Source organism: Methylobacillus caricis (assembly GCF_020532705.1).
In the GTDB taxonomy this organism is placed as follows: Bacteria; Pseudomonadota; Gammaproteobacteria; order Burkholderiales; family Methylophilaceae; genus Methylobacillus; species Methylobacillus caricis.
This window is the reverse complement of sequence record NZ_JAJAVD010000004.1, coordinates 1-114,249: the sequence shown is the minus strand read 5'-3', so window position 1 is coordinate 114,249 and position 114,249 is coordinate 1. Positions and strand designations below refer to the sequence as shown.

General features: G+C 52.5%; 110 protein-coding genes and 1 tRNA gene (1 of these 111 only partly in view). 53 read left to right on the top strand and 58 right to left on the bottom strand.

Features of this window, described 5'->3' with window-relative positions; translation table 11 throughout:
* On the top strand, window positions 1–13 hold the end of the coding sequence (locus tag LG200_RS10985; RefSeq protein WP_226757674.1) for a TonB-dependent receptor. It extends 2,222 nt beyond the left edge of the window; 13 of the gene's 2,235 nt are visible here — the last part of the coding sequence; its start codon lies off the left edge, out of view; the stop codon is at window positions 11–13.
* 111 nt (window positions 14–124) lie between these two features.
* Here LG200_RS10985 and LG200_RS10980 read toward each other — a convergent pair whose 3' ends face one another.
* From LG200_RS10980 to LG200_RS10955, 6 genes are all read right to left on the bottom strand, one after another.
* Window positions 125–499 (bottom strand): DoxX family protein, encoded by a 375-nt coding sequence (locus LG200_RS10980; RefSeq protein ID WP_226757673.1) that lies wholly within the window; start codon window positions 497–499, stop codon window positions 125–127.
* A gap of 148 nt (window positions 500–647) precedes the next feature.
* Window positions 648–2,120: a catalase gene (locus LG200_RS10975; protein ID WP_226757672.1), complete on the bottom strand. Its 1,473-nt coding sequence runs from the start codon at window positions 2,118–2,120 to the stop codon at window positions 648–650.
* A gap of 230 nt (window positions 2,121–2,350) precedes the next feature.
* Complete coding sequence (ppsR, locus tag LG200_RS10970; protein WP_226757671.1) at window positions 2,351–3,163, bottom strand: posphoenolpyruvate synthetase regulatory kinase/phosphorylase PpsR; 813 nt, start codon at window positions 3,161–3,163, stop codon at window positions 2,351–2,353.
* A gap of 23 nt (window positions 3,164–3,186) precedes the next feature.
* Window positions 3,187–5,550 carry a phosphoenolpyruvate synthase gene (ppsA, locus tag LG200_RS10965; RefSeq protein ID WP_226757670.1) on the bottom strand — a complete coding sequence of 788 codons (2,364 nt, stop codon included), beginning with the start codon at window positions 5,548–5,550 and terminating at the stop codon, window positions 3,187–3,189.
* Between the two features lie 305 nt (window positions 5,551–5,855).
* Window positions 5,856–6,410, bottom strand: a complete 555-nt coding sequence (locus tag LG200_RS10960; protein WP_226757669.1) for a response regulator transcription factor — start codon at window positions 6,408–6,410, stop codon at window positions 5,856–5,858.
* Window positions 6,407–7,714 (bottom strand): ATP-binding protein, encoded by a 1,308-nt coding sequence (locus LG200_RS10955; protein ID WP_226757668.1) that lies wholly within the window; start codon window positions 7,712–7,714, stop codon window positions 6,407–6,409. Before LG200_RS10955 ends, LG200_RS10960 begins: the two co-directional genes overlap by 4 nt.
* 148 nt (window positions 7,715–7,862) lie before the next feature.
* Here LG200_RS10955 and LG200_RS10950 point away from each other — a divergent pair, with 148 nt between their 5' ends.
* Window positions 7,863–8,183: a c-type cytochrome gene (locus LG200_RS10950; protein ID WP_226757667.1), complete on the top strand. Its 321-nt coding sequence runs from the start codon at window positions 7,863–7,865 to the stop codon at window positions 8,181–8,183.
* Between the two features lie 148 nt (window positions 8,184–8,331).
* Here the strand turns inward: LG200_RS10950 and LG200_RS10945 are convergent, their stop codons facing one another.
* The 3 genes from LG200_RS10945 to LG200_RS10935 form a co-directional block, all read right to left on the bottom strand.
* Window positions 8,332–9,522, bottom strand: coding sequence for a PepSY-associated TM helix domain-containing protein (locus LG200_RS10945; RefSeq protein ID WP_226757666.1), 1,191 nt, complete (start codon window positions 9,520–9,522; stop codon window positions 8,332–8,334).
* Window positions 9,523–9,542: 20 nt separating this feature from the next.
* Complete coding sequence (locus LG200_RS10940; RefSeq protein WP_226757665.1) at window positions 9,543–11,588, bottom strand: TonB-dependent receptor; 2,046 nt, start codon at window positions 11,586–11,588, stop codon at window positions 9,543–9,545.
* A gap of 91 nt (window positions 11,589–11,679) precedes the next feature.
* Complete coding sequence (locus LG200_RS10935) at window positions 11,680–12,075, bottom strand: DUF2946 domain-containing protein (protein ID WP_226757664.1); 396 nt, start codon at window positions 12,073–12,075, stop codon at window positions 11,680–11,682.
* 64 nt (window positions 12,076–12,139) lie between these two features.
* On the opposite strand from LG200_RS10935, the gene LG200_RS10930 reads away from it, so the two are divergent.
* The 3 genes from LG200_RS10930 to LG200_RS10920 all read left to right on the top strand — a co-directional run bounded on the left by LG200_RS10930 (window position 12,140) and on the right by LG200_RS10920 (window position 16,090).
* On the top strand, window positions 12,140–12,706 hold the full coding sequence (locus LG200_RS10930; RefSeq protein ID WP_226757663.1) for a hypothetical protein: 567 nt from the start codon (window positions 12,140–12,142) through the stop codon (window positions 12,704–12,706).
* Between the two features lie 142 nt (window positions 12,707–12,848).
* Entirely contained in the window at window positions 12,849–15,434 is a 2,586-nt protein-coding gene (clpB, locus tag LG200_RS10925) for an ATP-dependent chaperone ClpB (RefSeq protein WP_226757662.1), read from the top strand.
* Between the two features lie 161 nt (window positions 15,435–15,595).
* Window positions 15,596–16,090, top strand: a complete 495-nt coding sequence (locus tag LG200_RS10920; protein ID WP_226757661.1) for a hypothetical protein — start codon at window positions 15,596–15,598, stop codon at window positions 16,088–16,090.
* 153 nt (window positions 16,091–16,243) lie between these two features.
* Here the strand turns inward: LG200_RS10920 and LG200_RS10915 are convergent, their stop codons facing one another.
* Both LG200_RS10915 and LG200_RS10910 read right to left on the bottom strand, forming a co-directional pair.
* Window positions 16,244–16,438, bottom strand: a complete 195-nt coding sequence (locus tag LG200_RS10915; protein WP_226757660.1) for a DUF2274 domain-containing protein — start codon at window positions 16,436–16,438, stop codon at window positions 16,244–16,246.
* A gap of 387 nt (window positions 16,439–16,825) precedes the next feature.
* Window positions 16,826–17,767 (bottom strand): quinone oxidoreductase family protein, encoded by a 942-nt coding sequence (locus tag LG200_RS10910; RefSeq protein WP_226757659.1) that lies wholly within the window; start codon window positions 17,765–17,767, stop codon window positions 16,826–16,828.
* Window positions 17,768–17,860: 93 nt separating this feature from the next.
* Here LG200_RS10910 and LG200_RS10905 point away from each other — a divergent pair, with 93 nt between their 5' ends.
* Window positions 17,861–18,310, top strand: coding sequence for a MarR family winged helix-turn-helix transcriptional regulator (locus tag LG200_RS10905; RefSeq protein WP_226757658.1), 450 nt, complete (start codon window positions 17,861–17,863; stop codon window positions 18,308–18,310).
* A gap of 173 nt (window positions 18,311–18,483) precedes the next feature.
* Here the strand turns inward: LG200_RS10905 and LG200_RS10900 are convergent, their stop codons facing one another.
* The gene (locus tag LG200_RS10900) at window positions 18,484–20,067 is read right to left on the bottom strand and encodes an AI-2E family transporter (protein ID WP_226757657.1); all 1,584 of its coding nucleotides are present in this window, start codon (window positions 20,065–20,067) and stop codon (window positions 18,484–18,486) included.
* Between the two features lie 117 nt (window positions 20,068–20,184).
* Here LG200_RS10900 and LG200_RS10895 point away from each other — a divergent pair, with 117 nt between their 5' ends.
* Entirely contained in the window at window positions 20,185–20,604 is a 420-nt protein-coding gene (locus LG200_RS10895; protein ID WP_226757656.1) for a secondary thiamine-phosphate synthase enzyme YjbQ, read from the top strand.
* A 75-nt stretch (window positions 20,605–20,679) separates the two neighbouring features.
* On the opposite strand, the gene LG200_RS10890 is transcribed toward LG200_RS10895, so the two are convergent.
* On the bottom strand, window positions 20,680–21,984 hold the full coding sequence (locus LG200_RS10890; protein ID WP_226757655.1) for a murein hydrolase activator EnvC family protein: 1,305 nt from the start codon (window positions 21,982–21,984) through the stop codon (window positions 20,680–20,682).
* Window position 21,985: 1 nt separating this feature from the next.
* A complete protein-coding gene (gene gpmI / locus LG200_RS10885; protein ID WP_226757654.1) occupies window positions 21,986–23,548 on the bottom strand; it encodes a 2,3-bisphosphoglycerate-independent phosphoglycerate mutase in 1,563 nt (520 codons plus the stop codon).
* Window positions 23,549–23,772: 224 nt separating this feature from the next.
* Here gpmI and LG200_RS10880 point away from each other — a divergent pair, with 224 nt between their 5' ends.
* The 5 genes from LG200_RS10880 (at window position 23,773) to LG200_RS10860 (ending at window position 26,518) form a co-directional block, all read left to right on the top strand.
* Entirely contained in the window at window positions 23,773–24,186 is a 414-nt protein-coding gene (locus LG200_RS10880) for a rhodanese-like domain-containing protein (RefSeq protein ID WP_226757653.1), read from the top strand.
* A 2-nt stretch (window positions 24,187–24,188) separates the two neighbouring features.
* Window positions 24,189–24,446 (top strand): glutaredoxin 3, encoded by a 258-nt coding sequence (gene grxC, locus LG200_RS10875; protein WP_226757652.1) that lies wholly within the window; start codon window positions 24,189–24,191, stop codon window positions 24,444–24,446.
* A 133-nt stretch (window positions 24,447–24,579) separates the two neighbouring features.
* Window positions 24,580–25,056 (top strand): protein-export chaperone SecB, encoded by a 477-nt coding sequence (gene secB / locus LG200_RS10870; RefSeq protein ID WP_226757651.1) that lies wholly within the window; start codon window positions 24,580–24,582, stop codon window positions 25,054–25,056.
* Window positions 25,037–25,504: an SH3 domain-containing protein gene (locus LG200_RS10865; RefSeq protein WP_226757650.1), complete on the top strand. Its 468-nt coding sequence runs from the start codon at window positions 25,037–25,039 to the stop codon at window positions 25,502–25,504. The genes secB and LG200_RS10865 overlap by 20 nt, the downstream gene beginning before the upstream one ends.
* A 24-nt stretch (window positions 25,505–25,528) precedes the next feature.
* Complete coding sequence (locus LG200_RS10860) at window positions 25,529–26,518, top strand: NAD(P)H-dependent glycerol-3-phosphate dehydrogenase (RefSeq protein ID WP_226757649.1); 990 nt, start codon at window positions 25,529–25,531, stop codon at window positions 26,516–26,518.
* 42 nt (window positions 26,519–26,560) lie between these two features.
* Here LG200_RS10860 and trmL read toward each other — a convergent pair whose 3' ends face one another.
* Together trmL and LG200_RS10850 are read right to left on the bottom strand one after the other, a co-directional pair.
* Window positions 26,561–27,025: a tRNA (uridine(34)/cytosine(34)/5-carboxymethylaminomethyluridine(34)-2'-O)-methyltransferase TrmL gene (trmL, locus tag LG200_RS10855; protein WP_226757648.1), complete on the bottom strand. Its 465-nt coding sequence runs from the start codon at window positions 27,023–27,025 to the stop codon at window positions 26,561–26,563.
* A gap of 3 nt (window positions 27,026–27,028) precedes the next feature.
* Window positions 27,029–27,718 (bottom strand): ComF family protein, encoded by a 690-nt coding sequence (locus LG200_RS10850; protein WP_226757647.1) that lies wholly within the window; start codon window positions 27,716–27,718, stop codon window positions 27,029–27,031.
* A 632-nt stretch (window positions 27,719–28,350) separates the two neighbouring features.
* Here LG200_RS10850 and LG200_RS10845 point away from each other — a divergent pair.
* Window positions 28,351–28,581 carry a hypothetical protein gene (locus LG200_RS10845; protein WP_226757646.1) on the top strand — a complete coding sequence of 77 codons (231 nt, stop codon included), beginning with the start codon at window positions 28,351–28,353 and terminating at the stop codon, window positions 28,579–28,581.
* A gap of 460 nt (window positions 28,582–29,041) precedes the next feature.
* Here LG200_RS10845 and metE read toward each other — a convergent pair whose 3' ends face one another.
* Complete coding sequence (gene metE / locus LG200_RS10840; protein WP_226757645.1) at window positions 29,042–31,327, bottom strand: 5-methyltetrahydropteroyltriglutamate--homocysteine S-methyltransferase; 2,286 nt, start codon at window positions 31,325–31,327, stop codon at window positions 29,042–29,044.
* 104 nt (window positions 31,328–31,431) lie between these two features.
* On the opposite strand from metE, the gene LG200_RS10835 reads away from it, so the two are divergent.
* Together LG200_RS10835 and LG200_RS10830 are read left to right on the top strand one after the other, a co-directional pair.
* Window positions 31,432–32,337 (top strand): LysR family transcriptional regulator, encoded by a 906-nt coding sequence (locus LG200_RS10835; protein ID WP_226757644.1) that lies wholly within the window; start codon window positions 31,432–31,434, stop codon window positions 32,335–32,337.
* 84 nt (window positions 32,338–32,421) lie between these two features.
* The gene (locus LG200_RS10830) at window positions 32,422–32,622 is read left to right on the top strand and encodes a hypothetical protein (protein ID WP_226757643.1); all 201 of its coding nucleotides are present in this window, start codon (window positions 32,422–32,424) and stop codon (window positions 32,620–32,622) included.
* A 36-nt stretch (window positions 32,623–32,658) separates the two neighbouring features.
* On the opposite strand, the gene pepN is transcribed toward LG200_RS10830, so the two are convergent.
* Entirely contained in the window at window positions 32,659–35,262 is a 2,604-nt protein-coding gene (gene pepN / locus LG200_RS10825; RefSeq protein WP_226757642.1) for an aminopeptidase N, read from the bottom strand.
* 195 nt (window positions 35,263–35,457) lie between these two features.
* On the opposite strand from pepN, the gene LG200_RS10820 reads away from it, so the two are divergent.
* The 6 genes from LG200_RS10820 (at window position 35,458) to bioD (ending at window position 40,450) form a co-directional block, all read left to right on the top strand.
* Complete coding sequence (locus LG200_RS10820; RefSeq protein WP_226757641.1) at window positions 35,458–35,847, top strand: hypothetical protein; 390 nt, start codon at window positions 35,458–35,460, stop codon at window positions 35,845–35,847.
* A 10-nt stretch (window positions 35,848–35,857) separates the two neighbouring features.
* The gene (gene bioB / locus LG200_RS10815) at window positions 35,858–36,865 is read left to right on the top strand and encodes a biotin synthase BioB (RefSeq protein ID WP_226757640.1); all 1,008 of its coding nucleotides are present in this window, start codon (window positions 35,858–35,860) and stop codon (window positions 36,863–36,865) included.
* A gap of 63 nt (window positions 36,866–36,928) precedes the next feature.
* On the top strand, window positions 36,929–38,083 hold the full coding sequence (bioF, locus tag LG200_RS10810; RefSeq protein WP_226758241.1) for an 8-amino-7-oxononanoate synthase: 1,155 nt from the start codon (window positions 36,929–36,931) through the stop codon (window positions 38,081–38,083).
* Window positions 38,080–38,901, top strand: a complete 822-nt coding sequence (gene bioH / locus LG200_RS10805; protein ID WP_226757639.1) for a pimeloyl-ACP methyl ester esterase BioH — start codon at window positions 38,080–38,082, stop codon at window positions 38,899–38,901. The genes bioF and bioH overlap by 4 nt, the downstream gene beginning before the upstream one ends.
* Window positions 38,898–39,776, top strand: coding sequence for a malonyl-ACP O-methyltransferase BioC (bioC, locus tag LG200_RS10800; protein WP_226757638.1), 879 nt, complete (start codon window positions 38,898–38,900; stop codon window positions 39,774–39,776). The genes bioH and bioC overlap by 4 nt, the downstream gene beginning before the upstream one ends.
* Window positions 39,773–40,450, top strand: a complete 678-nt coding sequence (gene bioD, locus LG200_RS10795; RefSeq protein WP_226757637.1) for a dethiobiotin synthase — start codon at window positions 39,773–39,775, stop codon at window positions 40,448–40,450. Before bioC ends, bioD begins: the two co-directional genes overlap by 4 nt.
* A gap of 232 nt (window positions 40,451–40,682) precedes the next feature.
* Here bioD and nadD read toward each other — a convergent pair whose 3' ends face one another.
* Genes nadD through leuS form a run of 5 tightly spaced genes read right to left on the bottom strand, consistent with a single transcriptional unit; the run spans window position 40,683 to window position 46,658 of the window.
* A complete protein-coding gene (gene nadD, locus LG200_RS10790; RefSeq protein ID WP_226757636.1) occupies window positions 40,683–41,354 on the bottom strand; it encodes a nicotinate-nucleotide adenylyltransferase in 672 nt (223 codons plus the stop codon).
* Between the two features lie 24 nt (window positions 41,355–41,378).
* Window positions 41,379–42,638 carry a glutamate-5-semialdehyde dehydrogenase gene (locus LG200_RS10785; protein WP_226757635.1) on the bottom strand — a complete coding sequence of 420 codons (1,260 nt, stop codon included), beginning with the start codon at window positions 42,636–42,638 and terminating at the stop codon, window positions 41,379–41,381.
* A gap of 10 nt (window positions 42,639–42,648) precedes the next feature.
* Complete coding sequence (gene holA, locus LG200_RS10780; protein ID WP_226757634.1) at window positions 42,649–43,662, bottom strand: DNA polymerase III subunit delta; 1,014 nt, start codon at window positions 43,660–43,662, stop codon at window positions 42,649–42,651.
* Window positions 43,659–44,201, bottom strand: a complete 543-nt coding sequence (locus LG200_RS10775) for an LPS-assembly lipoprotein LptE (RefSeq protein ID WP_226757633.1) — start codon at window positions 44,199–44,201, stop codon at window positions 43,659–43,661. The genes holA and LG200_RS10775 overlap by 4 nt, the downstream gene beginning before the upstream one ends.
* Before the next feature lie 3 nt (window positions 44,202–44,204).
* Complete coding sequence (leuS, locus tag LG200_RS10770) at window positions 44,205–46,658, bottom strand: leucine--tRNA ligase (protein ID WP_226757632.1); 2,454 nt, start codon at window positions 46,656–46,658, stop codon at window positions 44,205–44,207.
* Window positions 46,659–47,107: 449 nt separating this feature from the next.
* Between leuS and LG200_RS10765 the strand changes: the two genes are divergently transcribed.
* Complete coding sequence (locus LG200_RS10765) at window positions 47,108–48,835, top strand: methyl-accepting chemotaxis protein (protein WP_226757631.1); 1,728 nt, start codon at window positions 47,108–47,110, stop codon at window positions 48,833–48,835.
* A gap of 60 nt (window positions 48,836–48,895) precedes the next feature.
* Here the strand turns inward: LG200_RS10765 and adk are convergent, their stop codons facing one another.
* The 5 genes from adk to LG200_RS10740 are packed head-to-tail and all read right to left on the bottom strand — an operon-like array spanning window position 48,896 to window position 55,126.
* Complete coding sequence (adk, locus tag LG200_RS10760) at window positions 48,896–49,552, bottom strand: adenylate kinase (RefSeq protein WP_226757630.1); 657 nt, start codon at window positions 49,550–49,552, stop codon at window positions 48,896–48,898.
* 41 nt (window positions 49,553–49,593) lie between these two features.
* Entirely contained in the window at window positions 49,594–50,361 is a 768-nt protein-coding gene (gene rsmA / locus LG200_RS10755; protein ID WP_226757629.1) for a 16S rRNA (adenine(1518)-N(6)/adenine(1519)-N(6))-dimethyltransferase RsmA, read from the bottom strand.
* The gene (gene pdxA, locus LG200_RS10750) at window positions 50,358–51,356 is read right to left on the bottom strand and encodes a 4-hydroxythreonine-4-phosphate dehydrogenase PdxA (protein ID WP_226757628.1); all 999 of its coding nucleotides are present in this window, start codon (window positions 51,354–51,356) and stop codon (window positions 50,358–50,360) included. Before pdxA ends, rsmA begins: the two co-directional genes overlap by 4 nt.
* Window positions 51,357–51,363: 7 nt before the next feature.
* A complete protein-coding gene (locus tag LG200_RS10745; protein ID WP_226757627.1) occupies window positions 51,364–52,683 on the bottom strand; it encodes a peptidylprolyl isomerase in 1,320 nt (439 codons plus the stop codon).
* Window positions 52,684–52,690: 7 nt separating this feature from the next.
* Window positions 52,691–55,126 (bottom strand): LPS-assembly protein LptD, encoded by a 2,436-nt coding sequence (locus LG200_RS10740; protein WP_226757626.1) that lies wholly within the window; start codon window positions 55,124–55,126, stop codon window positions 52,691–52,693.
* A 238-nt stretch (window positions 55,127–55,364) separates the two neighbouring features.
* Between LG200_RS10740 and LG200_RS10735 the strand changes: the two genes are divergently transcribed.
* From LG200_RS10735 to LG200_RS10710, 6 genes are read left to right on the top strand one after another with little or no spacing between them, the layout of a single operon-like run.
* Entirely contained in the window at window positions 55,365–56,321 is a 957-nt protein-coding gene (locus tag LG200_RS10735; protein ID WP_226757625.1) for an aminoglycoside phosphotransferase family protein, read from the top strand.
* The gene (gene murU / locus LG200_RS10730; protein ID WP_226757624.1) at window positions 56,321–56,998 is read left to right on the top strand and encodes an N-acetylmuramate alpha-1-phosphate uridylyltransferase MurU; all 678 of its coding nucleotides are present in this window, start codon (window positions 56,321–56,323) and stop codon (window positions 56,996–56,998) included. The genes LG200_RS10735 and murU overlap by 1 nt, the downstream gene beginning before the upstream one ends.
* 34 nt (window positions 56,999–57,032) lie before the next feature.
* Window positions 57,033–58,349: a Xaa-Pro aminopeptidase gene (gene pepP / locus LG200_RS10725; RefSeq protein WP_226758240.1), complete on the top strand. Its 1,317-nt coding sequence runs from the start codon at window positions 57,033–57,035 to the stop codon at window positions 58,347–58,349.
* Window positions 58,346–59,524, top strand: a complete 1,179-nt coding sequence (locus tag LG200_RS10720) for an FAD-dependent oxidoreductase (protein WP_226757623.1) — start codon at window positions 58,346–58,348, stop codon at window positions 59,522–59,524. Before pepP ends, LG200_RS10720 begins: the two co-directional genes overlap by 4 nt.
* Window positions 59,525–59,527: 3 nt before the next feature.
* Entirely contained in the window at window positions 59,528–60,700 is a 1,173-nt protein-coding gene (locus tag LG200_RS10715; RefSeq protein WP_226757622.1) for an FAD-dependent monooxygenase, read from the top strand.
* A 25-nt stretch (window positions 60,701–60,725) separates the two neighbouring features.
* A complete protein-coding gene (locus tag LG200_RS10710) occupies window positions 60,726–61,451 on the top strand; it encodes a DsbC family protein (RefSeq protein ID WP_226757621.1) in 726 nt (241 codons plus the stop codon).
* A gap of 33 nt (window positions 61,452–61,484) precedes the next feature.
* Here LG200_RS10710 and LG200_RS10705 read toward each other — a convergent pair whose 3' ends face one another.
* A complete protein-coding gene (locus LG200_RS10705) occupies window positions 61,485–62,696 on the bottom strand; it encodes a type II secretion system F family protein (protein WP_226757620.1) in 1,212 nt (403 codons plus the stop codon).
* Between the two features lie 26 nt (window positions 62,697–62,722).
* On the bottom strand, window positions 62,723–64,444 hold the full coding sequence (gene pilB / locus LG200_RS10700; RefSeq protein ID WP_226757619.1) for a type IV-A pilus assembly ATPase PilB: 1,722 nt from the start codon (window positions 64,442–64,444) through the stop codon (window positions 62,723–62,725).
* Between the two features lie 316 nt (window positions 64,445–64,760).
* Between pilB and LG200_RS10695 the strand changes: the two genes are divergently transcribed.
* Window positions 64,761–64,964, top strand: a complete 204-nt coding sequence (locus tag LG200_RS10695; protein WP_011480361.1) for a cold-shock protein — start codon at window positions 64,761–64,763, stop codon at window positions 64,962–64,964.
* An 89-nt stretch (window positions 64,965–65,053) separates the two neighbouring features.
* On the opposite strand, the gene icd is transcribed toward LG200_RS10695, so the two are convergent.
* Entirely contained in the window at window positions 65,054–66,292 is a 1,239-nt protein-coding gene (icd, locus tag LG200_RS10690; RefSeq protein WP_226757618.1) for an NADP-dependent isocitrate dehydrogenase, read from the bottom strand.
* A gap of 61 nt (window positions 66,293–66,353) precedes the next feature.
* On the opposite strand from icd, the gene LG200_RS10685 reads away from it, so the two are divergent.
* The 4 genes from LG200_RS10685 (at window position 66,354) to LG200_RS10670 (ending at window position 69,969) form a co-directional block, all read left to right on the top strand.
* On the top strand, window positions 66,354–66,887 hold the full coding sequence (locus LG200_RS10685; RefSeq protein WP_226757617.1) for an rRNA large subunit pseudouridine synthase E: 534 nt from the start codon (window positions 66,354–66,356) through the stop codon (window positions 66,885–66,887).
* Window positions 66,888–67,005: 118 nt separating this feature from the next.
* Window positions 67,006–68,091, top strand: a complete 1,086-nt coding sequence (gene aroC / locus LG200_RS10680) for a chorismate synthase (protein WP_226757616.1) — start codon at window positions 67,006–67,008, stop codon at window positions 68,089–68,091.
* 74 nt (window positions 68,092–68,165) lie between these two features.
* Window positions 68,166–69,308 (top strand): MFS transporter, encoded by a 1,143-nt coding sequence (locus LG200_RS10675; protein WP_226757615.1) that lies wholly within the window; start codon window positions 68,166–68,168, stop codon window positions 69,306–69,308.
* 10 nt (window positions 69,309–69,318) lie between these two features.
* Entirely contained in the window at window positions 69,319–69,969 is a 651-nt protein-coding gene (locus LG200_RS10670; RefSeq protein ID WP_226757614.1) for a retropepsin-like aspartic protease family protein, read from the top strand.
* 67 nt (window positions 69,970–70,036) lie between these two features.
* Here LG200_RS10670 and folE2 read toward each other — a convergent pair whose 3' ends face one another.
* From folE2 to LG200_RS10645, 5 genes are all read right to left on the bottom strand, one after another.
* On the bottom strand, window positions 70,037–70,840 hold the full coding sequence (folE2, locus tag LG200_RS10665) for a GTP cyclohydrolase FolE2 (RefSeq protein ID WP_226757613.1): 804 nt from the start codon (window positions 70,838–70,840) through the stop codon (window positions 70,037–70,039).
* A gap of 47 nt (window positions 70,841–70,887) precedes the next feature.
* The gene (dxs, locus tag LG200_RS10660) at window positions 70,888–72,732 is read right to left on the bottom strand and encodes a 1-deoxy-D-xylulose-5-phosphate synthase (RefSeq protein ID WP_226757612.1); all 1,845 of its coding nucleotides are present in this window, start codon (window positions 72,730–72,732) and stop codon (window positions 70,888–70,890) included.
* 11 nt (window positions 72,733–72,743) lie between these two features.
* Complete coding sequence (locus LG200_RS10655; RefSeq protein ID WP_226757611.1) at window positions 72,744–73,634, bottom strand: polyprenyl synthetase family protein; 891 nt, start codon at window positions 73,632–73,634, stop codon at window positions 72,744–72,746.
* Window positions 73,631–73,885 carry an exodeoxyribonuclease VII small subunit gene (locus LG200_RS10650; protein ID WP_226757610.1) on the bottom strand — a complete coding sequence of 85 codons (255 nt, stop codon included), beginning with the start codon at window positions 73,883–73,885 and terminating at the stop codon, window positions 73,631–73,633. The genes LG200_RS10655 and LG200_RS10650 overlap by 4 nt, the downstream gene beginning before the upstream one ends.
* Before the next feature lie 127 nt (window positions 73,886–74,012).
* On the bottom strand, window positions 74,013–74,678 hold the full coding sequence (locus LG200_RS10645; protein WP_226757609.1) for an alpha/beta hydrolase: 666 nt from the start codon (window positions 74,676–74,678) through the stop codon (window positions 74,013–74,015).
* A gap of 359 nt (window positions 74,679–75,037) precedes the next feature.
* Here LG200_RS10645 and LG200_RS10640 point away from each other — a divergent pair, with 359 nt between their 5' ends.
* Both LG200_RS10640 and LG200_RS10635 read left to right on the top strand, forming a co-directional pair.
* The gene (locus LG200_RS10640; RefSeq protein WP_226757608.1) at window positions 75,038–75,802 is read left to right on the top strand and encodes an MBL fold metallo-hydrolase; all 765 of its coding nucleotides are present in this window, start codon (window positions 75,038–75,040) and stop codon (window positions 75,800–75,802) included.
* Between the two features lie 12 nt (window positions 75,803–75,814).
* Entirely contained in the window at window positions 75,815–76,894 is a 1,080-nt protein-coding gene (locus tag LG200_RS10635) for a cyclic nucleotide-binding domain-containing protein (protein WP_226757607.1), read from the top strand.
* A gap of 173 nt (window positions 76,895–77,067) precedes the next feature.
* Here the strand turns inward: LG200_RS10635 and LG200_RS10630 are convergent, their stop codons facing one another.
* The 3 genes from LG200_RS10630 to LG200_RS10615 all read right to left on the bottom strand — a co-directional run bounded on the left by LG200_RS10630 (window position 77,068) and on the right by LG200_RS10615 (window position 79,249).
* Window positions 77,068–77,490, bottom strand: coding sequence for a pilin (locus LG200_RS10630; protein WP_319004558.1), 423 nt, complete (start codon window positions 77,488–77,490; stop codon window positions 77,068–77,070).
* Window positions 77,491–77,705: 215 nt separating this feature from the next.
* Window positions 77,706–78,239 carry an SRPBCC family protein gene (locus LG200_RS10620; protein WP_226757606.1) on the bottom strand — a complete coding sequence of 178 codons (534 nt, stop codon included), beginning with the start codon at window positions 78,237–78,239 and terminating at the stop codon, window positions 77,706–77,708.
* 53 nt (window positions 78,240–78,292) lie between these two features.
* Window positions 78,293–79,249, bottom strand: coding sequence for a YVTN family beta-propeller repeat protein (locus LG200_RS10615; protein WP_226757605.1), 957 nt, complete (start codon window positions 79,247–79,249; stop codon window positions 78,293–78,295).
* 206 nt (window positions 79,250–79,455) lie between these two features.
* Between LG200_RS10615 and LG200_RS10610 the strand changes: the two genes are divergently transcribed.
* Complete coding sequence (locus LG200_RS10610; RefSeq protein WP_226757604.1) at window positions 79,456–79,983, top strand: RNA pyrophosphohydrolase; 528 nt, start codon at window positions 79,456–79,458, stop codon at window positions 79,981–79,983.
* Window positions 79,984–80,043: 60 nt separating this feature from the next.
* On the opposite strand, the gene asd is transcribed toward LG200_RS10610, so the two are convergent.
* From asd to nadC, 6 genes are all read right to left on the bottom strand, one after another.
* Window positions 80,044–80,907 (bottom strand): archaetidylserine decarboxylase, encoded by an 864-nt coding sequence (asd, locus tag LG200_RS10605; RefSeq protein ID WP_226757603.1) that lies wholly within the window; start codon window positions 80,905–80,907, stop codon window positions 80,044–80,046.
* Between the two features lie 97 nt (window positions 80,908–81,004).
* Window positions 81,005–82,021, bottom strand: coding sequence for a ketol-acid reductoisomerase (ilvC, locus tag LG200_RS10600; protein WP_226757602.1), 1,017 nt, complete (start codon window positions 82,019–82,021; stop codon window positions 81,005–81,007).
* A gap of 66 nt (window positions 82,022–82,087) precedes the next feature.
* On the bottom strand, window positions 82,088–82,579 hold the full coding sequence (gene ilvN / locus LG200_RS10595; RefSeq protein ID WP_226757601.1) for an acetolactate synthase small subunit: 492 nt from the start codon (window positions 82,577–82,579) through the stop codon (window positions 82,088–82,090).
* Between the two features lie 11 nt (window positions 82,580–82,590).
* Window positions 82,591–84,297, bottom strand: a complete 1,707-nt coding sequence (locus LG200_RS10590) for an acetolactate synthase 3 catalytic subunit (RefSeq protein ID WP_226757600.1) — start codon at window positions 84,295–84,297, stop codon at window positions 82,591–82,593.
* Between the two features lie 127 nt (window positions 84,298–84,424).
* The gene (locus LG200_RS10585; protein WP_226757599.1) at window positions 84,425–86,212 is read right to left on the bottom strand and encodes a GspE/PulE family protein; all 1,788 of its coding nucleotides are present in this window, start codon (window positions 86,210–86,212) and stop codon (window positions 84,425–84,427) included.
* 47 nt (window positions 86,213–86,259) lie between these two features.
* The gene (gene nadC, locus LG200_RS10580; RefSeq protein WP_226757598.1) at window positions 86,260–87,123 is read right to left on the bottom strand and encodes a carboxylating nicotinate-nucleotide diphosphorylase; all 864 of its coding nucleotides are present in this window, start codon (window positions 87,121–87,123) and stop codon (window positions 86,260–86,262) included.
* Between the two features lie 46 nt (window positions 87,124–87,169).
* Between nadC and LG200_RS10575 the strand changes: the two genes are divergently transcribed.
* Window positions 87,170–87,784 carry a glutathione S-transferase family protein gene (locus LG200_RS10575; protein WP_226758238.1) on the top strand — a complete coding sequence of 205 codons (615 nt, stop codon included), beginning with the start codon at window positions 87,170–87,172 and terminating at the stop codon, window positions 87,782–87,784.
* Window positions 87,785–87,825: 41 nt separating this feature from the next.
* On the opposite strand, the gene mnmA is transcribed toward LG200_RS10575, so the two are convergent.
* The 3 genes from mnmA to LG200_RS10560 all read right to left on the bottom strand — a co-directional run bounded on the left by mnmA (window position 87,826) and on the right by LG200_RS10560 (window position 90,139).
* Entirely contained in the window at window positions 87,826–88,908 is a 1,083-nt protein-coding gene (gene mnmA, locus LG200_RS10570; RefSeq protein ID WP_226757597.1) for a tRNA 2-thiouridine(34) synthase MnmA, read from the bottom strand.
* 10 nt (window positions 88,909–88,918) lie between these two features.
* Window positions 88,919–89,362 (bottom strand): NUDIX hydrolase, encoded by a 444-nt coding sequence (locus tag LG200_RS10565; protein ID WP_226757596.1) that lies wholly within the window; start codon window positions 89,360–89,362, stop codon window positions 88,919–88,921.
* Window positions 89,363–89,488: 126 nt separating this feature from the next.
* Entirely contained in the window at window positions 89,489–90,139 is a 651-nt protein-coding gene (locus LG200_RS10560; RefSeq protein WP_226757595.1) for a YchE family NAAT transporter, read from the bottom strand.
* A 159-nt stretch (window positions 90,140–90,298) separates the two neighbouring features.
* Between LG200_RS10560 and LG200_RS10555 the strand changes: the two genes are divergently transcribed.
* Together LG200_RS10555 and rng are read left to right on the top strand one after the other, a co-directional pair.
* Window positions 90,299–90,889 (top strand): Maf family protein, encoded by a 591-nt coding sequence (locus LG200_RS10555; RefSeq protein ID WP_226757594.1) that lies wholly within the window; start codon window positions 90,299–90,301, stop codon window positions 90,887–90,889.
* A gap of 14 nt (window positions 90,890–90,903) precedes the next feature.
* Window positions 90,904–92,355, top strand: a complete 1,452-nt coding sequence (rng, locus tag LG200_RS10550) for a ribonuclease G (protein ID WP_226757593.1) — start codon at window positions 90,904–90,906, stop codon at window positions 92,353–92,355.
* A gap of 92 nt (window positions 92,356–92,447) precedes the next feature.
* Here the strand turns inward: rng and LG200_RS10545 are convergent, their stop codons facing one another.
* The 3 genes from LG200_RS10545 to LG200_RS10535 are packed head-to-tail and all read right to left on the bottom strand — an operon-like array spanning window position 92,448 to window position 94,581.
* Window positions 92,448–93,023, bottom strand: coding sequence for a YggT family protein (locus LG200_RS10545; RefSeq protein ID WP_226757592.1), 576 nt, complete (start codon window positions 93,021–93,023; stop codon window positions 92,448–92,450).
* Window positions 93,024–93,058: 35 nt separating this feature from the next.
* Window positions 93,059–93,868, bottom strand: a complete 810-nt coding sequence (proC, locus tag LG200_RS10540) for a pyrroline-5-carboxylate reductase (RefSeq protein ID WP_226757591.1) — start codon at window positions 93,866–93,868, stop codon at window positions 93,059–93,061.
* A gap of 14 nt (window positions 93,869–93,882) precedes the next feature.
* The gene (locus LG200_RS10535; RefSeq protein ID WP_226757590.1) at window positions 93,883–94,581 is read right to left on the bottom strand and encodes a YggS family pyridoxal phosphate-dependent enzyme; all 699 of its coding nucleotides are present in this window, start codon (window positions 94,579–94,581) and stop codon (window positions 93,883–93,885) included.
* 108 nt (window positions 94,582–94,689) lie between these two features.
* On the opposite strand from LG200_RS10535, the gene LG200_RS10530 reads away from it, so the two are divergent.
* The 3 genes from LG200_RS10530 to LG200_RS10520 all read left to right on the top strand — a co-directional run bounded on the left by LG200_RS10530 (window position 94,690) and on the right by LG200_RS10520 (window position 97,733).
* Window positions 94,690–95,733, top strand: coding sequence for a type IV pilus twitching motility protein PilT (locus tag LG200_RS10530; protein WP_226757589.1), 1,044 nt, complete (start codon window positions 94,690–94,692; stop codon window positions 95,731–95,733).
* Window positions 95,734–95,764: 31 nt separating this feature from the next.
* Window positions 95,765–96,901: a PilT/PilU family type 4a pilus ATPase gene (locus LG200_RS10525; RefSeq protein ID WP_226757588.1), complete on the top strand. Its 1,137-nt coding sequence runs from the start codon at window positions 95,765–95,767 to the stop codon at window positions 96,899–96,901.
* A 70-nt stretch (window positions 96,902–96,971) separates the two neighbouring features.
* Entirely contained in the window at window positions 96,972–97,733 is a 762-nt protein-coding gene (locus LG200_RS10520) for a TerC family protein (RefSeq protein WP_226757587.1), read from the top strand.
* A gap of 85 nt (window positions 97,734–97,818) precedes the next feature.
* On the opposite strand, the gene LG200_RS10515 is transcribed toward LG200_RS10520, so the two are convergent.
* The 7 genes from LG200_RS10515 to LG200_RS10485 are packed head-to-tail and all read right to left on the bottom strand — an operon-like array spanning window position 97,819 to window position 103,369.
* On the bottom strand, window positions 97,819–99,093 hold the full coding sequence (locus LG200_RS10515) for a dihydroorotase (protein ID WP_226757586.1): 1,275 nt from the start codon (window positions 99,091–99,093) through the stop codon (window positions 97,819–97,821).
* A complete protein-coding gene (locus LG200_RS10510) occupies window positions 99,090–100,043 on the bottom strand; it encodes an aspartate carbamoyltransferase catalytic subunit (RefSeq protein ID WP_226757585.1) in 954 nt (317 codons plus the stop codon). The genes LG200_RS10515 and LG200_RS10510 overlap by 4 nt, the downstream gene beginning before the upstream one ends.
* A complete protein-coding gene (pyrR, locus tag LG200_RS10505) occupies window positions 100,043–100,570 on the bottom strand; it encodes a bifunctional pyr operon transcriptional regulator/uracil phosphoribosyltransferase PyrR (RefSeq protein ID WP_226757584.1) in 528 nt (175 codons plus the stop codon). The genes LG200_RS10510 and pyrR overlap by 1 nt, the downstream gene beginning before the upstream one ends.
* Window positions 100,567–101,022, bottom strand: a complete 456-nt coding sequence (gene ruvX, locus LG200_RS10500; RefSeq protein WP_226757583.1) for a Holliday junction resolvase RuvX — start codon at window positions 101,020–101,022, stop codon at window positions 100,567–100,569. Before ruvX ends, pyrR begins: the two co-directional genes overlap by 4 nt.
* Entirely contained in the window at window positions 101,015–101,587 is a 573-nt protein-coding gene (locus LG200_RS10495; RefSeq protein ID WP_226757582.1) for a YqgE/AlgH family protein, read from the bottom strand. Before LG200_RS10495 ends, ruvX begins: the two co-directional genes overlap by 8 nt.
* Window positions 101,588–101,640: 53 nt before the next feature.
* The gene (gene ribBA / locus LG200_RS10490; protein ID WP_226757581.1) at window positions 101,641–102,726 is read right to left on the bottom strand and encodes a bifunctional 3,4-dihydroxy-2-butanone-4-phosphate synthase/GTP cyclohydrolase II; all 1,086 of its coding nucleotides are present in this window, start codon (window positions 102,724–102,726) and stop codon (window positions 101,641–101,643) included.
* 37 nt (window positions 102,727–102,763) lie between these two features.
* Window positions 102,764–103,369, bottom strand: coding sequence for a riboflavin synthase (locus LG200_RS10485; protein WP_226757580.1), 606 nt, complete (start codon window positions 103,367–103,369; stop codon window positions 102,764–102,766).
* Window positions 103,370–103,756: 387 nt separating this feature from the next.
* On the opposite strand from LG200_RS10485, the gene LG200_RS10480 reads away from it, so the two are divergent.
* The 11 genes from LG200_RS10480 to LG200_RS10430 all read left to right on the top strand — a co-directional run bounded on the left by LG200_RS10480 (window position 103,757) and on the right by LG200_RS10430 (window position 114,089).
* On the top strand, window positions 103,757–104,533 hold the full coding sequence (locus tag LG200_RS10480; protein ID WP_226757579.1) for a PEP-CTERM sorting domain-containing protein: 777 nt from the start codon (window positions 103,757–103,759) through the stop codon (window positions 104,531–104,533).
* 126 nt (window positions 104,534–104,659) lie between these two features.
* The gene (locus LG200_RS10475; protein ID WP_226757578.1) at window positions 104,660–105,925 is read left to right on the top strand and encodes a lipoprotein-releasing ABC transporter permease subunit; all 1,266 of its coding nucleotides are present in this window, start codon (window positions 104,660–104,662) and stop codon (window positions 105,923–105,925) included.
* Window positions 105,918–106,595 (top strand): lipoprotein-releasing ABC transporter ATP-binding protein LolD, encoded by a 678-nt coding sequence (gene lolD, locus LG200_RS10470; protein WP_226757577.1) that lies wholly within the window; start codon window positions 105,918–105,920, stop codon window positions 106,593–106,595. Before LG200_RS10475 ends, lolD begins: the two co-directional genes overlap by 8 nt.
* 15 nt (window positions 106,596–106,610) lie before the next feature.
* On the top strand, window positions 106,611–109,025 hold the full coding sequence (locus LG200_RS10465) for a DNA internalization-related competence protein ComEC/Rec2 (protein WP_226757576.1): 2,415 nt from the start codon (window positions 106,611–106,613) through the stop codon (window positions 109,023–109,025).
* 36 nt (window positions 109,026–109,061) lie between these two features.
* Window positions 109,062–109,676 (top strand): MotA/TolQ/ExbB proton channel family protein, encoded by a 615-nt coding sequence (locus tag LG200_RS10460; RefSeq protein ID WP_226757575.1) that lies wholly within the window; start codon window positions 109,062–109,064, stop codon window positions 109,674–109,676.
* Window positions 109,673–110,095, top strand: coding sequence for an ExbD/TolR family protein (locus LG200_RS10455; RefSeq protein ID WP_226757574.1), 423 nt, complete (start codon window positions 109,673–109,675; stop codon window positions 110,093–110,095). The genes LG200_RS10460 and LG200_RS10455 overlap by 4 nt, the downstream gene beginning before the upstream one ends.
* Before the next feature lie 17 nt (window positions 110,096–110,112).
* The gene (gene msbA, locus LG200_RS10450; protein WP_226757573.1) at window positions 110,113–111,867 is read left to right on the top strand and encodes a lipid A export permease/ATP-binding protein MsbA; all 1,755 of its coding nucleotides are present in this window, start codon (window positions 110,113–110,115) and stop codon (window positions 111,865–111,867) included.
* A gap of 3 nt (window positions 111,868–111,870) precedes the next feature.
* A complete protein-coding gene (gene lpxK, locus LG200_RS10445) occupies window positions 111,871–112,881 on the top strand; it encodes a tetraacyldisaccharide 4'-kinase (RefSeq protein ID WP_226757572.1) in 1,011 nt (336 codons plus the stop codon).
* Entirely contained in the window at window positions 112,881–113,060 is a 180-nt protein-coding gene (locus LG200_RS10440) for a Trm112 family protein (RefSeq protein ID WP_226757571.1), read from the top strand. Before lpxK ends, LG200_RS10440 begins: the two co-directional genes overlap by 1 nt.
* A gap of 4 nt (window positions 113,061–113,064) precedes the next feature.
* Complete coding sequence (gene kdsB, locus LG200_RS10435) at window positions 113,065–113,838, top strand: 3-deoxy-manno-octulosonate cytidylyltransferase (protein ID WP_226757570.1); 774 nt, start codon at window positions 113,065–113,067, stop codon at window positions 113,836–113,838.
* A gap of 174 nt (window positions 113,839–114,012) precedes the next feature.
* Window positions 114,013–114,089: transfer RNA gene (locus tag LG200_RS10430), tRNA-Met, on the top strand.
* The last annotated feature ends 160 nt before the right edge of the window (window positions 114,090–114,249 follow it).

Genomic DNA, 114,249 nt, shown 5'->3' with positions numbered 1-114,249 from the left:
ATTCAATTATTGATCGTATGATCTGAATCGGCTTCACCCTTGAGCCAGTCAGCGGGTGAGGCGATGAAAGTAACAAAAAGCCCCGTAAATCCAGGATTTACGGGGCTTTTATTTTTTGGGTTAATTAGCGGCCGGGCTTATCCACGGACAGGCCTTGAGTGCCGGTGCTGGCCAACATCAGGAATCCGCCTGCAATGGCAAGATCCTTGAGGAACAGGATGGTTTGCATCGAGTCATTGAGGTCAAAGTGAAACAGGAGGGCTGCTGCGATGCAAAAGACCGCAAGTAACCAGGACACCAATCGGGTCTGGAATCCCACGATAATTGCAATCCCGCCAAGAAGCTCGAGGGCTATGGTCGGCCATAGCAGGATGCCGGGAACGCCGACAGACTCCATATAACCCACCGTCCCTGCAGGATCAGCAATTTTGCCTGCCCCTGCAATTATGAAGATTACCGCAATAAGGATACGACCAATTAAGTGTGCATACTGATTCATTATCTTCTCCTGTTTTATATTGGTATGTTTGGGTCATGGCTGCCCATACCCAGACTCAACCTTAAAGCAATTTTTGCCGGAGTGCTATGTAGTTGATGCAAATGAAAAAGGGGCTTTCGCCCCTTGGTTGGACCATCAATCAGATGGCTCAGGCAACTCCAATCCTGGAAATAGCCTGGCGTACACCTTCTGCATAAGCAGGATCTACCTTTGCCAGTTGTGCCAGCATGCGCTCCTGAATTGAAGCGTTGGCCTGAGATAGCCCGCCTGCAATGTTGTTGAATAATTGCTGTTGCTGGCCTGGATTCATCAACCGGAAAAGATCACCGGGCTGGCTGTAGTAGTCCTCATCTGACTGATCGTGGTAGCCAATCCATGCATTTTCCAGCATCGGCATGGGAGGAGGCGCATATTGTGGAGTCGGACTGGGCGATGTCTGACTGTCATTAGGGTAGAAATTAGGTACGCTGGCAAGATCGCTGCTGGCGGCACCGTGACCAGTGACCGGGCAGCCACCTGCCATGGCCCCATCGCGTTGATAGTGATGCACGGGACAGCGGGAGGCGTTCACCGGCAACTGGTTGGCATTGACCCCAACACGATAACGGTGTGCATCCTGATAGGCCAGCAGGCGTGCCTGCAACATTTTGTCTGGCGAAGCCGCTATACCTGGAACGAGGTTGCTGGGGGCGAATGCTGATTGCTCGGTTTCAGCAAAATAATTGTCCACGTTACGATTCAGTTCCAGCTGGCCGATTTCAATCAATGGGTAATCCTTGTGCGGCCATATCTTGGTCAGGTCAAATGGGTTGATTTTGTATTGGCGTGCCTCGGCTTCGGTCATGATCTGCACTTTGACACTCCATGAAGGAAATTCGCCACGCTCGATAGCGGCTACCAGATCTTGCTGGGCACCATGGGCTGGAAGCTTTGCGGCTTCATCGCCAGTAATGGTTTTGATACCCTGATTGCTCTTGAAGTGCCACTTGACCCATACGCGCTGTCCCTGTTCATTCCAGAAGCTTAATGTATGCGAGCTGAAGCCGTGCATATGGCGGTAAGAGGCCGGGATGCCGCGGTCAGACATCAGGATGGTCATCTGGTGCAGTGATTGGGGATGGTTGGCCCAGAACTCGAATGCATTTGCCGGGTTGGGCAGGTTGGTGCGGGGATCCTTTTTTTGTGAGTGGATAAAATCCGGAAATTTGATCGGGTCATTCAAGAAAAAGACCGGGGTATTATTGCCGACCAGGTCAAAATTGCCTTGTTTAGTGTAAAACTTGATGGCAAAACCACGTGGGTCGCGCGCGAAGTCGCTGGAGTCCTGGCCCCCACCAACGGTGGAAAATCGCACAAATACCTCGGTTTTGTCACCTACATTCTGCAGGAAACTGGCGATCGTATGATTGCTCAGGCTCTTGGTCAGGGTGAACGTGCCATATGAACCGGTACCGCGCGCATGGACGACACGCTCGGGAATGCGTTCACGGTTAAAATGTGCAAGTTTCTCAAACAGATAATGGTTGTCGAAGGTAAGTGGACCTCGAGGACCTACACTGATGCTGTTGTCGTCGTCTGCAACGGGCGCGCCGGCAGATGTGGTTAATACGCGATTGCTCATGACTTTCTCCTTGCTGATGAGTGGTTTTTATTAATCTCTTAATCAACGACAGGATATTGATAGATGATCGTGATCAAGGACGTGTTCATCATAAGGGGCTTGTTTTAATAATAAAAATTGATTGTAATTATTTTAACGATAACTAAAACAAATGATAGTGAGGCAGTGCCAAAAGCAGAAAAGGGGCATAAGCCCCTTTAACCTCGTTTTATGTAAACCTGAGCCCAGGTTTAGTGGTTGGAGTTCACGCGTATTTTTTGCAGGATAATGGTAGAGAGTTCTTCAATGGAACGGCTGGTAGAATCAATCCAGCTGATTTTCTCACGATGCATCAGGTCTTCTGCCAAGCGGATTTCATGGCGGCAATTATCCAGTGACGCATAATGGCTGTCTGGACGACGCTCACTGCGAACGCTGTGCAAGCGTTCCGCATTGATGCTCAAGCCATAGAGCTTGTCCGGATGTTTTTTCAAGGCTTCAGGCAGGGTTCCACGCTCCAGGTCTTCTGGGATCAGCGGATAATTGGCGGCCTTGATACCGAACTGCATGGCCAGGTAAAGGCTGGTAGGAGTTTTGCCACAGCGCGAAACGCCGACCAGAATCACCTGGGCTTCGCTCAAGCCAAAGTCAGTCATGCCATCGTCGTGGTTGAGCGTGAAGTTGATGGCGTCAATGCGTTCGTAATAGCTATTGCCAAGCACGCTGTGCGCAATGCCTGAGGTGCGAGATGGCTGCTCCTGCAGCTCTTCTGCCAATGGGTCCACAAAGGAGCCGAATACGTCCAGATGCAAGGCATTGCTTTGCTTCAGCTTGTCGCGCAGGTCGGTATTGACCAGCGTCATGACTATGATGGGACGTACGCCATCAGTAGTTTCTGCCTCGGCAATACGTACCAGCGCCTCCTCCACTTTCTGTTCGGAGTCGGTGAATGGGAGCCTGATATGACGAAAGCTGACCGTAGGAAAATGCGCCAACAAGTGGCCGACGGATTCGGCGGTAATACCTGTACCGTCGGAGATAAAAAATACACTGCGTTTCTGCATTTACTTTCCAGTCAGCTGTGTGCTTATTTGCTGATACGTTGCCAGGTACTGATCACGGTATCCGGATTAAGGGAGATGGACTTGATGCCCTTGGAGACCAGCCATTCAGCAAAATCAGGATGATCGGAAGGGCCTTGGCCGCAAATGCCGACATACTTGTTCAAGCGGTTGGCAGTGCTGATAGCCATTTCCAGCAATACTTTCACCGCTGGATCCCGCTCGTCAAAGCCATCAGCCACCAGGCCGGAGTCACGGTCCATGCCGAGTGACAGCTGTGTCAGGTCGTTAGAGCCAATGGAGAAGCCGTCGAAATATTCGAGGAACTGCTCTGCCAGCAATGCATTGGACGGAATTTCGCACATCATGATCAGGCGCAGGCCTTTTTCACCGCGCTTGAGGCCATGCTTGGCAAGGATTTCCACTACCTTGCGTGCTTCATCCAGGGTGCGGACGAAAGGAATCATCAACTCAACGTTGGTCAGGCCCAATTGCTCGCGCACCTTGCGCATGGCAATGCATTCAAGCTCGAAGCAATCCTGGAAGTCTGGGGAAATATAGCGTGCAGCGCCACGGAAGCCCAGCATTGGGTTTTCTTCCTCTGGTTCATATATTTCGCCGCCAATCAGCTTGCGGTATTCATTGGACTTGAAGTCCGACATGCGTGCAATGACGGGTTTTGGCCAGAATGCAGAGCCGATAGTGGCAACACCTTCAGCCAGCTTGTCGATATAGAACTGGCGAGGGCTTTCGTAGCCACGGGCGCGGCGCTTGATTTCTTCTTGCAGGTCTGCGGGCACGTCGCCGATATTGAGGATAGCCTTGGGATGGATGCCTATCATGTTGTTGATGACAAACTCAAGGCGAGCCAGGCCCACACCTTCATTAGGAATCTGGGCAAAGCTGAACGCCATGTCAGGGTTGCCCACGTTCATCATGATTTTGACCGGTGATGGTGGCAGCTTCTTTTCTTCTTCCTGGGTTACGGTAAAGGGGATGGCGCCTTCATAGACATAACCGGTTTCGCCTTCAGCACAGGAGACGGTCACGACCTGGCCATCTTTCAGCAGATCGGTAGCGTTGACGCTACCGACAATGGCAGGAATGCCCAGCTCACGCGCAATGATCGCTGCGTGGCAGGTACGGCCGCCACGATTGGTGACAAGGGCAGAGGCACGCTTCATGACAGGTTCCCAGTTCGGGTCAGTCATGTCTGCCACCAGTACGTCACCTGGTTGCACCGTATTCATTTCTGAAGCGTGCTTGACCACACGAACCGGGCCAGAGCCTACTTTCTGGGTCACTGCACGGCCAGTCACGACAGCGGTGTTGCCCTCAGTCTTGATCTGGAATTTTTCAATGATGTTTCCGCTTTGCGACTTAACGGTTTCAGGACGGGCCTGCAGGATGTAAAGCTTGCCATCCACGCCGTCCTTGCCCCATTCCACGTCCATCGGACACTTGTAGTGCTGTTCGATGATGACGGCAAAACGGGCTAGTTCCAGAATTTCTTCATCTTGCAGGGAGTAGCGGGTACTGTCTTCCTTGCTGTTTTCCACGGTATGGGTGCTTTTGCCTGCAACATTGCTGTCACTGAACACCATTTTGATCAGCTTGGAACCCAGGCTGCGGCGTACGATAGCTGGGAATCCTTGTGCCAGCAAAGGCTTGTGCACGTAAAACTCATCAGGGTTGACTGCGCCCTGCACCACGGTCTCACCGAGGCCGTAGGAGGAGGTAATGAATACTACGTCACGGAAACCGGACTCGGTATCCATGGTGAACATCACGCCGGAGCTTCCCAGGTTACTGCGTACCATGCGCTGTACACCAGCGGATAGGGCGACGTCTGCATGGACAAAACCCTTGTGTACGCGGTAGGAGATAGCACGGTCATTGTAGAGAGAGGCAAACACTTCCTTGATCGCATGCAGGATGTTGTCCAGGCCGCGAATGTTCAGGAAGCTTTCCTGCTGGCCGGCAAATGAGGCATCAGGCAAGTCTTCTGCAGTGGCAGAGGAGCGTACGGCAAACGTGATGTCATCGCCAGAGTCAGCTGTCAGTGTCTTGTAGTGCTCCGCAATTGAATCTTGCAGCTCTTGTGGGAATGGAGTGTCGATAATCCAGTGACGGATTTTCTGGCCAGTTGCAGCCAGTGCATCAACGTCATCCACATTGAGGCTGTCGAGCTCAGCATTGATACGCTGATCCAGCCCGTCCTTTGCCAGGAACTGGCGATAGGCATCGGCAGTAGTGGCAAAGCCACCAGGCACTCGTACGCCCTTGGCGGTCAGTTGGCTGATCATTTCGCCCAAAGAGGCGTTCTTGCCACCAACTGCAGGCACATCGCTGATGCGCAGCTTGTCAAAGGCGATTACGTAATCCAACATGTTTACTCTCCATCAGTTACATGGCGCTTGGCGCACGTAAGTTTTTGTTCCAGTACCAATTCAGAAAGCATGAGCTATCGGGGGATTAATACTAAAAGGCTAAAGATTTTAAGGGGATGCAGATAAGAAAGCCGATATTTTGCCTTAATCTGGCCTTTTCTGTCACGTTCAACTGTTATCCGTTCAGCAAAAAAACTATGGGCGATATATTCTTCAGGGTGAATTAGATCACAATCTGGCCTTGAGAAGGGGCTGTGCTAGTCCAAATGGGCTAATAAAACCGGCCTGCTTGGCCAGCGTCGGCGCTATTTTTTTGCCGGATATTTATTGAGTTTGCGTTGCAGGGTGCGGCGATGCATATTCAGGCTGCGTGCAGTGGCAGAAATATTGCCCTCGTTTTCCTGTAGTACACGCTGGATATGCTCCCATTCGAGCCGGTTGACGGAGAGTGCATTGCTTGGCACCGGGGTATTGATATCCCCTTCGGTACGCTCAAATGCGGCCAATATCTGGTCGGCATCTGCCGGTTTTGCCAGATAGTGCGTGGCGCCCAGCTTGACCGCCTCTACCGCTGTGGCAATGCTGGCATATCCAGTGAGTACGACAATACGGGTCTGGCTGTCGATCTGGTTGAGGTGTTTGACCAGTGTGAGTCCCGAATCCCCTGGCATCTTGAGGTCTATGACTGCGTATTCGGGAGCTTCTTCCGCAGTCATGGCAATTGCATCGCTCACATTGTGTGCGACAGTGACATTGAAGCCACGTTTTTGCATGGCTTTTGCCAGTACCTGGGTAAACAGTTCGTCGTCATCTACCAATAGCAGGTCTGGATAGTCTTCACTGGCAAGGGCTGTATTCACTTGGTGATCTTCACTGCAAGGTTGGCGATGGGGATGCTGATGCTAGTCAAGGTACCTCGGGGCTCCAACGGGCCGAAGCGTATTTCCCCATTGAATTTTTCCAATACGGACTTTGCGAGAAATACGCCCAGTCCTAGACCTCCAGAGGCTTGTTTGGAGGTGATGAAGGGCTGTCCCATAGAGGCAAAAGTGGATGCATCAGGAAATTGTCCCCGGTCGTGGATTTCCAGCCATAGTGATTGTTCCTTGATGCTGGCAATGAGCTCAATACCTTCAGGTGAAGCATCAGCTGCATTGTTGATCAGATTGGTAATGGCTTGGCTTAATGCCAGGTCTCCTGTGATGTCAGGGGCTGGCTCTGGTAGACGTAGCTCCAGCCTGATAGGGGTAACCGGCCGCATGTCGCGCCAGCGCCGGACGATTTGCCTGATAAATTCATCCAGTGCTATCCGCGTGCTGGATTCAGATCGCATCATGCCAGCCGAGGCCGTGATGGAGGACAGTATCTGCTTGCATTGGTCTATCTGGTTGCGCAGGATTTTCAGTGAGTCTGCCAGGTTAGCGTCGCTGCTGTACTCCTTGGCCAGGTCCTGTGTAATCACAGCCATGGTAGATAGGGGCGTGCCGAGTTCATGGGCTGCGCCGGTAGCCAATGTCCCGAGCGATAGCATGCGTTCGCTTGCGAGCACTTTTTCTCGGGACTGTGCAAGTAACCTGTCGTATTCGCGCAGGTTGCGTCCCATGCGCTCGACAAAAAAAGCGATAACCATAGCGCTCACTACAAAGCCGCTCCACATGCCCAGCAAATGCAGGTTGAAGCCTTCATCCTGCAGGTGATAGGCAGTTGCTGCACCATGGGCATGCAGGTGCGCGCCAACAGTGATGGTGAGGGGCTGGTACCAGAACATCAGCAGGCTGTAGCAGCCGATGACCAACGCGGCAACCAGCCAGGTATGCTGCCAGGGCAAGGCCACGGCAGCTACTGCGAGCGGCAGTAGGTACATCCATACGAACGGATTGCTATAGCCCCCGGTGTTATAAAACAGCCATGTGAGCAATGCGATATCCAGCAGCAGTTGCGCCAGCAGTTCGGGTTCCAGTATGCGCGCCTTGCGCCACAAGCGTAGCCAACTTAACAAGTTGATACAGAGCATGAGGCTGATGGCGGTAGATATCTGTGCAATCGGCAGGGCAAAATGGAAGCTTTGCACTGCGACTATGCTGGCCAGCGCCAGTGCAAACATCATCACTACACGCAGCCAGAGCAGGCGCCGCAGATTGGTGATGGATGCTAGTGATGACATGCCTGCATTTTAACCCAATCCCATGTTGGCGACGCATGCGACAAAATGTCACGGCGGCAAAATGCCACATTCTTGAAATGCATGGCGCTCCTTAAAATCATGGTAGCCCGGATTGACGGGATACATAAGAACCGATCAAGGAGAAAGTATGCATGCTTTATCAAAGGCGCTATGCGCCTGCAGTATTTGCCTTATAACCATCCAGGCTGCCAGCGCTGCTGCCCCGGCAGAGGCGCTGGCGCAGAAGAGTGGCTGTCTGGCCTGCCATGGTGTGGAAAAGAAAATGATAGGGCCATCCTATAAAGATATTGCTGCCAAATACAAGGGCGACAAAGAGGCTGAAGCCAGGCTGATCAATAAAGTGAAGACTGGTGGCAGCGGTAGCTGGGGTGCAATGCCCATGCCGCCCAATGTGCATGTCAAGGATGAGGATATCAAGACGCTGGTGCAGTGGGTGCTGTCGCTGTAAGCCCATGGATGCTCGCTGTACCGGGCTGCGACAACATGTCGCATTCCTGCTGCAAAGTGAATTGATTAAGATGACCACATCCTGCTTTCAAGGATACCTCATCACAGTCTTGGTTATGGACTGCCTAGGGCTGAGACCTTGCTGGTTCTCAGCCCTTTTTTATTGATACCTGTACCCTGAGTTTTTTGTCATTGATGGTTCTGGCGGCGCGTTTTTTATGACGCCAGCGCAGGAAGCCTGTAATAAACAGAATCAGTGGCAGGAACCCGCTGACAAAGACAATCCAGCGCCCGACCAGCCCTAGTGCCTCGCCGTTGTGGAGGGGGTGCAGCCAGCTCATGATCTTGTCGCCGGCATTATCGGCAAAATGGTCGCGTATATTGGTTAATTCCCCGTCGTAATTGATCCAGACTATCGTCTTGGGGAACCTGCGCCCGGGCTCGCCCTGCTGGTATAGCCTGAACTGGTATTGGTCTTGGTCGCTGTCAGGCGTGTATATCCAGCGTAGCTCGCTACCAGGGAATTGCCGCAGGGCTGTTTGTGCCATCTGATCCAGGTTGACGCTGGCCTTGCGGGCAGGTTTTGCCCCCGCTGGTGGTGCCGGCATGCTGCCCATATGCTGCATGCCGGATTTCACGCCCAACATGTCCTCAAACCAGTCGGGGCGTTCCAGCATAATGCCTGTGACTGTCAGCATCAGCAGCAATATCAATCCATAAATGCCACTCAGCTTGTGCCAGTCGTAAATACGGCGGAATACATGCGAGTTGCGCCGATAGCTGAACGCTGAACGGAAGTTGCCGCTCTGCGGCCACCAGAGGTAAATGCCGGATAACAGCGAGATGAGAATGCCTATGCTGGCGATTGCCACCATGGTTTTGCCGGTAGCGTCCAGCAGCAACGTGTAATGCAGGTCGTAAATCCAGGTGCTGGCGAATGTGCCCCATAAACGGCTTGATGTGACGCTTAAGGTGGCAGGGTCCAGAGTAACGACCAGCGGGGCGAAATGGGATTCACGCGTTTCCCAGGGTTTCATGTAGCGCGCCATGACGGGGTCATCCTGCTGCATTGGGAGCTCAATGCGCCATCCGGCTGTCCTCTCAGGATAGCTGGCTTTGAGTTTGTCTAGTATGGCCTGCGGGGAAAGTTGGCTTTGACTTTGCGCGATTTGTACATGGTTGTTGAGCAGTCCGTCTATCTTGGTGTAAAACACCAGGAAGCTGCCGGTCAGGCCCAGCAACACAAACATTAGCCCTAGCGACAAGCCAAGGTAGAGATGCACCGCCAGCCATAGGCGGCGCATTTTCAAGTCAGGGGCAGGGGCTGCGGATGCTTCCAATGTGTGTGCTTCCTTGTTGCTTACAGGTCGAGGCGTACTGAGCCGTAGATTCCGCGCCCTTCGCCTGGCGAGTGCAGGGTTTGCCCATTGATTGAGTCCCAGTATGCATACTCATAATAACGGTCGGCCAGATTGCGTACCTGTAACTCCAGGCTGATATTCTTTTGTGCCTGCCAGACCGCACCCAGGTTCATGAGGAAGTAGCCGCCGAACTTGCCTTGCGCATTGGTCCGTTCAAGATAATAGTCACCCTGTCCATTGGCCCAGGCAGAGAGCTTGAGCGTGGGCAGTACGCGATAATCTGCCCCTAGGCCATAGAGTTGCCGCGGTACATGGTCGATTTCGTTGCCCTTGTTGCTAAGCTCGGTGTTGCCGGGTTTGAGGATTTCTGAGCGCTGCACAGAAAGATTCGCCCAGATATCAAGTTTGTCTGTAGGTCGCAGATTAGCCTGTACGTCTATACCTCGCCGCAATGTCTTGCCTATGTTTTCCGAGTCGTTATTGGCGCTGCCGAGTATGCGGCGCACTTCGTTGGTCGCCTCTTGCTCCCAGACGGCAATCCGCCCATCCACCCAGCTAGCCGGGGTGAGCTTGACGCCAAACTCCCAGCCGTCGTTGATAGACGGCCGGATGTCGGGAGCCAAAGGGTTGGTCTTGTAAGTGGCCGCGCCTACGCCCACCTGGAAACTGCGCCCCCAGTTGCCATAAACACTGTAGTGTTCTGAAGGTGTATAGACCGCACTGAGCTTGGGTTGCCGGATCGCTCCGTAGTCTTCGACATCGGCTTTGGCTCCAGTGCTGAGATTGGTAAAGTCGCCATAAATTTTATCTATCCGGTAAGCAGGGACTATTTTGAGGGTTTCCGTTGGACGAATGATGGCCTGTAGGTAGGTACCGTAAGTATTAAGCTCAAAACGTTGATCTCGCGTGATAGCCTGCCGTTCGCGCGCGATGGTAGTGTAGCGACGGCTTTCATTGTCCTGCCATTCGGCACTGAAACCGCTTTCCAGGGCAAAGCCATGCAGAAAGCTGACTTCTGGCCTCCACGTCAGGCTGGAAAGTGCGCCTGAGTGGTTTTCCTTGGAGAGGCGTTCCTGCTGGGATGTATCCAGTACGGAAAACCTGACCCACCGCTGGTCGTTCATGGTGTTGAGATAGGCCTTGTTTGACCAGAACAACTTATCGTTGATATTCCAGTCGAAGTGGAGGCTGAGCTGGTTCAGTTCGCGTTCGCCGCCATCGGTATTGTTGTGCGGCATGGACTGGCGCGGTTGGGCGCGGGATTGGGCATAGGTCAGGTAGCCAGCTTCCTGCGCATCCTGTTCATAGTGGCGTGCGATCAGGCCGGTGCGGAAACGGCCATCTGCCGAATCATAAAACCACTTGCCTGCGACTGAGCTTTTGCGCGAGTCCGAGTGGTCCCTATAGCCTTGATACTCTTGTACTGCCGCAAAGTAATTCTGGCTGAAGCCGTCCTTTTCTATACCCACCGCAGTTTGCAACTCACGTGTATTGAAACTGCCGTAGCTCGCGCGTGCCGTGGCATAGTTGCCGCCAATCTTCGTGACCACATTCGCATTGCCGGCGATATTGTGCAGCCCATAACGCGGGTCGTTGGTGCCGCGCACAACCTCGATCGCTTCGATGTCCAGCGGCATGATCATATCCAGGTAGGGCATGTTGCCGTCGTTGCTGTTGCTGGGAATGCCGTCTATCAAGAGCTTGACGGCATTGAGCTCCCTCTCGCCATTGAAGCCACGGAACGATATTTGCCCGCCAGTAGTTCCCATGCCGAATGCAGTAAGTTGTACTCCAGGTGCGCGTGAGAACAGTTGCCAGCTGTTTTGTACCGCTTGGTGCTCGATCGCATCTTTGCCGATAACATCGACCGAGGAAAGAATGCTGCGTGCAGGCAATGAAGATGCGCGGTTGCCAGTGACCACGATGCCGCCTACAGTCACTGTGGAATCACCATCAGTGCTCTTGGTGGTGACGTGGTCTGCATGGGCATGGCTGTTGAATGCAGCCATGATATATAGCGGTAATAGCTTGTAGCGATACTTCATTGAGTACTCCTGGATTTCTTTATCTATAAGACATGGCTTTCGGCACATGCGGCTGTGCCGCTTGATGGCGGGGGCCAAGTTTCAGGCGAAATCAGGAATTGGCCGGCGGAGCCCTGGGGTTGGAGGACGCCCATGCAAATAGCGGCTGCGGGGCATGATAGTAGAGTTCGGGCAGTTCGTAGGATAAGTTGCCTGAGAGCAGCTTGGGCGCATTGCCGATAATGAAGGCAGGCGTGTGTGCATGCATGCTGCAGTAAAGGCAATGCGCCATATCCATGGATTTTTCAGGCGATTTCTTCGCAGGCGCTGCCGTTTCCAGCGGCAAAGGCATATACTTGCTGCCCGAAGCTGAGCAGACCACCATCCATGCCTGGTGGTCGCCATGGGCTGCCAGCGCGTGAGAAACCGCAGGCGCCAATGCGCTGAAGAAAACAGCGATGCACGACAGCAGGGCGATCAGTCGACGCTTTTGCTTAAAAAGAATCATGCACGGATAATAGCAATAAATATTATTTCAATCACGCATCATGCTCTCAATAGTCAGAGAAAACATGAAACACCAGATTATTGGAATTATCGGGATTCTAATTGGCATATCTGTAGCATATGCCGGGACAGAAGTTGCCGGCGATGGCCAGGATGATGTCAAGCTGCGCCAGATGGCAGACCGCATTCCCAGCAATTGTCGTGTAGCCGCTACGCGAGACACCAATGGCCAGCCGGTATTCCTCTGGCAATATACATTCAGCGATGGTACGCGCGATCTTGTGATGGCAACCTCGCTGGAAGGCCGCCTGCAGGGGATACGCCGCGTGACTTATGGCGGCAGCCAGGCAGCCGGTTGCCATTTCCCCCTTCTTGCGATTGCCCGCGGCGGAAACTGGGGCTGGCACCTGGCCTGGATGCGCATGCGCAAGGGCTTGTTCTATGCCCGTATGGATGGCGAGGCCTGGGTGTCGTCTCCCCCCAAACGCATGACTACTGCTGATGTAACGCAGGTAGAGCTGCTGACTAATGATAGCCGTGTCTCACTGAGCTGGCTTGAGCTTGCCAATAATGTTTCCATGCCAAACCTGATGGTTTCTGATGATGATGGCCGCTCTTGGAGTAAGCGCTAGCGGATGGGACAGTATTGGCCTGTCATTTTGGATGGCTGGCGATACGTTGATTAGCCGGCAGGCAACTCTGCTGGCGGCCTTGAATTAAGAGAGAGCGCCCGCATCTTATGGTTAGTTAAATAATTCAAAGGAAGGCAATCCCATGCGTTTCGACAAACTGACAACCAAATTCCAACAAGCCATTGCCGATGCGCAAAGCATTGCGGTCGGCCACGACAATCCCAGCATAGAGCCTCAGCATCTTTTGCTTGCCTTGCTAAGCCAGGAGGACGGCGGTACTGCTTCCCTATTATCTCGTGCTGGTACCAACTTGGTACCGCTCAAGGCAGCATTGCAGCTTGCGGTTAACAACTTGCCGCAGGTGCAGGGAAATAGTGGTGAAATATCCATCTCACGCGATCTCAACAACCTGCTTAACGTCACGGACAAAAATGCACAAAAGCGTGGCGACGCCTATATTGCGAGCGAGATGTTCCTGCTTGCCCTGGCTGACGACAAGGGCGACACGGGCCGCTTGCTTAAAACCCATGGTTTGACCAAACAGGCGCTTGAGCAGGCAGTCAGTGCCGTACGTGGCAGCGATCCAGTGAATAGCCAGGAAGCTGAAGGCAACCGCGAGGCCCTGAAGAAGTTCACAGTCGACCTGACCGAGCGCGCGCGTTCCGGCAAGCTGGATCCCGTGATAGGCCGCGACGATGAAATCCGCCGTACCATCCAGGTGCTGCAACGCCGCACCAAGAACAATCCGGTATTAATCGGCGAGCCCGGTGTAGGCAAGACCGCGATTGTGGAAGGCCTGGCCCAGCGCATCGTCAATGGCGAGGTGCCGGAAACCCTCAAGAACAAGCGCGTGCTGGTGCTGGATATGGCAAGCCTGCTGGCAGGCGCCAAATATCGCGGCGAGTTTGAGGAGCGCCTGCAGTCGGTATTGAAGGAACTGGCGCAGGATGAGGGACAGACTATCGTCTTCATCGATGAAATCCATACCATGGTCGGAGCCGGCAAGGCGGAAGGCGCCATGGATGCCGGCAACATGCTCAAGCCTGCCCTTGCCCGCGGTGAATTGCATTGTGTCGGCGCGACCACCTTGGACGAGTACCGCAAGTACATCGAGAAAGATGCTGCATTGGAGCGCCGCTTCCAGAAGGTGCTGGTGGACGAACCCAGCGTGGAGGCCACCATCGCCATCCTGCGCGGCCTGCAGGAAAAGTACGAGGTGCACCATGGCGTCGAGATTACCGATCCGGCGATAGTGGCTGCAGCCGAGCTTAGCCATCGCTACATCACCGACCGTTTCTTGCCGGACAAGGCGATTGACCTGATAGACGAAGCGGCATCCCGCATCAAGATGGAAATTGACTCCAAACCGGAAGAACTGGACAAGCTTGAGCGCCGGTTGATCCAACTCAAGATCGAGCGCGAGGCTGTGCGCCGCGAAAAAGATGAAGCCTCGCAGAAGCGGTTCGGCCTGATCGAGGAAGAGATCAGCCGCCTGGAGAAAGAATATGCCGACCTGGAGGAAATCTGGAAGGCGGAAAAAGCCCAGGTGCAGGGCAGCCAGCATCTCAAGGAGGAAATCGAGAAGGTCAAGCTCCAGATAGAGGAAGCTACCCGCAAGGGTGAGTGGCAAAAAGTTTCCGAGCTGCAGTATGGAAAGTTGCCACAGCTGGAAAACGAGCTGAAGCAGGCCGCCAGTGCGGAAGAAAAGGGTGCGCAGAAGCAGAACCGCTTGCTGCGCACCCAGGTTGGCGCAGAAGAGATTGCCGAGGTGGTCTCCCGTGCGACTGGCATCCCGGTTTCCAAGATGCTGCAGGGTGAGCGTGACAAGCTGCTGCATATGGAGGACAAGCTGCACGAACGCGTCGTGGGGCAGGATGAGGCCGTACGTTTGGTGAGCGATGCCATTCGCCGTTCCCGTTCTGGCTTGTCTGATCCCAACAGGCCTTATGGATCATTCCTGTTCCTGGGCCCTACCGGCGTAGGCAAGACCGAGTTGACCAAGGCACTGGCGGGCTTCTTGTTTGATTCAGAAGATCACCTGATCCGCATAGACATGAGCGAATTCATGGAGAAGCATTCCGTGGCTCGCCTGATCGGCGCTCCACCGGGCTATGTTGGCTACGAAGAAGGGGGGTACCTGACGGAAGCTGTGCGGCGCAAGCCATATTCAGTGATATTGCTGGACGAAGTGGAAAAAGCGCATCCCGATGTGTTCAACGTATTGCTGCAGGTACTGGATGATGGTCGCTTGACCGATGGCCAGGGCCGGACTGTGGACTTCAAGAATACTGTCATCATCATGACTTCAAACCTGGGGTCGCAGATGATACAGAATATGGCAGGGGATGATTACCAGGTAGTGAAGCTGGCGGTCATGGGCGAAGTGAAGGCCAACTTCAGGCCGGAGTTTGTGAACCGGATTGATGAAGTCGTGGTATTCCACTCCTTGGGCGAGTCACACGTAAAATCCATTGCGGGCATTCAGTTGCAAAGCCTGGCTAAGCGACTGGCGGCAATGGATATGCAGCTTGAGGTTTCGGATGCTGCCCTGGGTGAAATTGCCAATGCCGGGTTTGATCCGGTTTATGGCGCGCGCCCTCTAAAGCGTGCTATCCAGTCCGAGATCGAGAATCCCCTGGCGAAGGAAATCCTCAACGGTACTTTTGCAGCCAAGGATACGGTGCATGTGGATTTCAAGGGTAGCCGCATGGTGTTTTCCAAGGCTTGACCAGGCAACAAGGCCGGATACAGGCGTATGCCTGTATCCGGTATTTTTAAATATTTTCAGCGCTGCATGGAAAAACCGGGAATTTGCTGTTGAAGTTAGCGGTCATAGCCTTAAGCCCGTTTGGCTATAGTTTTGATCTGGCACATGGCCAGGAGGATAAGATGAAAGTAAGCACAGCAATAGCTCTCGGCAGCCTGATACTGTTATCGGGTTGTGCAACTACTCAACAGCAACGAGAGCCGCAGATTCAGCGCATATCGCCAGCGGAGCTTGAAAAGCTCATGCCACAACCTACTCCTTATATTACTTATGACGAGTTGGTACGCCTGTCCAAGGCTGGCAGCACCCCGGACGATATTATTGCCAAAATCAAGGAAAGCAATTCGCGCTACGACCTCTCGCCGTCCAAGGCCGTGGAACTCAGCAAGCAAGGAGTCAGCAGCAAGGTGCTGGATTATATCTATACCACACGTGAGCAGGCATTGCGGGATGGCTTTGCCGAAGAGCTGAACAAGCGTGAGAAGGAAAAGCTGATAGAACAGGAAAAATTGCGCCGTGATTATCAATGGCGCTACCGCAATTATGACCCCTTCTGGGGACCAGGATTCGGCCCATATTGGGGGCGAGGGTACTACGGGCCGCGTTGGGGCTGGTAGTCATAAAAAATTACGTTTATCAAGCGTTCTCGTAAGGTAGGCGGGTTACCTGAAGCCTATAATGAGACAAGTATTTGGGTAATTTCGCTAGCCCTTCGGACAGTACCACTCAAGGAGGCTAGGACCCACATAAGAGCGGCGCCACTGTGGTCTCTAGCGTATCCGAGCGGGCATTCGCCGCTCCCCGTTGAGACGCTGACGGCGTTTTCCCGGTCTGAATCCTTTATCTCGTGCGATAAACGTTTTCAGCATGTGCTGGATCAACCTTACCACCTCAGCCGCCTCGCCGTAGTTCTGTGCATGCAACGTGAAGTATCCTGCCGCCACCAGCGCCAACATTAGGTTCATGTGAGGCCACTTCTTCCGCGACAAGAGGTTCCGCGTCCACAGTGCGAAGAACGCGCGCGACCTGCCAGCCTGGCCTTCGCATAGCCGCGGATCGCTCCAGGCCACTTCGGCCAGGATACCGTCGCCCACTTCGGCGGACTGCGCAAACCTCATGTCGTAGAGGTCGTCGTGCAACCCCTTAGTCTGCTGCGACAATGGCACCTCTTACAGCAGGATATCAATCTCCGACTCGCCTTGCTGGCATTGCGCCGGCAAGGCGATGAAACGCAGTAATGTGATGTCATCCATGGGGCAAAGGCGTGCGCCAAATTTCGAGCAGATCAATAGCCGCGGCCAACAGCGGGATCAGCCCGCAGGACGCGATTATGGAGGACAGAGGACGGGTCGTCATGGCGTGAAAACGATGCGCTCGCTCGCGTGGGCTGCCTCGGCCCACGCCTGCTCCACATTGCGCAGTGGCATGGCCTTCACGTCGATGCGGAACGTGCCACGCACGATCTCTTTCGCCAGCGCTGGCAACTCCATGAGAATCTCGCGACCCGACACCGAGCCGTGCCCGCTGCCCACGATCTGGAGATTCGCGGAGCGCAAGAAGGCGCCGGGGATGGCCGCGACTTCACCTGCCATCGAGCCGACGTGTATCCAGGTGAGCGGCAGGCTGCGATCTGCCCGCTGCTTGAGCATGGCCTCCATGGTTTTCACTGCGGTCTCGCCCCAGACGAAATCGAGCACGACATCCACGTCGCGCGTGAGGGCACCCAACCGGGCATCCCCCAGCGTCACGATCTCAGAGGCGCCAAGCGCGGGCAGTTTCGTGAGCTTGCGCTCGTCGCGACCCGCGGCGATGACCTGCGATGCGCCCAGGTGCCGGGCGATCTGCACGGCCATGCTTCCTGAGCTTCCGGTGGCACCGAGGATGAGCACCTTCTGCCCGCTCTGAAACGGCACGCGGCAACGCAGCGCGAGCCAGGACGCCATCGCGGGATTCATCGCGCCCGCGACCGTCACCGGGTCGCTGTCGCTCGGCAGTTCGATGCTGTGGTCGAGTTCGATCACCGTCCTGTCGGCCATCGTGCCGATCTGCCCGGGACCCTGCACGAAGTAGCGCAACCTGCCGTCGGTACCGCGCCCGACGCCATCGATACCGGGGACGAGCGGCAGCCCCCCGCTGCTGGAGTAATGAACGCCTGAAGCCTGGCCGCGAGTGACGTGATGCAGGCCGGCCGCGAGCACTTCGACGAGCATTTCATCGGGCCCTTTTGACACAGGATCGGCGAAGTTGCCGTAGTGCGGCGGTTGGTCGAACGAGGTGATGACGGCAGCTTTCAAGGGGGTTCTCCTTCAAGGGATATATGATTAATAAGGTTCGCAATACGATCTATTATTGATGCGTATTACGAACTATGTCAAGATGGAGCCACTATGAAAAAGCAAATATCCATGAAGCAAGCCTCCGTGTCCGATGAAGGATTGGCCGATGCACTTGTGACGACTGCCTTTGTCACGATGGCCGTGATCAACAAGATTGGCGCCGAGAATGACTTGTCCCTCTCGCTGATCCGCGTCTTGGGAATCCTGTGGGATCGACGCCCTCGAATGGCCGAACTCGCTGGCTACCTCGGGTTAGAGAAGCAGACGATGTCGGGGCTTATCGCCCGAGCAGAAAAGAGAGGGCTGGTAGCGCGTGCGCCGAACGAAGAGGATGGAAGGGCGACAGACGTTTTTCTCACGAGCGATGGGGCCAAGCTCGTCAAGCGGCTGCGTGTCCAGGGGCAACAGGCACTGGCGCCGATCATCGAACAGCTCAGCGCGCCAGATCAGCAGCTTCTTCAGGAGTTGCTTCAGCGCATGCTCGAAATTCGGAAGGGTTGAAGATCAGATGTTGCTGCATTGCGTGCTGCCTGGAGGCGCATAGCATCAATCATTCCGATGCGGCTATGGATGCCAGCGCAGCCTGCCGGCAAGGCGGCAGGAGGGCCGCCGAAAGCGTCTTCTTGTTCATGTGACTGCTTTAGGTACATGAGTGGCATCACTGTTTGCATGACCTATCTTTCAAGATCACGTGTTGCGGCTCGCCAGCGCAACTTCTCGGAATAGCGGTGGCGCGCCTGCAAGCGGGTGTCTTTCAGTATGATTTCCATAGTCTCCCCCAGAATCCTGATGACTCCCAAGATAGGGATGACCAGCATTAGGCCGGCTACGCCAGCAATTGCCTCGCCGATCAGGAACATCATGATAGTGAGCAAGGGGTGTATGCGCAGGCTGCGTCCGACAATGGCTGGCAGGAAAAAAAAGTCATCCAGCATTCGGATCAGGATGAACAGCGCAGCCAAGCTATAGATCACGCCTATATTGCCGGGCATGTCGGTGGATGCCACCAGTGCCACAATGGCGAAGCCCAGCAACGGGCCAAGATAGGGGATCCAGCACAAGACTGCCACAATCAGTCCCAGTATCAACGGGGATGAAATGCCCAGGGCCCATAAGCCAAGCGTGGTGAGTATGGTATCAATCAGGGTTATTTTCATGAGCCCGACAAAATAGAGCCTGGCAGTCTGGTCTACCGCATGGATCAAATACAAGGTTTTTTCAAAAAAGGCATTAGGGACCGCAGCTCCCAGCATTTTTCTCAGATGGGCGCCGTCCTTGAGCATGAAGAAAGTGATGATTGGGGTGAGCAGCAGTGAAGGCAGCCATGTTGCAAGGGCGGTCAGGACCTTGCCCAGGTATTTATCAGAAAAATGCTCGGAAAAGTCAGTGAAACGCTGGTAGATATTGCTGCCAAAATGGGCTGATTGCAGAAAACTGAACTGCTCTTGCAGGCTGCCCAATACCTGTTCAGCCAGGGACGCCCCACCTGAGGAGTAGTGGATGAATCCTGCCTGCCAGGATGCCGCGTTCGACACTACAAGCGGATACACCAGCAAAAGCACGAGTATGGTGAATACCAGAAAAGCGCCACTCAGTATGATGGCAGCCAGATGACGACTGGTACCAGCCAATACCAGCTTTTTTTCCAGTGGTGCCAGGAGATAGTAAAGAATGAGGGCCAGCAGGAAAGGCACTACCAGCCATAATATCTTTTTGAAAATCAGCAATAGCAGGCAGGTTGAGGCGATGATCCCAGCCCATGCCACCGGGCCGGGTCCGCTGTTCACATTGGCCAGTAGTGGGGGAGCTGCGACCTTGTCTTCTGCTTCCGGATACTGGGTACGCCTCAGACTGCAGTGCTGGGTAATGGTGGACGCAATTTGAGGGTAGGTATGCAATAAATGCAGGAAGTCCTCCCTGAATAATACGGCAATGACACAATTTTCCAGTGCCCTTACTTGGGATGACCTGGGCACGTTTTCCAGCAGGGCACGCTCACCAAAGAACTGGCCTGCTTCAAGCGTGGAGAGAATTTGACCTTCCACAGATACACGTACCTTGCCGGATAGAATGAAGTAAATGGCCTGTCCTTCTTCATCCTGGTCAAAGATGATCTCGTCACGCACATATGTCCGCTGATGCAGGAGGTTGTTCAGGGTATCCAGTTCATGCCGGTTAAGGCCTGAGAACAACGGCACCTCACTGAGTACTGCCAAATACTGCGGTGTAATGGAATGGCGGAAACGGCTTAAAAGCATGATATGTTCTGGGTTGGTGATTGTCTCGACCAATTCTATCCGTAGCCTCGCTAATCGCAAGCTTTTCCTGAGCCGGTATACTGTAAGGGCAATGTTTTCTACAGTTCAGGAGCGACCATGCAGCAGCAACATCACCAGATCATCCAGAAAACCCATGGACGTCGTCTTTATGACATTACCCCGCCTATTACGCGTTGGGTGGCAGACTCTGAAATTAATAGCGGCTTGCTGACGCTTTATATCCAGCATACTTCTGCCAGCTTATTGATCAATGAAAATTATGACTCAGATGTGTTGGTGGATATGGAAAGTTTTTTTGCCAGATTGGTACCGGATGGTGATCCCTTGTTCATCCATACGGCAGAAGGCCCTGATGACATGCCTGCCCATGTACGGTCTGCCTTGACGCAAACCAGCCTTTCCATCCCGGTGACTGGAGGCAAGGTTGCGTTGGGGGCATGGCAGGGGATTTTTCTTTATGAGCATCGCAGCATGGCTCATACACGCAAGGTGCTGTTGCATCTGCTGGGGGAGTAGTTGACTGCCGCTGTTTGATTGCAACTTTATTCAGGGAAGTCTGAGTGCTTTTATGGGTGTTGCAGTAGCGGAGATTTATTTCACCACGCTCCAGCTCAGCGGGTCAAATGGCTTGCTCTGGTAACGTAATTCAAAATAGACGCCATGCTGCTCGTTGCCGCCACTGTTGCCTACAGCGGCGACAGTGTCCCCGCCCTTGACGTTCTCGCCTGCTTGTTTCAATAAGGCCTGGTTGTTTCCATACAGGCTCATGTAACCACTGCCATGGTCGATGATCATCAGGTTACCAAAGCCGCGTAGCCAATCGGCAAAAACGACCTGTCCGCTGGCCACGGCTTTGACGTCGCTGCCTTCATTAGCCTTGATAAACAGGCCTTTCCATGAAATTCCCGTATCTTCCCGGCTGCTGCCGAAGCGGTTGGTGATTTCTCCCCGCACTGGCAGGTTCAGCTTGCCTTTGAGCGAGGCAAAGCTGGTGCCGTCAAATGCGTTGCTGGGTAAAGTGTCGTTGCGCCCGACCGAGGTGGAGGGTTTGCGCGTATTTTTGGGAGGCATGCCAGTGGATTTGTCAGCTTGTTGCTCCTTGGCCTGACGTGCCGCTTCCCGTTCGGCTTTCTCACGGGCTGCTTTTTCGCGCGCGGCCTGTTCTCTGGCGGCTTTTGCCAGACGTTCCATCAATTGCGTCAGTCTTTGTTCATCGCGCTTGAGTTTGTCTATTTCATTGCGTTGGGCGCTGATCTTGCTGGATAGTTGCTTGACTAGTTTATCGCGCTCAGTCTTTTGATGTTGCAGTTCTTGCCGTTCCTTTTCCTGCTGATCCTTCAGCGAGTCCAGTCTTTCCAGTGTTTGGCTGGTTTCGGCATTCAGCAATTCCAGCTTGGATATATTGCTTTGCACCGAAGCAATCAGTTGATTGCGCGCGCGTGAAACATAGCGGTAGTAATGCAATTGTCGTGCGGCAGAGTTGGGGTCCTGTTGCTGGAGGAATACTTGTACCTGGCTGGGCTGGCCTTTGAGATACTGTTGATAAAACTGCTGGCTTAACAGTTTTTGCTGTTGTCCAAGCTCGGTTTCATGAGCAGATCTTTGCTGCTCCAGTGCCTGCAATTTTTCATTGCTTTCACGTTGTTGCTGATTGAGGTCATTTAGCTTGCGGTTGGCCTCACTGATAGCCTTTTCACTTTTTTTTAAGCCATCTGCGGCTTCGGCATGTGCCTCTTTGGAGCTATCCAGTTCTTTTTTCAAGGACTCCAGACGCTGGTGGATTTCATCCAGGGCTTCCTTGGGTTTTTCCACCGGTTTGTCGGTTTTGGCCGCCAAGGCGTTTTGCTGGGCTGCCAGGGAGGCAGCCAGCAAGAGGATTCGCCAGCTGTTGCGCATATTACTTTTCAGGCGTTTCCGTAAAGCTTACCAATGACTTGCCGGTCATTTCCTGAGGCTGCGGCAAGCCCATCATTGCCAGCAATGATGGTGCCAGGTCACACAGGGAGCCAGTACCCGGAACGGCGAGGGAAGCAGCTCTACCGACAAATACCAGTGGTACCAGATTGGTGGTGTGCTGAGTATGCGGCTGGTTGTTTTCGTAGTCCCGCATCATTTCCACATTGCCGTGGTCTGCGGTAATGATCATCTGGCCGCCTATGCTCTCCATGGCCTTGACGATGCGGTTTATGCAGGTATCTATGGTCTCCACCGCCTTGATTGAGGCATCGATGTCGCCAGAGTGCCCTACCATGTCGCAGTTGGCATAATTGCAGATGATGGCATCGTATTTCCCGCTGAGAATGGCGGCTTCCAGCTTGTCTGTCAGCTCAAATGCGCTCATTTCCGGCTGCAGGTCGTAGGTGGCGACCTTGGGGGAGGGCACCAGTATCCGGTCCTCGCCTGCAAATACCTGCTCCTCGCCGCCATTGAAGAAGAATGTGACGTGGGGGTATTTCTCGGTTTCGGCAATCCTTAACTGGGTCAGGCCCTGATTGGCAACATATTCGCCAAAGGTGTTGCGGATTTCAACAGGCGCAAAAATCGGCTTGGCACGGGTTTCGGCCTTGTCATAGAGTGTCAGCGTATAAAAACCTGCAAGTTGCGGCTGGCGCCGGCGGTTGAAGCCTTCAAAGTCAGGATCCAGCAAGGCATGTGTGAGTTGTCGTGCGCGGTCTGAGCGGAAATTGACGAAAATAATCACATCTCCATCTTCCATTTTAACCGGTGCGCTGCCAGGCGCAACGATAGCTGTCGCCTTGACGAATTCATCTTTTTCCTCACGGGCATAGGCAGCTTCAAGACCGGCAATTGCGCTACTGGCAGTGAATTCTCCCTCCCCATCGGTAATCAGGTTGTAGGCAGCTTCCACACGTGGCCAGCGCTTATCGCGGTCCATTGCATAAAAGCGGCCGCAGATGGATACCACCTTGCCGCCACCAATGCGAGCACACGCATCTTCCAGTTTGTGTAGGTAAGGCTTGGCGCTGATGGGAGGAGTGTCGCGACCATCAAGGAATGCATGCACGTAGACTTTTTCCACGCCGGATCTCACGGCCATCTCGATGGTGGCGTGGATATGATCCTGGTGGCTGTGTACGCCGCCGTCCGATACCAGTCCCAGGATATGCACCGCTTTGCCGTTTGCCTTTGCCTTGCCTACCGCTTCAAGCAGTACCGGGTTCTGGAAATACTCCCCGGAAGTAATCGAGCGATTAATGCGCTCGAAGTCCTGGAACACTACCCTGCCGGCACCGATGTTGAGATGGCCGACCTCAGAGTTTCCCATCTGGCCGTTAGGCAAGCCGACAAAGGTTTCTGAGGCATTGATCAGTGTGTGTGGATAGTCATGCCACAACCTGTCCCAGTTTGGAGTGTTTGCCAGGGCAATCGCGTTGTCTTGAGAGTCTTCGCGATAGCCGAAACCATCGAGTATCACGAGTAAGGCAGGTGTTACTTTCATTGCGGTCTAAATTCCAGGTTGGTTCAAGGGAATGCCTGATATTTTAGAGAATTTTGCCCAATAAATCTTGCCTATTTGCCGTATACCGGTCTCTGCCAAGAGATTTTATCCATGATGGGGGTTGAATTCTTGTCGGCCTGCCATCATCTCGGACAGAATGGTCGCAAATATTGATTAACGTTATTGGTTACAATATAGACTGAAATAGCATCTGAAAGGGAATTGTGGATTTTCTGACTAAAAATGCATTGCTGATAGGCTTGGCCGTCGGCTCTGGCCTCATGCTGTTGTGGCCTTTGATCAGGCGAGGTGCGGGTGGTATTGCCAGCATCAGTGCCAATGACGCTGTGCTGCTGATCAATCGTTCACACGCGGTGGTGCTGGATGTGCGGGATGATGCAGAGTTTGCTGCAGGGCATATTACCGATGCCAAGCATATTCCGGTGGCACAGTTGCAGGAAAGATTGAAGGAACTCGTGAAACTCAAGGACAAGCCAGTGCTGGTGTATTGCCAGTCTGGTCAGCGTTCGGCGAAGGCGACTGATATCCTCGTCAAGAATGAGTTCAAGCAGGTGCATCAACTGCAAGGCGGCATCAAGGCTTGGCAGGATGCCAAATTGCCGGTTGTGAAAGCATAATCATGGCGAATGTGTTGATGTACACCACGGGCTTTTGCCCTTACTGCATGAATGCAGAGCGTTTGCTGCAAAGCAAGGGCGTGAATGAAATCAATAAAGTCAGGGTCGACCTGGAGCCTGAATTGCGCATAAAAATGATGGAGCAGACTGGCAGGCGCACTGTACCGCAAATTTATATTGATGACCTGCATGTGGGTGGTTTTGACGATTTGCGCGCGCTGGATATGGCAGGCAAGCTGGATGCGTTGCTTGCGAAATAGTTTCACGGATTTATGGTTTAAAAGCCGCGCGTAAGCGGATAGAATGCAACACTAGTTTTTTGATAGTAGTTTTTATTTTTAATCATTAATGAATGAGGATATGCGCAAGCATTGACTCGATTAGGGAAGAGACATGGCAGAAGAACAGGCAGCACAAGCACAAGAGCAGCAACCGGCATTTGGTATCGAGAAAGTCTATGTAAAAGACCTCTCGCTCGAAATTCCGCACGCCCCCCAAATTTTTATCCAACGTGAAGCGCCACAAGTGGCAATTGAGCTAAGCAATGCCACAGCCAAGCTTGATGATGGTATTTATGAAGTTGTCGTCACTGTGACGGTGACTTCCAAGGTAGGCGAGAAAACCGTGTTCCTGGTGGAAGTAGCCCAGGCTGGTATCTTCCAGATCCGTAATGTGCCGGAAGAAAACATTGAAGTGATTCTTGGTGTGACTTGTCCAAATATCATTTTCCCATATGCCCGCGAAACCATTTCCGATATCGTGACACGCGCTGGTTTCCCACCAGTGCTGTTGAATCCTGTTAACTTCGAAGCGTTGTACGCGCAACAAAAAGAAGAGCAGGCAAAGGCTAATGGCGCAACTACGCACTAAGCTGACAAATGCCGCCTGGGTGGCGTTTGCCTGCATTCCAATGCTGCTGCCCGCTGTGGCGTCGGCATTGGAATTTCGTTCTATCTCCGTTCCCAAGGCCGTGCTTTATGATGCGCCTTCTGCCCAAGGCAAGAAAACATTTATTCTTGGTCAAGGCTATCCGGTTGAGGTAATCGTCAATCTCGGCGACTGGCTCAAGGTGCGTGATGCGCAGGGCGGACTGAATTGGGTAGAAGCCCAGCAATTGGCAACCAAGCGTACTGTGCTGGTCAAGGGCGTTCAGGCTGACCTGCGCCAGACGGCTGATGCCAGTTCTACCTTGCTGGGACGTTTGGACAAGGATGTTGTGCTGGACATGCTAGAACCACCTGTGAATGGATGGATCAAGGTCAAGCATCGTGATGGTTTGACCGGCTACGTGCTTTCATCCTCGTTATGGGGCTTCTGATGCAGGTTTTTAAGTAGCGCTCTTATGAAAATTTCAGTTTTAGGCGCTGGCGCATGGGGCACGGCATTAGCCCTGCAAATCAGCCGCCAGCACCAGGTTTCATTATGGACGCGTAATCAGGCGCATATCATGGATATGCAGATCACGCGTGCCAATATTCAATATCTTGGCGATTTTGCTTTTGGCGATCAGTTGACAGTTGAAGGCGACCTCGCCAAGGCACTGGATGGCGCCGAGCTGATTGTTTCCGTGGTGCCGACCAATGGCTTCCGCAATACCCTCAAGGAAATCAAGAGGCTGGGCAGCGATGCGCCAGTGATCTGGGCTTCCAAGGGGCTGGAAGCAGCAACTGCCAAGTTGCCACATGAAGTTGCCCAGGATGAGCTTGGCGATAGCCGTCACTGGGGCGTATTGTCCGGCCCAAGTTTTGCAGCCGAGCTGGTGCGCGGGTTGCCGACAGCGGTGACCTTGGCAGCGAATGATGCTGAATTCGCGGCACACGCTGGTGCCATGCTGCATGGTGGTAATTTCCGTGTATATACCAGCACCGATGTGGCCGGAGTTTCGGTCGGGGGCGCATTGAAAAACGTGCTGGCGATTGCAGCAGGCATCAGTGATGGAATGCAATGTGGCAATAATGCTCGTGCGGCACTGATTACACGTGGCATCGCTGAAATGACACGGTTTGGCGTTGCCCTGGGCGGTGCCAAAGAGACCTTTATGGGACTGACCGGGGCTGGCGACTTGATACTCACCTGTACTGGCCAGTACTCTCGTAATCGGGAAGTCGGCTTGCGCCTTGCAAATGGCCAGACCTTGCAGGAAATCCTCCAGACTCTGGGGCACGTTGCTGAAGGCGTGCACACGGCCCGGGAAGTGATCAAGCGTGCTACCCAGCTGGGAGTGGAAATGCCCATCACCCATGAAGTCGACCAGGTACTATCTCATGGGCGTTCACCGCGCCAAGCGGTGGAAAACCTGCTGAGCCGAGAGCAAAAATCCGAGTTTTTGTAACGCTGAAAAGCACTGGGCAGGTGCTTTTTTATTGACTGTATTTTATAGCCCGCCAGCAAAGTCATGCTGGCGCCAGGCTTCATAAAGCAGGATGGCAGCCGAGTTTGACAGGTTGAGGCTCCGACTTTCCGGCATCATGGGCAGGCGCACTCTGTGCTCCGGGCTGAATTCTGCACGTATTTCCTCAGGCAGTCCGCGTGTTTCCGGACCAAATACAAATACATCCCCAGGCTCAAACCGTATATCGTTATGACGGGTGCTGCCCTTTGTCGTCATGGCAAACATGCGATGTCCGGCTAATGCTTGCTTGCAGGCCTGCCAGTCTAAATGTACCTGTAGACTGGCATATTCGTGGTAATCCAGCCCTGCGCGTTTCAGCTGCTTGTCCTCGAGAGCGAAACCCAGTGGTTTGACCAGATGCAGCCGGGTGCCGCTGTTGGCGCATAAGCGGATGATATTGCCGGTATTGGGCGGGATTTCAGGTTGGTATAAAACGATATCAAACATGGGTCAGGGAGTGAAAGTACGGGCAATAATCCAGCATTCTACATGGCTCGCGCCTGCGGATTTCACTGTTTTTGCCAACGCGTTGAGACTTGCGCCGGTTGTCATGACATCATCCAGCAGCGCAATACGTAGTCCCTGCAGGTTTTGTTCACAGCTAAAGGCATCATGCATGTTCCTGATACGTTCCTTGTAAGGCAGGCTGGCTTGTGGCGGTGTGAACCTGGTACGCATGCATGAGCTGATATCCAGGGGAACATTCAGATGCCTGCTGAGTGTCCTGGCGATTTCCATGGATTGGTTGAATCCGCGTTCCTGCAGGCGTTTTTTGTGTAATGGCATAGGGATGATGCGGTCCGGCAATACTCGTTCTCCAATACGCATTGCCAGGATCTCCCCCCAGGTCTGCGCCAGGGTCAGCATCTGCCCATATTTATATTGCTGCAGCATCGCTGAAACAGGATATTGGTATTGAAACAGGCTGAGGGTGGCATCAAAGGCTGGTGGTTTCTGTAGGCAGCGTCCGCATAGATGATTACTCACACTCGGCAATGCACATTGGGGGCAGACATTATCAATGTGCCACGGCATGTCATCCAGGCAGCTATGGCAAATACCTATAGGACCTGCTTGCCTATTCGAACATAGCAGGCAGGATTGCGGAAATAACAAGTCTCTGATTTTGGCTGCGATCATTTGAAGTACTGGCAATCTAAAGCAGAGATCGGATTGTAACGCGGTGTGGGGATTGCAGGGATTGATTAGCCATTTGAAAATGGGAGTTAGACATGAGCTTGTGTGCGTTTTATCTGTTGTTAATGGCTCATCATTGCAAAGTAGATACGAATTATTTTCTCTACTGTATCCGCCGCTATAGTTCATCATTGTCCTGCTGAATATGAATGACAGGTACTTGTAGTGCTCTTGCTTCTGCGAGTGCAAGCTAGATTCCTAACCTTATTAATCTTTACCGGCATGTATTCTGGCAATCAATCTGAATCAATGCGGAGTCGAGCAATTGTGACAGTATTGGGCTCAAGCCAATCAATTCTCTTAATGTTGCGATTATCTATATTTTCTTCGGGTATTCAGTGCCGTAAATCATGTGCTGACTGGCTTGGCGATGTTTTATAAGTCTGTCATGTTCCAGCACCTAATCTAATTTTATCCTGGAAAATTTATCACTATTGCTCTTTAAATTGGCTCATTTCTGCTGTCAGATACTTCGCGATATTTTAATAAATTCACGTCACTTTTTTTCTATTTACACTATCCGTTGATTTGATTGATATAATATCGATTCCTAACAAATATCATTGAGAGGTGAAATGGCTACAGGTGATCGTCGTGCAAAACTTCAACAGAAGATTGCAGATTTGCAAGCTAAACTAGAGGCTTTGGAAACTCCTACTTCTTTGGATTCAAAAAGTGAGGGGATACCTGAGCTGATTGAGAAACTAAATGAAGTCATCAAGCTGCACAAGGTTACTGCCCCCGAAGTAATCGAAGTGTTATTGAAGGCCAAGAGAACTGGTCTAACACTCGTTAAAAAGGCTTAGTGATATATGCCACGAGAGAATGGCATTTAACTCACGGATATAGTTTGAAGACTTAGAGGGCTGCAGATATGCAGCCCTTTATTTTTTGACCTTGTCGCCAGATAGATAACGTTAATAGGCGCATTTGAAGGAAAATAGTTGTGCAAAATCTGACCAATTGACCTGTTTTGATACCCTATCTTAAACAATGGATCATCCACCTATCTCTGCAAATAGGCCTGGCTATACCCGCATGCAATCAAGCATAAATTTAAAGCCCAGACTGCTATCACTAATTTCCACTGCTTTGATATCCGTTAAATATAGAGACCTTCTTTATATCTTCACAGAATTGTATGAGAGTGTTTCATGGATACCGTCCTGGTTGGACTGTTTACTAGGCGTATTAAAACAAGTAGACCGCTCATGGCGATCCACTTGTTAGGTCAAGAGGCTACATACATTGCAATAGCCGATAAGTTCAGGCGCGCAGGGTTTTCGCAGCGGCAACCATATTGGTCAAAGCCGGAATAGCTTCTGTCCACTGACGCGTCTTCAAGCCGCAATCAGGATTCACCCACAGGCGTTCGGCCGGGATGCGCTCTGCTGCTTTCTTCATCAACTGCACAATGTGCTCTTGAGATGGGATATTGGGCGAGTGGATGTCATAGACGCCTGGCCCGATCTCATTGGGATAGTTGAAATTGTCGAAAGCATCCAGCAGCTCCATGTCCGAGCGCGAGGTTTCAATCGTGATCACGTCAGCATCCATATCCGCAATCGAGGCGATGATGTCATTGAACTCCGAGTAGCACATATGGGTGTGGATCTGTGTTTCGTCTTCAACGCCATTAGCCGTGATGCGGAACGATTCCACTGCCCAGTCCAGGTATTCCTTCCACTGGGATTTGCGCAATGGCAGGCCTTCACGCAATGCGGCCTCGTCGATCTGGATGACATGGACACCGGCTTTCTCCAGGTCAAGCACTTCTGCACGGATGGCCAGTGCGAGCTGATAGCAACTGACTGAGCGAGGCTGGTCGTCGCGCACAAAGGACCAGTTGAGAATGGTCACCGGGCCAGTCAGCATGCCTTTCATGGGCTTGCTGGTCAGTGATTGCGCATATTTGATCCATTCCACGGTCATAGGGCGAGGGCGGCTGATGTCACCGAACAGGATGGGCGGCTTCACGCAACGTGAACCGTAGGACTGTACCCAGCCATACTGGCTGAAGGCATAGCCTTCCAGTTGTTCGCCGAAATACTCCACCATGTCGTTACGTTCTGCTTCGCCATGCACTAAAACATCAAGGCCGAGTGCTTCCTGTTCTCGAACACTGCGGGCGATCTCGTCCTGCATCGCCGCCTTGTAGCCTGTCTCATCCAGCGTGCCAGCCTTGAACTGGCTGCGCGCCTGGCGGATATCCGGCGTTTGCGGGAATGAACCAATGGTCGTGGTTGGGTAAAGCGGCAGCTTCAGGGAGGCGGCCTGCTTGGGTGCGCGTTGGGCATAAGGGCTCTTGCGCTGGCCAAGTGCAGCATTCAGCTCGCCCAGGGCAGCCTTCACTGCCGGGTTGTTCACACGGTGCGAATTGCCGCGGGCCTCGATTGCCGCCTGGTTGGCATCCAGCGCTTGCTTGACTGATGCCCGGCCATTGCGCAGCGCCGCAGCCAGTATCTTTAATTCATCAAGCTTCTGCATGGCAAAGGCTAGCCAGGATTTTACTTCTCCATCCAGTCGTTGTTCGCTGTCGAGGTCTACCGGTACATGCAGCAAGGAGCAGGATGGCGCGATCCACAAGCGGTCGCCCAGTTGTTGCGCCAGCGGCTCAACCCAGTCCAGAACTGCATTGATATCTGTCTTCCAGATGTTGCGGCCATTAATGACGCCCAGAGACAATACTTTTTCTGCTGGCAACAGATTAAGCAGCGGCTGGATATCTTCGCGTCCGTTGATTGCGTCAATATGCAAGCCAGCTACAGGAAGGCTGGCCACAAGCTCACGGTTTTCCAGCAATTGGCCGAAATAGGTTGCCAGCAGCAGTTTGACTTTTACATTCTTGAAATAGTCATAGGCTGTCTTGAACGCTTCCTGCCATTTGTTATCCAGTTCAGTGACCAGGATCGGTTCATCAACCTGTACCCAGTCAATGTCCTGTGCAGCCAGTATTTCCAGCAGCTGCGCATACACAGGCAGTAGGCGTGGCAGTAAGGCGAGCTTGTCGGAATCATCCTTGGCCTTGCCAAGCGCCAGGTAAGTAACCGGGCCGATAATGACAGGCTTTGCTTTGACATCCTGAGCCCGGGCTTCAGCCAAGTGTTCCAGCAGGCGGGATGTATCAAGCTTGAATTCAGTATTGGCGTTGAATTCCGGGACGATATAGTGGTAGTTGGTATCAAACCACTTGGTCATCTCGCCAGCTGCAACACCGCCGCAGCACGCAGCATGTTCCTCTGCAGACTGTGCTGAGCGGCCGCGTGCCACGCGGAAATAGTTATCCAGCGCATCGCCGTGAAAATCACGCACGCGCTCCGGCAGGTTGCCCAGTGTAAAGCTCATGTCGAGCACTTGATCATAGAAGGAAAAATCGCCAACGGGCACAAGGTTCAGCCCAGACTGAGCCTCCCAGTGGTGCTTGCGCAAGGTTGTGCCGAGTGATTTCAGTTCATTGCGGGATGTCTCGCCTTTCCAATACGATTCTAATGCAAACTTCAATTCACGCTTGGCACCAATGCGTGGGAATCCAAGGTTATGGATAGTGGTCATGATGAATCTCCGGACTCTGAATTGGAATAACATCATGGTAGAGAGATACAATCATGAGGTAAAATGGTTTTATTTCACAAATTGATGAATATTATTCATACGTTATGTTAGACAGAATCCATTTAACTATTATCCAGGAAGTCGAGAAGCAAGGCTCGCTGACTGCTGCGGCAAATGTGTTGTGCCTGACACAATCAGCGCTGAGCCATAGTATGAAAAAACTGGAACAGCAGTTGGGTACTGATATCTGGCTACGCGAAGGGCGCAGCCTGCGCCTGACACAATCAGGGCAGTATCTGCTAGAAGTGGCTAACCGGGTGCTGCCCCAATTGACGCTTGCGGAAGAGCGCCTGCGCCAGTTTTCCCAAGGGGAGCGCGGCACGTTGCGCATCGGCATGGAATGCCACCCCTGCTATCAATGGCTGCTCAAGGTGGTTTCACCCTACTTGGCAGCTTGGCCGGATGTCGATGTGGATGTGAAACAGAAATTCCAGTTTGGCGGCATAGGCGCGCTCTTCGGCTACGAGATAGACATGCTGGTCACCCCGGACCCTCTTTACAAAACTGGCCTGCATTTCCAGCCTGTATTCGATTATGAGCAAGTGTTGGTGGTCGGGCCGCAGCACCGGTTGCGCAATGCAGGTTTCATCCAGCCCGAACAACTCGCGGAAGAAACCTTGATTACCTATCCGGTTGAGATTGACAGGCTCGATATCTATACGCAATTCATGATGCCAGCCGGCATCAGCCCCAAGCGCCATAAGCCGATCGAAACCACCGACATCATGCTGCAGATGGTGGCAAGTGGGCGCGGTGTTGCGGCATTGCCACGCTGGTTGGTGAGCGAATACACAACCAAGTTTGATGTCGCCCCAGTCAGGCTGGGTAAGCACGGCATCGCCAAACAGATTTTCCTCGGTATCCGTGAGTCCGATGCACACATTGATTACGTCAAGGCTTTTGTCGAATTGGCACAAGCAAGACATGACATGCAGGAACATAAGGCATGAGCGAACCCAGGGATTTCAAACTCAACCCGCTTCCCCGATCCAACAGACAGAATAAAATGCTTTTACCTTCATGCCCGTGAGGTCATGGAAGCCATGCTGGCATCCGGCATTGACTCACCATTTTTCTATAATCCCAATATCCACCCGCGCAAGGAATACGAACTGCAGAACAATTTGGTGTGCCTTTCGTTGGCGCTGATCATGGCCATGGCGGCTGGCTTGCACGGGCAGAACCCGTGCGAGGTATTCACCAATGTTAAAGACTCCCTACATTGCACTAAATAAAAAATGAAAGCATGAGTGAAGACTCAATAATACTGATCATTTCAAGCATTTGCTCACGACCTCGAACACATCGTTAGAAAGGTTGGGAGCATCCATGATGGTTTGAAGCGCGGCTTTCATTTGGGCCTGGAGCACCGGCGTGTAACGCCTCCATTCACGGAAAGGGGTTACCTGGCGGGAAGCGATTTGCGGGTTGATCGCGTTCAATTCAATAATCGCGTCCCTGATGATTGCGTAGCCCTGGCCGCTTGGATCATGAAACTTGGCAGGGTTATTCACTGCGAATGCCGAGTAAAGCGCCCGCACGCGATTGGGGTTCTTGATATTGAATTCCGGATGCCGGCGCAGTCTTGCGAAGTCCTCGAATATGGCTTCCCGGTTGGCAATAGCCTGCAGCGAAAACCATTTGTCCACGACGAGCTGGTAATCCTTGAACCGGTGATGGAAGTCGGAAAAGACTTCATCGCGTTGTGGTTGGGTGCTGTCGGACAGGCAGGATAATGCCGCAACGCGGTCTGTCATGTTGTCGGCATTGTCATAATGTGCCTTGGCCCTGGCGGCACATCCGGTGCCATTGGTCACGGTCAATAATTCCAGCACGGTGTTCTGCAGTGCCCTGCGGCCCATAGCATGCGGTGTGATGGAGAATTCACCTGTGCTGCGATTTTGCTCATATAGGCGGGCTAAAGTATCTTTGTGGGTCCCCTTGATGGCCTTGAGAATGACAGTGCGTGCGAGGTCAATAGCGGCAGGGTCAACAATGTCCTGGGCTTGTGCAATGACAGCAATGGAGGGCAGGGATAAAGCGCGTGCCAGCAAGGCATTGTCGACTTCATTCCGAATGCCCTGGTCGAGCAGGACGCCGAAATCACCGATGAATTGGGCAATATCAGCTTCAGGGTTTGCCATCACGCGCTGGATAGTGCGCAGCGCAATGGTTTGCCCTGCTTCCCACTTATTGAATCCGTCGGTATCCATGAGTTGCAGCAGGCGCAGGTCATCGTCACTCAAATCGGTGGTCAATTTCACCGGGGCAGAGAATCCGCGCAGGATGGAAGGCACCGGACGGGAATGGATATTCTCGAAAGCAAAGCTTTGTACCTGCTCGGTCATTTCAAGCACCTGGGTGGGATGCGTTTCATTGCCTTCCTCATCGAGCAGACCCACGGCAACAGGAATATGCAACGGCTTTTTACCGGTCTGGCCCGGCGTGTCCGGCTGGGATTGCGTTAATGTCAGCGTGTATTGATGCGCCTCATGGTCATAGCGTCCAGTCGCTTTCAAAACCGGCGTGCCAGCCTGCTTGTACCACAGGAAGAACTGGGACATGTCGCGGCCCGAGGCATCGGCCATGCATTGTACAAAATCGTTGATGGTGACTGCGTGCCCGTCATAGCGCTCAAAGTAGAGGTCGGTGGCCTTGCGGTATGACTCTGCACCCAGCAGGGTATGCTGCATGCGAATGAGCTCAGAGCCCTTTTCATACACCGTCATGGTGTAGAAATTGCTGATCTCGATGAAGTGGTCGGGTTGCACGGAATGGGCCAATGGACTGGCATCTTCAGGGAATTGCAGCCGGCGCAACTGGTCAACGTCGTCGATGCGCTGCACGGCACGCGAGTTCATGTCCGCACTGAATTCCTGGTCGCGGAACACGGTCAGGCCTTCTTTCAGCGATAGCTGGAACCAGTCGCGGCAAGTCACGCGGTTGCCAGTCCAGTTATGGAAGTACTCATGCGCAATCACGGCCTCGACGCTGATGAAGTCAGTGTCGGTGGCGGTTTCCTGATGGGCGAGCACCAGCTTGGTATTGAAGATGTTAAGCGATGTGTTTTCCATCGCCCCCATGTTGAAATCGCTGACCGCCACGATGTTGAACAGGTCGAGCTCGTATTCCCGTCCGTATTTGTCCTCATCCCATTTCATGGCCTTTTTGAGCGATTCCATGGCATGCGCACATTGGCCCTCGTCCCCGCTCCTGACATAGATATGCAAGTCCACATTGCGGCCAGACCCAGTTTGGAATGTATCAGCAATCCGGACCAGATCACCGGCAACCAATGCAAAGAGATAACATGGCTTCGGGAATGGATCATGCCATGCGGTGAAGTGACGGCCATGCTCCAGGTCACCTGAATCAACCAGGTTGCCATTGGAAAGCAGCACAGGATATTGGTTTTTATCCGCCTCGATGCGTACGGAGAAGATACTCAATACATCCGGGCGGTCCTGGAAGTAAGTAATCCGCCGGAATCCTTCGGCCTCGCACTGTGTGCAGAATGTGCCTTGCGATCTATATAAGCCTTCAAGCGCGGTATTGGATTCGGGATGTATCTCGGAGGTAATGGAGAGGCTGAATTTGTCACCCGCACCTTCGATGATCAATTGATCGCCTTCGAGTTTGTACCCATCAAATGGTGCGCCATTCAGTTCAACAGAGAGGACAGCCTGATCCTGTCCGTTCAATACAAGACGATTTGAAATGCCGGCAGGGTTTTTGATGTACAGCACTTCGGACCTGACAATGGTCCTATCCTCGAACAACTCAAAAGTGAGATTGATATGGGATGCCTGATAAGGGGCTGGCGTGTAATCTTTGAGGTAAATCGTTTGTGGTGTTAGTGCAGTATCTGGAAACATGAGCAGGAGTTTCTTTAGTTTAAGTATTCTCACAGTATAAAAGAGATTGCATAGACTGATGCCTCGAAAAGGTTTACTTGTTCAATACACTTAGATGACCCTGATGAATAATTGATTAATTTTTAGTCAATTGTAAATGATTGTTGCCTTACTGTTTGACAGGATATAATCCGCTTTTGATCCCACTTTCAGGTTATGGCTACCAAAATCATTTCAGCTAGGCAGCAGATGCGGGCGGCACAAAGCTTTCCCTTCTTTTCCAGTATTGCTGTGATTGTGCCGGTTTTGATTCCGATCTGGATTGCGGCATCCATATTTATCTATGCTTCCATGGCACAACATCCCTGTAGCCGGGTATGTGACTATCTTGTACCTGCTGGATACCGGTTCTATGGATTGTTGGGTACATGGGTGGTAGTGCTTAATTTTAGTTCCAACATGGCTGGATGGGTAGGCGGCGGCCTGAACTTGGCGATCATCATCTGGATTGTCAGTATTCTTATCATTGTGCCTTTAGGCGTACGTGACATCCTGCGGGCCAAGAGAGAGCCATGGCAGGAAGTGACCATAGAAACAACGGAATAAGGAAAACCCTATGCTTGAATCAATAATTGATATTCGTGGCCTGGACGGCGGCGAACGTGCCAAATTAGCAGCACATGCAGAGACTCCCAAGCGCTGGAGTGTTGATGATATTGTGGCCTTGTTCGAATTGCCATTCAGTGACTTGATGCACAGGGCGCAAACCATGCACCGCGAGAATTTTGATCCCAATGGGGTACAGGTCAGCACCTTGCTTTCCATCAAGACTGGCGGGTGTTCGGAGGATTGCGGTTATTGTCCCCAAGCTGCGCGCTACCATACAGATGTGGAAAAGCAGGATCTGATGCAGCTGGAGGAAGTGTTGGCCGCTGCCCGTGCCGCCAAGGAAAATGGCGCCAGCCGTTTCTGTATGGGCGCTGCCTGGCGCAGTCCCAAACAGCGCGATCTTGAGCCTGTGCTGAAAATGATCCAGGAAGTGAAGGCCATGGGTCTGGAAACCTGCGCTACCCTGGGCATGCTGAAGGATGGACAGGCAGAACAGCTCAAGGATGCAGGCCTGGATTACTATAACCATAACCTGGATACCGCGCCCGAGTACTATGGCGATGTGATTACTACCCGGACTTACCAGGACAGGCTGGATACGCTGGACCGTGTACGCAATGTGGATATCAACGTCTGTTGCGGCGGTATTATCGGCATGGGTGAATCCCGCAATCAACGTGCAGGCTTGTTGGCGCAATTGGCCAATATGGAGCGCCCTCCTGAAAGTGTGCCAATCAACCTGCTGACCCAGGTTGAGGGCACACCGCTGTACGGTATTGATGAGCTTGACCCATTCGAGTTCGTACGTACGATTGCTGCTGCCCGGATTACCATGCCGCAGAGTTTTGTGCGCCTGTCAGCTGGCCGTCAAAGCATGCACGAGGGAATACAGGCTTTGTGCTTTCTGGCTGGCGCCAATTCCATTTTCTATGGCGAGAAACTGCTGACTACGGGTAATCCAGAGGCCGAAGCTGACAAGCAGCTATTCGGCAAACTGGGCATACATCCACTCTGATTATTTTCCAGAATGACACACCTCGTGGGATCAATCACGAACCGGCCAAGCCCTTCCCCCAATATGCTGGATGAGCTACAGGCTGAGCTCAACCAGCGCGCGCTACAGGGGTTATTGCGCAAAAGACGCGTATTGCAGAGCGCCCAAGGTGCGCATGTCCAGGTAGATGGTGAGCACCTACTCTCGTTCAGCAGTAACGATTACTTGGGGTTGGCAAGTCATCCTGATCTGGTGGAGGCGATGAAGTTGGCCGCAGACCAAGCGGGGGCAGGCACTGGCGCGTCACATTTGGTGACTGGGCATCAGCTGATGCATGACAGGCTGGAGCAGCAGTTGGCCCGCTTCCTCAAAGTGCCAGCCGCATTGTTGTTTACCACCGGTTATATGGCAAACCTCGGAATTATTACTGGGCTGGTCGGGCGTGGCGATGCAGTGTTTGCGGACAAGCTCAACCATGCATCATTAAATGATGCTGCCGTATTGTCCCGTGCGGATTTGCATCGTTACCCGCATCATGATCTGGCTGCACTTGAAAAAATGCTGGCCAACAGCGCAGCCAAGCGCAAGCTGGTTATCGCTGATGCGGTGTTCAGCATGGACGGGGATATCGCCCCGGTGCCTGCATTGCTGGCATTGTGTGAGCGGTACGACGCCTATCTGATGCTGGATGATGCGCATGGTTTTGGCGTTCTGGGTGCTGGAGGCCGTGGCGTGCTGGAGCATTTCAACTTATATTCCGAGCGAATTATCTATATGGCAACCTTGGGCAAGGCGGCCGGCGCCGCCGGTGCTTTCGTTGCTGGCGAGCAAGTGTTGGTGGATTATCTGTTGCAAACAGCCAAGCCTTATATCTATACCACCGCCAGCCCGGCACCAGTAGCTGCCTCAGCGCTGGCTGGGGTGAGGTTGATCGAGCAGGACAGTCAGCGCCGCCAGCACCTGCATGGGTTGATCAAATTGTTGCATGATGAATGCCGATTACAGCGTTGGCGGTTGATGCCTTCAGAAACCGCCATCCAGCCAATTCTTGTCGGCAGTAACGAAGATGCCTTGAAAGCGAGTGAGTGCTTACGTGAGTCGGGAATTCTGGTGCCTGCCATCCGTCCGCCTACCGTGCCCAAGGGCACTGCCCGTTTACGTATCTCCCTTTCTGCCGCACATACTGTGGCAGATGTTCGCCATTTAATTGCTGTGTTAGAGAAGGCTGAATCCGCATGAGTCAACTGCATGTGCAAATCACTGGCAGCGGGCGCCCGCTGGTATTGATTCATGGCTGGGGCATGCATGGCGGTGTGTGGCAGCCTCTGGTCAAAAAGCTCGCTAAGCAGTTTGAGCTGTATGTTGTCGATCTTCCAGGCATGGGGTTCAGCCAGGATATTTCAGCCGAGAGTTTGCAAGAGATCGTAAAGGCGTTGCTGCCGCAATTGCCGGTAAATGCTGATATCTGTGGCTGGTCGTTGGGTGGATTGGTTGCCATGAGCCTCGCACTTAGCCATCCTCAGTACGTCAGGCGGCTGGTACTGGTGGGCAGTACGCCACGCTTCATCAATACCGATGCTGACGCTCCACAGCCTTGGCTAAATGGCATGGCGGCTGCCGTGTTTGAAAAATTTGCCCGGCAGGTAGGGGAGGATTACCATGCGACCTTGCTGAAATTCCTTACCCTGCAATGCATGGGTGCCAGTGATGCCCGTGCGACAATCAAGCAGTTGCGCCATGCAATTGCTGAACGGCCTGTACCTTCAGCGGCATCATTGCAAAGGGCGTTAAATGTCTTGCTTGAGAATGATCTCAGGGAGCAGGTAGCATCCCTGCGGCAGGAAACGCTGCTGATCCATGGCGACCGCGATACGCTGGCACCTGTGCAAGCGGCTCATTGGCTGGCGCAGCATCTGTCAGCCGGGCAACTGCGTGTAATTGCAGGGGCCGGGCATGCGCCTTTCCTCTCCCATCCGCAACAATTTATCGAATCCATTATTGCGTTCTTGCAAACTGAGCAGTCGTTGCAGTCGCCAAATCCCGAGCTGACAGCATGATGGATGAATACCAGATAGACAAAACCAGGGTGCGGGCTTCATTTCATCGTGCGGCAGATAACTATGATGCTTCTGCCATCCTGCAACAGGAAATTCGTGGCCGCATGTTTGAACGGCTTGACCTGATCAAGCTCCAGCCAGCCGCTATCCTGGATGCCGGGTGTGGCACTGGCCATGCCAGCGTGGCACTGGGCAAACGCTTTAGCGGGAGCCAGGTATTGTCATTGGACATTGCGCTCGGCATGTTGCAAAAAACCCTGGCGCAACAGCCGTTGTTCAAACGTATTCTGGGTTTCAGCCGGACATCAGCCATCTGTGGCGATATTGAGCAATTGCCGCTTGCCAGTGCCAGTGTAGACCTGGTGTGGTCAAACGTGGCCATCCAGTGGTGTAATGATCTTGACCGGGCATTTGGTGAAATGCATCGCGTATTACGCCCTGAAGGGCTGGTGATGTTCAGCACGTTCGGGCCTGATACTCTGAAAGAATTACGCGCAGCATCCAGCACCGAGCCGGCCCATGTACATGTCAGCCGCTTCATTGATATGCATGACATCGGCGATGCGCTGGTGCGTGCCGGTTTCAGCGCACCAGTGCTGGATGTGGAGCGCTTTGTGCTTACCTATGATGATGTCATGGCCGTCATGCGAGACCTCAAGGCCATCGGTGCTCACAATGCCGCAGCGGGCAGGCCGCGCGGCTTGCTGGGACGAGGCTTTCTTGCAAAACTGACAGCCGCTTACGAGCAATATCGCAGTGAAGGCAAGTTGCCTGCAACCTATGAAGTGGTCTATGGGCATGCCTGGAAACCGGTGCATAGCAAGGCTTCAGGCATTTCTACTGTAGAATTCCACCCCAAAAAGCGCAGTGTATGAAGCATGCTTTTTTTGTGACCGGCACGGATACCGGGGTAGGCAAGACCACGATCAGCAGCATGCTGGTGCGCCAGTTTGCCCAGCGTAGCTTGCGCAGTGCGGGGATGAAACCAGTGGCCTCAGGCTGCGAACGCCGGCATGGGCAACTGGTCTCTGAAGACGTGACACAATTGCTGGCTGCAAGCAACGTTGATCTGCCTTTGTCTGATATCAACCCCTACGCATTTGAGCCTGCGATTGCCCCACATATTGCCGCCCGGCAAGCAGGTGTGCAGATAGACCTGAACCATATCAAAGCTGCTTTCGAGCGTTTGCAAGCCAATGCGGATGTCGTGATTGTCGAGGGCGCTGGTGGTTTTTACGTACCGCTGGACGAGCTGCATGATGTTGCTGATCTGGCAGTCAAGTTAGGATTGCCACTGATTCTAGTGGTCGGCATGCGTTTAGGCTGTATCAATCATGCGTTGTTGACGGCGGAAGCTATCACTCGGCGCGGATTGAAGCTGGCAGGTTGGGTGGCGAATCAGGTTGATCCTGAGATGGCGATGCTGGAAGAGAACCTGCAGACATTGCGTCAGCGCATGCCAGGAAGTTACTTAGGGTTTGTAGCATGGCAAGAGGAGGCGAATATCGATGCTGACATCCATCTTGTTTCCGCATTGGTTACACGGTAAATGGTTTTTATAATTTGATATCGTAAGTAAGCTAATGAGTTTTATTGGCTAGTTTGTCATAGCGCTTCTTGCCCAATGCTTTGCTTTACCTATGTGGGCTAATGCTTCGATCATCTTCTTTCCAACTTCATTGTCCCGCGCAGATGGGCTCATGAATAAATCGTCAAAGAAATCCATCAATACTGGAGATCATGCTTCACGAATCAATGACGAATTGCGGATGGGATATGTTTTATTCAGCTAGCAGCTTGTGTTGCTGAATATATGATAGTACTTCGTTGGGCAAAAGATAACGTGGCATCAAGCCTTGTTCCAACTGGTAGCGAATTTTTGTCGCAGAAATATCCAGCGCTGTAATTTCTTGCATCCAGATGCCATATCGCGATTGTTCATGTAGCTGTTGTGCATTTGTGAGGATGTGGTCCTGCAGAAACTGGTGCAGGGTCGAGCAGTCTGCTAGAAATGCTGCATTTGGGCGGCTTGCTACAACAATATGAGCAAACTGCAACAGGTCTTGCCAGCGATGCCAGCTAGTGATTCCCGCAAAAGCATCCAGCCCCATCAGCAGGCAAAGTCTTGCTTTGCCTTGCAGCTCTTCATGCAGGGATTGCAGGGTATCTATGGTGTATGAGTAGCCTTCCCGATCCAGCTCTCGCCTATCCAGCTTGAACAGGGGATTGTCGGCAATCGCAAGAGCGACCATTTCGGCGCGTTGTGCGGCAGAGGTCATGGGCTGGTCGCGATGCGGCGGGTTGGCGGCGGGGATGAAGCGTACTTCTGCCAACTTCAGGGCATCTGCCAGTTCCTGCGCCATGCGCAGGTGGCCGAAATGGATGGGGTCAAAGGTGCCACCCATCACGCCAATGAGTGGCACTGGTTTGGCTATTGTTGGGTTAACTGACATTCCTGCAAGGCGAGTTTGAACCCATCAGGCTCTGACCTCACCATCACCCAGCACAATGTACTTGAGGCTGGTGAGGCCTTCCAGTCCGACCGGGCCGCGGGCATGCAGCTTGTCGGTGGAGATACCGATTTCGGCGCCCAGGCCATATTCAAAACCATCAGCAAAGCGGGTAGAGGCATTGACGATCACGCTGCTGGAGTCCACCTCGCGCAGGAACTGCCGGGCACGGGTATAGTCCTCGGTGACAATGGCGTCAGTGTGTTGTGACGAATATTTGTTGATGTGGGCAATGGCTTCGTCCACGTCTGCCACAACCTTAACCGAGATAATCGCTGCCAGGTATTCAGTGTAATAGTCTCGATCGGTGGCTGGCTTAGCTGCCGGCACCAGGGTCCGCGTTTCTTCACAGCCACGGATTTCAACGCCTTTTTCCAGCAGCATGTTGGCAAGCAGAGGCAAGGCCTCGCTTGCAATGCTGCGCGCGACCAGCAGGGACTCCGCGGTGTTGCAGGTGCCCAGGCGCTGGGTCTTGGAGTTTTCCAGTATGCGTACTGCCTTGTCGAGGTCTGCACCTGCATCGACATACACATGGCAATTACCGTCCAAGTGCTTGATGACAGGGATGCGGGCATCATTGGAGATACGCTCTATCAAGCCCTTGCCACCGCGAGGCACAATCACGTCCACATAATCCTTCATGGTAATGAGCTCACCTACGGCTGCGCGGTCTGTGGTGGTGACCACCTGTACTGCTGTTGCAGGCAGGCCAGCGGCGGCCAAGCCCTCGTGTACCAGCTCGGCCAGCACCTGGTTGCACTGGATGGCTTCAGAGCCACCGCGCAGGATGGCTGCATTGCCCGACTTGATGCAGAGGCCGGCGGCGTCAGCCGTGACGTTGGGCCTGGCTTCATAGATGATGCCGATCACGCCCAGCGGTACGCGCATCTTGCCGATCTGGATGCCCGAAGGGCGGTATTTGAAGTCTGACATTTCACCAATAGGATCAGGTAGCGCGGCAATTTGCTCCAGGCCTTCCGCCATGGTGTGTATGCCTTTTTCTGACAGTACCAATCTATCCAGCATGGCAGGTTCCAGGCCATTGCGGCGTGCGGCTTCCAGGTCTGCATGGTTGGCGGCAAGCAGCGCGGAGTGCTCGCGACGGACGGCCGCAGCAATGGCACGTAGTGCCTGGTTCTTGGTATTGGTACTGGCCCTGGCCATGGCACGTGAAGCCGCGCGGGCTTCAATGCCTAATTGCTGCATATAGTGTTTGATATCGTCCATTTCCTGCCTTTTATTTTCTGCCTATGCGGGCGAGGCCGAAGCATAGCCTCGAAATCTCCAGCCATGCGTCATTATGCATGAGGCCCTTGGCTGCCTTATCTATCTCAGCCAGTTTCTGCAACGCGGCTTCCAGCTGGCGCATGCTTAATCGAGACAGCGCACGTTTGACCTGGTTCTGCCTGTCGCCATAAATTCGTGCCTGCTGCATGGCGCTAGTGACATTGTTGCCCTGAGATTCAGCGTACTTGACCTTGATCAGTCCGCGCAATCCCCAGCCCAGCGCGCTCATGACGGCAACCGGCTGGGCACCTTCATCCCGCAATCCATGCAGTATGCGCACGGTACGCTCGTCATCACCGGCGAGCACCGCTTCACCAAGCTGGAATGCATCATAGCGAGACACATTGAGCACTGCCTCACGTACGCTTTCAGCATTCAGCATGCCTGTGGGGAACAACAATCCCAGCTTCTGGATTTCCTGGTGCGCCGCCAGCAGGTTGCCTTCTACCTGGTGCGCGAGGAATTCCAGAGTTTCGCGATCAGCCTGTTGTTGCTGCAAGGCGAGCCGGGTGGATATCCACTGTGGCAGTTGAGCGGGATCAATTTCCAGCAACGCCAGCGAAACGCCCGCATTTTCCAATGCGCTATACCATGCACTGTTTTTACCATCCTTGTCCAGCTTGGGCAGGATGATGATGGTGACGGTATCTTCTGCCGGATGTTCAGCCAGTGCCTGCAAGGCCTTGCTGCCATCGGTGCCTGGCTTGCCGGAAGGGATGGCGATTTCCAGGATGCGACGGCTGGCAAAGAGAGATATGGATTGCCCGAAGGCCGCAACCTGCTGCCAATTGAAATTGCGTTCCACCACCAGGCTGCTGCGTTCATCATGGCCAGCGGCACGTGCCGCCGCACGGATTGCATCCAGGCATTCGCGCTGCGCCAGAGGTTCGTCGCCCATGAGTATGTATAGCGGGCGCAAGCCCTGGCTCAAATGCTGGGCAAGCTGTTGTGGCTGTAGCCTCATTCCACCGTTTCGTCGTCTAGTGACTTGAGGTCGGCAGCGCGCGGCTTGCTTTTATCCGGTCGTTGTACCACCAGGCGGCGCAGCAGTTCGCGTACTGCATCATCTTTCATGTCATTGTACAAACGCTCCTGCTCCAGCTGTTTTGCTAGCAGTTGCGAGTCATCATAGGTGATTTCACGCCTGCCCTTGATGATTTGCACATCGCCCCAGGTTTCACTGGAGGGGTCGCGCAGGCGGAAGTTCACTGTGTAGAACAACTCGTACTCACGTACCAGACCGCGGCCGCTCAAGGAAAGAATGCGCTGTTCCTGCGCTTCGCTCATGATCTCCAGCAAGAGGTCTGCCTGGTCGGCAGAGCTGACGATCTTGACGCCATTGATGGCCACCTGGCGCTTGAACGGTTTGGAGATGGAGATGGTGGGGCCCTGGATGTAAAGCGTGTTGAACTTGAGATCTGCCACGCCGCGCATCTTGAATCCGCAGGCAGTCAGGGCCAGCAACAGGGCGATCAGTATCCAGCGGGCGGCGCGCATATGCATGTTCTATCCTACAACGATGTTAACGAGTTTGTTGGGTACGACGATGATCTTGCGTACGCTGCCTTCAGCCAGATATTTCTGGATGCCTTCCTGTTGCACAGCCAGCGCCTCGATGGCAGCCTTGTCCAGGGTCCGGGCCACCGTCATGCTGCCGCGCAGCTTGCCATTGACCTGCAGCATCAGCTCGATTTCGTCCTGCACCATGGCTGCCTTGTTGGCAACTGGCCACCGCGTATCCAGCAAATTGCTACCAGGGTGGAGTTCGTTCCATAGTGTGTGACTGATGTGCGGCACGATAGGGGATAACAGCAATACCACATTTTCCAGGGTTTCCTGTCGAATGGCACGCGTAGTCGTGTCGTTACCTTCCAGCTTGGCATACGCATTCATCAGCTCCATTACCGCGGCAATCGCAGTGTTGAATGAATGGCGGCGGCCATAATCGTCGCTTACTTTATCTATGGTCTGGTGCAATTGTCGGCGGAAGTGCTTGAGCTCTGCTGGCAACTCACCAGTGGTAAAGGCTGCCGCGACGCCCGATTCCACATGGTTGGCAACGGCAGTCCATACGCGTTTAAGGAAGCGGTGGGCACCCTCCACGCCCGCATCAGACCATTCCAGGCTTTGCTCGGGCGGTGCGGCAAACATCATGAACAGGCGGGCAGTGTCGGCACCGTAGTGGTCGATAAGTTCTTGTGGATCTACGGTATTGCCCTTGGACTTCGACATCTTGCTGCCGTCCTTGAGTACCATGCCCTGGGTCAAGAGTTTGCTGAACGGTTCGTCATGTTTGACCAGTCCAACATCGCGCATCAGCTTGTTGAAGAAGCGGGCATAGAGCAAGTGCAGAATGGCATGTTCAATGCCACCAATATACTGGTCTACCGGCAACCAGTAGTTGGCACGTTCATCGACCATGCTATTGTCTGCATCAAAGCTGGCATAACGGGCGAAATACCAGGAAGACTCGACAAAGGTATCCATGGTGTCGGTTTCACGCGTCGCTTTTTCACCGCAGCTTGGGCAGGTGGTTTCATAGAAGCCCGGATCCTTCTTGATCGGGGATCCTACACCGTCCATGACCACGTCTTCCGGTAGTACCACAGGCAATTGATCGGCAGGGACTGGCACCTCACCGCAGCTTGGGCAATGCACGATAGGGATTGGGCAGCCCCAGTAGCGCTGGCGCGAAATGCCCCAGTCGCGTAGGCGATATTGTGTGCGTTTCTGGCCCAGGTCCTTGCTGCTCAAAGCTTTGGCAATCGCATCAGTGGCCTTGTTGAAATCCAGGCCATTGAATTCACCCGAGTTGAACAGGATGCCGTGCTCGGTATAAGCCTGGGATAACGGCAACACTAGTTCTTCATGCACGGGTTTGACGACAGCTTTGACTGGCAGCTGGTATTTTCCGGCAAATTCAAAATCACGTTCATCATGTGCTGGCACGGCCATGACTGCACCTTCGCCATAGCTGATCAGCACGTAATTGGCCACCCATACCGGCAATTTTTCACCAGATAACGGGTGCAGGACAAACAGGCCGGTAGCCATGCCTTTTTTCTCGGCAGTGGCGATGTCGGCTTCTGCCACGCTGCCACGCTTGCATTCTTCAATGAATGCAAGCAGCTCCGGGTTGTTTTTTGCAGCCTGGGTGGCCAGTGCATGTTCGGCCGCGACGGCAACATAGGTTGCTCCCATCAAGGTATCCGGACGGGTGGTATATACCTTGAGCGTGCCATTGCCTTCGTCCAGCGGGAACTCCACCTCGCAGCCATAGCTCTTGCCTATCCAGTTGCGCTGCATGGTCTTGACCTGTTCCGGCCAGCCTTCCAGCTGGTCCATGTCATTCAGCAGTTCATCTGCATAGGCTGTGATCTTCATGAAGTACTGTGGAATATCGCGCTTTTCCACCAGCGCACCGGATCGCCAGCCGCGTCCGTCAATGACCTGTTCATTGGCAAGTACGGTCTGGTCCACTGGATCCCAGTTGACGGTGGCAGTTTTCTTGTAGATCAGGCCTTTTTTGTAAAGCTCGGTGAACAACCATTGCTCCCAGCGGTAATAGTCTGGCCTGCAAGTGGCGATTTCACGTTGCCAATCGACTGCCAGGCCAAGGCTCTTAAGCTGTTCCTTCATGTGCTCGATATTGCTGTAGGTCCAGCCAGCAGGCGCTACATTGTTCTTGATGGCAGCATTTTCCGCGGGCAAACCGAATGCATCCCAACCCATGGGCTGCATGACGTTGAAGCCACGCATGCGGTGATAACGGCTCAGCACATCGCCAATGGTGTAATTGCGCACATGCCCCATATGCAATTTGCCAGAGGGGTAAGGGAACATGGAGAGACAGTAATACTTGGGTTTGTCGGATTGCTCGCTGGCTGCAAAAGTCTGGTTGGATTCCCAGTATTCTTGAGCCTGTTGTTCGATTTCGCGGAATGGATACTGCTGCTGCATGGTGGGTCAGACGTCTTTTAATTTTTAAAAAGAAAATTATACCTGAAGCAGTATGAATTTCTTCGTATGCCTTGATTCAGAGAGGGAAAATAGACGGGAATGCTATAGGTGGCAGCCTCCGTTTTATCATACTTTTACAAAGACGGTTTTTTTTCTCAAGATTTGGCATTACAAGTCGTTTTTAAGAGGGAACGCAATAGAAAGTTTAAGCTGATGATGGATGCTGATTGCTTACATATGTGATTCATAGTCGTACAACGGAATCAGCATTGCGGTTGTTGATGAATGTGACGGGTGAAAATGTCGCTCAAGTATTGCTGGCAAGAGTGAGGTGCGGAAAGGCTGTCGAATATTGAGCGTTTAATGATATTCATTGTATTGGATTCGGTTAGTTGGGAATTGTTAATAAAAATTATAAAAAAACAATAAATTAAAAGGAGTATGGAAAGATGAAAATGACTGACCTGAAAATAGGCGCAAGATTGGGCGGGGGGTTTACCGTTATTTTACTGTTGATGGTGGTGATGGTGATTGTGGGGATTACTCGGTTAGGCGAGGTTGGAAATACTGCCCGAAGGATGTCCGAGGTGGAATTGCCTACAGAGCGGGTTACCACGGAGTGGGCGTCTAATGGCGTGCAGAATGGCTTGAGGACCCTGGCAGCACTCAAGAATCAAGACAAGAACGTGCAGGATTACTACAAGGTGCAGATTCAGGAAGTTGCTGCTATCAATAAAGAGTTGGCGAAAAAGCTCGAAGGCATATTGACGAAGCCTGAAGAGAAGGCGAAGTTGGATGACGTCTTTGAAAAGCAAAAGGAATATAACCAGGTTCGGAATATGTTGTTCTCATTGCAGGAGAGCGGTGTTGATGCAGCCTTGCTGGAACAGAAAATAGTGGCGGAATTTATCCCTGCTCGCCAGAAGTATTTCGATAGCATTAATGCCCTGGTGAAGTTTGAGCAAGATGTTATCAACCAGGCTTCGGAAGAAATTCAGCAAGTGAGGCAGTCCAGTATCTGGGTATTGATTACGCTGGGCATGATTGCGTTGATTATAGGGGCCGCCTTTGCTTGGCGTCTCTCCCTCAGTATCACACGTCCATTATCCAAAGCGGTCAATGTGGCAAGAGCCGTGGCAGATGGAGATTTGACCAATGTAGTCACCGTAGACTCCAAAGACGAGATCGGGCAACTGTTGGCAGCATTGAAGGCAATGAATGAAAACCTTGCCAATATTGTCGGCGAGGTGCGCCATGGTACCGAGACGATTGCGACCGCATCCAGCGAAATTGCTACAGGTAATCTCGATCTCTCTTCCCGTACTGAAGAACAAGCAAGCTCGTTGGAAGAAACGGCCTCGGCAATGGAAGAGCTGACTTCAACCGTGAAACAAAATGCGGATAATGCCCGCCAGGCCAATCAGCTGGCGGTATCCGCCTCTGGTGTCGCTGTCCAGGGTGGAGAAGTGGTCGAGCAGGTCATTGCCACAATGAGTGCAATTACCGAGTCGTCCAAGCGTATTGCCGATATTATCGGTGTGATCGATGGCATTGCATTCCAGACTAATATTCTTGCCTTGAATGCGGCGGTGGAGGCGGCGCGTGCGGGAGAGCAGGGGCGTGGCTTTGCCGTAGTGGCCACGGAAGTTCGTAGCCTGGCGCAACGCTCGGCCAATGCCGCCAAGGAAATCAAGACCTTGATCGGTGATTCAGTTGCTAGCGTGGATGCTGGCAGCAGACTGGTTGAACAGGCTGGTTCCACCATGACTGAGGTCGTTAACAGTGTGAAACGAGTGACGGATATTGTGAGCGAGATCAGCGCTGCCAGCCAAGAGCAAAGCACGGGTATTGAGCAGGTCAATCAAGCCATCGGACAAATGGATGAAGTTACCCAGCAGAATGCAGCATTGGTGGAGGAGGCTGCCGCTGCTTCACAGTCCTTACAGGACCAGGCAGCCAATTTGGCCCAGGCTGTCAGCGTATTCAAGATCAGCGGATGGCAAGCCAAGCCAGTTGGGGCTCCTGCAGTAAAAGCCAAACCCGGCAATATCATCAAGCCCAAGGCGGTTGTCAAGTCCGGGCCAGCGCGTACGAAGCCGGCCGCTGCCAATAGTACGCCAGCTTCTGCATCAATAGCGGCATCGCCAATGTCTGGAGATGATTGGACTGAATTTTAATTCACCCACTAAATAAAAAAGCCGGGCATGGGCCCGGCTTTTTTATTGGGATGTCGCTGTTTATTTGCGTAGCGATTCCAGAATGCCCTCGCGGATTTTATCCACTTCGCCCAGGCCGGAAACCCTCACGTATTTTGGCGCATGTTCGCCGCCATTGCTGGCCCAGCTGGAATAGTAATTGACCAAAGGCTTGGTCTGGCTATGGTATACCTCCAACCGCTTGGCGACGGTTTCTTCCTTGTCGTCGTCACGCTGAACCAGGTCTTCTCCAGTCACGTCATCCTTGCCTGCCACTTTTGGCGGATTGAATATGACGTGATAAGTACGCCCAGAAGCCAGGTGCGAGCGTCTGCCGCTCATGCGTTTGATGATTTCTTCGTCAGGCACGTCGATTTCAACAACATAATCGATATTCACGCCAGCTTCTTTCATGGCCTCTGCCTGGGGGATAGTGCGTGGGAAACCATCAAACAGGAAGCCTTGCTGACAGTCGGCATCCTTGATGCGCTCTTTCACCAGCCCGATGATGACTTCATCGGGTACCAGGCCACCGGAATCCATATAACGCTTGGCTTCCAGGCCAAGCTGGGTGCCAGCCTTGACCGCAGCCCGCAACATATCCCCTGTCGATATTTGAGGAATACCGAATTGTTCCTTGATGAAGGTCGCCTGGGTGCCTTTGCCTGCGCCCGGTGCGCCTAATAGTATGACTCTCATGTGGTCTCCTCTTTTCAATCCGTAATTATATCAGTTGCCACTTAATCGGCGAGGTAATTGGCAATGTTGACGAATTCAGCAACGGACAGGTTTTCTGCCCGCAATTGTGAATCCAGCCCCAGTGCAGTGAAGCCTGTATCGTCCAGCAAGCCTTTCAGCGTATTGCGTAAGGTTTTGCGGCGCTGGCCGAACGCGCTTGTGACTATCCTGGCCAACAAGGCCTCATCTTTTGCTGGATACGGCAGGGTGGCATAGGGGACAGCCCTTACAAAAGCGGACTCGACTTTGGGAGCGGGGTCAAATGCCTCAGGCGGTACGGTGATCAGGTACTCCATCTGAAGGCGGTATTGCAGCATCACGGACAAGCGGCCATAGCTGGATGTTGAAGGGGCTGCCACCATGCGCTCCACCACTTCCTTTTGCAACATGAAATGCATATCGATAATGTGAGAAACGTTGTCCAACAGATGAAACAGTATCGGTGTGGAGATGTTGTACGGCAGGTTGCCGACGACACGGATATGGTCGCTTATCCGTGTAAAGTCAAATTTCAGGGCATCGCTATTGTGTATGGTGACTTTGCCTGCAGGATAAAATTCCTGCATCCAGCTGATGATATCGCGATCTATTTCCACCACGTGCAAGTGATCAAGGTGCTGTAACAGTGGCTGCGTCATGGCGCCGAGGCCTGGGCCAATCTCAATCATGGAATCCTGGGCTTGTGGCGCGATGGCTTCAATCAGGCTGTTGATAATGGCGCGGTCAGTCAGGAAATTCTGGCCAAAACGTTTCTTTGCAATATGCTTCATATATTGTTTCTGCCATGGCGGGCTAGAGTGATGGCAAGGTCTATGGCTGCCAGCAGGCTGCCGATATCGATATTGCCGCGTCCAGCAAGATCCAATGCTGTGCCGTGGTCCACCGAGGTGCGGATGATGGGCAAGCCCAGTGTGACATTGACGCCTCCGCCAAAACTGGCATGTTTCAAAACTGGCAACCCCTGGTCGTGATACATCGCGAGCACGCAATCCCCTTGCTGCAGGTTGTGTTGGGTAAATAATGTATCTGCAGGCAAGGGGCCTTTGAGCTGCATGCCTACAGCACGCAAGCGATCAAGCACTGGAGTGATGACATTGATTTCCTCCATACCCAAATGCCCGCCTTCGCCTGCATGAGGGTTAAGGCCGGTGACCAGGATACGTGGATTGGGAATGCCGAATTTTTTGACAAGGTCGTGATGCAGGATGCGGATGGTAGTTTCCAGGCTTTCCCTTGTGATGGCCTGGCTGACTTCTGCCAAGGGCAGGTGAGTGGTTGCCAGGGCTACCCGCAGATTACCACCAACAAGCATCATGACAACCTGGTCAGTGGTGGTGCGTTCAGCGAGAAATTCGGTATGGCCTGTGAAGGCAATGCCGGCATCGTTGATGATCCCTTTGTGTACAGGAGCTGTGACCATCGCATCAAACTCGTGCTGGATACAGCCTTCGATGGCACGCTCCAGAGTATGCAGTACATATTGCCCATTGCGGCTGTCCAGCTGGCCTGGCACCACTTTTTCCGAGGCTGGAATATGTAATACGGTCAGCGTGTCGCCACCCTCATGGCGATGTCTTTTCCCAGACTGGTAGGGAGTGATGGCCAGCGGCAAGCCAAGCTGAAGGGCACGTTCGATGAGCACCTTCTGGTCGGCGATCACGACAATGCTGGCTTCCAGGGGGCGGCTGGCAAGCATGACGCACAAGTCAATGCCTATGCCTGCCGGCTCGCCTGCGGTGAGGGCGATGTGAGTCAGGACGTTCACCGCGTGACTAGTATTTGTCTTCCAGTCGGTACTCAACATAGGCGCGATCGCGTAATTCTCGTACCCAATCCTGGTAGCTTTCATCAGACTTGCGAGCACGTATTTCCTGACGGGCCTTGAGGCGTGCGGCTTCCTTGCTCATGTCCTGCTTGCGACGCTCAACTACCTGAATGATATGCCAGCCAAAAGGTGTGCGCACCGGCTCGCTGATTTCATTCGGTTGCAGGGCATTCATGACTTTTTCGAACTGGGGTACGGTATCTCCTGGGTTGGTCCAGCCAAGATCGCCGCCATTGTTGGCTGAGGCATCTTCTGAATACTGGCGTGCCAGTTCGGCAAAGTCTGCACCGTTATCCAGCCGTTCCTTGATCGAGCCGATTTTGTGCTCGGCATCTTGTTCTGAAACGACTTCGCTCAGTTTGATCAGGATATGCCTGACGTGGGTCTGGTCAACTACCAGAGGAGAGCTGCCACCACGCCGGTTTGTGAGTTTCAGGATATGGTAGCCATTGGGGCTACGCAAAACTGTGGTGAGTTGTCCAGCTTGCAACGGCTGTAATGCATCCACGAACAAGGATGGTAATTGGGACGCTGTTTTCCAGCCCAGATTGCCGCCCTCCAGTGCATTGGGAGCATCTGAAAAGGCTGCCGAGACCTGTGCAAAATCAGTGCCACCTTGCAATTCTTTCAAAGCGGTTTCCGCTTTTGATTTGAGCTTCTGCAACTCTTCCGGGCTGCCTTCTTCAGGCGCGCGCACCAGAATGTGCGATACTTCGAACTCATCCTGAATATCGTTTCGCGACGATTGCGTAGTCAGGAAATTGTCAATTTCCGATTCTGTGACATTCATGCGGTTATCGACCTCGCGCTCGCGCAGGCGTGCCAGGATGATTTCGTTGCGAATGTCCTCACGGAACTTGCGATAGGGAATGCCTTCGGTTTCCAGCGCTTTTCTGAATTCGCCAGTACTAAGCTGGTTTTGCTCCGCAATGCGCTCTATGGTCTTGTCCAGCTGTGCATCGTCCACGCGCAGGCCGGTCTGGGCAGCATATTCCAACTGGAGCCTGTCATTGATCAGCCGCTCGAGAATCTGCTTTTCCAATATTTCTTTTGGCGGCAGTTGCGTACCTTGTTTTTCCAGTTGGGCTGTGACGGTTTGAATACGGTCAGCCAGTTCTTTTTCCGTGATCACGGCCTGGTCAACGATAGCCACAATACGGTCGAGCTTGGCGACTTCTGCGGCAGCCAGGGCATGGCTGCTGCTAATGGAAAGGGTCATCAGGGCAAAGAAAACCTTTGCCAGTGCTATAAATGAAAGATTGCGCATAGGATAATTACTGGTAGGAGTCCGGAATCAGGCTGGAGCTAGTATAGCCGGGAATGGCACGGTTAAGAAGTTTTAGCGGATTCTGTCCGATGGACGCAAGGCCGCCCAGCTCTAGCTGGAAGTAGAGTGCATAGTTGGCATCGGCAGTTGCCGTCGACACACGCTGCATCACGGTTCTGGCCTGCCAGCAGCCAGCATCGTATTCGAGTCCGGCAATACCTTCAATCGGCTGATTCTCGCGGAGGGAGTAGTTCCAGCGTCCCAGGCCATACCAACCTTGACCCAGGGGCCATTGACCGGAAATATTGATCTGCTCCAGGCGGTCTTCCGTGTAACGGTAGCCGATATTGAGTGTCTTGCCGGGCTCGGGGTTGTAGCGGGCACTGATATTGTTGCGGACGTATACATTGCGGTCGGTATTGTACTGGCCGAAGATGTCTATGTTCCAGTTGTTGAGCAATTTGGCAGTGATTTCGCCGATGATGTCGGAAGTGTCGCCGGAGCGCGGTGTTACGCCTGGCAGATAGACTTTCTCGTCTGTAAAATAATAACGCTGACCCAGAGTTACTGCCAGGCGTTGTTCACCGGTTTTCTTGCTGATGAGCCGGCTGGTTACCGCCATGGTCAACTGGTTTGCATTGTTGATACGGTCACTGCCGGTAAACTGGTTTTCCAGGAACAGTGAGCCCATGTTCAAGTCGGCCAGACTGGAGTCATAGACGGGGATCGTAGATTGGTCGCGATAGGGGATATAAGTATAGTAAAGACGCGGTTCCAGTGTTTGCGTATAGCGGTTTTTGACTATGCGCACATCACGGTCGAAGTAAAGCCCGCTATCCACGCTGAATATCGGCAGGTTACGGCTTTGGGACTGATACTCGCCTTGTTCTAGCAGCGTGCCATTACTGTCGCTTACTCTAAAGTCACCGTTATCCACCTGATAGCTTGTGTGATGTAAACCCAGCTTGGGCGTAATGTAGCCGTAAGGGCGGGCCATTGGCAGGCTGATGCTCGGATAGGCCACTAGGCGTTTGCCAGTAACCAGGGTATCTAACGTGCCGCCAGAAAGCGTGGCCTGGGTGCTGATTGCATTGGAATCACGGTCAAAATTTGCCCATTGACTCTGCAGGTTGACCGTGAACGGCCCCCAGTCATCATTGGCGGCCAAAGTCAGTTGCGGCAGGCGTTGCAACGGGTAGTTGAGGTTATCCAGTGTCTGGTATTTTTGCACCAATGCGTTGAAAGTCCATATGTCATCTGCATAATTGACATAAGCTTGTTGCGGCAGGTTCACCCGGCTGGTGGTGACAATGCGGGTGGACATTTCAGAAAAGTATTTGTCGTCTGAGACTTTTTCCAGGTTGTAGGCTGCAGTCCAGCCATTATGGAAATCGTGCAAATGTGCAAACTTGGCGTAGTAACGATTTTCTCCGCTACTACTGTCGCTAGGCAGGTACTCTAAGTTAGCTGTGCCCTGGTAATTGTCATCCAGATACCGGAATTCGCCCTGATACTGCATGCCACGCTTGCTCAAATAGCGGGTTGCAAGGGTGGCATCCATATCGGGTGCGATATTCCAGTAAAACGGCGTCAATAGCTCGAAACCGCTTCGACTGGTGGTTCCCCAGGTAGGTGCCAGCAGGCCGGATTTCCTCTGGTTGAGGAAAGAGAAATTGATCCAGGGGGTATAGAGTATGGGGACACCCTTGAACTCAACGCGCGCATTGCGTGCGGTGCCGGTCTTGGTGTAGTCATCAAGCTGCAGTTCTTTGGCTTTGATATACCAATCATCTGAACCCACTTCACAAGTGGTATAACGCGCACTTTTGAGTTTCTTGTGGTCCGGGCCTTCAAATACCACGCCTTTTGCATCGCCACGTGATGCACCCTGTTTCCGGCTGAGACCGGGTGCATAACCGCTTTCTTCGATATTTTGGTGGGTCAGCGAGGTATTGGCGCCAGTGGCGCCGTATGTTGTCACTGCGTTGTCCTGGTCCCGGTTTTTATCATTGTTACTGACGCCGAACTGGGGCATGTTGGCAAACTGGCTATCCAGCTCGAATTTGGGGTTTTTCATTTCGCCCACGCTATCACCAGGTCTGAGGCGTAGTTCCGGGCCCATCATTTTCCCGCCCTTGGTTTCCAGGCGGGCATTCCCTAGGACATGCAGTTCTTCATTTTGCACATCATATTCTATAGTGTCGCCGTAGACCTTTTCATCGCCAGTCATCAGGGATGCATTGCCAATCGACTTCAGTTTTCTGTCCAGGTATACCTCGAGTTTGTCCCCTTCGATCACAATGCTGTCAGGACTGGTTCCTGCATCGGCTTCCGGTGTGGTACTGTCTGTTGGAGTAGGACTTGTAGGGAGGTCTTCTGCATGTGCTGAGCCGAAACTTAAGCAAACAACTGCAACGAGGAAAGTAATCGGGCGAATTTTCACAATGTATGTTTGTAAACGGAAGGAGTGGGCGCGTGTTTGTTTTATGGATGATAAAATCGCATAATTTGCTGTTTTAAGCAATCCATAAATAAAACACTGCCTAGCTTTGTTGCTGAATTTAAAGGAAGTTTAATTTTCGCTTGGTAAATTAAATATTTACTAGTTTTTATCATGATCAATAAGAAGGTTCCTACTGTTGGTATCCCGCCTTGAACAATTAAATGAATGGCTTGCCATTGTGCTTGAAGGGAAGGTTTTTTCCCTGGCGGCAGCTTCTGCTGATGCCAGTTTCAGGCGCTATTTCCGCGTTTCTCTTGCTGATGGGCACACCCTGATTGCAATGGACGCCCCGCCACCGCAGGAGGATTGCCGTCCTTTTGTTCATGCGGCCGAGGTGTTTTCCGCCGCCGGACTGCATGTGCCCCGGGTGCGTGCCAAAGATCTGGAGCGGGGATTCCTGCTGCTGGATGACCTTGGGGATACCACCTATCTGCAATCGCTTACTGCGGAGACTGCTGACAGTTTGTACCGGGATGCCTGCCAGGCTCTGATCAAACTGCAGTCCGCGAGTACGCCGCAAGAGTTCCCGCCTTATGACGAGGCCTTGCTGAATCGGGAAATGCAGCTCTTCCCTGATTGGTACATTGGCAAGCATCTTGGCTTGACCCTTACAGAAAAACAGCAGGCAGTGATTCAGCAGTCCTTTGCCCTGCTCAACCGCAACATCCTGGCGCAAGGACAGGTGTATGTGCATCGTGATTACCATTCCCGCAACCTAATGGTATGTGGTGAGAACCCCGGTGTTCTGGATTTCCAGGACGCTGTCTATGGCGCTATTACCTATGATCTGGTGTCGTTACTCAAGGACGCCTATATCTCCTGGGAAGAAGACCGGGTGCTGGACTGGCTGATTCGATACTGGCAGGATGCAAAGCAGGCGGGCTTGCCGGTGCCGCAGGATATTGCCGATTTCTATCGGGATTTTGAGTGGATGGGCGTACAGCGCCACTTGAAGGTGCTGGGGATTTTCGCGCGTCTCTATCATCGGGACGGTAAAGAAGCGTATCTCAAGGATATGCCATTGGTGATGGATTACCTGCGTCGTGCATGTGCACGTTACATTGAGTTGCGGCCCTTGTTGCGCTTGCTGGATGAGCTCCAGGGCGTGGCATCGCAACAAGGGCTCACCTTCTGATGAAAGCCATGATATTGGCGGCCGGCAGAGGCGAGCGCATGCGGCCATTGACTGATCACACCCCCAAACCCCTGCTGGAAGTTGGCGGCAAAGCGCTGATTATCTGGCATCTAGAACGCCTGGCAGACGCGGGTTTCAACGAAGTCGTCATCAATCACGCCCATTTGGGCAGCCAGATCGAGGCGGCCCTGGGGAACGGAGCCCGCTGGGGCCTGTCCATTACTTATTCGCCGGAGCAGGCGGCGCTAGAGACTGCAGGTGGGATTGCCAACGCATTGCCACTGCTGGGTGACCAGCCTTTTCTTGTAGTGAATGGTGATGTGTTTACCGATCTGGATTTTGCACACCTGGCCAATGTCCTGTCCGAGACGCAACTGGCTTACCTGGTGCTGGTGGATAACCCACCGCAGCATGCCAACGGGGATTTTGGCTTTGATGATGGCAAGCTCTTGCTGGAGGGGGAAAAGCGCCTGACGTTTTCAGGCGTGGCGGTATATAGGCCGCAGTTGTTCAATGGAATCATGCGTGGGCAGGTGGCCAAGCTGGCCCCATTGCTGAAGGAAGCCGTTATGCGAGAACAGGCTGGTGCAGAATATCACTCTGGCCTCTGGCATGATATCGGCACTCCCGAGCGTTTGCAGGCTCTCGGCCAGCAATTGCGTGCCGGACCAAATTAATATCGATTATATAGTGAGCGAGTTACCCAAGAGCATGAGCCAGACAGAAGATTTTAGCGCCCGCAGGCAGCAATTGGTGCAGCAGATGGGAAAGGGCGCTGCCTTGATTCCGACAGCACCAGAGGCTATAAGAAATCGTGACAGCCACTATGCATATCGATTTGACAGCTATTTTTATTACCTTACCGGGTTTGATGAGCCGGAGTCATTGTTGTTGTTGATAGCGGGCGATCAGCCCAAGAGTATATTGTTTTGCCGCGAGAAGGACATGGAGCGAGAAATCTGGGATGGTTTCCGCCATGGTCCGCAGGGTGCGCAGTCTGCATTTGGTTTTGATGCGGCTTATCCGATCAGCCATCTTGATGAGCTGGTGCCTAAGCTATTGGGCAACCAGCCCAACCTGTATTTCAGCCTGGGTGCAGATGCTGCATGGGATCAGCGCGTCACAGGCTGGTTGCAGCAATTGCGCGCGCAGAGCCGCAATGGTACCGCTGCGCCAGCCAATATTGTAGACGTCAGGCAATTGCTGGATGAGATGCGGCTGGTCAAGTCAGCAGCGGAGCTGGATGTCATGAGGCACGCAGCAAACATTACTGCGCATGCCCACAAGCGCGTCATGCTGGCAACCAGGCCAGGCATGATGGAATATGAAGTTGAAGCGGAACTGTTGCATGAGTTTTATCGCCATGGCAGTCGGGCACCAGCTTATACCTCCATTGTTGCCGGCGGGGCCAATGCCTGCGTGTTGCATTATGTCAGCAATTCTGCCCGCCTGAATGATCATGAATTGCTGCTGATTGATGCCGGCTGCGAATTGAATGGCTATGCAGCCGATATTACCCGGACTTTTCCGGTGAATGGCAAATTCACTGCAGCGCAAAAAGACCTTTACGAGCTGGTACTGGCAGCGCAACAAGCGGCGATTGGACAGGTTAACCCAAACCAGCATTGGAATGCTCCACATGAAGCAGCGCTGGAAGTGCTGGTTCGCGGCTTCATTGATTTTGGCTTGTGCCAGGGCAGTGTGGAATCCGTGCTTGAGTCTGGCGATTACCGCCGTTTTTATATGCACCGCACTGGCCATTGGCTGGGGTTGGATGTGCATGATGCCGGTGAGTACAAGGATAGCAATGGAGATTGGCGCAAGTTAAAGCCGGGCATGGTACTCACGGTGGAACCGGGGTGTTATGTGCGTCCGGCAGACAATGTCCCCGAACATTTCTGGAACATTGGCATCCGCATTGAGGATGATGTGGCAGTCACGACGAAGGGTTGTGAAGTGATCACGGCAGCGGCACCGAAAACAGTCGCTGACATTGAGCAGTTGATGGCGAAAGCAGGTATTTCATGAGCAAGGGGCTGGATACCAATATCATGATTGTAGGTGGAGGCCCGGTGGGAGCCACGCTGGCATTGGCATTGCAGGAGGCAGGTGTACCTGTCACCCTGCTTGAGGCACGTGAGCAAGGAGCCTCGCATCAGGATCAGCGTGCATTGGCGTTATCATATGGCAGCCGCTTGATACTGGAACGACTGGGTTTGTGGACGGAGCTGGAGCCCAAGGCGACGCCGATCAATACTATTCATGTATCTCAACGCGGCAGTTTTGGCCGCACTTTGCTCAAGGCTAATGAGCATGGTCAGCCCGCGCTTGGATACGTGTTGTCCTACGGTGCGTTGAGCGCGGCATTGGATAACGCCATGAAGAATTTCCCTGGAATCAGCATCGTCAATGGGGCTGAAGCGACAGCCATCAATCCTGCCTCCGATGCTGTTCATATCAGTTATCGGCATCAAGGCCGGGAGCATGCATATAGTGCTGCATTTGCCGTGCTTGCCGACGGCGGGCGCGGCCTGGGCGATATTCCAGGTCTGCAACGGGAAACCAAGCATTATGGACATGATGCGCTGGTAGCCAAGGTGCAGTGCGAGCTGCCGCACGACAATATCGCATATGAGCGTTTTACCGCTGCAGGTCCGGTGGCGTTGTTGCCTAATGGGGATCGTGATTTTTCACTGGTCTGGACCGGCAAGGCGGAAGAGGTTGCCAAATTGCTGAAGCTGGAGGACGAGGCTTTTCTAAGTGCCTTGCATGAGCATTTTGGCGATCGGGTGGGCAGGTTCCTTACCGTTGGCAAACGCCTGAGTTTTCCTTTACGCCTGTCCTATCTGAAGTCCGTGACGGCTCCCCATCTTGCGATCATCGGTAATGCAGCGCAAACCATGCACCCTGTTGCCGGCCAGGGGTTCAATGTGGGAATGCGTGATGCCTGGGAGCTGGCTCAGATGCTGGCACAAACGGTGCCGAGCGAATGGGGAAGTGAAAACATGCTGAGTGCCTATCAGTCCAGTCGAAAGACAGATACCCGCAGCGGCCTCATATTCACCGATTTCCTGGTCAATGTGTTTTCCAATGATATTGTTGGGCTGCGCAAGCTACGTGCATTAGGCCTGGGCTTGCTCGATGTTGTGCCACTGGCGAAAAACCGCCTGGTGGGCAAAATGAGCTTTGGGCCGAAAGGATGATGCGTGACGACTGATCACCAAGGTTTTGACATTATTGTCGTGGGCGGTGGCCTGGTTGGCACCGCTTGCGCTGTAGCTTTAACGCTGCAAGGCTATCGTTTGGCCATGATTGATCGTGGTCATGCTGACAAGGATGTAAGTCCGGATTGGGATAGCCGGATTTATGCCATCAGCCCTGGCAATGTGGCATGGCTGCAAAGCTTGGGGGTTTGGGCCAAACTCGATGCAGCACGCTGCTGCCCGATCAGGAACATGGATATCTGGGCTGGCACAAAGGCTTCCCTGGAATTTGATGCCTATGAATCCAGCCTGCCCGATCTGGGCGTGATAGTTGAAGGCGGGCGTTTGCAGCATGCCTTGCATCAGCGGCTGCATGAGCTGGATGTCCCGCGTTTTTCCGGTATTGAGTGTGAGGCAGTGGAGTTTCATCCAGGCAGCACAGTACTTGCGGATACGGCTGGCAAGCAGTGGTATGCCAGTCTATTTGTGGCTGCTGACGGCGGCGGATCATGGCTGCGTCATCAGGCAGATATCACAAGCCAGCGACACGACTATGCGCAGCAAGGGGTGGTTGCTAATTTTGAATGCCAGCAATCTCATCAGTTTCGCGCGCGGCAATGGTTTCTGGACGAGGAGATACTGGCCTGGCTTCCGCTTCCGGGTAAGCGAATTTCCATGGTGTGGTCTGCTCCCAATGCCAAGGCTGAGCAGTTGATGCAAATGGATGCCGTGGCTTTTGCACAGGAGGTCGCCGCTGCCGGCCAGCACCAACTGGGAGATTTTCGCCTGATTACTGCTCCTGCCGCTTTTCCGCTCCTGCTGCAAACCCCTGCGGCACTGGTCAAGCCAGGTTTGGTCTTGGTGGGGGATGCTGCGCACCAGATACATCCGCTGGCCGGACAGGGGGTCAATTTGGGATTTCGGGATATTGTGGCCCTTGCCAGTGCCCTAGGGGCGCCAAATCCGGTGCGTATGCCCGGAGATATCGCTGCCTTGCGCCGGTATGAGCGAGCGCGCAAAGGAGATATGATGGCGATGCGTGTCGTGACCCACGGCTTGCATGGCCTGTTTGCGCATGAGCAGCCATGGATCAAGAAGCTGCGGAGCTGGGGATTACAGCAGGTGAATATGCATGCTGGACTGAAGAAGCACCTGATACAACAAGCTATTATTTGAATTGAGAAAGATATTTATGCCGAGTATGTCGAAGAAGTGGATTGCTGTGCTGGTAGCTACCCTGTTGGGAAGCAGTGCATGTGCAGATGAGGCGAGCCTGAAAAAAACAATTGAAGCCACTTATCCAAAAGTGAAGGTGGATAGCATAGTCAAGACACCCTATGCCGGGCTTTATGAGGTGTTTCTCGATGGACAGATTGTCTATACGGACGACAAATTCAGCTTCCTGATTGCCGAAGGCCGGCTGGTGGAACCTAAAACCAAACGGGACATTACTGGCGAGCGGCTGGATGAGCTGACCCGTGTTGATTTCTCCGCATTGCCACTGGATCAGGCAATCAAGGTGGTCAAGGGTAATGGCAGCAAGAAGCTGGTCGTATTTTCAGATCCCGACTGTCCCTACTGCAAGCGGCTGGAGCAGAAAGAGCTGACCAGTATCACGGATGTGACCATCTATACATTCCTCTTTCCACTGGAACAACTGCATCCTGATGCGGGTAACAAATCCAGGGCTATCTGGTGTGCCCCTGACCGTTCCAAGGCTTGGCAGGATTGGGTATTGAATGGACAGCTCCCCAAGGCGCAAGGTACCTGCGATACACCCATAGAGAAAATTGCCGAACTTGGCAAGAAAATGAATGTAACCAGCACCCCCACCTTGATATTTGCTGATGGCAAACGCATGCTGGGCGCCTATCCGGCCAAGGATATTGAAAAAGCCATGGCCGGTGCGGCAAGTGCCAAGAAATAATTACTGCAAGCTCAATATCGTGTGAGCTTGCAACTAGACTACCTGTCCCATCTTGAATATCGGCAGGTACATCGCAATCACCAAGCCACCGATCAATGTACCCAATACCACCATGATGATAGGCTCCATCAGGCTGGATAATCCTTCTACTGCGTCATCCACTTCACCTTCATAGAAATCGGCAACCTTAGACAGCATAGAGTCCAATGCACCGGACTCCTCGCCGATGGCTACCATCTGCAACACCATGTTGGGAAACACTTCTGCATTTTGCATCGCTACCGTTAAACTGGTACCCGTACTGATTTCACTCTGGATTTTCTTGGTGGCATCAAAATAAACGCGGTTACCGGAAGCTCCTGCTACTGAGTCCAGGGCTTCAACCAGGGGCACGCCCGCAGCGAACATGGTGGAAAGCGTGCGCGCAAAACGGGCAACGGTGGCTTTGCGGATCAGCTCACCAAATAAGGGAAGCTTCAGGAGCAGCCTGTCCATCGTGGATTGCATTTTCTCGGAACGTTTCCATGTGTAGAAAAAGAACCACAGGCCACCACCTATCGAACCGAAAATGGCCCACCAGTATTCAACAAAGAAATCGGAAATGGACATCACAATCAGTGTTGGTGCAGGTAGGTCGGCCCCGAAGCTGCTGAAGAGCTCCTTGAATGCAGGGATCACGAAAATCATGATGACCGCAGTAATGACAAATGCCACGACGATAATCGAAACCGGGTAGAAGAGGGCAGACTTGATCTTGCTCTTGATCGCGAGAATCTTTTCCTTATACGAGGCCAAACGGTCAAGTAGGGAGTCTAGGATACCTGCCTGCTCGCCTGCACCGACCAAGTTGCAGAACAGGTTATCGAAATACAGTGGATATTTCCGGAATGCCTGGCTCAGGCTGCTGCCGGTTTCCACGTCAGCCTTGATGTCGCCCAGCAACTTGCTCACAGCCGGATTGCTGTGGCCCTTGCCCACGATATCAAAGGCTTGAAGCAATGGCACGCCAGCTTTCATCATGGTGGCAAGCTGGCGGGTAAATAGCGTGACATCCTTGTCGGTAACCTTGCCCCCGCTTTTGAAGCCGCGCTGTTTTGATACCTTGAGAACATTGATGCCCTGGCGACGCAGAGTGGCCTTGACGAAAGCCTCACCCGACGCTTTCATCTCCCCTTTGACGCGCTTGCCTTTTTTATCCGTACCCTCCCACGAGTACGTGACCTCTTTGGTTTCCTTGGCAGCCATGTGCTTCCTATCGTATTGCTTTCGCGTTATTCGTTAGTGACCGCTTCGATTTCTGCTATCGAGGTAAGCCCTTGTTTTACCTTCAACAGGCCAGACTGCCTGAGATCCCTGACTCCTTCTTTCTGTGCCTGGTCTGCAATGTCATGCGATGTGCCATTTTTCATGATGATACGGCTCATTTCATCGGATACCGGCATTACCTGGTAAATGCCTACCCGGCCCTTGTAGCCATCATTGCACAGATCACATCCGCCCTCCTTGGGTTCATAGGGTTGCCAGCTGCCATCCAGTTCTTCTTCGTGAAAGCCAAGATTCAGCAAGACTTCTCGCGGAATATCAGCGGGCTGCTTGCAATGCGGGCATAGCTTGCGAGCCAGCCGTTGCGCAGTAATGAGAGAAACAGCCGACGCAATGTTGAAGGGTGCCACTCCCATATTCACCAGGCGTGTCAGTGTTGATGGCGCATCGTTGGTGTGCAGGGTGGAAAGCACCATATGTCCGGTAGAGGCAGCTTTGATCGCCATATCGGCGGTTTCCAGATCTCGAATTTCACCAATCATGATGATGTCTGGATCCTGGCGCAGGAATGATTTGAGCGCTGCGGCAAATGTCAGGCCCTGCTTGTCATTGACGTTAACCTGGTTGACACCTGGCAAGGGAATCTCTGCTGGATCTTCTGCGGTGGAAATATTGACCTCAGGGTCATTGAGAATGTTGAGGCAGGTGTACAAGGAGACTGTTTTCCCCGAACCGGTCGGCCCCGTTACCAGCACCAGACCATAAGGACGACTGACCGCATGCAGCAATGCTTCTTTTTGCTCGGGTTCATATCCCAGGGCATCAATACCGAGCTTGGCGCTGCTTGGATCAAGAATCCGCATGACGATTTTCTCGCCATTGATCATGGGCAATGTGCTGACACGGAAGTCAATGGTGCGTGTTTTGGATAGCACCAGTTTCATGCGTCCATCCTGTGGCACCCGTTTCTCAGAAATGTCCAGGTTGGAAATGACCTTGATGCGCGAGGCCAGCTTTTCCCTGATGGCCAATGGCGGTTGGGCGATTTCGCGCAATATGCCGTCTACCCGGTAACGGATACGGAAGAATTTTTCATAAGGCTCGAAATGCAGGTCTGATGCGCCCATGTTAATGGCATCCATCAGTATCTTATGAATATATTTGACGATAGGGGCATCGTCAATTTCAGCGGCTGCTGGATCAGGCTCATTGCTCTTTTCTTCCGACGCCAGCTCCAGTCCAAAATCATCATCATCGGAGAGGGACTGCAGGGTGGTGTCGCTGGCCTCGACAATTTTGTCTATCCACTTGCCCAGTTTGTCATCTTCAACAATGATCGGTACCAGTGTCATCCCGGTCTGGAATTGGACATCATCCAGCGCATGCAAATTGGTGGGGTCTGAAAGGGCAACAAACATGTTATTGCCGCGGTTATGCAATGCCATGGAACGGCTGCTGCGCATCAGTTGGGGATTGATGCCCTTGGCAGGAAGGTAGTCCTGGCTTAATGCATTCAGATCAAATAGCGGGAAGCCGAAAGCGTGGGAAGCGGCTTCGGCGATTTGCAGAGGGGAAAGCCGCTTGCTCTGCAGGAGTTGGGCAATAAAGGAGTTCTGGTGCTTGACGGCTGCAGATTGTAGTGCAATGGCCTCATCTTCGCTAAGCAGCTTTTGGTGAATGAGCATGCGCGCAAGTCCGCCTAACTTGCTTGGTAAAGTCACAGCAGCCATCAGTATTCAGCCGACCCCTTCATGATCACGCAAAATCCAATCAATAATTAGGCATTGATGATGCATGCTGGCATTTTTTTTGTAAAGCACCCATCCATCGCAGCTGGCATTTATTCTCTATGTTTTTTTATGAAAATCCGGTAAAAATGCAAATTAACCTATAAAAGCGCTTGACTTATTCGAATAACCCACGTAAAAACGCGTTCAGGCGTTTGGAATTCGAGTGCATTGTAGCCGGCAACTACCGACTTAAATTCTTGAAGTACAAACTTTTGGGGTCGCCTCCCCTTGAATGTTTTAAGCAAGGAAGTATGAAATGGCAACAGGTACCGTAAAGTGGTTTAATGATTCCAAAGGTTTTGGTTTCATTACCCCGGACGATGGTGGCGACGATTTGTTCGCACACTTCTCCGCAATTGTAGAAGCTGGCTACAAGAGTCTGAAGGAAGGTCAACGCGTATCATTTGATGTTACCGAAGGCCCAAAGGGCAAGCAGGCTTCTAATATCCAGAAGGCCTAAGCTTGGCTCACTGATGACTATATAGTCTTCAAAATAAAAAAGGCCGGAGAAATCCGGCCTTTTTTATTTTTGGTCCTCGGTTGAGGGGGTTACATGTGTTTGACAATTTCCGCGCCGAACTCGGCACTGCCCACTTGGGTAGCCCCTTCCATTTGCGATGAGAAGTCATGGGTCACACGTTTTGCCTGGATTGCGCTGGCAACACCCTTGAGCACCAAGTCAGCTGCTTCAGTCCATCCCAAGTGACGCAACATCATTTCGGCTGAAAGAATCAGCGAGCTGGGATTGGCAATATCCTTGCCGGCAATCTTGGGCGCCGTGCCATGGGTAGCTTCAAACATGGCAACGGTATCCGAGATATTGGCACCAGGAGCAATGCCGATACCGCCGACCTGGGCCGCCAGCGCATCGGAAATATAATCGCCATTGAGGTTAAGTGTAGCTACCACATCGTAATCCGCTGGATGCAGCAAGATTTCCTGCAGGAATGCATCGGCGATACAATCCTTGATGATGATGCCATTAGGCAGCTTGCACCATGGTCCGCCATCAATTTCTACAGCACCAAACTCTTCCTTGGCAACTTCATATCCCCAGGTCTTGAAGCCGCCTTCGGTGAACTTCATGATATTGCCCTTGTGGGCTATCGTCACGGACTTGCGGTTGTTATCTATGGCGTACTGGATAGCCTTGCGTACAAGACGCTTGCTGCCGTCCACAGATACCGGCTTGATGCCGATGGCAGACGTTTCAGGGAAACGGATTTTCTTGCGTACACCCATGTCGCTCAGAAAGCCGATGACCTTTTTCACTTCGTCAGTGCCGGCCGCCCATTCGATACCGGCATAAATGTCTTCAGTATTTTCGCGGAAAATGACCATATCGGTTTTTTCCGGATGCTTGACTGGGCTTGGCACGCCTTGGAAGTACTGGATAGGGCGCAGGCAGACGTAGAGGTCCAGTTCCTGGCGTAATGTAACGTTCAGTGAGCGTATGCCGCCCCCGACAGGGGTGGTCAGTGGGCCCTTGATGGAAATGACATAATCCTTGACAGCCTTTAGGGTTTCATCTGGCAGCCAAGTGTTATCACCATATGCTTTGACTGATTTTTCGCCAGCATATACTTCCATCCATGCAATGGCACGCTGGCCGCCATACGCCTTGGCAACAGCGCTATCCACTACATGTTGCATTGGTGGAGTAATATCCACGCCGATGCCGTCACCCTCGATAAATGGGATAATCGGGTTGTTGGGTACATTGAGCGTATTGTCGGCGTTGACGGTGATTTTCTCGCCATGCGCTGGCACATTAATTTTCGTAGACATTCAAAACAATCCTATTCAAACGCTATAGAGTTAACAGGCGTAATTATTGCAAGAGATCAAGATGCTGATTTTATTCAACAAACCCTATGGTGTAATCTGTCAGTTCAGCCCACATGAAAAACACGAGACGTTAAAGGATTATATTGCCGTCCCCGAAGTCTATGCTGCAGGGAGGCTGGATACTGACAGTGAAGGTCTGCTCATTTTAACCGATGATGGCGTGCTACAACACCGTATATCGCATCCCAGGCACAAAGAATTCAAAACCTATTGGGTACAGGTTGAGGGAGATCCTACTGATGCTGACTTGCAGCCATTGAGGCAAGGAGTGGATCTGGGCGACTTTGTCACCCGTCCGGCCAAGGTAAGGCGAATGGATGAGCCTGCCGGATTATGGCCACGCCACCCTCCGATCCGTGAACGCAAGGCAATTCCTGTTACATGGCTGGAAATGCAGATCAGTGAAGGCAAGAACCGCCAGGTACGCAGGATGACAGCCAATATTGGCTTTCCTACCCTCCGCTTGATTCGCTACGCTGTGGGAGCGCATACCCTGGATGGGATAGAGCCAGGAGCCTGGAAAAGCATAGCGTGATTATACTGTAAGAGTCGTCTATGGCTGTTCTGCAAGGCCATTGCTGGCAAAATTCGCAAAACAGATATGTTAAACTCGCGCATTACTTCCGAACAATATTGATTAAAAGAGACGGCCCATGTCCGGCAATACCATAGGTACCCTGTTTACGTTGACTTCATTTGGCGAATCCCACGGCCCGGCCATAGGCGGGGTGATCGACGGATGTCCGCCGGGACTGGAGCTATCCGTTGAGGATATTCAGCAGGAGCTGGACAGGCGCAAGCCGGGTACTTCACGTCATGTGACCCAGCGCAAGGAGCCGGATACGGTAGAAATCCTCTCAGGCGTGTTTGAGGGCAGAACCACTGGCACGCCAATAGGCCTGCTGATCCGCAATCAGGATCAGCGCAGCCAGGATTACGGCAAGATAGCCGAGACTTTCCGTCCCGGGCATGCGGATTACACCTACTGGCAGAAATACGGCATACGCGACTATCGTGGCGGGGGGCGTTCCAGCGCACGGGAAACCGCAGTGCGCGTGGCCGCTGGTGCCATTGCCAAAAAATGGCTCAAGGAGCGCTATGGCGTAAATATTCGTGGCTATATGAGCCAATTGGGCGAGATTGCGATTCCATTCCGCTCATGGGATGCCGTACGCGAGAATGTATTTTTCGCTGCGGATAACGATATCGTGCCTAAGCTTGAGGCTTACCTCGACAAAATCCGCAATGAGCGTGATTCCGTCGGGGCGCGCATTACTGTCGTAGCCCAGGGCGTGCCTGTTGGTTGGGGTGAGCCGGTTTATGACAGGCTGGATGCCGATATTGCCTATGCCATGATGGGTATCAATGCGGCTAAAGGGGTGGAGATCGGCGATGGGTTTGCCAGTGTGGCCCAACGGGGATCGTTGCATAGCGATGAGCTGGCGCCAGATGGTTTTGCCAGCAATCATGCGGGTGGCGTGCTGGGGGGTATTTCCAGCGGGCAGGACTTGGTTGCACATGTTGCATTCAAGCCGACTTCCAGTATTCCACAGCTGCGTCATTCTATAGACAAGCAAGGTGCCGCGCTTGAGATGCAGACTACCGGCCGCCATGATCCTTGTGTAGGGGTACGTGCGACGCCTATCGTAGAGGCCATGATGGCATTGGTACTGATAGACCATGCACTGCGTCACCGGGGACAGAATGCAGATGTGGCGGTTGATACCGTCAAGATATAGATGCAGGCGGGCTCCAGAGTCTCCCGATTGAAGGAAGCGCTGATGCGCTTCCTTTTTTCTTGCTGAAAGATATTGTGCAAACTCCCCTCCCTTACTGGCGGTTATCCGGATTCTATTTTGCTTATTTTGGTTTTGTGGGTGCGTTTACGCCTTTCTGGACCCTATATCTCAAGTCGCTGTCCTTTAATGCCTTCCAGATTGCCATCCTCATGTCGTTGTTTCAGGTGGCGCGGAGCTTTTCACCAAGTCTTTGGGGGTGGGTAGCGGATCGGCGCGGCCATCGAGTACCCATTATCCAGTGGCTGGCTGGTTGCAGCCTGCTGGCTTATCTTGGCGTCTTTTTCGGGGAAAGTTTCTATTGGCTTTTTGCCGTGATGCTAACCCTGAGTTTTTTCTGGAGCGCCTCTCTGCCGTTGATTGAGGCAGTGACTCTCGGTCACTTGGGTGACCGTCTTGATCGATATGGCCATATCCGCCTTTGGGGGTCTATCGGTTTTGTTTGTGCGGTGGTTGGCCTGGGCTATGCATTGCAGTATGCCGGCATGGCTGCATTGCTGTGGGTAATTTTTATTCTATTGGGAGCGGTATGGGCGCTTTCCTGGAGATTGTCAGATCCTCTGGTGACATTGCAGCGGGAGAGTGAGGGTTCGCTCTGGGCCATCATCAGGCGCAAGGAAGTGATGGCCCTGATGGCGGCATGTTTCACTATGTCTGCCGCACATGGGGTTTACTACACCTTTTACTCGATTTATCTTGTGGATCACGGCTACAGCAAGGGGGTGGTTGGCTGGCTATGGGCATTAGGCGTGATATGCGAGATTCTTGTGTTTCTCAACATGCCAAGATTGACAGCGATGTTTGGATTGCGTCGCATCATGCTGGGCAGCCTTTTTCTGGCGTTTGTGCGATTTTTTGTCATAGGCTGGGCAGTGGATGTCTGGTGGTTGATTGTATTGGCTCAAATATTACACGCAGCAACATTCGGCTCTTATCATGCGGCGGCCGTGGCCTTGACCCATCGATATTTCAAGGGGAAGCACCAATCCAAGGGGCAGGGGCTCTATACCAGCATTTCCTATGGGGTAGGAGGGACCATGGGGGCTGTGATTAGCGGTTTTGCCTGGGATAGCATAGGCCCAAGCTGGACATTTACTGCATCTGCACTCTGCGCTATGCTCGGGTTTATCTTTTTCATGTTCATGATGCGGAAAGACTAGGAGAGGCGCGATGAGGTGGGGATGGGTAGGATTGCTGTCATGTCTGTTGCCACAGTTTGCGCTGGCGGAAACCCAGATCAATGTGGTTGGACTTTTTCATGGCAAGGCCATACTCGTGATCAACGGTGGCAAGCCCAAGACCTTGTCCGAGAATGATGTGACGACTGAAGGCATCAGGCTGATATCGGCAGATAGCAATAAGGCTGTGCTCGAAGTGGAAGGCCGCCGACGTGAGCTGGAAATGGGGCAGGCCGTGTCTGTTGCTTCGATAGCTGGGACAGTCAATAGTGGTGGCAGTGTCACCATGTATGCTGACTCAGCCGGGCACCATTTTTCCGAGGGTCAGATCAACGGCGTAACCCTCAGGTTTCTGGTGGATACCGGGGCCTCTGCCATTGTGATGAATAGTGGCGATGCGCGCTATGCCAAGATCGACTACAAGAAAGGCGTGCCGGTTTCCGTGCAGACTGCCAATGGAGTTGCCCAGGCTTATCGGGTGGTGATCAATAGTGTGAAGCTGAATGGCCTGGTGCTGCATCAGGTGGATGGAATCGTGATGGAGGGTGGTTCTCCGGCGGTTGTTCTGCTTGGCATGAGTGCATTGAACCGGGTCGAGATGAAGCGCGATGGCATTGCTCTGACACTGACCAAGAAATATTGATCCGCGACATGGGCAATAAAAAACGGCAGACTGGGCTGCCGTTTTTTATTGCGGTGTTTTATATCTGTTAATTCTTGCGCTTGTCTTTCTCGATCAGTGCATAAGCAGAATGATTGTGGATGGATTCGAAGTTTTCTGATTCCACAGTGTAGGCATCGATCTTCTTCTCTGCATTCAGCTGTGCTGCTACATCCCGTACGATATCTTCAACAAACTTGGGGTTGTCATAGGCGCGCTCGGTCACATATTTCTCGTCAGGACGCTTGAGCAGGCCATAGACCTCACAAGATGCCTGGTCTTCCACCAGGCGGATGATGTCTTCCACCCAGATGAAGTCATTGATCAGGGCAGTCACGGTGACATGTGAGCGCTGATTGTGCGCACCATAATCAGAGATTTTCTTGGAACACGGGCACAAGCTGGTTACCGGTACCACAACTTTGACGGTAATGTCGTACTTGCCCTTGTTGATCTCGCCAACAAAAGTCACTTCATAGTCAGACAGGCTTTCAACACCGGAAACAGGGGCTGCCTTGTTGACGAAGTATGGAAAGCTCATTTCCACATGGCCGGACTCCGCGTCCAGGCGCTCAACCATGGCGCGCAAGATACTTTCAAAGGAGTCCACCGAGATCTCGCGCTCGTTCATGTTGAGAATCTCAACAAAACGCGACATGTGGGTACCCTTGAAATTATGCGGCAAGAAGACATACATGTTGAATGTAGCAACAGTATGCTGTACACCACCGGTCTTGTCTTTTACCTTCACCGGGTGGCGTATTGATTTGATCCCTACCTTGTCAATGGCAAGCTGCCGGGTGTCCGGGGTATTCTGCACATCTTCAATGGGAGGAATGGAGGGCTGGTTCATGTGGATCCTGGAAATCTAAAAGTTGTATTCGGTAATAGTTGAGTATACTACTTGGTTAATCTTTTCTCAATTGCAGCTGCAATGCCGTCTGCGTTAAGACCGCATTCTGCAAGCATGGTTTCATGCACACCATGTTCAATAAACTCGTCCGGCAGGCCAAGGCAAAGGATGGGCGTTTCCAACCCCAGCTCCTGCAAGGCTTCCATCACGGCAGCCCCAGCACCGCCCATGATGGCATTTTCTTCAACAGTGACAATCAACTCATGAGTGGTGGCCAATTCATTCACCAATGCTTTGTCTAATGGTTTGACGAATCGCATGTTGGCAACAGTGGCATCCAGCTGTTCGGCTGCCTGTAAGGATGGAAGCAACATGCTGCCAAAGGCAAGGATGGCAACTTTGCTGCCTGGCCTGCGAAGCTCACCCTGCCCAATGACAATGGCCTGCATGGTTTCTTGAATGACTGCCCCAGGACCACTGCCGCGTGGATAGCGCACAGCAGATGGCCCATCATGACGGTAGGCGGTGTATAGCATCTGCCTGCATTCATTTTCATCACTGGGTGTCATGATGATGATATTGGGGATGCAGCGCAGATAACTCAGGTCAAAGCTGCCCGCATGTGTGGGGCCATCTGCCCCCACCAGGCCAGCACGGTCTATTGCAAACATCACAGGCAGGTTTTGCAGGGCAATATCATGAATGAACTGATCATAGGCACGCTGCAGGAAAGTGGAGTAGATTGCGACCACCGGTTTCAATCCATCGCAGGCCATGCCTGCAGCAAATGTCAGCGCATGCTGCTCTGCGATGCCAACATCATAGAAGCGCTCAGGAAATTGCTCGGCAAAGGCATTGAGGCCGGAACCATCGCACATGGCTGGCGTGATGCCGATCAGGCGTCGGTCTTCAGCGGCCATGTCGACCAGCCAGTCGCTGAATATCTGTGTGTAGGTTTTTTTGCCTGTATTGGCGATGGAGCAGCCGTTGCTGGGATCAAATTTGCCAACACCATGGTATTTTCCAGGGTTGTCTTCCGCAGGCCGGTAGCCATGCCCCTTTTGCGTGGCGACATGCAGGAACTGCGGACCTTTGAGTTCGCGAATATTTTTCAGGGTGGCAATCAACACATCGATATCGTGGCCGTCGATAGGGCCGATATAGTTGAATCCAAACTCCTCGAACAGGGTGCCTGGCGTCATCATCCCTTTGACATGTTCTTCTGCACGCTTGGCAAATTCCCGCACTGGCGGAACCACGCCCAGCATTTTTTCCCCGGAGCGCCGCATGGTGGTGTAAAGCCTGCCGGAAAGCAGCTTGGCAAGATAATTCGTGAGTGCGCCCACATTGGGAGAAATGGACATGTCATTGTCATTCAGGATCACCAGAATGTTGGTATCCATGGCGCCTGCATTGTTCAAGGCTTCAAAAGCCATGCCAGCTGTCATCGCGCCATCGCCAATGATGGCGATGGACCGGCGATCAGATCCCGTTTTCTGTGCGGCTACCGCCATGCCTAATGCTGCGGAAATGGAGGTGCTGGAATGGCCGGTGCCAAAAGTGTCGTATTCACTTTCTGTGCGGCGAGGAAAGCCAGCAATGCCTTGCGGCTTGCGCAACCCTTCCATCAGCTCCCGGCGGCCAGTGAGTATCTTGTGCGGATAGGTTTGATGGCCCACATCCCATACCACGCGGTCTTCAGGCGTGTTGAAGACGTAATGCAGGGCGATCGTGAGTTCTACCACGCCCAAGTTGGATGACAGGTGCCCACCCGTCTGGGCGACACTGTTAATCAGGAATTCACGTAGCTGGTGGGCAAGTTCAGGCAGTTTTTTGCGATCAAGCTGGCGCAAATCATCGGGTGAGTTAATGCTTTCTAGCAGTGCATACATATTGAGTCCGCTCAAAAGCTACGTTGTGTAATGAATTGGGCTAGCTGACGCAGGCGGATGGCACTGTCACCATAACTTGCAAGGGGGGCCAGCGCATTTTCCAGTAGCTCTTGTGCCAGTTGTCTGGCGCGGTCTATGCCAAGAATCGTGACATAGGTCGGTTTGTTGCTGTCCGCATCCTTGCCGGCTGTCTTGCCCAGGGTCTCGCTGTCAGCTTCTGCATCCAGGATATCATCCACTACCTGGAAAGCCAGGCCTATCGATTGTGCATAGTGGTCGATCGCACTGAGGCGCTCGGCATCCACATCATCAGCACAATGTGCGCCCAGCAGTGCGGCAGCACGAATCAATGCCCCGGTTTTATGGATATGCATATATTCCAGCTCTGACTGATCCAGCTCTTTGCCTACACTCGCCAAGTCTATAGCCTGCCCCCCAGCCATTCCTCGTGAGCCGCTGGCAATGGCAAGCAGGTTTAGCATCTCCAGTTGACGTTCTGGAAAGGTGCAAAGCTGGGGAGTTGCCAAGGATTGAAATGCCAAGGTTTGTAAGGCATCGCCAACCAGCAATGCGGTGGCGTCGTCGTATTGCTTATGACAGGAAGGTTTGCCGCGACGCAGGTCGTCGTCGTCCATGCAAGGCATGTCATCGTGCACCAGGGAATAAGCATGGATCAGCTCGACAGCTGAAGCGGCGATATCCACTTTTTCCATGGGAGCGCCGCAGAGTTCGCCTGCCGCGTGGGCAAGCAATGCGCGCACACGCTTTCCGCCGCCCAGCACTGCATAGCGCATTGCTTCATGCAGTGTTTGTGGCGCAATATCAGAGGCGGGTAACAAGGTATCCAGTACTTGCTCCATGCGCTGTTGCGTATGGCGAGCCCAGCTTTGAAAATCAGTCATTTGGTATCGGTATAGGGTTGTAGCTGGTTGGATTCGCTGAGTATTCGCACTTGCTGCTCAACTTCTGCCAGTGATTTCTGGCAGTGTTGCAGTAATTCCGAGCCGCGTTTATAAGCTGCCAGAGATTGCTCAAGTGGCAACTGGCCCGACTCAATTTGTCCGACAATGCTCTCAAGTTCTGCCATTGCGTCTTCAAAACTCAAGGCCTCAAACATGCTGGCTTGTTGTTCCGTTTGTGCTTTTTTACTCATGAAACCAACCGCTGAAGGGACGGAACCGTAGCAAAATCATGATGTTTGGTCAAATGTCGGTGCCCCGGAATTGATGGAAAATTGGCGCTATTTTACGCCTAACGGTCCTGAGAGACCATGATTAAGTTCATGGATGTTGTAATAGCCTGGATTGCAGGAAGGTGCGGATATCATTGATTTCTTCCATGCAAACCGAGTGCGGCATGGAATATTCATGTAAATCCAGCGGATACCCTTGTGCTTGCAGAAATTCGGCTGATGCTTGATATCTATCCAGCGTGATCACGTTATCCAATGTTCCGTGAGCCATGAAAATAGGCAACGTCTTGTTGGCGGGGTTGCATTCTGCAGCAAGTTGCTCGCTCAGCGGCAGGTAGGTAGACAAGGCCAGTACACCGGCAAGAGGTTCTGGATATCTCAAGGCCGTATGCAGCGCGATGGCACCTCCTTGTGAAAATCCTGCCAGCACGATGCGGTTGACTGGAATGCCGCGCTTCGCTTCATTGGCAATCAATGCTTCGATTTGCTTTTGGCTTGCAGCAATGCCTTCGGCATCCTGCTTGAAGTTAGGGCCAAAACCATAAATGTCGTACCACGCCGGCATGGCGTAACCGTTATTCACCGTGACTGGCCGCACTGGTGCATGCGGCAAGATGAAGCGTGTATTTGGCAAGGCCAGTTCTCTTGCAACAGGAGCAAAGTCGTGGCCATCGGCCCCCAGGCCATGCATCCAGATAATGCTGTGGCGGATGGGTTCTTGTGAGGAAATCTCAATAAAATCTAGTAATTGCATAAGGGTGTTTTGAATCGTGAATGTGGTATTTTGCCATGATGTTGTAACTTGGACATGCATATCAGGGGTTTTGCATGGGAATATTTCCTTGAATTTCCCAGGTTGATGATGCCAATTGGCCTGGCTCTAGGTTCTCTGATTCATTGATATTGAATAGCCCCATGGTTTTTGTGATAGGCGGAATATTGAAGGCGGATAGCGAGCCAGGCGCAATGGCAAATGAGTTTATTGGGTGCAAATTGGCCTCCTGTTCTTGTCTTTGAGTCCGGCACCATAGCCGTTATGATGTGAAAGTTGGATGGGTTGCAGCAGCATTATTGATAGGGGGTATCAATTTTGAAGGCAAGCAAGGAGGATAAATGAAGGTTACAGTGCTCGGTTGTAGTGGCGGCATAGGCCAGGGATTGCAAACAACCTCTTTGTTGCTTGACGACGATATCCTGATTGATGCTGGCACCGGCGTTGGTGATCTTTCGCTGGAAGCACTTGCCGCGATTAACCATGTTTTCCTGACACATTCGCACCTGGACCATATTGCCTGCCTGCCTTTTCTGCTGGACAGTGTCATGAGCAGGCGATCAGCGCCTGTGACCGTGCATGCCCTGCCTGAAACAATAGAAGTATTGAAAACGCATGTTTTCAATTGGCACATATGGCCGGACTTCAACCAAATCCCGCATCAAGAACACCCGTTCCTGCAATATCAGCCTTTATCGCCTGGCAAGGCCCTGGGGTTGAATGGTCGGGTGATTACGGCTTTGCCGGCCAATCACTCAGTGCCTGCCGTTGGATATTTGCTTGATAACGGAGTCCAGAGTATCGCGTTCAGCGGGGATACAACCAGTTGCGATGCATTCTGGCAGCAAGTGAATCAAGTGGGGAACCTTGCCTGTTTGATTATAGAAACCTCTTTCAGCAATGCGGAAATTGAACTGGCCTGGGTTTCCAGACATTTGTGCCCATCCCTGTTGCTTGAAGGGCTGGACCAATTACATGGCAGGCCTCAGGTTTATATTACTCACCTCAAACCTGGCGAGGGCGACATCATCATGCAGGAAATTGCCGCTTGCCATCACCCTTTGAATCCGGCCCGCTTGCAGCAGGGGCAGGTCATTCATTTATAAGCCTGGTCAAACATGAACAATCTGGAATCATTCTTTCTACAACTCGAGCCTATCCTTGCCCTTTCCAAAGGCCGCTTGAAAGAATTGGCTGGCTTGTGCTTCATTGAGCATGTGAATCAGGATATAGACCCTTTGCGCATGAATGTGGTGAAAAGCCCGCAAGTGCTTTACCTGCTAAAGGGTGATCTGGGTTTGCGCTATGTGGATGGAAGCAAAAAGATACTGCGTGGCGGTAGTGAAGCAGCCAAGTATCCAGTGGGCTGTGGCTCCTTGCCCGTGAAAGATACCATTGCCTTGACCGAAATCCAGATAGTGCGGATAGACACCGACCTGCTGGATATCATGATGACCTGGGACCAGATCGCCGGTTATGGAAATAGTGCTCCACCTGCGTTGGCTGCAGTCAGCCATGGCAGTGGCAGATGGATGCAGGACACTGAGGTGTTCAGTGCCAGAAAATTGCAAAATGGACTGTTCAGCCGCCTGCCGCCTGCCAATATTGAGGAAATGTTCCGCAGGATGGAACCTATGCCGGTGAAAGCCGGGCAAGTTGTCATCAGGCAGGGGGAAGAGGGGGATTATTACTATCTCATCGATAGCGGCACAGCCCTGGTTAGCCGGCGGTCCGTGCCCAGCCAGCCGGATGCGCTGATTGCACAGTTGGAAGCAGGCTCTGCCTTTGGGGAAGAGGCGCTGGTTTCCAACAACAGGCGTAATGCCACCGTGTCCATGAAAGCTGATGGCATGCTGTTGCGATTAAGCAAGGAAGACTTCATTGAGTTATTGCAAGAGCCATTGTTGGCGAAGGTTTCGGTACCGGAAGCCGAGCAAATGATCAATGATGGGGCCATCTGGCTGGATGTGAGGTTGCCGGCCGAATATGCCTACCAGCACTTGCCAGGGGCCGTGAATGCACCATTGCATGAATTACGCAGCCTTGTTGGGCAATTGAACAAGGCACAGTCTTATATTGCCTATTGCCACACAGGCCGCAGGAGTTCCGCTGCCGCAATTATTCTGCTGGGGTATGGGTTCAATATACGGGTGCTGCAAAAGGGAATGCGAAATGGCGATGGATACCTTCGCCATTAGAGTAGGTGATGTATTGCCATATGGTGATAAAAGAAACAGGAGACAGGCCAGATAATCATGGCCTGTCTTCTGCGTGTATTGTATGGCGCAATGTCCGTTGGTTATTGCGCCCTATGCGTTGGCATCAATAAAAAGCCCCGGATACCCGGGGCTTAAGGATTGCGAAGGTTAGATTACTTACAAATTGGAGGGGAGTTGGTCTTACATGTTCCACCTGTTGTCCAAGAAATTCCTTTGTCAGCGTCAAAGACTGGTGTAAGAGTATATGTCTCACCATTTAGGCCATTTGCTGTTTTGGCTGTAGCAGTAATTACGCCATTAGCTGTTGCGAGTGATGCAACATATGGACTAACATCACTAGCAATATCTGCTGGAATGCCATTAGATCCACCGCTACATCCAGTTATTGTTCCTATGTCTTGTGCACAAACTTCCACTGCTGTTTTTAGTGCTTGGGTGGCTTGTGTTACTTCAGTGAATTTTGCTTTCTTTGTATAGTTTTGATAATTAGGTATAGCCACCGCTGCCAAAATACCAATAATAGCTACCACAATCATCAGTTCGATCAGCGTAAAACCTTGTTGTACTTTCTTCATTATTAATCCCCTTTGGAGTGAGTTTAAGTGGTTACGGCCTCAGTGGAAACCGCATGCTAAACATATGGCAATGAGCGTGCCAGTTTCTGTAGGATTTTTTTACTGTTTGAATTTAAAGTGATTTTTTGTGAACAATAAAAAAGCGGCGCTTGAAGCACCGCTTTTTTATTGCTTGGAACTGACAAATTTTGTCAGTTTGTGACAAGACGGGTCATTTATTTGCCTTCAGCAACTTTCTTCAGGTTGGCCAAGCCAGCGTCATAGACGCCATTGATTGCATCCAGGGCAGACTTGTCATCCTGGCCTGGAGGAATTGGCGGGTTGAGCTTGTACACGCGGTAGAAGCGGCCCATCCACTTGACTTCAGCCTTTCCGCCTTCAACAGCCTTGACCGAGATGGTGGAGTAATAGTCAGCCACTGGCAGTACGCCTTCAACAATACCGTACTTGAGTTGTTTGCCTTCTTCATCGAGGCTCTTCAGGTTTTCCAGCAAGGTGCCGCCGCCCTTGAGAGTGAGGAGGCGCAAAGTTTCCTCTTCACCTGCTTCGTTCTTTTTGGTTTCAAGTTTGGTGCTTTCAACTGCCGGATGCCATTTTTGCCAATTGCCGAAATCCTTGACCAATGCCCAGACCTTGTCGGGGCTGGCATCAATGATGACGGTTTTTTCTACCTTTTGTGGCGATGGGCCGTGGGCGGCGGCAGTCAGCGGCAGCATGCCGATAGCCAGCAGGGCGAGTAATTTCTTCATCTATAGTTCTCCATGTATTTAGCTAAAAAGTGGAACTGCTATGCAGGTCCTGATCAATGTGACGTCTTGAGTATAAACTGACCGAAAGCCCGGCTTTGCTTGCCTGTCGGGATGTTTTCGATAAGCTTATTGCTGCTGGCGTCTATCACTGAAACCGAGTTGTCGAACCAGTTGGCGACATAAATCCTGTTGGTGGAAGTATCGTAGTTGATCCCTTCCGGAAAACCGCCGACGTGAACCTTGGCAATTTCCTTGTCTTGCTGGAGGCTGATGACTGAAACCGTATCAGCCTGGGTGTTGGTGACATAGGCATATTGGCTGTCAGGGCTGACAGTCACACAATAAGGATGCTCACCAACTTTGATAACGCGGCTTTGATTGTTGTTTGTGTCAATGATGGACAGGCTATTTTCATACACATTGACTACATAAAGGTGTTGGCCATCCGGCCCAACGGTTACCCCGAACGGATGCGCCCCAGTGGCGATGCGGCCCAATATCTTGAGGGATGCGGTATCGATGATGGCGAGGTCGTTGCTATCCCGGTTTGCAACATAGAGTTTACTGCCGTCAGGACTGGTGGCGAGGCCTGCCGGCGCCTTGCCTATGCTGACTTCACGGCGCTGCTGGGTGTCTGCAGTGTTGATAATGAGTATGCGATTGTCATTCCAGTCGGCGACGTAAAGCGTGCTGCTGTCAGGAGAAAGGGCGATGCCTACGGGGGAACCGGGGATGTCAATGGAGTCAACCACTTGGTAGTTTTTAGTGTCAATCACGGAAACCGAGTGGCTATCCACATTGGTAATGAACACTTTGCTGAGCGCGGCAGAGATTGCTACACCTACAGGAGACTTGCCTACGGGGATGGTGGCAACCACTTGATGATTGGTCAGGTTGATGACAGATACAGTGTTGTCACCTTGGTTGGTGATGTAGGCCTCGTCAGCGCTGGCAGCGGAAAGGCTGAATGCAAAAATCGCAGTAATGACGAGAATGATGAATTGTTTCACTGGAGGTTGAGTTTTTCTGTCAATGATCTTTAAACGTGCTTGGACTGCTTCAGGTTGACTTGGCAGTATACGGGCGCGGTGCAAATAGCGTCAAGGCTTGATCCTGGGCCGGTTTTGACCTGATTGCCCGCTGTAATCAGGCGGTTATCCTTTCAATCTGGGGCGAAATATGGAAGAATTACGACAAATTAAAGAGGTATGTTGTCATGATAGATCGCGATGGATATCGCCCGAATGTAGGCATTATTTTATGTAATGCCCGCAATCAGGTGTTTTGGGGTAAGCGCATCCGCGAACACTCTTGGCAGTTTCCACAGGGTGGTATCAAGCATGGCGAAAGTCCTGAGCAAGCCATGTACCGTGAACTGATGGAGGAGGTTGGTCTGCGTCCCGAGCATGTGAAAATCCTCGGGAGGACCCGCGATTGGTTGCGTTATGAAGTGCCTACCAACTGGATCAAGCGTGAATGGCGCGGTAGCTACAAAGGGCAGAAGCAGATCTGGTTCTTGTTGCGTCTGGTTGGGCGCGATAGTGATGTGTCATTGCGTGCGACAGAACATCCGGAGTTTGATGCCTGGCGCTGGAGCGATTACTGGGTGGCGATGGACAGCGTAATTGAATTCAAGCGCGACGTGTATCGCTTGGCGCTCAAGGAGCTGTCGTCCCATCTTGGAGAGCGTCGCCGCCAGCAGCGCAATCATTTGCTGGATAAGCTGGGTGCGCCTATTCGTTAACCTTCTTATTTTTGCCGTATCGGAACCGCCCCTGGTCAGCAATGATCTGGGGCGGTTTTTTTATAGTTGATTCTCATGTGGAGAGGTTGCCATGGCCTCGCCCAGCCTGACAGTACGCGCAGGCGCCCAGGATGGGTTGAATGCCACTGCATCAGTTTGCGGAAACAGGAGTACGACAGTGGAGCCCAGCAGAAATCGTCCCATTTCCTCCCCTTGTTTCAAAAAGATATTGTGCCCACGGTAGTCCCAGGACTTGATCTTGCCCGGCCGTGGCGGGTTCACAATGCCATGCCAGACTGTTGCCATGCTTCCCACTATGGTGGCGCCGACCAATACCAGGACGAAATTTCCTTGCGTACTTGCAAACTCGCATACCACACGTTCGTTGCGTGCAAAAAGGCCGGGAACATCTTCTGCCGTTGCCGGGTTGACCGAGAACAGGTCACCGGGCACATAGGTCATGCTGAGTAGCTTGCCGTCACATGGCATATGGATGCGGTGATAGTCCCTAGGGCTGAGGTAAATGGTGGCAAAGCTGCCATCCTGGTATTGGGCGGCGATGTCCTTGTTGCCGCCAACGAGGGCGGTTGTGGAGTAACTGTGTCCTTTTGCCTGGAATATCTGGTCTGCTGTGATAAATCCAAACTGGCTGATGGCGCCATCTACAGGGCAGGTAAGTTTTGTGTTTGCCTGTGGGCGTGCTCCTGGACGCAACGCGCGCGTGAAGAAATCATTGAAGCTTGCATAGCTGCTGATATCCGGGTTGGCAGCTTCAGCCATGTTGACCTGATACCGTTGAACAAACCAGCGGATCACCGCCGTGGTGAGCCAGCCTGCCTGAGCATGCGCTAATTTGCCAGCAAAGGCAGTCAACGCCTGTTTGGGCGCGATATATTGAACCAGCACGGAAAAACGTTTGGACACTTTGGCCTCGTTAATAATTGCAGGACAGGGTAGTAGAAAAGCAAAAGAGGCAGGGCAGGCCCGGCCTCTTTCATAGTTTAACCGTTAACGGTCAAGCTTAGTTCTTGGACTGGTCAACCAGTTTGTTCTTGGCAATCCAAGGCATCATGGCACGCAGTTGGCCCCCCACCTGCTCGATTGGGTGAGCAGCATTGAGGCGGCGACGCGCAGTCATTGATGGATAGTTGGTGCGGCCTTCGAGGATGAACTGCTTGGCATAGTCACCGTTCTGGATGTTGGTCAGGCATTCCTTCATGGCAGCGCGGGCTTGGTCAGCAATGACGCGCGGGCCGGTCACGTATTCACCATATTCTGCATTGTTGGAGATTGAATAGTTCATGTTGGCGATACCGCCTTCGTACATGAGGTCCACAATCAGCTTCAGTTCATGCAGGCACTCGAAGTAGGCCATTTCTGGCGCGTAACCAGCTTCAACCAGGGTTTCAAAGCCAGCCTTGACCAGTTCAACTGCGCCACCACAGAGCACTGCCTGTTCGCCGAACAGGTCGGTTTCTGTTTCTTCGCGGAAGTTGGTTTCAATCACGCCGCCCTTGGTGCCGCCGTTTGCAGCTGCGTAAGACAGCGCGATATCCTTGGCCTTGCCGGAAGCATCCTGGTAAACAGCGATCAATGATGGCACGCCGCCGCCCTTGAGGTATTCGGAACGCACAGTATGGCCTGGGCCCTTCGGCGCGATCATGATTACGTCCATGTCCTTGCTGGGAACGATCTGGTTGTAATGGATATTGAAGCCATGGGCAAAGGCAAGGGCTGCGCCCTTTTTGAGGTTAGGCTCAATGTCTGCCTTGTAGATTTCAGCCATGGTTTCGTCTGGCAGCAATACCATGACAACATCGGCACCAGTCACGGCATCCTTGATTTCCTTCACATCATGGCCTGCGTTAACAGCCTTGGCAAAGGAGCTGCCATCCTTGCGGGCACCGATAGTCACAGTGGCGCCGGAGTCCTTCAGGTTTTGTGCGTGGGCATGGCCTTGTGAGCCGTAACCAACGATAGTGACCTTGAGTTTCTTGATTAAGGACAGGTCTGCGTCTTTGTCGTAATAGACTTTCATTTTTTACCTTTCAATACAAATGGTTTACTGCGGATCATGCTGCACGCATGGCCCACAAATTCGGTTTCAAAGCTTGAGGATACGGTCGCCGCGACCTATGCCGGATGCGCCGGTGCGGACGGTTTCGAGAATGGCAGCGTTGTCCAGAGCTTCCAGGAAAGCATCCAGCTTGGAGCCGGAGCCTGTCAGTTCTATGGTGTAACTGCCGTCTGCAACATCAATGATGCGGCCACGGAAAATGTCACACATACGCTTCATTTCATCGCGGAACGGGCCGGTGGCCTTGACTTTGACCAACATCAGTTCACGCTCGATAAAGCGGCCGTCGTTGAGGTCCAGAACCTTGACCACATCAATTAACTTGTTGAGTTGCTTGATGATTTGCTCAATCACGTCGTCCGATCCGGAGGTGACGATGGTCATTCGTGACAATGTGGCATCTTCGGTGGGTGCCACGGTCAGGGATTCGATATTGTATGCACGTGCGGAAAACAAGCCAGCCACGCGGGAGAGTGCGCCAGCTTCATTTTCCATCAATATTGAGATGATGTGTTTCATGCTTGATCTTCTTACAGTTCTTCAGCCAGAATAATTTCAGACAGGCCCTTGCCGTTTGGCACCATGGGGAACACGTTCTCGTTCTGGTCCGTGAGGAAGTTCATGAAGACAAACCTGTCCTTGAGGTTGAATGCCTCAGTCAGTGCGCCTTCCACATCTCCCGGCTTCTCGATGTTCATACCGACATGGCCATAGGATTCTGCCAGCTTGACGAAATCGGGCAAGCTGTCCATATAGGATTCAGAGTAGCGATTCTCGTAGAAGAACTGCTGCCACTGACGCACCATGCCCAGATAGCGGTTATTGAGCAGGATGACCTTGATCGGCAGGTGGAACTGCTTACAGGTGGACAGCTCCTGGATGTTCATCTGGATGCTGCCTTCGCCGGTGACACAGGCAACCTGCGCGGTGGGGTCAGCAAACTGTACGCCCATGGCGTAAGGCAGGCCCACACCCATGGTGCCAAGGCCGCCGGAGTTGATCCAACGACGCGGCTTGTCGAATTTGTAGTATTGCGCCGCCCACATCTGGTGCTGGCCAACATCTGAAGTCACGTAGGCATCGCCCTTGGTCACTTCCCACAGTTTTTCTATCACATACTGTGGCTTGATAATCTCGCTATTGCGATTGTAGGAAAGACAGTTGCGGCCACGCCATTCCTCAATCTGGGTCCACCAGGCCTTGAGGGCTGCTGCATCAGGAGCACGGGTTTCTGCATCCAGCAACTCGTTCATCTCGGTCAGCACTGACTGTACATGGCCCACGATAGGCACATCCACTTTCACGCGCTTGGAAATGGACGATGGATCCACATCAATGTGAATGATGGTACGGTTTTTGTTGAAAAAGTGCTCTGGATTGCCAATCACGCGATCATCAAAGCGAGCGCCAATCGCGACCAATACATCACAGTCCTGCATGGACATATTGGCTTCAAGCGTGCCGTGCATGCCCAGCATGCCGACAAACTGCTTATCAGTGGAAGGGTATCCGCCCAGACCCATCAGTGTGTTGGTGACAGGGAAGCCCAGTCTCCGTGCAAGCTTGATCAACTGCTCAGAGGCATCTCCCAGCACGACACCGCCGCCAGAATAGATCATGGGGCGCTTGGCATCCAGCATGAGCTTGATCGCCTTCTTGATCTGGCCTGAGTGGCCCTTCAGGATAGGCGTATAGGAGCGCAGTTCCACTGACTTTGGATACTCGAAATCGGCAAGCTGGGCAGTGATATCCTTGGGGATATCCACGACTACTGGGCCAGGCCTGCCTGTCGCAGCTATGAAGAAAGCCTTCTTCATAGTGGTTGCAATATCCTTGATATCCTTGACCAGGAAGTTATGTTTTACACATGGGCGGGTGATCCCGATCATGTCGACTTCCTGGAAGGCATCCAGGCCGATGGCTGGCGTAGGCACCTGACCACTGATCACGACCAGTGGGATAGAGTCCATATACGCAGTCGCAATGCCAGTAATAGCATTGGTAGCACCAGGGCCTGAGGTAACGAGGGCAACACCGACTTCACCAGTGGCGCGTGCATACGCATCAGCTGCATGGACCGCTGCTTGCTCATGACGGACCAGGATGTGCTTGAACTTGTCCTGAGTGAAAATTGCGTCGTAAATATTGAGCACCGCACCGCCGGGATAGCCGAAAACGAATTTTACGTTTTCTTCATGCAGGCAACGGATGACGATTTCTGCGCCAGATAATTCCATAGATATTGCTTGTTATGCCAAGAGTTCGGGAAACGTAGAACACTAACGGTTTGCGCCGATTTGGTCAAGGATGATTAACGGCTAAATGCCTTTAAATCAGTGATATTCAAGAAAGATTTGTTGCTGCTCAATCCATGGGAGGTGGCGCCACTTTGAGTAGCTCTTCTATTGTAGTGATGCCCGCCGCTATTTTTTCTGCACCATTGATCATGAGGGGTTGCATCCCCTGCTTGTGAGCCTGCGCCTTGATGTTTGTCAGGTCTGCATCATGTGTAATGAGTTTTTTGAGCGTCGAGTCTATGGAAAGCATTTCATAAATACCGCTACGCCCACGATAGCCGGTCATGCGGCATTCCAGGCAACCATTGGCCACATGGATCTGTTTTGGCTTGGGCAGTTTCCATGCACCTACCAGTTCATCCCAGCGCGATTGGGAGATGGTGGAGGGCGTTTTGCAATGCGGGCAAAGCGTACGCACCAGGCGTTGGGCCATGATGCCGATGACCGCCGAGTGTATCAAGTACGGAGGCACGCCCAGGTCAAGCAGCCGCGTCACTGCTGAAGGAGCATCGTTGGTATGCAAGGTGGATAGCACCAGGTGGCCGGTCAGTGCAGCTTGTATCGCCATTTCCGCAGTTTCGACATCGCGGATTTCGCCCACCATGATGATGTCGGGATCCTGGCGCAGCAGTGTACGAACCCCATCGGCAAAACTCAGGCCTATATTTTGTTGTACCTGCATCTGGTTGAATGCGGGCTCGACCATTTCTATCGGGTCTTCAATCGTGCAGACATTGACCTCCGGGGTTGCCAGCAGCTTGAGTGTTGAATAAAGCGTGGTGGTTTTGCCTGAGCCTGTTGGCCCTGTCACCAATACGATCCCGTTGGGTGTTTGCGTCCACTGTTTCCATTGTTGTGCCTGGCTGCTGGAGAATCCTAGTTCTATAAAGTCCTTGACCAGGATTTCCGGTGTGAAGATACGCATCACCAGTTTTTCACCAAACGCAGTCGGCATGGTGGAAAGCCGTAACTCGATTTCCTCGCCTTCATCAGTCAAGGTCTTGATGCGACCATCCTGCGGACGGCGTTTTTCCACCATGTCCATACGGCCGAGCAGCTTGATGCGGCTGGTGATGGCATTCATGATGGCAGTGGGCAATTGGTAAACCTGGTGCAGCACCCCATCGATACGGAAACGCAATATGCCCATGTTGCGCCGGGGCTCCAGGTGGATATCGCTGGCACGTTGCTCAAAAGCGTACTTGAACAGCCAATCTACGATGTTGACCACATGCTGTTCGTTGGCATCCAGGTTTTTGTTCTTGCCCAGCTCAACCAACTGTTCAAGGTTCTGCACGCCTATTACTTGGCCAGCCTTCGCCGTGTTGGCAAGGTTGATCGAGTTGGCGAGGTTGTAGACCTCGGGCAGGTAGCGGTTGATTTCGCGTGGGTTGGCCACTACCAGGCGAATCTTCAGGCGCAGGATGCGCTCCAGATCAGGTATCCATTCTGTAAAAAACGGTTCAGCCGTGGCGATGACGGCCTCGTTGTTGCTGACCTTGATGGGCATGATCTTGAGGCGTTCGGCGTAGGCCTTGGAGATCACCTGGGCGATCGAGCCGAAATCCAGCTTGAGCGGATCTATATGGTAGTAATCAAGCTCAGCCCGCTTGGCCAGCCAGGCAGTCAGGGCTTCAATGGATAACACCTTGTTGGGAGTGGTGAGGTTTTTCCATTTTTGCTCGCCGATGATGATGAGCGGGTGCAGGTTGGAGCTATCCAGCCTGCGATCCTTGTAAAGCTGCTCCGCCTGCAGCTTGTGCAGCAGGCCATCATTCACCAACATGCGCAAGGCATCACCCAGCGAAAGGCGGCCTGGTGCCGGTTGGAATATCGGGATGGGTTGTTGGCTCATGGTGGATTTATACTAAAGACTCTCCGGTGAAAAGTCGATCTGCCTTTTTACTCTTTGAAACGCATCGAAAGGTCTATGGCATGTACATGTTTGGTCAGGCTGCCAATCGAAATGCGGTCTACCCCCGTCAAGGCAATCTCGCGTACGTTGCCAAGTTCTATGCCGCCGGATGCTTCAAGCACTGCCTGGCCCTGTGTGATGCGCACGGCTTCCCGTAACTGTTCCAGGCTGAAATTATCCAGCAGGATAAGGGTGGCACCAGCGTTGAGGGCACTCTGCAGCTGATCCAGTGTTTCCACTTCTATCTGTATGGGCACATCGGCATTCAGGTCCCGCGCATTTTGCAGGACAGCTTCTATGCTGCCAGCGGCGGCAATATGGTTTTCCTTGATCAGGATACCGTCATAAAGCCCTATGCGCTGGTTGAGTCCGCCTCCTGTCCGGACCGCGTATTTTTGCGCAAGCCGCAAGCCGGGCAGGGTTTTGCGGGTGTCCATGATACGCGCCCTGGTGCCAGCGATGGCATCGACGTAGCGCCGTGTCATGGTTGCCGTGGCCGAGAGCGTCTGCAGGAAATTGAGTGCACAGCGTTCAGCTGTGAGCAAGGCACGGGCGGGACCTTGTATTTCACAAACCACTTGTCCGGCATTGATCGGGCTGCCTTCCTCGACTTGCCAATCCAATATGATGCTGCGGGAAATGTGCTGAAAGCAGGCCGTGGCCCATGGTATGCCGCACACGATAGCGTCTTCCCGGCTGATAATGGTGGCTTGGGCCAGCTCCCCGACCGGTACAAGTTGTGCTGTCACATCGCCTGTGCCGACGTCTTCAATGATTGCCCGCTCTATATCGGCTTCAATGGCTGACTGGAGGGCGTGAGATAGTTGTGTGCTGTTGAATGTCGGATCCATGATTTACATTATAATGCAGGCATTACAATCTCTGCGCTTGATCAAGATGAAGCTTCTGTATTCCAACACCAGTCCTTATGCCCGCAAAGTACGCATCGTGGCCAGTGAAAAGCGCATTGATGTCACCATGGTACCTGTGGTGCTTGCCGACCCTGAATGCCCGGTGAATGACCATAATCCCTTGGGCAAAATTCCGGTGCTGATTCTGGCCGATGGCGATAGCCTTTATGACTCGCGAGTCATTGTGGAGTATCTGGATAACCGCACCCCGCTTGCCCACCTGATTCCGCAGGATCATTCCGGCAAGATCTGGGTCAGGCGCTGGGAGGCGTTGGCCGATGGTGTGTGCGATGCCGCCATTGCTGCAGTGATGGAAGGACGCCGCCCTGAAGCCATGCAAGATGCTGCCATTATTGCGAAGCAGCTTGGCAAGGTCGAGCGTGGTCTGAGAGTGCTCAATGACGATCTTGGCAAGAACAAGTGGTGTGTCAATGATGCCTTCAGTCTTGCGGACATTGCGCTAGGCTGCGTGCTGGGCTATCTGGACTTGCGTTACCAGCATCTCGACTGGCAACAGGCCTATCCCAATCTGGCACGGCATTACGCTGCACTTATGAAGCGGGCTTCATTCCGGGATACTGCGCCGCCTGTTACTATGTAGGTTTTCCTGGCACATTCTTTGTTGCACAAACCTTCTGCACTTTACAGTGCAGAGGTGATGATGCCGCCGCCAAGGCAGACGTTGCTCTCATAGACAACTACCGATTGTCCGGGAGTGATGGCCCACTGGGCATGGCCGAAGCGGATTTCGGTGATATCGCCTTCCAGCCTTTCAATTTCACAGGGAGCATCAGGCTGGCGATATCGCGTCTTGGCCGCATATACCCAGTGAGTTTTGGGATTCTCTCCTGCAATCCAGTGCAGGTTGCTGGCTGTCAGGCCATCATTCAGAAGCAATGGATGGTCATGCCCCTGTACCACAATCAATACATTGCGTTGCATATCCTTGCCTGCCACAAACCAGGGTTCGCCACTGCTTTCACGCGAACCGCCTATGCCCAGGCCCTGGCGCTGGCCCATGGTGTAATACATCAGTCCATTGTGCTGGCCTACTACCTGACCGTCCGGAGTCTGCATCTCGCCCGGTGTGCGCGGCAGGTAACGACTCAAGAATTCCTGGAACGGGCGCTCGCCAATAAAGCAGATGCCGGTGGAGTCCTTTTTCTCGCTGGTGGGCAGTTCTGCGCGCCGTGCGATCTCGCGCACTTCCCGCTTGGGCAGATGGCCCAGCGGGAACAAGGTTTTGGACAGTTGCGCCTGATTGAGCCGGTGCAGAAAATAACTTTGGTCCTTGGTGCCGTCATCAGCTTTCATGAGCTGATACAGGCCATTACGCTCCCGTACCTGCGCATAGTGGCCGGTCGCCATCAAGTCTCCACCCAGCGCCATGGCGTGGTCAAGAAACGCCTTGAACTTGATCTCTGAGTTGCAGAGGATATCTGGGTTCGGCGTGCGGCCTGCACTGTATTCTTCCAGGAAGTTTGCGAATACCCGTTCCTTGTATTCCTTGCTGAAATTGACCGCTTCTATCTCTATGCCTAGTTTGTCGGCAACCGCGACCGCATCAATCAGGTCCTGCTTGGCAGGACAATATTCGTCTGTGTCGTCATCCTCCCAGTTTTTCATGAACAGGCCGACCACTTCATAGCCTTGTTCCTTCAGCAATAATGCGGTGACTGATGAGTCGACCCCGCCGGACATGCCGACGATAACCTTTTTCTTCATGATGCGCGTTCTATAGGTGTGTAATCACGTTGAGGGGGAAATGTTGTCCCGCCAGATAATGTTCTATGCAAGTCAGCACTTGCGGGCTTCTGTGTTGCTCGCGACAGGCGCGTATTTCTTCCGGGGTCAGCCATAGTGCCCGTAATATCCCATCATCGAGTTTCTGCTCCGGGCGATGGTCATCCACATTGCCGATAAAGGCAAAGCGCAGGTAAGTGATATCCTTGAGCGGATGACGCCAATGGTAGATGCCGAGCAGGTTTTTGGGGACGAAGCGGTAAGCGCTTTCCTCACGGGTTTCCCTTACCACGGCCTCAATTAATGTCTCGCCATTCTCAACATGGCCTGCAGGCTGGTTGAGGCGTATGCCTTCTGCGGTTTCTTCCTCGACCAGGAGAAAGCGTCCGTTTTGTTCAACAATGGCGGCAACAGTGGTATTGGGCTTCCAGATCATGGGTATTTATCGTGTGAGGCTCTTCAACAAAATATGATGGCAAGGCACAGCGATGCCGATATTACATTGGTACGGCAATGAGCCGGAGCATAGTCAGCTGGTTTGTTCCTGCGTAAACCCATAATTTTACAGCGGGATTGCTGATGAAGCCAGCGATGGAAACAGTCCGCTGATGCCGTGTGCAATAAATTCGACCGCCATTGCGGCCAGTATCAGCCCCATCAGGCGGGTCACCACATTGATGCCGATGATGCCCAGACGATGTGCAATATGCATGGACAGGCGCAATGCCAGCCAGATTGCCAGGCAGACTGCAGCAATTGGCAGTGCAAGCGAAATATGACCCCAAAAGCTGCCGCTCTGCTGGGCGGTGATAATCATGCTGCTGATAGCGCCAGGGCCTGCAAGCAAGGGGATGCTTAATGGCACTACAGCGATCACATTACGTTCAGCAGTCTCTTGGGCTTCTTCCGGTGTTTGTCGTGTGGTACTTTGCTTGCCATGCATCATGGAGATTGCGATCAGCATCACGAGAATGCCACCCCCTACCTGGAAAGAGGGGATGCTGATACTGAAGAATTCCAGGATACTTTCACCCAACAGGGCCGACACAGTCAGCACGATAAATACGGTAATGGCCACGGTATTGGCCGTGTGAGTCCTGTCTTTGGCCGGCCATCCGTCAGTGGCGCTGATGAAAATCGGGATGACGCCTATCGGATTGACGATGGCAAATAACGCAATAGCTATTTTGAAAAGAAGTGCCCATTCTGCCATTGTCGACTCCTTGGTCAGCTTGTTGTCAGTCAATGTAATCAGTTAGTATCTTCGCCCTTGGGCTTAGCTGACACGGTGTTTATGGCTGGTTTTTGCCAGGTCATGAAAGTTGCCTGTGGCTGGATAGGATAGCAGGCCTTAATAGAGGAGTGTTTAAGTATGAGCCGGATTTATCTCGCTTCCAGATCGCCAAGACGTGCTGAGCTGCTTCAGCAGATAGGCATTGAAGCTAGAATATTACCTTCTGAAATAGACGAGTCTGTATATAATGCAGAGGGTGCCTCCGAGTATGTGCAGCGCTTGGCAGCGGAGAAAGCTGCCGCTGGTGCAGCCTTGCTGCTGGAAGTTGACCTGCCAGTCTTGGCAGCCGATACCACGGTGTGTGTTGATGGCCGGATATTGGGAAAACCGGAAAGCGATGAAGATGCCTATGGCATGCTGAAGCTCATGTCCGGGCGCTGGCATGAGGTGTATACAGCGATTGCGGTATTATCACCATTGGGCCTTGAACTGGCGCTTTCAGCGACCAGCGTGAAAATGGCCGAGTTGCCGGATACCTTGATTGCCGAATATGTTGCTACTGGAGAGCCGCGCGACAAAGCGGGCGCTTATGGCATACAGGGATTGGGAGGGACGCTGATTGAGAGAATTGAGGGTAGCTACTCCGGCGTGATGGGCCTGCCCCTGTTTGAGACGGCGAGATTACTGAGAAATGCTGGCATTGCCATACCGGCCGTGCGGAATAAATAAGTATTGATGGTGAGATGAGCGAAGAAATTCTAATCAATGTAACACCGCAGGAAACACGCGTTGCCATCATAGAACAGGGAGTGCTGCAGGAGCTGCATGTCGAGCGTGCTACCTCTCTCGGGCTGGTGGGTAATATCTACCGGGGCAAGGTGTGCCGTGTGTTGCCAGGCATGCAATCGGCTTTTGTAGAAATTGGTTTGCAGCGTGCAGCTTTCCTGCATGTAGCGGATATTCTCGAGTGCTGTAGTCCGGAGAAGGAAAAGCCGATACAGGAAGTGCTGCATGAAGGGCAGCCGCTGATGGTACAGGTGATCAAGGAACCTATTGGTACCAAGGGCGCACGCCTGACCACACAGATCAGTATTGCCGGTCGTTTCCTGGTTTATCTCCCGCAACAGCAGCATATAGGGGTTTCGCAGCGGATAGAGGACGAAGCTGAGCGCGAGTTGCTGCGTGAACGCTTGATCCGCCTCCTGCCGGAAGACCGTAAGGGTGGCTACATCATACGTACCATGTCTGAAGCGGCAACCGATGAAGAGTTGCTCGCTGATATCGATTATCTGCAAAAGGTCTGGAGCAATATCCAGGCTGCGAGCCATGGTGCGGCCGACCGGTCATTGGTGTTCCAGGACCTGGACCTGCCCATGCGCGTATTGCGGGATGTGGTCAATGAGGAAACCGAGCGTATTCTGGTGGATTCGCGCGAGACTTATCAAAAGCTCCTCGATTTTGCCGAGCATTATGCCGTTGGCGCAGTCAAGCGGCTTGAGCATTATCAAGGTGAGCGCCCACTGTTCGATATGTATCACGTCGAACATGAGATCAATAAGGCGATGTCACGCAAAGTGGAACTTAAGTCTGGAGGCTACCTGATTTTTGACCAGACGGAAGCCTTGACCACGGTGGATGTGAATACCGGTGGTTTTGTCAGTGGACGTAGTTTGTCCGACACGATCTTCAAGACCAACCTGGAGGCTTCCCAATGTATTGCACGTCAGCTGCGCGTGCGAAACCTGGGTGGCATCATCATCATAGACTTCATCGATATGGATGAAGAGGAACAGCGAACAGCCGTGCTGGCTGAACTGAAGAAGGCCGTGTTCAAGGACAGGGCACGTACCGGTGTGAATGGCTTCTCGACCCTGGGACTGGTGGAAATGACCCGCAAGCGCACACGGGAAAGCCTGGCGCATATCCTGTGCGAGCCTTGCCCATCATGCAAGGGGCGCGGGGAAGTCAGAACGGCACAGACCATGTGCTATGAAATCTTCCGTGAGCTGCTGCGCAATGCCAGGCAGTTTACGGCCCGTGAATTCCGGATACTGGCTTCTACCAAAGTGATAGACATGTTGCTGGATGAAGAGTCCCAGAGCTTGGCCAATCTCTCTGATTTTATCGGCAAGCCTATTTCATTGCAGGCTGAAACGCAGTACGCACAGGAAACTTACGATATTGTGCTGATGTAGGATTGAGTAATGCCATTCAAATAAAAAGCCGATCCCACAGTCGGCTTTTTATTTGGCGGTTTGTTTTGTGTTGGATTTAAAACAAGTGGTTTTTAAAACAGGCGCAGAAGTTGTTGTTCTGTTGGCGTGATCATGACGATCAGCAGCAGTTCGGCTACGATAAACACCACTAAAGGTGTGAGGTCAAATCCGCCGGCTGTTGGGATGCGATTGCGCAAGGGCTTGAGCAATGGGCGGGTCAGTGCTTCCAATACCGGTGTGATAATGGTGTAAGGGTTGATCCAGCTCAGAATTGCCTGTAGCAGCACGGCATAGAGAAAAATATAGATACTGAGCTTGAGCAGCCCGACCAGGGCCAATCCCAGAAGTGCAATCCAGATGGTGTTGCCTGCGACCAGCAATGGAAAGTCCCGTATCCAGAGTGAGCCTACTTGCAGCAGAAATTGGGCGATGTAGGCCAGCAGCAGAGTGGAGGTGTCCAGTCCGCCTATGCCAGGGACAAACCGGCGTATCGGTTTGACGGCAAAATTGGTGACGGCAACCACTGCCTGGGAAACCGGGTTATGGAAAGGGGCTCGGGTCACTTGCAGATAGAAGCGCAGCAATAGCGCCAGCGTGAACAGTCCTAGCAGTGTATGCAGCAGGAATTGCAGGGCATTATCTATCATACTGTCTCCATAAGCGGGGGGCTTGGGGCATTTGCTTAATCCTTTCCTAGTAATTCGCCCAGTTCATGAGCACGTTCTGCCGCGGCATGTGCGGCACCGATGATGGCTTGTTTCACGCCGGCGTTTTCCATGTTGAGTAACGCACGCTCTGTGGTGCCACCCTTGGAGGTGACCTGCGCGCGCAGGGTGGCAGGGGCAACATTGCTTTGGGTTGCAAGCTGGCTGGCGCCTGCGAACGTCTGCAGGCTGAGCGACCTGGCCTGGTCTGCCGTCAGGCCCAGTTCCAGCGCTGCCTGTTCCAGGGCCTCGATGAAGTAAAACACGTAAGCCGGTCCGCTGCCGGAAATGGCAGTGACTGCGTCTATCTTGCTTTCATCGTCTACCCATAGGGTGGAGCCTGCCGCAGCCAATAACAGGTCGGCTTGTTCCCTTTGCTCCATGCTGACCCCTGCGGCTGCGTACATGCCTGAAACACCAGCCTGGATCTGGGCCGGCGTATTGGGCATGACCCGAACAATGGCGTTGTAGCCTCCCAGCCAGCGGCTAAGGGCTTCACAGCCGATGCCGGCAGCAATCGAAATGATCAACTGTTGCTGGAGAAAACTGGCAAGAAAAATCGACAGGTCGCGCAGCTGCTGTGGTTTGACTGCAAGCACAATCACGTCCGACTGGTTAACGCTAGGCAGGTGCTCAGATGTCTGAACCTGGAATTCCTGCTCCAGTTGCGTCCGCTTTTCCGCATCCAACTCGATGACATTGATGTCTGCTGTATTGAAGCCTTTTTGCTTGAGGCCGCCGATAATGGCGCGTGCCATGTTGCCGCCGCCAATAAAACTGATTTTCATATTGCCTGCTTCTATCATGCTGGGTTGTTGGGGGAGCGGGGGCCAAAAATTGCCGAGCCTACCCGGACTATTGTCGCACCCTCGGCAATGGCTGCGGGAAAATCTTCCGACATGCCAATGGAAAGGGTATCCAGCGCTATTCCCTGCTGGACAAGGCGGTTATAGATTGTGCGCACCTGATGGAATTGCGCCTGTTGTTCTGCCTTATCTGGCGTTGGTGCAGGGATAGCCATCAATCCACGCAGGCGCAACCTCGGTAACATGCCGATATCACCAGCAAGTGATAGCGCCTCGTCTGCGTTGACTCCGCTTTTGCTGTCCTCTCCGCTTACATTGACTTGTATGCATACCTGCAAGGGGGGCAGGTTTTCGCTACGTGCAGCATTGAGCCGCTCAGCTATTTTTAGACGGTCAACTCCGTGTACCCAGGCAAAATGGTTGGCAATCAACGGTGTTTTGTTACTCTGGATTGGCCCGATGAAGTGCCATTCGATCGGCAGGTCTTCAAGTTCGGTTTGCTTGGATAGGGCTTCCTGCAAGTAGTTCTCGCCGAATTGCTTCTGGCCTGCAGCCCAGGCTTGCCGAATTGCCGCCGCTGGGTGGGCCTTGCTCACAGCCAGCAGCGTAACGCTTTCCGGCCTGCGGCCCGCTTCACGCGCTGCGGCATCCATGCGGGCCTTGATTGCTTGCCAGCGCTCGCTAATTGTGTCCATAATCCGCTCATCTTCCATGATTGCAACGATCGCAAGATTGCAAAAAATGCTGAAGTCCAGACAATACTGAAGCCTTGGCATTGGGCAAAATTATAACAGGAGCCACTCTTGGATATTTCGGATTTACTCGCGTTTTCAGTGAAAAACAAAGCCTCTGATTTGCATCTTTCTGCAGGAATGCCTCCCTTGATCCGGGTGCATGGTGATGTACGAAAAATCAATGTTCCAGCATTGGATCATAGCCAGGTGCATGACATGGTGTATGACATCATGAATGATGGTCAACGCAAGGTATATGAAGAGACACTGGAATGCGACTTTTCATTTGAAATTCCCAACCTGGCGCGTTTCCGCGTGAATGCTTTTAACCAGAACCGGGGCGCTGGCGCAGTGTTCCGCACCATTCCATCTAAGGTCCTGACCATGGACCAGCTTGGCTGTCCGCCCATTTTCAAGGAAATTGCGCAGAATCCTCGCGGCATTGTATTGGTGACAGGCCCTACCGGCTCTGGCAAATCCACTACCCTGGCGGCCATGGTCGACTATATCAACGAGAACGAGTTTGGCCATATTCTCACGGTTGAGGATCCCATCGAGTTTGTGCATACCTCCAAGAAGTGCCTGATCAACCAGCGTGAAGTAGGCCCGCATACCTTGTCTTTCTCCAATGCATTGCGTTCTGCTTTGCGCGAGGATCCTGATGTGATCCTGGTAGGTGAAATGCGTGACCTGGAAACTATACGGCTGGCGCTCAGCGCGGCGGAAACAGGCCACCTGGTGTTTGGCACCCTGCATACCAGTTCAGCTGCGAAAACCATAGACCGGATCGTGGACGTGTTTCCCGCCGCGGAAAAGGAAATGGTGCGTTCCATGTTGTCAGAGTCCTTGCGTGCGGTGATTTCACAAACCCTGTGCAAGACCAAGGACGAGCAGGGACGGGTGGCTGCCCATGAAATCATGATAGGTACTCCTGCAATCCGTAACCTGATTCGCGAGAACAAGATTGCGCAGATGTATTCAGCTATCCAGACCGGACAGAATGTAGGTATGCAGACCCTGGACCAGAATTTGCAGGATCTGGTGCGGCGGAACGTGATTTCGCTGGGAGAGGCGAGAGCCAAGGCTGCAAACAAGGACGCTTTTGTCGGCTAAGTCCGATTGTTGAGGTTGATAAGGAAACAGGATGGACCAGGGCCAGGCAGAGAAATTTGTATTCGACCTTTTAAGGCTGATGCTGACAAAAAAAGCCTCAGATCTTTTTATTACGGCGGGTTTTCCGCCTGCAATGAAGATTGACGGCAAGATGACGCCTGTGACAACGCAGGCATTGACCCCCCAACAGGCACGGGAAATTGCACGTTCCATCATGAACGACAAGCAGGCGGCGGAATTTGATGCCAGCCATGAATGTAATTTCGCCATTGGCATGCCTGGCGTGGCGCGCTTCCGGGTAAATGCTTTCATACAGCGCGGCAGCACAGGCCTGGTGTTTCGTACCATTACCACCAAGATTCCCCGCTTTGAAGACCTTGGCCTGCCGGAAGTCCTCAAGGATATTGCGCAGAGCAAGCGCGGGCTGGTGATCTTCGTCGGTGGAACAGGCTCGGGGAAATCGACTTCACTCGCGGCAATGGTGGGCTATCGCAATGAAAACAGCTACGGCCATATCATTACGATTGAAGACCCGATTGAGTTTGTCCACGAGCATAAAAACTGCATCATCACCCAACGCGAAGTCGGGGTAGATACGGATAACTGGCAGACGGCGCTCAAGAATACCTTGCGCCAGGCGCCGGATGTGATCCTGATCGGTGAAATACGCGACCGCGAAACCATGGACTATGCGATTGCCTTCGCTGAGACAGGGCATCTGTGCATGGCGACTTTGCATGCCAACAGTACCAACCAGGCCCTGGACCGTATTATCAACTTCTTTCCGGAAGAACGCCGGCATCAACTGCTCATGGATTTGTCGCTGAATGTGCAGGCGTTTGTCTCACAGCGCCTGATTAGCAAAAAGGGTGAAAAAGGCCGTGTTGCCGCCATGGAAATCATGATCAACTCTCCATTGATTTCCGATCTGATCTTCCGCGGTGAGGTGCACGAAATCAAGGAGATAATCGCCAAATCGCGTGAGCTGGGGATGCAGACATTTGACCAGTCCCTGTTTGATTTGCATGAGGCGGAGAAGATCACCTATGAGGATGCCTTGCGTAATGCCGACTCGGTGAATGACTTGCGGCTCAGGATCAAGCTTGAAGGCAAGGATGCCAAGGATAGGGACCTTTCGGCCGGCCTGGATAACCTTGGTATTGTGTGAGGATTCGCTTATCATCCTGCCGGGTGTATGGATGGCATTTTCTCTACTGTTAATTTTCTGAAAGCAGAACATGTTTGAATGGTTTGCAAGCCCTGAAGCCTGGATTGCACTTGCAACGCTGACCGCACTGGAAATCGTGCTGGGCATAGACAACATCATATTTATTTCCATCCTGGTGGGCCGTTTGCCTGAAAAGCAGCGTGCTACTGCAAGGCGGGTGGGACTGAGCCTTGCCATGTTTGCACGGCTGGCCTTGCTGTTCTCCATTTCATGGGTAATGGGACTGACAAAGCCGTGGTTTGATGTGGCTGGCGTTGAGGTATCAGGTCGCGACCTGATCTTGATAGGTGGCGGATTGTTCCTGCTTGCCAAGGCCACGCATGAAATTCACAACAGTCTTGAGGGGGGCGATGGCCACAACGAAGGCAACGTTGCCGTTGCCAGCATGGGCATGGGCATGGTACTGGTTCAGATCGCTGTGCTCGATATCGTGTTCTCGCTGGATTCCGTGATTACGGCCGTGGGGCTTGCCGATCATGTGGCTATCATGGCTATTGCCATTATTCTGGCGGTGGGAGTCATGTTGTTTGCGGCTAAATCCATTGGTGAATTTGTTGATACGCATCCTACTATCAAGATTCTTGCCTTGTCTTTCCTCATCCTGGTGGGTGTGACATTGATGGTGGAAGGCTTTGATGTACATGTGCCCAAAGGCTACATCTATTTCGCCATGGCTTTCTCTGTTGCAGTTGAAATGCTCAATATCAAAATGCGTAAACGGGCCAATGCAAGAAATCCACTTAGGCTACGTAAAAAAACGGTAGACAATTAATAAGGTGGCATTCTCTGTGACGTAAAAAAGCCTGTTCGTTTTTTTCTAATCGAACAGGCTTTTTTATTGATGCTACGGTGTCGAATCAGGCTTCGTGAACTATCTGGCCATTCACCAGGGTATAACATACCTTGCCCACCAGTTCCAGGCCTTGGAAAGGCGTATTCTTTCCCTGGCTCAGCAGTGCTTTGGGCTCTACCTTCCAGTATTGATCCGAATCAAAAATACAGAGGTCCGCCCTGGCGTCTAAGCCCAGGTGGCCAGCGTCAATGCCCAGGATATCGGCTGGCGCATGCGTAACGCGAGCCAACGCCTGTGACAATGGTATATGTTGTTCCATGGCCCATTTCAGGGTCAAGGACAGTAATAATTCAAGGCCGGTGGCGCCTGCTTCGGTTTCACCAAATGGCATGAGCTTGGAATCATCATCTACCGGGGTGTGGTCTGAGCAGGCAATATCGATAGTACCGTCAGCAAGTCCCTGCCTCAGGGCATCACGGTCACGCTGGCTGCGCAGGGGCGGTTTCAGATGGCAATTTGAGTCGAAGAATCCAATGTCATGTTCTGTCAGGTGCAGGTGGTTGGCACTGATATCGCAACTGATGTTCAAGCCACACTGCTTGGCCTCGCGGATCATGTCTATGCCTTCGGCGGTTGAGAGGCGGCACAGGTGAACCTTGGCACCAGTCTCCCTGGCGATGTGCAGGATGGTGCCTAGCGCCAGCGTTTCAGCAGCGACAGGAATGCCTTTGAGGCCCAGGCGCGCAGATACTTCACCATCATGGGCAATGCCATTTTTTGCCAGGTATGGCTCTTCTGGGCGTAGCCAAACGGTAAACCCGAATGTGGCGGCATATTGCATGGCACGCCACAATACTTGCGTATCTACAATCGCCCTGTCAGCCTGGGCAAAGCCGACACATCCTGCCTCTGTGAGTTCGCTCATTTCTGTTAACTGCTGGCCTGCCAACTGGCGGGTGAGGGCGCCAAGTGGATACACATTGCTCAAATGCAGTTGCTTGGCTCTATGCTTGAGCATTTCCACCAGGCCTGGTTCATCCAGCACCGGGTCGGTATCGGGAGGGCACGCCAGGCTGGTGATACCGCCGGCCACAGCGGCGCGCATCTCGCTTTCCAGTGTTGCCTTGTATTCATTGCCAGGTTCGCGCAGTCGTGCAGATACATCCACCAGGCCAGGACATACTATGAGGCCGCTGGCATCAATGACCTGGTTGGCGACAAAGTTGGCTGGCGCTTCTCCAATCCCGGCAATCCTGCCTGCAGCGAGAAAAATATCCTGTGTTGCATCTATATGGTGTTTGGGGTCTATCAGCCGACCGTTCTTGATATGAATTTTCATTCGGAATTCCCTGCAAGTATGCTCATCACTGCCATGCGTACCGCAATGCCATAAGTGACCTGCGGCAAGATGACTGATTGCTTGCCATCGGCGACGGCTGAGTCGATTTCTACCCCGCGGTTCATGGGCCCCGGATGCATGACGATAGCATCAGGCCTGGCCAGGAGAAGCTTTTCCGGCGTCAGGCCATAACACTTGAAATACTCCTGCGCACTTGGCAACAAGGCCCCGCTCATGCGTTCATTCTGCAGCCGTAGCATCATCACTACATCAACATCCTTCAAGCCTTTGTCCATGTCGTGATATACCTGCACCCCCAGCTTTTCCACATCCTTTGGCAGCAGGGTCTTGGGCGCTATCACGCGAACCTCTGGCACACCCAGTGTGGTCAATGCATGAATTTCAGAGCGGGCCACACGGGAATGCAATACATCACCGACCAGGGCAACGCGCAGATTATGCATCTCAGGTTTGTAGCGGCGGATGGTGAATACATCCAGCAATCCTTGTGTCGGGTGGGCATGACGGCCGTCCCCCGCATTGATGACGTGGATGTGTGGCGCAACATGGCTCGCAATGAAGTGAGCAGCGCCGGATTCTGCATGACGTACCACGAACATGTCGGCGTGCATGGCCGTCAGGTTGTCTACAGTGTCCAGTATGGTTTCGCCTTTGGATTGCGACGATGTGTTGACGTTGAGGTTGATGACATCGGCAGACAGGCGTTTTGCCGCTATTTCAAAGGTGGTGCGGGTGCGGGTGCTGTTTTCGAAGAAAATGTTGCATACGGTCTTGCCACGAAGCAAGGGGACTTTCTTGACTTCACGCTCGGCTACACCGACAAACGATTCAGCGGTGTCAAGGATCTGGTTCAATATGGCGCGGGGCAATCCCTCTATGGTCAGGAGGTGTTTGAGTTTGCCATCTTTCGTCAATTGAGGGTTATACATCAGGCATTTTCTTCCAATGTGAAATGGAGGCGGTTGTCGGCATCCCGGGATAACTGCAGTTTCTGGTGATGAGGCACTTCAAGTTCAAGAGCGGTAACCTGCGGGCAGATGGGCAGTTCGCGACCGCCCCGGTTGATCAGTACAGCGAGCGTGATGCTGGCCGGCCTGCCATAATCGAACAGTTCGTTCATGGCAGCGCGGATGGTGCGCCCGGTATAGAACACATCGTCAATCAGGAGGATATGCTTGTCCTGGACATCAAATGGAATTTGAGATGGGCGGGTTTCCGCATGCAGGCCCCGTTGATTGTAGTCATCCCGATAAAAAGAGCTGTCCAGTACTCCAAGTGTGAGCTCGCTCTCTGGATTGGATTGACGTAGCAAAGGGGTGATTTTTTCGGCGATCCATGCGCCGCCACTATGAATACCCACTATTGCCGTATCCGGTCTGATGTAGGCAGCGAGCTTGCTTGTCAGGGTATTTAGCAACGACTCGGCGTCAGGAAGGTTGTGTACTGAAGTGGTCATGAGGCTAGTCCGTCGAAATAGGATTGCAGGATATGTTGCGCGGCAACCTGGTCCAGCAAGGGTTTCTGTTTGCGTCCGAATATACCAGTTTCCTTGAGTGCATGGCTGGCCTCCACTGAGCTCAGGCGTTCATCCACCATGATGACAGGCAGGTTGAACCTGCCTTCGAGGCGGCGGGCGAACTTTCGGCAAAGCAGCGTAAGGGCATGCTCGTCACCATTGAGGTAGAGTGGCAGGCCAACCACCAGAGCTACTGGGTGCCATTCAGCAATCAGGTTGGCGATGGTGCCAAACCGTTTGTCATTGGCTTCGGCCTCGATGGTCTGTAAGGGGTGTGCAATGCCCAGCAGGTGCTCGCCAATTGCAACGCCTATGCGTTTTTCGCCAAAATCAAAACCGAGTACGCAACCTTCTTTGGCGCTTACCGATGATTCTGGCGATGGCTCAGGCATGTCCTGCTTCCTCTGCGAAGCGGGCAAAGTCGAGGCCTAGCAAGGCCATGGCAGCTTCTACTTTATTTGTATGGGGCAAGTCAAAAATCAGATGATCGCGGGCGGTAATGTCAGCTTCTATTGTCAACCAGGCATTTTGAGCGATTTCCTGCTCCAGCTGGCCGGCAGACCAGCCGGCATAGCCCAGCGTGATCAGGATTTTGCTAGGGCCCTGGCCGTTGGCAATGGCTTCCAGGATGTCTTTTGAGGTGGTTAGCGCGGTGTTGCCATTGATGCTGATCGTCGAGTTCCAGTCCCCTTCGGGTTGATGCAGGACAAACCCGCGATCAAGTTGCACAGGACCGCCAAGGAACACCGACTGCGCGGCGAGAGGGTTGTCATTCAACTGGAGGTCTACCTGTTTGAAAAGGGCTTCCAGCTTCATATCGATGGGGCGATTGATGACGACCCCCATTGCGCCATCTGCATTATGCTCGCAAATAAAGGTAACGGATTTTGCAAAGTATGGGTCTGTCATTGCAGGCATGGCAACCAGGAACTGACCAGTGAGATTAACGTTTTCCACGGGGATATTATCTCATAGATATATCGTATATATCAGCGCCTGGATTGCAGGCTTTATGACGCGTCGACGTAACCCGTAATCTCCAGACCAAATCCGACAATACTTGGCATCTTGCGCGGAGCTGCCAACAGTTTCATTTTCTTGACGCCGAGATCAAGCAGGATTTGTGAGCCGATACCATAGTTACGTAGATCCTGGCGGATGCGGACCGGCTCGTCGGCAAACCTGATGCGTTCGACCAGGTCGGCAGCAGACTCACTGTTGTGCAGCAAAACTACAACCCCAGCTTCTGCATTCTGGATTTCCTTCATGGCCTGCAAGGTGTTCCAGGAGTGTGAGCGGCTGCTTTCATCAATCAGGTCAAACACCGACAAGGGTTCGTGAACCCTTACCAGTACTTCCTGATCGGGATGGATATTCCCCTTGACCAACGCTAGGTGGGTTTGATTGGCGATCATGTCGCCATAGGCGATCAAGCGCATCTTGCCATATGGGGTTGTGACATCACGCTCGGCTGCGCGCTTGACCAAGCATTCTGTTTCATTGCGATATTGAATCAAGTCAGCAATGGTGCCTATCTTGAGATTGTGCTGCTGTGCAAATTCAATCAGGTCGGGAAGACGGGCCATGCTACCGTCTTCCTTGAGGATTTCGCAAATCACCGAGGCAGGGGTCAATCCTGCCAATGCTGCAAGATCGCAACCTGCTTCCGTATGGCCTGCACGCACTAAAACGCCACCGTTCTGGGCTGCTACCGGGAAAATATGGCCTGGGCTGACAATATCTTCAGGCTTCGCGTTGGGGGCTACGGCAGCTTGAATGGTGCGTGCCCGGTCGCTGGCTGAAATGCCGGTGGTGACGCCTGTGGCAGCCTCTATCGAGACTGTGAAGTTTGTACCCATGCCACTGCCATTTTTTTGCACCATGGCCGGCAAATTCAGTTGCTTGCACCGATCTTCTGTTAATGTCAGGCAAACCAGCCCACGGCCATGCTTAGCCATGAAGTTGATATGTTCCGAAGTGGTGAACTGTGCTGCCAGTACAATATCGCCCTCATTTTCGCGGTCTTCTTCGTCAACGAGTATCACCATGCGTCCTTGACGCATTTCCTCGATAATTTCTACGGTTGGGCTGATCATGGTAGGTTTTTCTTGCTCATTAGAATCTTCAGAGGCTTCAGGCGCTGTCGCCTTCAGTGCTCCATTGCGTCATGCGGTCCACATACCGCGCAATCAGGTCAACTTCAAGGTTGACCCGGCTGCCTATTCCCAGTGCTCTGAGTGTAGTGATCTCTACGGTGTGTGGAATCAGATTGACGCTAAAATCGTCTTTGTCTATCGAGTTTACGGTAAGGCTCACCCCATCAATGGTAATCGAGCCCTTGGCGGCAATATAGCGTGAGAGTGAATGCGGCGCGCGAATTACCAACAGCATGCTTTCACCGACTGGCTCAAAGCGCACTACCTGGCCCACGCCATCCACATGGCCGCTAACCAAATGTCCGCCCAGTCGATCGGATAGGCGCAGTGCTTTTTCTAGGTTAACTTCGCGCAGAGTATCGAGCCCCACTGTGCATGATAGGGTTTCTCTGGAAACATCTGCCTCGAATGCTGCATTGTCCAATCTAATCGCCGTCAGACAGACGCCATTCACCGCAATGCTGTCACCTATTTCAACATCACTCATATCCAAATCACCGCTTGCAATGATGAGTCTTGCGTCTTCGCCATTTTGGATGATGGTTTTAATTTGGCCTTGAGCCTGAACTATACCTGTAAACATGAGCTTATTTTAGCAGACGTCCTCTTGGCTAAGGCGCATTTACCCGCATATTTCTTTAAGAATATTTTGATCGAATCGGGGTGAAAAATTGTTGTTGGACGCAGCTTAATTAGTCCGTATGCACTAATTAGTGCATACGGACTAAATCAAAAAAATATTACTAAAAGTATACTTCGCGTCAGTTTGCTAGGCAGGCATTTGAAATGATTCAAATGTTGGCCCAAGTTTTGCAACTGTGAAGCTGCCGTTGTCGGAAAGAATGGGAGTAGCCCCGGTTCCGGACGCTTCCGGGAAAACACATAGTGGAAGCAGATAAGTATTCAACGGTGATGTCGATTTTTCAACATAACTGAAATAGATAAATTAAAACCAAGAAAGGAAGTTGCAATGATGAATTTCAAGGGGACGATTGCCGGCGCTATGTTGCTGGGCATGGCAGTAATGAGCCAGTCTGTATTGGCGAACCAGGATTTTAAGGCCAAGGTAACAGGCTTTGAGTATTCTGATGTGGTTGATGTCAAGATCAGCTCAAATGGCGGCAGCAAATGGACTACTGTGGAAGCAGGCGCCTACAAGGGGACTTGGGAGAATGGCGATTCATTTGCCGCGTTCTGCGTAGAAATCTCCCAAGGCCTAGCACCATGGGGCAAGCTGACTTCTTATACTGAAGGCACTTTCTCTTCTGTCGTAGCAAGCAACCTGACTTCCTTGGCTAACAAGTATTACTCGTTTGTTGATGACGCAATTTCTTCTGCTGCTTTCCAAGTCGCTATCTGGGAAATCGTGACAGAAACCAAGAAAGGCCTTGATCTGGACAAAGGTAATTTTGAAGCTGACAACACAACCAACACTACTAAAGAATGGGTTCCTAATAAATGGATCCCTATCTTTGGCTCATGGAAAACTACAACAGTAGACGATCCAGACTCCTTGGCTGCCATCGCTCTGGCCAAGACATGGTTGGCTGGCATCAACGACAGCAGTGTCGCTGCTACAGGTGACTATAGCCTGCAATATCTGAAGAACTCCAAATATCAGGACCTGGTGGTGTTTACTCCGATTGCTGCAGTACCTGAACCAGCAACTTACGGTATGCTGCTGCTGGGTATGGGTTTGATTGCATTATTTGCACGTCGCCGTCGTACTGAGTCTATCCGCTTCTAAAAATATTTTCGAGCTAGCGGTTGAGCGCCAAGCCCTTCCAGTATTGGAAGGGCTTTTTTTATTCCCTCTTCGGTCAAATCCAGCCAGACATGCTGTTCTTCCGTGTCTTTCAGGCTAGAATGCCGCATGGCATTTTTCAGACAACTCCCCTACGAGCTTTTTATCGGTTTGCGTTATACGCGGGCCAAAAGGCGCAATCACTTTATTTCCTTTATTTCCTTGACCAGCATGATAGGCATAGGCTTGGGCGTGGCAGCATTGATAGTGGTGCTGTCAGTCATGAATGGTTTTCAGGATGAGTTGCGCAACCGCATTCTGGGGGTGGCCTCGCATTTGCAGATTACGGGACCAAATAATGTTCTGGATGACTGGCAGAGTCTGGCAGGCAGTGTTGAAGGCGCTCCGCATGTGCAGGCGGCGGCACCTTATGTCATGGCCCAGGGTATGTTGTCTTTTGGCCAGGCCGTGCAGGGAGCTCTGATTCGGGGCGTGTTGCCGATGGACGAGGACAGAGTGGCAGAGCTGGGTAGCCATATGCGTGCAGGCAAATTGAATGATCTGAAGGCGGGTGAGTTTGGCGTTGTTCTTGGCTCTGAACTGGCCCAGTCATTGGGAGTGGTGCTGGGCGACAAGGTAGTGCTGATGGCTCCCCAGGGGCAGTTTACGCCTACAGGCATCGTGCCACGTATCAAGCAGTTCAAGGTGGTTGGCCTGTTTGAGATCGGCATGTATGAATATGATGCGGGACTGGCACTGATTCATATGGATGATGCAGCCAAGCTTTATCGCATGGGGAATAGCGTGTCAGGCGTTCGCTTGAAGCTGGATGACCTGTTCAGCGCTCCTCGGGTTGCACGCCAATTGGGTGAGAGGCTGATGGGCAAGGGTAATTACTATATCAGTGACTGGACTCAGCAGCATTCCAACTTTTTCCGTGCCATCCAGATGGAAAAGCGTGTGATGTTCATCATCCTCGCGCTGATTGTAGCGGTTGCCGCATTCAATATTGTCTCAACGCTGGTGATGGCTGTGACGGACAAGCGTGCTGATATTGCGATCATGCGGACTTTCGGTGCCAGTCCTCGTAGCATCATGCAGATATTTATTGTTCAGGGCGCCTTGATTGGCGTGATTGGTACTGTTGTTGGAGCATTCTTCGGCGTGTTGGTTGCGCTGAATATCGACACCATCGTGCCTTTTATCGAAAGGGTCTTTGGAGTGCAGTTCCTCGCCAAGGATGTGTATTACATCAGCGACTTGCCATCCAAGCTGATGTGGGTAGATGTGGTAGTGATCACCGTCATGTCTTTCATTCTGAGCTTGCTGGCGACGCTCTATCCTAGCTGGCGTGCTTCCAGAATCAATCCTGCGGAGGCATTGCGCTATGAGTAATACCTCAATTATCCAGTGTGTCGATTTACAGAAGACCTATGCCGGCCTTGATGTCGCAGTGCTGAATGGCATCAGCCTGGAAATCGGCACGGGCGAGCAGGTGGCGATTGTTGGTACTTCCGGCTCTGGTAAAAGCACTCTATTGCATTTGCTGGGCGGGCTTGACGAACCAAGTGCCGGCGCGGTGACAGTCATGGGCAAGCCGTTGTCCACATTAAGTGAGGCTGGACGGGGCGAGTTGCGTAACCATGCACTGGGTTTTGTTTACCAGTTCCATCATTTGTTGCCCGAATTTACTGCCTTGGAAAATGTCGCCCTGCCTTTAATGATCCGGCGCTTGCCTAGAGAGCAGGCTCTGGATGATGCCGCACGCATACTGACACGCGTTGGGTTGGGGCATCGCCTTGAGCATATGCCAGGCGAGCTTTCTGGTGGTGAGCGGCAACGCGCCGCAGTGGCGCGGGCCTTGGTGACTAATCCACGTTGTGTGCTGGCAGATGAGCCCACAGGCAACCTTGATCGGCATACCGCAGAAGGAGTGTTTGATCTGCTGCTTGAGTTGAATCGGGATCAGGGCACTAGTCTGGTGGTGGTCACGCACGACCTTGAACTGGCTGCACGCATGCAACGTCAATATCGCTTGCAGGACGGCAGCCTAAGTCCGGCCTAAATGCACTGAAATGTAATGCTTATTCTTGCACTGACCTTTGTTTCCGGTGCTTGGGCATTGCAGCAGATGCAAGTATTGCCCTCCCTGCAATGGGGGTGGGGCCTGCTGGCGCTCTTGTTAATTACCTGGTATCTGCGCCGGCATCGTTACTTGCGGCTATTGTCATTAGGCCTGCTTGGCTTTCTGGCCGGGGTTTTCTGGGCTGCTTTGATGGCAAATCTACGCTTGGCAGATGAGCTGCCGCATGCATGGGAGGGCAAGGATATCCAATTGATAGGTGTGGTTGCATCCATGCCTAGCAAGCATGAACGTGGCGAGCGGTTTGATTTTGATGTGGAACAAGTGCTGACAGCGGGTGCTATTGTTCCTGGGCACATTTCCTTGATGCAGTATCATGGCGGTTTTGCAGCGAATTTTCGATCCCCTCAGCCGAGCCTTGTACCAGTTGGGAAATCGGCATCAGAGCTTCATGCTGGCGAGCGATGGAAATTGACAGTCAGGCTCAAGCGCCCACATGGCACCTCCAATCCGCATGGCTACGATTTTGAGTTATGGGCACTTGAGCAAAATATACGTGCCAGTGGCTACATCCGGCTATCACCGCTTTCTGTCAGACTGGATGAGTTTGTACATGGTCCAGCTTATTGGATTGAAGCTGTCAGGGAAAAAATACGCCAGCGCATGGACGATGTATTGCAGGGGCAGCGCTATGCTGGTGTGCTGAAAGCATTGGCTATTGGTGATGATAGTGCCATTAGCCAGAACGATTGGCAGGTGTTTCGGCGTACTGGCATTGTGCATCTTGTCAGTATATCCGGCCTGCATATCACCATGTTGGCAGGCATGCTCTACGCAATGGTCTACCAGCTCTGGTGCAGGATACCCAAACTGGTATTGCATGTGCCTGCGCGCAAGGCAGCAGTCATTGCGGGGGCTTTGACAGCATTGGCCTATTCTTTGGTCGCAGGATTTTCAGTACCAACCCAGCGTACCTTGTTCATGCTGGTCGTGTTTGCGCTTGCGCTATGGTCAGGGCGGCAGGTAAGTATTGCTAGAGTGTTATCGGTTGCATTGCTGGTTGTCGTACTGATGGATCCCTGGGCAGTCATGGCCGCTGGTTTCTGGCTATCTTTTGGGGCGGTAGCCCTGATTGCTTACGTGATGGCCGGCCGTTTGCAGCGTTCCCATTGGCTGAGGGATGCCATTGTCACGCAGTGGGCCGTAACTTTGGGATTGATACCTCCCTTACTTGTCCTGTTTCAGCAGTTTTCACTGATTTCCCCCGTGGCCAACGCATTCGCGATTCCGCTGGTAAGTCTGGTGATCGTGCCGCTTACCTTGCTTGGCAGCCTGTTGCCATTGGATTGGGCCTTGGACTTAGCATACTGGGTCATGCAGCTAGCCATGAAGGTCTTGATTCCGCTGAGTGACTTGCCAGCCGCGGTCTGGGAGCAATATGCGCCGCCAGCATGGGCTCTATTGTTATCCATGCTGGGAGTGCTATGGATTTTGTTGCCTAGAGGCTTCCCCCTGCGCTGGTTCGGGGTGGTCTTGATTTTACCATTGCTGATGATTGCGCCTTCAAGGCCCTTGCCGGGAGATATGCGTGTAACGGTACTGGATGTCGGTCAGGGATTGGCGGTAATGGTGCAGACGGCGACACATGCCATGCTTTATGACACTGGGCCTCGATACTCTGCTGATAGTGATGCCGGCAACAAGGTGGTTGTGCCGTATCTGCGTGGAGAGGGTGTGAGCAAGCTGAATGGCATGGTGGTGAGTCATGACGATTTGGATCATACCGGCGGATTGCCATCAATATTGGCTGAGGTACCGATCGATTGGGTCTTGAGCTCCCTGCCGGAAGATAAAGCCGAGCTGGAGAGGATTCGTCGCTTGTCTTGCCATGCAGGACAGACCTGGCTTTGGGATGGAGTGCGCTTTGAAATACTGTATCCGGCAGAAGGGACCATCTCCCGCCAGAAGACCAATAACCGTAGTTGCGTATTACGTATCCAGAGCGCTGCAGGAAGTATTCTGTTGCCAGGGGATATCGAGCGGGGAGCGGAAAACGAATTGCTTGATAGGGTGCCGCAGCAACTGCCAACAGACATTATGATTGCACCACATCACGGCAGCAAAACCTCTTCAATTCCTAGGTTTGTCAACGAAACAACGCCGAAAGCGGTAATTTTTGCAATGGGCTACCGCAATCGGTTCAATCATCCACGTCCTGAAGTCGTTGCACGTTACGAGGCCCTGGGAGCAATATCTTACCGATCTGATTGGGATGGTGCCGTAATCATGGATTTCAAGCAGGAGCAAGGAATTGTCATGACCCGTTGGCGGGAGAAGGTGAAGCGCTACTGGCATGATGAGGTTGCGGATTTTACATCGTCTTCCCTTGCTGAAACTGGCTACGCAAGATAAAGTAACGCCACTTTACAGAACATGAGGGGCACTTTCGTGTGGGAGATTATTAAAGCGGCTGGATGGCCTATTTGGCCGCTGATTTTTGCATCAGTAGTCGCAGTTGCTATTATCATTGAACGACTTATCGCGCTACGCGAAAATCATATCGCACCCAAGACCTTGCTGCCAGAGGTGCAAAAGTGGCTGGGCCAAGGGCGTGCCGGTGTTACCAGTGACGCATTGGCCAGGCTGGAAGAGCACTCATTGCTGGGCGAAATATTTGCCAGTGCCTTGAAAAACCTGGGTGCGCCGAGAGATGTGCTGAAAGAGGCTGTTGAGGAATCTGGCCGCGCTGTAGCCCACAAGCTGGAAAAATACCTGACCACGCTGGGAACAATTGCCACAGTGAGCCCCTTGCTGGGACTGCTGGGGACGGTGATCGGGATGGTAGAGCTGTTTGGCGCATTCACTGCAACAGGCCATGATGTTGCGCAGTTTGCGCGTGGTATTTCCGTGGCCTTGTATAACACGGCAGGCGGTATTGTGGTGGCGGTGCCAGCGATGATTTTCTATCGCTATTTCCGTGGCAGGATTGATGGTTTCATTGTTGAAATGGAACAGGAAGCCGTAAAATTGGTTGAAATTATCCAAGGCGAGCGCAAGGAATGAATTTTCAACGAGGCAGAAAACACGAAGAGCTCGAGATGAATCTCGTGCCGCTGATTGATGTGTTGCTGGTGATCATTATTTTTCTGGTGGTCAGTACTACATTTTCTCGTGTTACCGAGCTGCAAATCAACCTGCCAACGGCTGAAGCCAACTCCCCTCAGGATAAGCCGCTGATGATTAATGTTGGTGTTGATGAGAGTGGCCGATACGTCGTGAATAATAAAGATGTATCCGATGGTTCAATTGAGGGAATTGCAGATGCCCTTCGCAAGGCTGTAGGGGATGGCAAGGATCCTACCATTGTCATCAGTGCCGATGCCAAAAGTACTCATCAGGCAGTGGTGAATGTCATGGAAGCATCGCGACAAGCTGGTTACAACCAGATTACGTTTGCAACACAAGTCCGTTCCGGCTCTTAATTTTTAAAAGTATCAATATGTCCAAAGACGCGCCTGAGAAGGTGACGAAGGCTTCTGCCCCCAATGCAAAAGTCCTCTATCTGCGCCTTCTCAAATATGCAGCCCGTTACTGGGGGGTATTCCTGATCAGTGTCATCGCACTGGTGACATTTTCAGCCACCAACACCGGTTTTCTGGCCACTATCAAAATGGTGACGGATGAAGGTTTTGTGAATCAAGACTCCACCAAGCTGCATGTGCTTCCTTTTATGCTGTTTGGCTTGCTTGCAATTCGTGCCTTGGCTGGTTTTATTTCAAACTTTGCCATGCGTTGGGTTTCCAGGCGAGTGGTTGAAAATCTGCGCCAAGATGCTTTCACCAGGTTGATGAGCTTGCCAGTGAGTTTTTTTGATGCGACGTCTGCCGGTGCTGTTACATCCAAGCTTACTTATGATACTGAGCAAATGGCTGGAGCATCGACCAAGGTGGCCATGAGTGCCGTGCGCGATACACTAACCATCATTGGCATGATCGGTTATATGCTATATCTGGATTGGCAACTCACCTTAATCTTCACTGTGGTAGCTCCCCTGATGGCCTGGTATCTGAAAAGCATGACGCCCAGGCTGCGGTCGTCAGGCAAGGCAGTACAGCAAAGCATGGGCGACATGACTCAGGTCATAGAGGAAGCGGTGTCTGGGCAACGCATGGTCAAGATTTTTGGTGGCAGTGAGTATGAATATCAGCGTTTTGCCAAGGTAGCAGGGCAGAACCGTCATATGCAAATTCGTCTTGCGCGCTTCTCGGGCATTAACAGCATGGTGGTGGAGTTGCTGGCAGGTATTGCGCTCGCTCTAGTGGTTTACTATGCCGTAGGCAAATTCAGTGCTGGTGAGTTTGCCGCATTTATCGGGGCATTGTTGATGTTGATCGGGCCAGTCAAAACGTTGACTAGCCTGAATGAAGAATTGCAGGTCGGGCTGGCTGCCGCACATAGTGTATTCGAGTTGATGGACAGCGTGCCAGAGGACGATCTCGGGGCCAATCAGATTGCCCGCGTCCATGGGGAGATCGAATTCCAGAATGTGACTTTGCAATATGCCAATGCAAAAAGACCTGCCTTGAAGAATCTCAACTTTACTGTCAAGCCTGGTGAGAAAATAGCCTTGGTCGGGCGTTCTGGCGGTGGTAAAACCACACTTGTCAATCTGTTGCCACGGTTTTATGAAGTGCAACAGGGGACGGTCATGCTGGATGGCGTCGATGTACGCAGCATGAGCCTGCAAAACCTGCGACAACAATTTGCCCTGGTCAGCCAGGATGTGATCTTGTTCAACGATAGCGTGTTTAACAACATTGCCTATGGTGTGCTGCGTAACGCCAGCGAGGCTGAAGTAATTGCTGCGGCCAAGGCAGCCCATGCCTGGGAGTTCATACAACAACTGCCCGAGGGGTTGCAAAGTGAGATCGGGGACCGTGGGGTGAGGTTGTCGGGCGGGCAGCGCCAACGCTTGGCAATTGCCCGAGCCATCCTCAAGGATGCACCGATATTGCTGTTGGATGAGGCGACTTCAGCCCTGGATACCGAGTCTGAACGCCATGTCCAGGCAGCATTGGATGAGTTGATGCAGAACAGGACCTCAATCGTGATTGCGCACCGCTTGTCCACCATTGAGAATGCTGATCGCATCCTGGTCATGGAGCAGGGTGAGATCATTGAAGGTGGCAGTCATGAAGAGCTGTTGGCCTTGGGTGGCCATTACGCCAAACTCTATAAAAAGCAATTTCATTAAGTGATGAAGCAGCCATTCAGTTCATGGCTAGTAGAGCAGTGGTACCACAGTGGCCCGTGGCAGATAGTGCTGCGCCCATTGTCCTGGTTGTTCGGATTCCTTTCATTTCTACGCAGGCAGGCTTATTGTCTGGGTATCTTTAAATCTCACAAATTGCCAGTGCCTGTCATCGTGGTCGGCAATATTAGCGTTGGCGGTACCGGCAAGACACCTTTTGTGATCTGGCTGGTCGAGCAATTGCAACAGCAAGGCTGGCGACCGGGGATTGTGAGCCGAGGTTACGGTGGCAGTTCTGGACACACACAAAGCGTTGATGGGGATAGTCTGCCGCAGGTGGTGGGGGATGAGCCATCCTTGCTGGCTCAGCGTACTGGGGTACCTTTGTATGTTGGCAGAAAGCGAGCTAGGGCCGCTCGTTATCTCTTGAAGGAGTTTCCTTCATGTAACTTGATTATTACTGATGATGGCTTGCAGCATTATGCATTGCAACGTGACATGGAAATTGTCATTGTGGATGGGGAGCGAGAGTTTGGGAATGGGCAATTGTTGCCTGCAGGACCATTGCGGGAAAAGCCATCACGACTTTCACAAGTTGACGCTGTGATTTTCAATGGTGGTGCGCCTGCGGCGGGTGCTTATCTCATGCATATGGTGCCAGGCAAGTTTCATAATCTTTTGGATCCAACCCGGCGGGTATCCGCGGATGCCTTCATAGGGAAGCGGATACATGCAGTGGCAGGCATTGGCAACCCGCAGCGTTTTTTCAACCAATTGCTACTGATGGGTTTGCACGTTGATAGCCATAGCTTTCCTGATCATCATGAGTTCACTCCATTGGATTTGCAATTTGCAGCAGACGACGTGATACTCATGACAGAAAAGGATGCTGTTAAGTGTGTAGCGTTTGCGCAGGCCAATTGGTGGTTTTTGCCAATTTCAGCAGAGATAGATCACGCCTTAGCCGATAAGATATTTAGCAAGCTGGCCAGCACCAACCTCAAGGAAAACAATTAATGGATACAAAATTACTCGGACTGCTTGTATGTCCTGTCTGCAAGGGGTCGTTGCAATATAAAAAAACCGAACAGGAGCTGGTTTGCAAGCCATGCCGTCTTGCTTATCAGATTAATGATGGTATTCCTGTGATGCTGGAAGATGAGGCACGAAAACTACCAGCAGAAGAAGAGGTATAGGCCTGTGTCGTTTAAAGTCGTGATCCCGGCAAGATATGCTAGTAGTCGTCTGCCAGGAAAGCCATTGCTTGATATCGCTGGCAAGCCCATGGTAGTGCGTGTGGCTGAGCAGGCCATGGCGAGTGGCGCTGCAGAAGTTGTGGTGGCGACGGATCATGAGCGCATTGCAGAAGCGGTGACCGCATATGGCTACAATGTAGTAATGACCCGTACGGACCATGTTTCAGGAACAGACCGAATTGCTGAGGTTGTGCAGTTGCAATCCTGGGAGGATGACACCATTGTCGTGAATGTGCAGGGCGATGAACCGCTGATTGATCCTGTACTAATACAGGACGTGGCAAATAATCTGGCTTCTCACCCTCAGGCCTCCATGTCTACCGCCTGTCACAGTATTCATGATACGCCATCAATACTGAACCCCAATATTGTAAAGGTCGTGATTGACCAGCAAGGGCATGCACTGTATTTCAGTCGCGCGCCTATCCCTTATCCGCGAGATGCATTTGCTGCGAATCAGGACATACCAGCAAATATGCCTATATATAGGCATATAGGCATTTACGCTTATCGTGCCAACTTTCTTCGTACCTATGCAGCGCTACCACCTGCTGCTATCGAACATTTCGAATCGCTGGAACAGCTTCGAGTGCTGTGGCATGGACACAAAATCAGCGTTGAAGTGACAGCTAAAGCGCCAGCCGCGGGTGTGGATACAGAGTCTGATTTGGCTTATGTGCGCTCAGTTCTTATTAATAGTGAAAACCTGCCGTTCTGACCCCAAGCGACTTGAATGGACAATCTCCTTGATTGCTAAGTGTAATTGTCGGAAGCCACTTGTTTGCTGCCTTCAATTCTCAAGGAATCGTGAGAAAGGCATTGACATTAAATCTCCAAATTTGCTATAGTTTCACCTCTCGACGCAACGTACATAACGAAGCGCCGAATCGGACGCGGGGTGGAGCAGTCTGGCAGCTCGTCGGGCTCATAACCCGAAGGTCACAGGTTCAAATCCTGTCCCCGCAACCAGTAAAAATATTTTACAGAATGTAGTTGACGAAAATATTCTGATCTGTAAAATGCGCGGCTCGCTGAGAGAGGTGTGGTAAGCGAAGTTGGTGAAGAAGTTGATAGTAAATAATTTCGAAACTGACTTGACCGAGTAAATAAGGTCTGTATAATGCGCCCC

Excerpts from the sequence above, each read along its gene's own strand:
- LG200_RS10860 (WP_226757649.1), top strand. The coding sequence starts at position 25,529 with ATGAAAATTTCAGTTTTAGGCGCTGGCGCATGGGGCACGGCATTAGCC.
- LG200_RS10630 (WP_319004558.1), bottom strand. The coding sequence starts at position 77,490 with ATGAAGAAAGTACAACAAGGTTTTACGCTGATCGAACTGATGATTGTG.
- LG200_RS10535 (WP_226757590.1), bottom strand. The coding sequence starts at position 94,581 with ATGGACACAATTAGCGAGCGCTGGCAAGCAATCAAGGCCCGCATGGAT.
- LG200_RS10510 (WP_226757585.1), bottom strand. The coding sequence starts at position 100,043 with ATGTATAACCCTCAATTGACGAAAGATGGCAAACTCAAACACCTCCTG.
- rng (WP_226757593.1), top strand. The coding sequence starts at position 90,904 with ATGAGCGAAGAAATTCTAATCAATGTAACACCGCAGGAAACACGCGTT.
- LG200_RS10610 (WP_226757604.1), top strand. The coding sequence starts at position 79,456 with ATGATAGATCGCGATGGATATCGCCCGAATGTAGGCATTATTTTATGT.
- LG200_RS10620 (WP_226757606.1), bottom strand. The coding sequence starts at position 78,239 with ATGAAGAAATTACTCGCCCTGCTGGCTATCGGCATGCTGCCGCTGACT.
- LG200_RS10685 (WP_226757617.1), top strand. The coding sequence starts at position 66,354 with ATGCTGATTTTATTCAACAAACCCTATGGTGTAATCTGTCAGTTCAGC.
- LG200_RS10645 (WP_226757609.1), bottom strand. The coding sequence starts at position 74,678 with ATGCAATTACTAGATTTTATTGAGATTTCCTCACAAGAACCCATCCGC.
- trmL (WP_226757648.1), bottom strand. The coding sequence starts at position 27,025 with ATGTTTGATATCGTTTTATACCAACCTGAAATCCCGCCCAATACCGGC.
- LG200_RS10845 (WP_226757646.1), top strand. The coding sequence starts at position 28,351 with ATGGCTACAGGTGATCGTCGTGCAAAACTTCAACAGAAGATTGCAGAT.
- LG200_RS10555 (WP_226757594.1), top strand. The coding sequence starts at position 90,299 with ATGAGCCGGATTTATCTCGCTTCCAGATCGCCAAGACGTGCTGAGCTG.
- LG200_RS10895 (WP_226757656.1), top strand. The coding sequence starts at position 20,185 with ATGCAGCAGCAACATCACCAGATCATCCAGAAAACCCATGGACGTCGT.
- LG200_RS10670 (WP_226757614.1), top strand. The coding sequence starts at position 69,319 with ATGAGGTGGGGATGGGTAGGATTGCTGTCATGTCTGTTGCCACAGTTT.
- clpB (WP_226757662.1), top strand. The coding sequence starts at position 12,849 with ATGCGTTTCGACAAACTGACAACCAAATTCCAACAAGCCATTGCCGAT.
- LG200_RS10900 (WP_226757657.1), bottom strand. The coding sequence starts at position 20,067 with ATGCTTTTAAGCCGTTTCCGCCATTCCATTACACCGCAGTATTTGGCA.
- holA (WP_226757634.1), bottom strand. The coding sequence starts at position 43,662 with ATGAGGCTACAGCCACAACAGCTTGCCCAGCATTTGAGCCAGGGCTTG.
- ilvN (WP_226757601.1), bottom strand. The coding sequence starts at position 82,579 with ATGAAACACATCATCTCAATATTGATGGAAAATGAAGCTGGCGCACTC.
- LG200_RS10520 (WP_226757587.1), top strand. The coding sequence starts at position 96,972 with ATGTTTGAATGGTTTGCAAGCCCTGAAGCCTGGATTGCACTTGCAACG.
- LG200_RS10515 (WP_226757586.1), bottom strand. The coding sequence starts at position 99,093 with ATGAAAATTCATATCAAGAACGGTCGGCTGATAGACCCCAAACACCAT.
- metE (WP_226757645.1), bottom strand. The coding sequence starts at position 31,327 with ATGACCACTATCCATAACCTTGGATTCCCACGCATTGGTGCCAAGCGT.
- LG200_RS10980 (WP_226757673.1), bottom strand. The coding sequence starts at position 499 with ATGAATCAGTATGCACACTTAATTGGTCGTATCCTTATTGCGGTAATC.
- LG200_RS10480 (WP_226757579.1), top strand. The coding sequence starts at position 103,757 with ATGATGAATTTCAAGGGGACGATTGCCGGCGCTATGTTGCTGGGCATG.
- nadC (WP_226757598.1), bottom strand. The coding sequence starts at position 87,123 with ATGGATCCGACATTCAACAGCACACAACTATCTCACGCCCTCCAGTCA.
- bioB (WP_226757640.1), top strand. The coding sequence starts at position 35,858 with ATGCTTGAATCAATAATTGATATTCGTGGCCTGGACGGCGGCGAACGT.
- ilvC (WP_226757602.1), bottom strand. The coding sequence starts at position 82,021 with ATGAAAGTCTATTACGACAAAGACGCAGACCTGTCCTTAATCAAGAAA.
- LG200_RS10890 (WP_226757655.1), bottom strand. The coding sequence starts at position 21,984 with ATGCGCAACAGCTGGCGAATCCTCTTGCTGGCTGCCTCCCTGGCAGCC.
- LG200_RS10935 (WP_226757664.1), bottom strand. The coding sequence starts at position 12,075 with ATGATTCTTTTTAAGCAAAAGCGTCGACTGATCGCCCTGCTGTCGTGC.
- ruvX (WP_226757583.1), bottom strand. The coding sequence starts at position 101,022 with ATGCCTGAGCCATCGCCAGAATCATCGGTAAGCGCCAAAGAAGGTTGC.
- LG200_RS10455 (WP_226757574.1), top strand. The coding sequence starts at position 109,673 with ATGAATTTTCAACGAGGCAGAAAACACGAAGAGCTCGAGATGAATCTC.
- LG200_RS10835 (WP_226757644.1), top strand. The coding sequence starts at position 31,432 with ATGTTAGACAGAATCCATTTAACTATTATCCAGGAAGTCGAGAAGCAA.
- LG200_RS10705 (WP_226757620.1), bottom strand. The coding sequence starts at position 62,696 with ATGGCTGCCAAGGAAACCAAAGAGGTCACGTACTCGTGGGAGGGTACG.
- LG200_RS10775 (WP_226757633.1), bottom strand. The coding sequence starts at position 44,201 with ATGCATATGCGCGCCGCCCGCTGGATACTGATCGCCCTGTTGCTGGCC.
- secB (WP_226757651.1), top strand. The coding sequence starts at position 24,580 with ATGGCAGAAGAACAGGCAGCACAAGCACAAGAGCAGCAACCGGCATTT.
- LG200_RS10850 (WP_226757647.1), bottom strand. The coding sequence starts at position 27,718 with ATGATCGCAGCCAAAATCAGAGACTTGTTATTTCCGCAATCCTGCCTG.
- LG200_RS10695 (WP_011480361.1), top strand. The coding sequence starts at position 64,761 with ATGGCAACAGGTACCGTAAAGTGGTTTAATGATTCCAAAGGTTTTGGT.
- LG200_RS10650 (WP_226757610.1), bottom strand. The coding sequence starts at position 73,885 with ATGAGTAAAAAAGCACAAACGGAACAACAAGCCAGCATGTTTGAGGCC.
- pilB (WP_226757619.1), bottom strand. The coding sequence starts at position 64,444 with ATGGCTGCTGTGACTTTACCAAGCAAGTTAGGCGGACTTGCGCGCATG.
- LG200_RS10545 (WP_226757592.1), bottom strand. The coding sequence starts at position 93,023 with ATGATAGATAATGCCCTGCAATTCCTGCTGCATACACTGCTAGGACTG.
- ppsA (WP_226757670.1), bottom strand. The coding sequence starts at position 5,550 with ATGTTGGATTACGTAATCGCCTTTGACAAGCTGCGCATCAGCGATGTG.
- LG200_RS10710 (WP_226757621.1), top strand. The coding sequence starts at position 60,726 with ATGTCGAAGAAGTGGATTGCTGTGCTGGTAGCTACCCTGTTGGGAAGC.
- LG200_RS10560 (WP_226757595.1), bottom strand. The coding sequence starts at position 90,139 with ATGGCAGAATGGGCACTTCTTTTCAAAATAGCTATTGCGTTATTTGCC.
- LG200_RS10785 (WP_226757635.1), bottom strand. The coding sequence starts at position 42,638 with ATGGACGATATCAAACACTATATGCAGCAATTAGGCATTGAAGCCCGC.
- proC (WP_226757591.1), bottom strand. The coding sequence starts at position 93,868 with ATGAAAATCAGTTTTATTGGCGGCGGCAACATGGCACGCGCCATTATC.
- LG200_RS10830 (WP_226757643.1), top strand. The coding sequence starts at position 32,422 with ATGGAAGCCATGCTGGCATCCGGCATTGACTCACCATTTTTCTATAAT.
- lolD (WP_226757577.1), top strand. The coding sequence starts at position 105,918 with ATGAGTAATACCTCAATTATCCAGTGTGTCGATTTACAGAAGACCTAT.
- pepP (WP_226758240.1), top strand. The coding sequence starts at position 57,033 with ATGAGCCAGACAGAAGATTTTAGCGCCCGCAGGCAGCAATTGGTGCAG.
- bioH (WP_226757639.1), top strand. The coding sequence starts at position 38,080 with ATGAGTCAACTGCATGTGCAAATCACTGGCAGCGGGCGCCCGCTGGTA.
- LG200_RS10485 (WP_226757580.1), bottom strand. The coding sequence starts at position 103,369 with ATGTTTACAGGTATAGTTCAGGCTCAAGGCCAAATTAAAACCATCATC.
- lpxK (WP_226757572.1), top strand. The coding sequence starts at position 111,871 with ATGAAGCAGCCATTCAGTTCATGGCTAGTAGAGCAGTGGTACCACAGT.
- LG200_RS10905 (WP_226757658.1), top strand. The coding sequence starts at position 17,861 with ATGAAAAAGCAAATATCCATGAAGCAAGCCTCCGTGTCCGATGAAGGA.
- msbA (WP_226757573.1), top strand. The coding sequence starts at position 110,113 with ATGTCCAAAGACGCGCCTGAGAAGGTGACGAAGGCTTCTGCCCCCAAT.
- folE2 (WP_226757613.1), bottom strand. The coding sequence starts at position 70,840 with ATGAACCAGCCCTCCATTCCTCCCATTGAAGATGTGCAGAATACCCCG.
- ppsR (WP_226757671.1), bottom strand. The coding sequence starts at position 3,163 with ATGCAGAAACGCAGTGTATTTTTTATCTCCGACGGTACAGGTATTACC.
- murU (WP_226757624.1), top strand. The coding sequence starts at position 56,321 with ATGAAAGCCATGATATTGGCGGCCGGCAGAGGCGAGCGCATGCGGCCA.
- LG200_RS10940 (WP_226757665.1), bottom strand. The coding sequence starts at position 11,588 with ATGAAGTATCGCTACAAGCTATTACCGCTATATATCATGGCTGCATTC.
- LG200_RS10820 (WP_226757641.1), top strand. The coding sequence starts at position 35,458 with ATGGCTACCAAAATCATTTCAGCTAGGCAGCAGATGCGGGCGGCACAA.
- LG200_RS10640 (WP_226757608.1), top strand. The coding sequence starts at position 75,038 with ATGAAGGTTACAGTGCTCGGTTGTAGTGGCGGCATAGGCCAGGGATTG.
- grxC (WP_226757652.1), top strand. The coding sequence starts at position 24,189 with ATGGCGAATGTGTTGATGTACACCACGGGCTTTTGCCCTTACTGCATG.
- LG200_RS10915 (WP_226757660.1), bottom strand. The coding sequence starts at position 16,438 with ATGAACCTAATGTTGGCGCTGGTGGCGGCAGGATACTTCACGTTGCAT.
- LG200_RS10720 (WP_226757623.1), top strand. The coding sequence starts at position 58,346 with ATGAGCAAGGGGCTGGATACCAATATCATGATTGTAGGTGGAGGCCCG.
- LG200_RS10745 (WP_226757627.1), bottom strand. The coding sequence starts at position 52,683 with ATGCGCAATCTTTCATTTATAGCACTGGCAAAGGTTTTCTTTGCCCTG.
- LG200_RS10585 (WP_226757599.1), bottom strand. The coding sequence starts at position 86,212 with ATGAGCCAACAACCCATCCCGATATTCCAACCGGCACCAGGCCGCCTT.
- LG200_RS10930 (WP_226757663.1), top strand. The coding sequence starts at position 12,140 with ATGAAACACCAGATTATTGGAATTATCGGGATTCTAATTGGCATATCT.
- bioD (WP_226757637.1), top strand. The coding sequence starts at position 39,773 with ATGAAGCATGCTTTTTTTGTGACCGGCACGGATACCGGGGTAGGCAAG.
- LG200_RS10590 (WP_226757600.1), bottom strand. The coding sequence starts at position 84,297 with ATGGAATTATCTGGCGCAGAAATCGTCATCCGTTGCCTGCATGAAGAA.
- LG200_RS10920 (WP_226757661.1), top strand. The coding sequence starts at position 15,596 with ATGAAAGTAAGCACAGCAATAGCTCTCGGCAGCCTGATACTGTTATCG.
- gpmI (WP_226757654.1), bottom strand. The coding sequence starts at position 23,548 with ATGAAAGTAACACCTGCCTTACTCGTGATACTCGATGGTTTCGGCTAT.
- nadD (WP_226757636.1), bottom strand. The coding sequence starts at position 41,354 with ATGTCAGTTAACCCAACAATAGCCAAACCAGTGCCACTCATTGGCGTG.
- rsmA (WP_226757629.1), bottom strand. The coding sequence starts at position 50,361 with ATGAAGCATATTGCAAAGAAACGTTTTGGCCAGAATTTCCTGACTGAC.
- LG200_RS10635 (WP_226757607.1), top strand. The coding sequence starts at position 75,815 with ATGAACAATCTGGAATCATTCTTTCTACAACTCGAGCCTATCCTTGCC.
- pepN (WP_226757642.1), bottom strand. The coding sequence starts at position 35,262 with ATGTTTCCAGATACTGCACTAACACCACAAACGATTTACCTCAAAGAT.
- mnmA (WP_226757597.1), bottom strand. The coding sequence starts at position 88,908 with ATGAAGAAAAAGGTTATCGTCGGCATGTCCGGCGGGGTCGACTCATCA.
- dxs (WP_226757612.1), bottom strand. The coding sequence starts at position 72,732 with ATGTATGCACTGCTAGAAAGCATTAACTCACCCGATGATTTGCGCCAG.
- icd (WP_226757618.1), bottom strand. The coding sequence starts at position 66,292 with ATGTCTACGAAAATTAATGTGCCAGCGCATGGCGAGAAAATCACCGTC.
- LG200_RS10440 (WP_226757571.1), top strand. The coding sequence starts at position 112,881 with ATGGATACAAAATTACTCGGACTGCTTGTATGTCCTGTCTGCAAGGGG.
- LG200_RS10955 (WP_226757668.1), bottom strand. The coding sequence starts at position 7,714 with ATGTCATCACTAGCATCCATCACCAATCTGCGGCGCCTGCTCTGGCTG.
- LG200_RS10655 (WP_226757611.1), bottom strand. The coding sequence starts at position 73,634 with ATGACTGATTTTCAAAGCTGGGCTCGCCATACGCAACAGCGCATGGAG.
- aroC (WP_226757616.1), top strand. The coding sequence starts at position 67,006 with ATGTCCGGCAATACCATAGGTACCCTGTTTACGTTGACTTCATTTGGC.
- LG200_RS10975 (WP_226757672.1), bottom strand. The coding sequence starts at position 2,120 with ATGAGCAATCGCGTATTAACCACATCTGCCGGCGCGCCCGTTGCAGAC.
- ribBA (WP_226757581.1), bottom strand. The coding sequence starts at position 102,726 with ATGATCAGCCCAACCGTAGAAATTATCGAGGAAATGCGTCAAGGACGC.
- LG200_RS10565 (WP_226757596.1), bottom strand. The coding sequence starts at position 89,362 with ATGATCTGGAAGCCCAATACCACTGTTGCCGCCATTGTTGAACAAAAC.
- pyrR (WP_226757584.1), bottom strand. The coding sequence starts at position 100,570 with ATGACCACTTCAGTACACAACCTTCCTGACGCCGAGTCGTTGCTAAAT.
- LG200_RS10575 (WP_226758238.1), top strand. The coding sequence starts at position 87,170 with ATGAAGCTTCTGTATTCCAACACCAGTCCTTATGCCCGCAAAGTACGC.
- bioF (WP_226758241.1), top strand. The coding sequence starts at position 36,929 with ATGCTGGATGAGCTACAGGCTGAGCTCAACCAGCGCGCGCTACAGGGG.
- bioC (WP_226757638.1), top strand. The coding sequence starts at position 38,898 with ATGATGGATGAATACCAGATAGACAAAACCAGGGTGCGGGCTTCATTT.
- LG200_RS10765 (WP_226757631.1), top strand. The coding sequence starts at position 47,108 with ATGAAAATGACTGACCTGAAAATAGGCGCAAGATTGGGCGGGGGGTTT.
- LG200_RS10950 (WP_226757667.1), top strand. The coding sequence starts at position 7,863 with ATGCATGCTTTATCAAAGGCGCTATGCGCCTGCAGTATTTGCCTTATA.
- LG200_RS10465 (WP_226757576.1), top strand. The coding sequence starts at position 106,611 with ATGCTTATTCTTGCACTGACCTTTGTTTCCGGTGCTTGGGCATTGCAG.
- adk (WP_226757630.1), bottom strand. The coding sequence starts at position 49,552 with ATGAGAGTCATACTATTAGGCGCACCGGGCGCAGGCAAAGGCACCCAG.
- LG200_RS10865 (WP_226757650.1), top strand. The coding sequence starts at position 25,037 with ATGGCGCAACTACGCACTAAGCTGACAAATGCCGCCTGGGTGGCGTTT.
- leuS (WP_226757632.1), bottom strand. The coding sequence starts at position 46,658 with ATGCAGCAGCAGTATCCATTCCGCGAAATCGAACAACAGGCTCAAGAA.
- LG200_RS10525 (WP_226757588.1), top strand. The coding sequence starts at position 95,765 with ATGGACCAGGGCCAGGCAGAGAAATTTGTATTCGACCTTTTAAGGCTG.
- LG200_RS10475 (WP_226757578.1), top strand. The coding sequence starts at position 104,660 with ATGGCATTTTTCAGACAACTCCCCTACGAGCTTTTTATCGGTTTGCGT.